The organism is Streptomyces sulphureus DSM 40104 (assembly GCF_000381025.1).
Lineage (GTDB): Bacteria > Actinomycetota > Actinomycetes > Streptomycetales > Streptomycetaceae > Streptomyces > Streptomyces sulphureus.
Genome location: NZ_KB905814.1, coordinates 229,671 through 343,195 on the forward strand (window position 1 = coordinate 229,671; position 113,525 = coordinate 343,195).

Genomic DNA, 113,525 nt, shown 5'->3' on the forward strand with positions numbered 1-113,525 from the left:
AGGCACGTTCAGGCGAGCGCACGCCGCCCACCGCACGCGCACCGAGCGCCGCCCACCACACGCCCGCCTCCTGCCGCTCCCGCCTGCGCGCCACGGCGGCAACGAGGTGAAGGAGAGCGCACGCCGCGGCCCCCGCACCCGCGGCCCACCCGACGAGCGAGCGCGCGGCGCCGAGGAAGAGCAAGGCGGCGAGCACGGCGCCCGTCCCCCAGCCGAGTACGCACCCGCCGGCCGCGAGCCGCGCCGACACGGGGCGGTCGGCGCCCGAGCGGAGGACGCAGAGCGCGGGCAGATACCAGACGGCGCCCGAGGCGGTGACGGCGGCGGCACCGAGCGCAAGCACGTCGCCCACCGTGCTCACCACCCGCCGGGCAGCGCGGAGGCGCCGGCGTGCGCCACGGCGTCCTGCTGCTCGGCTTCCGGGTGATGGAGGTCGAAGGCCGGCGACTCGGAACGTATCCGCGGCAGCGAGCGGAAGTTGTGGCGCGGCGGCGGGCAGGAGGTCGCCCACTCCAGCGAACGCCCATATCCCCAGGGGTCGTCGGCGTCGACCCGCTTCCCGTACTTCGCCGTCCGCCAGACGTTGTAGACGAACGGCAGCAGGGAGAGGCCGAGGAGGAAGGAGCCGATCGTCGAGACGGTGTTGAGCAGGGTGAAGCCGTCCGAGGCGAGGTAGTCCGCGTACCGGCGCGGCATGCCCTCGGCACCGAGCCAGTGCTGGACGAGGAAGGTCGCGTGGAAGCCCACCGTCAGCGTCCAGAAGGTGATCTTGCCGAGGCGCTCGTCGAGCATCTTGCCCGTGAACTTCGGCCACCAGAAGTGGAATCCGGCGAACATCGCGTAGACGACCGTTCCGAAGAGCGTGTAGTGGAAGTGCGCTACGACGAAGTAGGAATCGGAGGTGTGGAAGTCGAGCGGAGGCGAGGCGAGGAGAACACCCGTGAGCCCGCCGAAGAGGAAGGTCACGAGGAAGCCGGTCGCCCAGAGCATCGGCGTCTCGAAACTCAGCGACCCCTTCCACATCGTGCCGATCCAGTTGAAGAACTTCACCCCGGTCGGGACGGCGATGAGGAAGGTCATGAACGAGAAGAAGGGGAGCAGGACCCCGCCCGTCGTGTACATGTGGTGGGCCCAGACCGTCACGGAGAGCCCTGCGATCGCGATCGTCGCCGCGATGAGGCCGACGTAGCCGAACATCGGCTTCCGGCTGAAGACGGGGATCACCTCGCTGACGATCCCGAAGAAGGGCAGCGCCAGGACGTACACCTCGGGGTGGCCGAAGAACCAGAAGAGGTGCTGCCACAGGAGCGCCCCGCCGTTGGCCGGATCGAAGATGTGCGAGCCGAACTGCCTGTCCGTCTCCAGCGCGAGGAGCGCCGCCGCGAGCACCGGGAAGACCATGAGGATGAGCAGGGCGGTGAGCAGCACGTTCCAGGTGAAGATCGGCATCCGGAACATCGTCATCCCGGGTGCGCGCATGCACAGGATCGTGGTGATGAAGTTGACGGCGCCGAGGATGCTCCCGAAGCCGGAGAGCGCGACGCCCATGATCCACAGGTCGGCGCCGAGCCCCGGCGAGTGGACCTCGTCGGAGAGCGGCACGTAGAGGAACCAGCCGAAGTCCGGTGGTCCCGCCGGCGTCAGGAAGCTGCTCGCGGCGATGAGCGAACCGAAGAGGAAGAGCCAGTAGGCGAGCATGTTCAGTCGTGGGAACGCCACGTCCGGAGCGCCGATCTGGAGCGGCATCAGCCAGTTGGCGAACCCGGTGAAGAGGGGCATCGCGAAGAGCAGCAGCATGATCGAGCCGTGCATCGTGAACGCCTGGTTGAACTGCTCGTTCGACATGATCTGCGTGCCCGGCCTGGCGAGTTCGGCGCGCATCACCAGCGCCAGCGCCCCGCCGACGGCGAAGAAGACGAGCGCCGAGACGAGGTAGAGGGTGCCGATCCGCTTGTGGTCGGTGGTCGTCAACCACTCGACGACGGACGCACGCCGCGGCCGCTGCCCCTCGACTTGGCGCGGACACTCCTCCGCGACCCGGGATTCCTCGATGGCGCTCACCGGCCGACTCACCATGCCTCTCGGCGGCCGGACCCGCCGGCCGCCCGTCCACCGCCCGCGGTGGGGCGCACACGTACGGAAGCCGAGGGGGACGGAGTCGGGCGGCGACCCCCGCCCCCTCGGCACCGTCCATGCTCGCTGCGACGCACTCCCCCTCCGTAGGGGCGAAGAACCCCGCGTACAGGGGACGTTGGGCCCCTGGAACGAGGCGGCCGCCGGGCCGAAAGGGGTACCGCACCGGGGGCCGCCGGGGGAAGCCACCTGGGGCGCACCCGAGCAGGGTGGCTACCCTCGTCGCATGGTCAATCTGACGCGCATCTACACCCGGACCGGCGACAAGGGCACGACCGCGCTCGGCGACATGAGCCGTACCCCCAAGACGGACCTGCGGATCACCGCGTACGCCGACGCCAACGAGGCCAACGCGGTCATCGGCACCGCCCTCGCACTCGGCGAACTCGAAGAGGAGGTGCGCAAGGTCCTGGTCCGCGTGCAGAACGACCTCTTCGACGTCGGCGCCGACCTGTCCACGCCCGTGAAGGAGAACCCCGAGTACCCGCCGCTCCGCGTCGAGCAGGAGTACGTCGACAGGCTGGAGGAGGACTGCGACCGCTTCCTCGCCCAACTGGAGAAGCTCCGCAGCTTCATCCTCCCCGGCGGCACCCCGGCAGCAGCCCTCCTCCATCAGGCGACGACAGTCGCACGCCGCGCCGAGCGCTCCACCTGGGCCGCCCTGGAGGTGCACGGCGACACGATGAACGCACTCACGGCCACCTACCTCAACCGCCTCTCCGACCTGCTCTTCATCCTCGCCCGCATCGCCAACAAGGCCACGGGCGACGTGCTCTGGGTCCCCGGCGGAGAGCGCTGAGCCCCTCCGCGCCCGGCCCGCCCCGCGACCGCAGGGAGGCGAAGTGGGCGGTGTGATCTCGGGGTTCGGGGTGATCGCGGCGGTGATCGCCGCCGGCTGGCTCCTCGGCAGGTACGCACTCCTCGGCCCCGGCGGACGCGAGGTGCTCACGCGCCTCGCGTTCCACATCGCCACGCCCGCGCTGCTCTTCGCGATGCTCTCCGAGGCGGACCTCGGCCTCCTCGCCTCGGGGCCGCTCCTGGCGATGGCCCTCTCCACGGCAGCGGTCGCCGCGCTCTACGCGGCCCTCGCCGCCCTGCGCCGCTGGCCGGCGGGCGGCTCGACGATAGGCGCCCTCTCGGCGTGCTACGTCAACGCCGGCAACCTCGGCATCCCCGTCGCCGCCTACGTCCTGGGGGACGCCTCCCTCGCGGCGCCCGTGATGCTCTTCCAGCAACTCGTCGTCGGTCCCCTGGCGTTGACGGTCCTCGACGCCACGGGTGACCCCGAGGGACGCGCCGCGCAGCAACCCCGCCGCGGCCTTGCGCGGCGGCTGAGCGGGCCGCTGCGCAACCCCATGGTGCTCGGCTCGCTCCTCGGCGTCGCCGTCGCCGCCACGGGACTCCGCATCCCCGAACCGGTGCGCGAGCCCTTCGAGCTCGTCGGCGCCATGTCGGTGCCCGCGATGCTGCTCGCCTTCGGCATTTCGCTCCACGGCAGCGCCGCGCCCGCGCGAGGCCCCGAGCGCGGAGCCGTCCTCGTCGCCGTGGGGCTGAAGACGGTGGTGCAGCCCGTACTCGCCTGGGCGGCCGGGGCGTTGGTGCTCGGGCTCGACGGGGCCGAGCTCTTCGCCGCCGTCGTGCTCTGCTCGCTCCCCACCGCGCAGAACATCTTCACCTACGCCTCCCACTACCGCACCGGCGTACGCCTGGCGCGCGAGGCGATACTCCTCTCCACGGCCCTCTCCCCGCTCTGCCTCGTTCCGGTGGCTGCACTGCTCGGCTGAGCCCTCACCTGTCGGCCGGTACGTCCGCGTCTTGCGGCGCCCGCTTCGGCCAGATCGTGTAACTTACCGCGATCAGCGCCGAGATGCCCGCGACGAAGGCCATTTTCGTCTGCCAGTCGCGCAGCGGGGCAGCCTGCGCCGGATCGCCGACGTACCAGATCGCCCCCTGGAGCAGCACGGCGGCGATCGCAGCGCCGCCCATCGCCCGCGCTCCCATCTTCCACTCGTGGACGGCCCGCGCCCTGCCGTACCGAGGCGGCTTCGCGGGGCGCGGCCCGCCCGCGAGCCGGTGCGCCGCGTGCCCGTCGGCCCAGGCGACGACGTAGCGCCCGTGCGTCACGGTGAACCCCAGGTAGACGGCGGCGAGTCCGTGCTTCCAGTCGGGCTCGGCGCCGCGCCCCAGGTCGACGACGCCGGCGACGAGCAGCACCACTTCGAGCACCGGCTCCATCAGCAGCACGACGGCCCCCGCACGGCGCCTGCGCAGCCCGTACCGCAGGCCCAACCCGGCTGCCAGCAGCACCCAGAACCCGACCTCGGAGATGACGACGAGCGTGACGATCAACACTGCCCCTTTCGCAGAACCAAGCCCTACGCACCCAGGCTCCGGCTCCGCGCCCGCCGCGCGCATCGTCTCGCCAGCCGATCCCTGCCGACCCGCACTGCATACTTCGACCTACCCGACCGGCGCCCGGCTGGTCCCGAAAGCCGAGGCGGCGAGGACGCGCGCCTCCTACGCTGGTCCGGCGCCCGCACCTCCCCGCGGAAGGCCCCCATGCACCTCCTCCGACGCCGGCCCGCCCGCGACGACGTCCTCATCGCCGCCGCCGGCCTCGCGTTCGGCCTCGCGCTCTGGGGCCTCGGCGCACTCGGCGACGCGCAGGAGCGGCACGGCGCGCTCGTCCTCCTGCCGCTCGCCGCCATGTGCCTCGCGACGCTCGGCCGCAGGACCGCGCAGCCGTGGGTACTGCTGCTCGCCGTCCTCGCACAGATCGCGGACGCGACGATGGGCACGTTCCTGCCCACGGTGATCCTCTTCACCGACGTCGTCTACGCCTCCGTCCTGTACGGCTCGCCCCGGTCGGGCCGCGTCGTCACCAGGGCGAGCGTGGCGTTCTCCGTCGCCGCCGTCCTGGTCCTCCTCGCGCTCGTCCCGCCCGGGGAGGTGCTGCTGTTCGGGGCGCTCTGCGCCGGCCTCACCGTGGCGCCCGCGTGGACGGGGCTGCTGCTGCGCGACCACAGGGAGGCGGCGGCAGCGGAGCGGTTGCGCGCCGAACAGACCGCGCTGCTCGCGGAGTTCGACCGGAACCAGGCCGTCCAGGAGGAACGGGCGCGGATGGCGAGGGAGCTCCACGACGTCGTCGCCAACCACCTCTCGGCGATCGCCATCCACGCCACGGCGGCGCAGGCGGCGGCCGACGGGCGGGAGGACGCCGAAGGCGACGGCAGGCGGGCCGCAGAGGCGGCACAGCAGGCGCTCGGCGTCATCCGCGAGAACAGCGTCCGCGGGCTCACCGAGATGCGGCGGCTCATCGGCCTCCTCCGCGACGCGGAGGGCACGGACGAGAGCCCCACGGCCTCGCCGAGCCTCGACGCGCTCGACGCGCTCCTCGCCCGCTGCCGCGCGAGCGCCGCCCCGGAGACGGCCGAGTCCTTCACCTTCGTGCTCAAGGACGAGCGCACCTCGGCAGCACCGCTCCCCGCCCCGGTCGAGCTCGCCGCGTACCGCATCGTCCAGGAGGCGGCCACCAACGCGCTGAAGCACGCGGCGCCCGGCGAGGTCACCGTCCGGCTCGTACGGCCGCGTCCGGAGTCGGCGCTCACCGTCCACGTCACCAGCGCGATACAGCGGGACGACGCGCACGCAACTGGACCGCGCGCCCCGGGCGCCGGCGCAGGGCTCGTCGGCATGCGCGAGCGAGCGGCGCTCCTCGGCGGGGAGTTGGAGGTCGGGCCGGACGCGGGGGGAACACGCTGGGAGGTATGGGCACGGCTGCCCGTCGCAGGAGAGGAGCGAAGGTGAACGAGGCCGAAGCGGAGCGCACCGTCCGGGTGCTCGTGGCGGAGGACCAGCAGGCGGTGCGCGCGGGGCTCGTGCTGATCCTCAGGGGAGCGCGGGGGGACCCGCCGATCGAGGTCGTGGCGGAGGCGGGCGACGGGGAGGAGGCCGTGGGCCTCGCCCGCGAACTGCGCCCCGACGTCGTCCTGATGGACGTGCAGATGCCGCGGCTCGACGGGGTGAGCGCCACCCGGCTGATCGCGGCGGAGCACCTCGCGGACGTCCTCGTACTCACCACCTTCGACCTCGACGAGTACGTCTTCGGCGCGCTCCGCGCCGGCGCCTCGGGGTTCCTCCTCAAGGAGAGCGAGGCGTCCACGGTCGTCTCTGCCGTGCGTACGGTCGCCGCGGGCGAAGGCATGATCGCGCCGGCGGTGACCCGGCGTCTGATCGCGGAGTTCGCCCTCACCTCCCCCGAGGGTCCCGCGGGAGAGCCGGAGGGGTTGGCGGAGCTGACCAGGAGGGAGCGCGAGGTGCTCGCCCGGCTCGGCGAGGGTCTCTCCAACTCGGAGGTGTCGCAGGCGCTTTCGATGGCGGAGGCCACGGTGAAGACGCATGTCAGCCGGCTGCTCGCCAAGCTCGACCTGCGGAGCCGCACACAGGCGGCGGTGTTGGCGCAGGAGTGGGGGATCGTGCCGGGCGCCGATGACGACCCGAACGAGCGGCCCCCTAGGCCACGTTGACGCGCTGCCCCGGCGGCGCCGCCTCCAGCCAGGCGAGGAAGCCGGTGAGCGCGTCCTCGCTCATCGCCAGCTCGACCCGCACCCCGTGGAGCGCGCACGCGAGGATCACGGCGTCGGAGAGGAGCGCCAACTCCTCCTCGCCCTGCGGCAGTCGGCGCTCCAGGACCTCGATTCCGCCCCTGACGAGGAACCGCTTCGGACGCGGCGCGTACGAGAAGACCCGGAACCACTCGATCCGGTCACCGTTGTAGCGCGCGACGCCGTACGCCCACCCCGTACCCGTCGGCTCGGCCGCCTCCTGCTCGGAGACCGCCCAGCGCAGGTTGCAGTCGAAGGTGCCGCCGGTGCGCTGGATCAGCCGCCGCCCCACTCCGAAGGCGAACAACCCCCCCCCCCCCCCCACCAGCAGAACGACCGCGCCGCACAGCAGCAGAGCGAGGACCATCTTCACCGACCTCCTCGCCGAGTCTCGAACCGCCGCCCCGCGAGGGACGACGCGGGCGCCGTTCCCCGCGGGCCCGGCAACCCCACCTGTATGGCTACAGCCGCGGACGGCTCCGGCGAACACAGTTCGATTCGCCAGTGCCGTCCGCGGCTGAGTGTCGTACCCGTCGTATCAGCCCCGCCAATACATCAACGCACCGCCGTCACCGAGCGGAGACGGACGTCGGCGCGACGCTCGGCGTGCGCGTCCGCGTCCTCCTTCGCACGCTCCAGGGCGCGCTCGGCACGCTCGACGTCGATCTCGTCGGTGAGCTCCGCGATCTCGGCGAGGATCGAGAGCTCGTTCTCGGAGAAGGAGATGAAGCCGCCGTGCACGGCGGCGACGACGGTGCCGTCGCCGCTCTCCCCCGTCGTACGGATGGTGACCGGGCCGGAGTCCAGCACACCGAGCAGCGGCTGGTGCCCGGGCATGACGCCGATGTCACCCGAAGAGGTGCGCGCGACGACCAGGCTGGCCTGGCCCGACCAGACCTTGCGGTCGGCGGCGACCAACTCGACGTGCAGCTCAGCCACTGTGGCTCCTCAGACTGGGATGGGGATCAGGATAAGGGGTGCGGATACGGGGGCGGGAAGTGCACCCGCCCCCGCGGAGCAACGTCAGCTGACGCCGAGCTCCTTGGCCTTGGCCTTGAGGTCGTCCAGGCCACCGCACATGAAGAACGCCTGCTCGGGGTAGTGGTCGAAGTCGCCGTCCGCGATCGCGTTGAACGCGGCGATCGATTCGTCGAGCGGCACGTCCGAACCGTCGAGACCGGTAAACTGCTTCGCCGCGTGGGTGTTCTGCGACAGGAAGCGCTCGATCCGGCGGGCGCGGCTGACGGTGAGCTTGTCCTCCTCGCTCAGCTCGTCCATACCGAGGATCGAGATGATGTCCTGGAGGTCCTTGTACTTCTGCAGGATGCCCTTGACCCGCTGCGCGGTGTCGTAGTGCTCCTGCGAGATGAAGCGCGGGTCCAGGATGCGCGAGGTGGAGTCGAGCGGGTCCACCGCGGGGTAGATGCCCTTCTCCGAAATCGGGCGCGAGAGGACCGTGGTGGCGTCGAGGTGCGCGAACGTGGTCGCGGGCGCCGGGTCGGTGAGGTCGTCCGCGGGCACGTAGATCGCCTGCATCGAGGTGATCGAGTGGCCGCGGGTCGAGGTGATGCGCTCCTGGAGCACACCCATCTCGTCCGCCAGGTTCGGCTGGTAGCCCACAGCGGAGGGCATCCGGCCGAGCAGGGTGGAGACCTCGGAACCGGCCTGCGTGAAGCGGAAGATGTTGTCGATGAAGAACAGCACGTCCTGCTTCTGCACATCGCGGAAGTACTCCGCCATGGTCAGACCCGCGAGCGCGACGCGGAGACGGGTCCCCGGCGGCTCGTCCATCTGCCCGAAGACGAGCGCGGTCTGCGGTAGCACGCCGGACTCGGCCATCTCCTCGATGAGGTCGTTGCCCTCACGGGTGCGCTCGCCGACGCCGGCGAAGACGGAAACGCCCTCGTGCAGCTTGGCCACACGCATGATCATTTCCTGGATGAGGACGGTCTTGCCGACGCCCGCACCGCCGAAGAGGCCGATCTTGCCGCCCTTGACGTACGGGGTCAGCAGGTCGACGACCTTCAGCCCGGTCTCGAACATCTCGGTCTTCGACTCGAGTTGGTCGAACGCGGGGGCCTTGCGGTGGATCGCCCACCGCTCGGTGACCTCCGACTCGGCCTCGGGCTCGTTGAGGATGCGCCCGAGGGTGTTGAAGACGCGGCCCTTGGTCACGTCGCCCACGGGAACGGTGATGCCCTCGCCGGTGTCGGTGACCGGCGCCTGGCGGACGAGGCCGTCGGTCGGCTCCATGCCGATCGCGCGGACCAGGCCCTCGCCGAGGTGCTGCGCGACCTCCAGCGTCAGGGTCTTCGACTTGCCGTCCTCGGCCGGGTCGGCGATGTCGACGGTGAGGGCGTTGTAGATGTCGGGCATCGCGTCGACGGGGAACTCCACGTCGACGACGGGCCCGATGACGCGGGCGACCCGGCCGGCGGCCGTGCCCGCTTCCGGGGCCGTCTGCTCTACAGCGGTGGTCATGGTTATTCACTCCCCGCGTTCGCGTCAGCGAGCGCGCCCGCGCCACCGACGATCTCGCTGATTTCCTGGGTGATGTCGGCCTGCCGGGCCGCGTTGGCAAGCCGTGTGAGGGACTTGATGAGGTCGTCGGCGTTGTCGGTCGCCGCCTTCATCGCCCGACGGGTCGCCGCGTGCTTCGAGGCGGCCGCCTGGAGCAGCGCGTTGTAGACCCGGCTCTCGACGTACCGCGGGAGCAGCGCGTCGAGCACCTCCTCGGGCGACGGCTCGAAGTCGTAGAGCGGCAGGACCTCGGGGCCGTTCTTGAGGGCCGACTTGAGGACCTCCGCCGACTCCTCCGCGCTCTTCTCGAAGGTGAGCGGCAGCATCCGGCTCTCGATCGCCGTCTGCGTCATCATCGAGACGAACTCGGTGTAGACGATGTGGAGTTCGTCGACCCCGCCCTGCGCGGCGGTCTCCGCCTTGATCGCCTCGATCAGCGGCTCGGCGACCGCCTTGGCGTCGGCGTACGACGGCTCGTCGGTGAAGCCCGTCCAGGACCGCTCCACCGGCCGGTCGCGGAACCCGTAGTAGGCCGCGCCCTTGGAGCCGACGATGTGGTTGACGACCTCCTTGCCCTCACCGATCAGCCGGTTGGTGAGCTGCTCGGCGGCCTTGATGGCGTTGGAGTTGTAGCCGCCCGCGAGCCCGCGGTCGCTGGTGATCAGCAGGACCGCGGCCCGGGTCGGGCGCTCCACCTCGGTCGTCAGCCAGTGCTGGACACCGGAGCCCTGCGCGACGGCGCTCACCGCGCGGGTGAGCTCCTTCGCGTACGGCTCGGAGGCCGCCACCTTGCGCTGCGCCTTGACGATGCGCGAGGCAGCGATCATCTCCATCGCCTTGGTGATCTTCTTGGTCGCAGAGACGGACTTGATCCGGCTCTTGTAGACCTTGAGCTGGGACCCCATGCTCAGTCCTCGCCCAGGAGCTTGCCGTCCGAGGTCTCGAACTGCTTCCTGAACTCGTCGACCGCGTCGCCGAGGGCCGTGAGTGTGTCGTCGGACATCTTGCCGCCCTCGACGATGCTCGTGAGCAGACCCTTCTGCGTGCGGTGCATGTACTCCAGCAGCTCGGTCTCGAAGCGCTTGACGTCCTCGACCGGCACGTCGTCCATCTTGCCCTTGGTGCCGGACCAGACGGAGACGATCTGGTCCTCGGTGGAGAACGGCGCGTACTGCGGCTGCTTGAGCAGCTCGGTCATGCGCTTACCGCGCTCCAGCGCCTGCTTCGACGCGGCGTCGAGGTCGGAGCCGAAGGCCGCGAAGGACTCCAGCTCGCGGTACTGCGCCAGGTCGACGCGGAGCGAACCCGTGATCTGCTTGATCGCCTTGTGCTGGGCCGAACCACCCACACGGGAGACCGAGATGCCGACGTTGAGCGCGGGGCGCTGGCCGGCGTTGAAGAGGTCGGACTCCAGGAAGCACTGGCCGTCGGTGATGGAGATGACGTTGGTCGGAATGAACGCCGAGACGTCGTTCGCCTTCGTCTCGACGATCGGGAGACCCGTCATCGAACCGGCACCCATGTCGTCGGAGAGCTTCGCGCAGCGCTCCAGCAGCCGCGAGTGCAAGTAGAAGACGTCGCCCGGGTAGGCCTCGCGGCCCGGCGGACGGCGGAGCAGCAGCGAGACCGCACGGTAGGCGTCGGCCTGCTTGGTGAGGTCGTCGAAGACGACGAGGACGTGCTTGCCCTGGTACATCCAGTGCTGGCCGATCGCCGAACCGGTGTACGGGGCGATGTACTTGAAGCCGGCCGGGTCGGAGGCGGGAGCGGCCACGATCGTCGTGTACTCCAGCGCACCGGCCTCCTCCAGGGAGCCGCGCACCGAGGCGATCGTGGAGCCCTTCTGGCCGACCGCGACGTAGATGCAGCGCACCTGCTTCTCGGGGTCGCCCGAGCGCCAGTTCTCGCGCTGGTTGATGATCGTGTCGACGCAGAGCGCGGTCTTGCCGGTCTGGCGGTCGCCGATGACGAGCTGGCGCTGGCCGCGGCCGACCGGCGTCATCGTGTCGACCGCCTTGTAGCCGGTCTCCATCGGCTCGTGGACCGACTTGCGCTGCATCACCGTGGGGGCCTGCAGTTCGAGGGCGCGGCGGCCCTCGGTCTCGATCTCGCCGAGGCCGTCGATCGGGGCGCCCAGCGGGTCGACGACGCGGCCGAGGTAGCCGTCGCCGACCGGGACGGAGAGCACCTCGCCGGTGCGGTACACCGACTGGCCCTCCTCGATGCCGCTGAACTCACCCAGCACGACCGTGCCGACCTCGCGCTCGTCGAGGTTGAGGGCGAGGCCGAGGGTGCCGTCCTCGAACTTCAGCAGCTCGTTCGCCATGGCCGAGGGGAGCCCCTCGACCCTTGCAATGCCGTCGCCGGCAACGCTGACCGTACCGACCTCTTCGCGCGAGGCCGCGTCCGGTGTGTACGACTGGACAAAGTTCTCCAGCGCGTCCCGGATCTCATCCGGCCGGATCGTGAGCTCCGCCATCTGGGTTCCCTGCTCTCCTTGTTGGGACCGTAAGTCACTTCGGGCCTGGGGCCGCCGCTTCGGCGACGCTCACCTGAGCTTCCCCAGGAGATCCCCTGTACGGCCCAACTCGGGCCGCTGTCGTGCTTGTTGAGTTGGTGTGGCGCCTGCGGCGCCGAGGTGCTGCCTGCTGCCCTGGGGCGTCGGCAGCGACCCGTGGTGGGCGTCCGAAGCCGCGCGGCCTCCGCCTCCCCGGCGACCGGCCTGCGGCCGATCGCCCCGGGGACGTCAGCCGGCCATCCGCCGTTCCGCCTCCCCGACGCGCTCCGCGAGGGAGCCGTCGATGACCTCGTCCCCGACCCGGACCGAGATCCCGCCGAGGATCGTCGGGTCGACGTCGAGGTTGAGGTGGACCTCGCGTCCGTACAGCTTCGCGAGTGCGGCGCCGAGGCGCTGCTTCTGCTGGTCGCTGAGCGGGACGGCGGAGGTCACCACGGCGACCGACCGGTTGCGCCGCTCGGCCGCCAGCTTGGACAGACCTTCGAGTCCGCCCTCAAGGCTACGTCCTCGCGACTCGGTGACGAGCCTGACGACCAGACGCTCGGTGACGGGCTCGGCCCGGCCCCCGAGCAGCCGGTGCACCAGCTCGGCCTTGGCCTCGCCGCCGGACTCCCGGGAGAGCGCGGCCCGCAGCCGCGGCTCCGCGCTCAGGATGCGGCCGAAGCGGAAGAGCTCGTCCTCGACGCTGTCGAGGGAGCCGTCACGCTCGGCTGCGATGAGGTCGGCGGAGTCGGCGAGTTCCTCGACGGTGTCGACGAAGTCGCGCGAGACCGACCAACGCGACCGCACCATGCCCGCGGCGAGGTCGACGACCTCGCCGCTCACCTTGTCACCGAGGACGCGCCTGACGAGTCCCGCCTTGGCCTCACCGTCCTGCGAGGGGTCGGTGAGGGCTCGCCTGAGCCCGACCTCGCGCTCCAACAGGGCTGTCACGGCGGCGAGCTCGTCGGCGAGAGACCTGGCGTCGGCCGACGTGCCGTCGGTGAGCGCCTGCAGGTTCTCGCGTGCGGCTGCCGCCGCCTCACGGCTCGCTCCGTTCATCGGCCTGCCTCGGCCTTCTCCTCGAGGTCGTCGAGGAACCGGTCGATCGTGCGGCTCTGCCTGGCGTGGTCCTCGAGGGACTCGCCGACCAGCTTGCCGGCGAGCTCGGTCGCGAGCTTGCCGACGTCCTGGCGCAGCGCCTGGGCGGCCTGCTTGCGGTCCGCCTCGATCTGGGTGTGGCCGGCTGCGACGATCTCGTCGCGCTGCCGCTGGCCTTCGGCACGCATCTCGGCGATGAGCGTCGCACCCTGCTCCTGCGCCTCGGAGCGCAGGCGAGCGGCCTCGTGGCGGGCCTCCGCGAGCTGGTCCTTGTACTGCTGGAGGACGTCGTTCGCTTCTTGCTGGGCCGCCTCGGCCTTCTCGATGCCGCCCTCGATGGCCTCACGGCGCTCGTCCAGAACCTTGTTGATGTTCGGGAGGAGCTTCTTCCAGAGGAAGAAGAAGACGATGGCGAAAGCGAGCAGGCCGATGACGAGCTCTGGAATCGGCGGGATGAGGGGGTTCTGCTCCTCCTCGGCCGCCAGCTGAACCAGGGCGTTCACATCAGTGCCTTTCGTCGACAGAGTGGTGCGTAGGGCTCAATCACTGCCCGTACACGAACGGCATGACGATGCCGATGAGGGCGAGCGCCTCACAGAAGGCGAAGCCGAGGATCTGGTTCTGGCGGATGAGGCCGGCCGCCTCGGGCTGACGGGCGAGCGCCTGGGTGCCGTTACCGAAGACGATGCCGACGCCGACGCCCGGACCGATGGCGGCGAGACCGTAGCCGACCGAACCGAGGGAGCCGGAAACACCTTCGGCGAGAAAAGTCTGCGTAGCGGACATGCTGTTTCTTCCTTCTTTTCATGCGGGCCGGTGGGGGTTGGCCACCGGTTGGCCTGAGCCGGGGAACCGGGCGGTGCTCAGTGGTTCTCGGCGAGCGCGCCCTGGATGTAGTTGCAGGTCAGGAGGACGAAGACATACGCCTGGATCGCCTGGATGAAGAGCTCGAAAGCGACCATCGCAATGGTCATCACGAAGGAGACCGCGGCGTACGCGATACCGATGCCGTTCAGCAGGTACCAGCTCGCGATCGTGAACATCACGATCAGCAGGTGTCCCGCGAACATGTTGGCGAAGAGTCGGACGGCGTGGGTGAAAGGCCGCACGAGCAGGTTCGAGAAGAACTCGATGAGCATCGCCAGCGGCAGCACGGGGCCCAGCGACTTGTCGTAGCCGGTGAAGTTCTTGAAGGCGCCGACGAATCCGTGACGCTTGAACGTCAGGCTGACCCAGGTCACGTAGACGATCAGCGCGAGCACCATCGGATAGGCGATGATCGAGGTGACCGGGAACTGGGCGAGCGGGATCACGGACCAGAGGTTCATGACCCAGACGAAGAAGAACAACGCCACCACGAACGGGACGTACTTCTCACCCTCGCGCTTTCCGAGGTTCTCGTAGACCACGCCCCTCCGGACGAAGTCGTAGCCGGCCTCGCCGACCATCTGGAGCTTGCCCGGCACGAGCTGCGGCTTGTTGAAGGCGGCCCAGAAGAACCAGACGATCGCCAGGGTGCCCACGAGGGCGAGCAGCATGGGCTTGTTGAACTCGAAGCCGCCGACCGTGAGGAGCGGCTCGAAGACGAAAGAGTGGAGCCCCGGAGCCGGGAAGCCGCAACCGTCGAAGATGTGGCAATCGGTCTCGAAGGCGAGCATCTGGTCAGCACTCACCGCGAGCTCCTTCTGCATGGCGCATGGATACGGCTACCTCGATGTGTCGGCGCGGCGCGGGGCCGCGGGGCGGCACTGGACTGGTGTTACGGATGTGGGGGCGGCGGACGGTTCGCGAGGGGCGCGGGCCGTTCCGTCGCCGGGAACCTGCCTGCTCGACCACCCGCACCTGCTGCGCCGCAGTTGGCAAAGGACGATAGCAGTTGCTCGAACGAGCGCTTATTCCGCCCCTACGTCTGCCCCGCGTCACGAACTCGCCCCCGAGGCCACCTGCTTGCCGGTCTCGGACGAATCGGGCTCGACATAAAGGATCTTGGCCTTCGAGTGCGAGACGGCCTGGCAGACGACCCAGACCACGGTGGCACCGAGCAGCGTGAAGGCGAACGCCTTGGTGTCGAAGAGCGTGGTGTTCTTGAAGACCGCCAACACGACCGCGAGCAGCAGGATCTGCGTCGTGTACAGCATCAGGCCCATGGCCTGGAAGAGGTGCGGAAAGGACTTGGCGGTCCGCTGGAGAACGATCTGGCCGATCCCCATGAAGAGGATCACCACGAACGCTCCGACGGCCGCACCGATTGCTCCTTTGCCGCCTGCAAGTACACCGCTGACCACCGCACCCGCGGCACCCGCGAGAGCGGTCGGGACGGCGCAGTGCAGCAGCATGCGGGCGTCGGGCGACTGCATGGGGCTTGCTCCGGAGGTCTTGGGGGGTTGTCGTCGTTGACGAGCGGCACCCCGGTCGATGAAGGCCGTTACTGATCAACACCGCGCCGACGGGCCGCCGTTCAGCATTTGCACGAGGACACATCGACCGGTCACCGGGGTTCGTGAACGGTATCACAAACTATTTGATGAGGTCTTTACCCGCCCCCTGTGCTGCCTGTCACATACACAGAGTTCGTTGTGTGCATCCTCCCGCACCCCCGAACTCGCCTCCCACTCACGCAGGGTGGAGCCACAGGCACTCGCCGCGCTACTTCCTGCTTCCTGAAGAGCGGCGCAGGAACGGAGTTCGGCGCTCACCGCTGGCGGTGGCGCCGTGGGGTACGGCGAACGCCGGCTCGCGCTCGGCCTCCTCGCGCCCCTGCCCCGCCTCGGCCTCTCCGTCGTCCGCGCCCTGTGTGCCGTGTGTGCGGCGTGAGGCGCCTGTTGCGAGGCCGTCCGCGGAATCCCCCGCCGCCTCCCCGCCGGGCCGTCCGACCGCCCCCTCCGGGCCGTGCGGGCCCTCAACTCCCGTACCGCGTACGTCGGATGGCCTCCGGTACCGCGGAGGCACGAGCGCGTACGCCCAGTGCGGCACGCTCGGCCGGAACCTCGGGAAGAGCAGCGCACCGAGCCCGAAGGCGCACAGCACCACGACGGCGAGGACGATCGCGAGGCTCGACGAGCGCACCGAGAACGCCACGGTGCCGAAGGCGATCAGCGCCGCCCAGAAGTACATGATGAGGACCGCGCGGCTGTGCGAGTGCCCGATCTCCAGGAGCCGGTGGTGCAGGTGGCCGCGGTCGGCGGCGAACGGCGAACGGCCGCTCCAGGTACGGCGGACGATCGCCAGCACCAGGTCCGCGAAGGGGATGGCGATGATCGTCAGAGGCAGCACCAGCGGGATGTAGAGCGGCACCATCGTGTGGACCGCGTCCTTCATCGAGCCGCCGGACTCCTCCACGAGCAGGTCGGGGTCGACCTGGCCCGTGATGGAGACGGCACCGGCCGCCAACACCAGCCCGATCAGCATCGATCCCGAGTCGCCCATGAAGATCCGCGCCGGGTGCATGTTGTGCGGCAGGAAGCCGAGGCACATGCCCATGAGCACCGCGGCGAAGAGCGTCGCGGGCGCCGCCGCCTCGATGCCGTAGCCGTACCAGATCCGGTAGGCGTACATGAAGAACGCCGCCGCAGCGATGCAGACCATGCCGGCCGCGAGTCCGTCGAGACCGTCGACGAAGTTGACCGCGTTGATCGTCACGACCACCAACGCGACGGTGAGCAGCGTGCCCTGGAGCGGCGTGAGCGCGACGTTGCCGACGCCGGGCACGGGGAGCCACAGGATGGTGAGGCCCTGGAGGACCATGACGCCGGCAGCGATCATCTGGCCGCCGAGCTTCACCAGCGCGTCCACGCCCCACTTGTCGTCGAGCACGCCGATGAGCCAGATGAGCCCGGCGCCCGAGAGGAGCGCACGCGGCTCGTCCGAGAGGTGGAACAGCTCGCCGATATTGGTGAGTTGGGAGGCGACGAGGAGCCCGGCGCAGAGGCCGCCGAACATGGCGATGCCGCCGAGGCGCGGCGTCGGCTCGCGGTGCACGTCGCGCGCCCTGATCTCCGGCATGGCCCGGGCGGCGATGGCGAACTTCCGCACCGGCCCGGTCAGCAGGTAGGTGACCGCGGCCGTGACGCAGAGCGTCAGCAGATATTCACGCACGGGCTCCCCAGAGGTCTCGCTCGAATCCTGGCCCACACCTTAGGACACCGCACCACGTGGCTCGGTTCCCCTCTCCCGCGCCGCCCGCAGGCCGCAGCCCTCCGACGGGCATACCCGGCGCAACGGCGCGCGTCCCGTGCAGCGGCATGCGCGTACGCTCAGCGGCACTCGGTGATCAGCTCGGGCGGGACGCCCGTCAGCGCCGTCAGCACCGGGTCGAGCGCCTCGATGATCTCCTCACCGACGCTCCTGAAGTACGGGATGGGGGCGCCGTACGGGTCGTAGATCTCGTCGGCGTCCGGGCTCGGTGCGAGGAGCCAGCCACGGAGCGCGGCCGCGGCCTGCACCAGCGCCCTGGAGCGCTCGACGACGCCCTCCGCCGTGCCGGCCGGCGGCAGTGTGGCCGCGTCTATCGCCTTCACCAGGCGCGTGAACTCCTTGAGCGTGAAGGTGCGCAGCCCCGCGGAGTGCCCCATGGAGACGACCTGCGCGCGGTGGTCACGCGTCGCCGTGAGAACGAGGTCGGCGCGGATGACGTGCTCGTCGAGGAGCTCGCGGCCGGTGAACCCCTCGGTCTCGGCGCCCTGTTCGTGGAGCACCTGCGCCGCGTGGTCCTCCATCGGCGCCCCCTCGTGCCCCCAGGTGCCCGCCGACTCCACCACGACGCCGCTGCTCAACTCGGCGCCCAGCCGCAGCCGGAGGGCGTGCCTCGTCAGCCGCTCGGTGATCGGCGAGCGGCAGACGTTGCCGGTGGAGACGTGGAGAATGCGGAAGACACCCGAACCCCGGCCGGGCCCCGGTATGCCACGCCCTTCGGGCGGGGTCGTCAATTGCTCACCTCAAGGTCCGGTACGACCTTCCGCAGCTCCTCCTCGCTGAGCGCGCCTGCCCGCAGGAGCTTCGGCACCCTTCGAGTGACGTCCACGATCGAGGACGGCACCGGATCGGGTGTCGGACCGCCGTCAAGGTAGACGGAGACCGAGTCGCCCAGCATGCGCTGCGCTGCCTCGCAGTCCTGCGGAGAGGCGTGTCCGCTGAGGTTCGCCGAGGAGACGGCCATCGGCCCGAACTCGGTGAGGAGTTCGATCGCCACGGGGTGGAGCGGCATCCGGACGGCGACGGTGCCCCTCGTCTCGCCGAGGTCCCAGGTGAGCGACGGCTGGTGGCGCGCGACGAGAGTGAGTGCGCCCGGCCAGAACGCATCCACCAGCTCCCACGCGAGTTCGGAGAAATCGGTCACCAGGCCGTGGAGCGTGTTGGGCGAGCCGACGAGCACGGGCGACGGCATGTTGCGACCGCGCCCCTTCGCCTCCAGCAGGTCGCCGACGGCGTCCGAGCTGAACGCGTCGGCGCCGATGCCGTAGACCGTGTCGGTGGGGAGCACGACGAGTTCGCCGCGGCGGACCGCCGAGGCGGCCTCGCGCAGGCCGGTCTTCCGGTCGGTCGCGTCGGTGCAGTCGTAACGCCGTGCCATCTAGGGCACCTCCCTGCGGGCAGTGGCAAAACGTGGCCGGTTGTTGAGGTCTGGATGGTCGGCGGCGTCGGCCCAACCGCGATCCTCCGTGAAGATCCACGGCACTAGGCCGCCCTGGGTGTCCGCGTGCTCCACCACCACCACCCCTCCGGGACGCAGCAGACGGTGCGCCGCGCGCTCCAGGCCACGGATCGTGTCCAGGCCGTCCTCCCCGGAGAACAACGCGAGCGACGGATCGTGGTCGCGGGCCTCGGGGGCTACATACTCCCACTCGGTGAGGGGGATGTACGGCGGGTTGGAGATCACCAGGTCGACCTGGCCGTCGAGTTCGGGGAGCGCGGTGAACGCGTCTGCGTGGTGCAGCGTGACACGGGTGCCCTCGGTGTTCCGCCGCGCCCAGTCGTACGCGCCGTCGTCGAGCTCGACGGCGTGCACCCTCGAGCGGGGCACCTCCTGCGCGAGGGCGAGGGCGATCGCGCCAGAACCGGTGCAGAGGTCGACGACGAGCGGCTCCGCGACGTCCATCGCGCGGACCGCGTCTATCGCCCACCCCACGACCGACTCCGTCTCCGGTCGCGGTACGAACACCCCTGCGCCCACTTCGAGTTCGAGGTACCGGAAGAACGCGCGGCCCGTGATGTGCTGGAGCGGCTCACGGGCCTCCCGGCGGGCGACGGCCTCCCAGTAGCGGGCGTCGAAGTCGGCGTCGGCGACCCGGTGCAGCTCGCCGCGGCCCACCCCGTGCACCCAGCCGGCGAGCTCCTCCGCGTCGAACCGCGGCGAGGGCACGCCCGCGTCCGCCAACCGCCTCGTCGCCTGGGCGACTTCGGCGAGCAGCACGTTCATCGCGCACTCCCTCCCACTGCGCTCTCCCCCGCCGCGCATCCGGCGGACGCCGGACGCTTCCTCACTGCGCCGCCGCCAGCTTCGCCGCGGAGTCCGCGTCGACGCACGCCTGGATCACCGGATCGAGTTCACCGTCGAGCACCTGGTCGAGGTTGTACGCCTTGAACCCCACGCGGTGATCGGAGATCCGGTTCTCCGGGAAGTTGTACGTGCGCACCCGCTCCGAGCGGTCGACCGTGCGCACCTGGCTGCGCCGCGCGTCGGACGCCTCCTTCTCGGCCTCCTCCTGGGCGGCCGCGAGGAGTCGGGCGCGGAGGATGCGCAGCGCCTGCTCCTTGTTCTGGAGCTGGCTCTTCTCGTTCTGGCAGGAGACGACGATCCCGGTGGGCTCGTGCGTGATCCGCACGGCCGAGTCCGTGGTGTTCACCGACTGACCGCCGGGTCCCGACGAGCGGTAGACGTCGATCCGCAGGTCGTTCTGGTTGATCTCGACGTCCACCTCCTCCGCCTCGGGGAGGACGAGCACACCGGCGGCCGAGGTGTGGATGCGCCCCTGCGACTCCGTCGCAGGCACCCGCTGCACGCGGTGCACCCCGCCCTCGTACTTCAGCCGGGCCCATACGCCCTGCCCCGGCTCGGTGCCGCCCTTGGTCTTCACCGCGACCTGGGCGTCCTTGAACCCGCCGAGGTCCGACTCGGTCGACGCGATGAGCTCGGTCTTCCAACCGCGGCGCTCGGCGTAGCGCAGGTACATCCGGAGCAGGTCGCCGGCGAAGAGCGCCGACTCGTCGCCGCCCTCGCCCGCCTTGATCTCCAGGATGACGTCCTTGTCGTCGCTGGGGTCGCGCGGTACGAGAAGCAGGCGCAGGCGCTCGGTGAGCTCCTCCTCGCGGGCCTGGAGCTCCTTCACCTCGTCGGCGAACTCCGGTTCCTCGGCGGCGAGTTCACGCGCGGTGGCGATGTCCTCGCCGGTCTGCCGCCATGCGCGGTAGGCGCCCACGATCGGGGTGAGCTCCGCGTACCGCTTGTTGAGCCGCCTCGCCCTGGCCTGGTCCGCGTGGATCGCGGGGTCGGCGAGCTGCTTCTCGAGGTCGCTGTGCTCGCCGATCAGCTCCTCGACAGCCTCGAACATCGTGTGGTCCCTCGTCTGGAGAAGAAAGCGGAACGGCCGTGCGGCGGCCGGGGTCGTGAGCGGTCCACCGGACCACCGCAGCAAAAGAGCGCCGGCCGCGCCACCCGTGCGGGGCGGCGGCGGACCGGCGCTGCGGCGTCGCTACTTCTTCCCCGTGCCGGCGTTCTTGCCGAAGCGGGCCTCGAAGCGGGCCACACGGCCACCGGTGTCGAGGATCTTCTGCTTGCCCGTGTAGAACGGGTGGCACGCCGAGCAGATGTCGGCGCGGATCTGGCCGGCGCCGATGGTGCTACGGGTGGTGAAGGAGTTGCCGCAGGTGCAGCTCACCTGGGTCTCCACGTACTCCGGGTGGATGTCGCGCTTCAAGGTTGCTCCTAGTGTCCGGGAGGGCGCCGGGTCGGGAGGCGGGTTGCCGCCCGTGAACCGGGACCGGCGGTCAAGTTTGCCACCTGGTGCCGCGTGCCCCAAAACCGGGTGCTCGCGCCGAGCACAGCCCCCGGGCCCGTGCCGTCAGCGCTCGTCGGCGGCCTGGTCCGCCTGGTTCGACGGCTTCGTGCCGTCCCTTATGACGCCGTCCACATCGGCCGCGTCCCCCGCGGAGTTCTTCGTCGCCGACTTCGGTATCGGACGGTCCTTCTTCAGCGCCTTCCAGACCTGAGCCGTCTTGCCGGAGATCGGGACGACGCGGTTCTCGTCCGTCGGGTCGTACCGCACGGGCAGCGTCGTCATCTGCATGTCGTCCGAGGTGACGCCCTTGAGCGTCTTCGCCAGCCCCGAGAGGTCGTTGACCGAGTCGAGGTCGGAGTCGGTGGTGAGCGCGGAGGTGGCGGTGTCGGCGAGGTCGTAGAGCCGCTTGGGGCTGCTGAACAGGCCGATGGAGTTGACCTGGTCGATGAGCGACTTCACGAACGACTGCTGGAGCTGGATGCGCCCCAGGTCGCTCCCGTCCCCGACGCCGTGCCTGGTGCGCACCAGGCCGAGCGCCTGCTCGCCGTCGAGCCGGTGGGTGCCGGCCGGGAGCGTCAGGTGGCTCTCCTTGTCGTCGATCGACTCGGTCGTCGTCATCTGGACGCCGCCGAGCGTGTCGATCAGCTTTTTGAACCCGTCGAAGTCGACCTCGACGTAGTGGTCCATGCGCACGCCCGACAGCGACTCCACCGTCTTGACCGCGCACGCCGGACCGCCCACCTGATAGGCCGTGTTGAACATCGCGCGCTTGGCGGGCGCCCCCTGGCGCTCGCTCTCGCCGTCGTCGCCCCTCTTGGCGTCCTCGTTCTTCGCGTCGCCTTCGGCCGCGCAGGTCGGCCGGTTGACGACGGTGTCGCGCGGGATCGAGACGACGGACGCACGGTCGTGGTCCTCGTTGATGTGGACGATCATCGCGGTGTCCGAGCGCGAGGAGCCGTCGTCCTGCCCGTACGAGGAGTTGTCCCCGGCCCGGCTGTCCGAGCCGAGGACGAGTATGTCCATCGACCCGCCCGGCGCGTCCTCGGGACGGTCCGTGCCGAGCGCCGCGTTGATGTCGACGCCCGAAATGTTCCCGTTGAACTTGACGTACGCGACCCCGAGCCCCGCACCGCCGAGTGCCACGGCCCCCGCGACCGTGCACGCGCCGATCACCAACGCCTTCCGACGCCGGGTGCGCGGCTTGCGACGACGGCCCGTGGGGCGCACCGCCCACGTGCGGGGCTCCCGCCCTGCCGTCCCCTCGCTGCTGTCGCCCGTCATCTTCACTTCCCTCGGTATGCGGTGTGGCTTCCTTGCTGGACGCCTGTGCCTTCGCGGCAGGGTTGCACAGTGCGCCACCGGGACGGGTAAAGCGCCTGCCAATGGAACGAGGTCGGCAAAGGCCCCCTTCTCCGCCTTTCCCCTCGGTTTTACCTGCGAGAACGCGGACTCGCTCGTCGTGCACGGCGGTCCGCTGTCCCCCGTCGGCCTGTGCGAAAGCTCTCAGGGCGTCGAACGCCGTGGTCACATACGGCGAGGGCCGTCCCACCCGATGTGGTGGGACGGCCCTCGGCCCTGCGCCCGGACGAGTGCGGTGCACTCGTCCGGGGACGGCAGCTCAGTCGCTGCCGTTGCCCGGAGTGGGCGTCGTCTTCTGGATCTGGAGCAGGAACTCCGCGTTGGACTTGGTCTTCTTCATGCGGTCGAGGAGCAGCTCGACCGCCTGCTGCTGGTCGAGCGCGTGGAGCACCCGGCGCAGCTTCCAGACGATCTGGAGCTCGTCGTTCCCCATGAGGATCTCCTCCTTGCGGGTACCGGACGCGTCGACGTCCACCGCGGGGAAGATCCGCTTGTCCGAGAGCTTCCGCTCCAGCTTCAGCTCCATGTTGCCGGTGCCCTTGAACTCCTCGAAGATCACCTCGTCCATGCGGGAGCCGGTCTCGACCATCGCCGTCGCGACGATGGTGAGGGAGCCGCCGTCCTCGATGTTCCGCGCGGCGCCGAAGAACTTCTTCGGCGGGTAGAGCGCGGTGGAGTCCACACCGCCGGAGAGGATGCGACCCGACGCCGGCGCGGCGAGGTTGTAGGCGCGGCCGAGGCGGGTGATCGAGTCGAGGAGCACGACGACGTCGTGCCCGAGCTCGACGAGCCGCTTGGCCCGCTCGATCGCCAACTCCGCGACGGTGGTGTGGTCTTCGGCGGGACGGTCGAAGGTCGAGGAGATGACCTCGCCCTTCACCGACCGCTGCATGTCGGTGACCTCCTCGGGCCGCTCGTCGACGAGGACGACCATGAGGTGGCACTCGGGGTTGTTGGTGGTGATCGCGTTGGCGACCGCCTGCATGATCATGGTCTTACCGGTCTTCGGCGGCGCCACGATCAGGCCGCGCTGCCCCTTGCCGATCGGCGTGACCAGGTCGATGATCCGCGTCGTGAGCTGGTTCGGCTCCGTCTCCAGACGCAGCCGCTCCTGCGGGTAGAGCGGGGTGAGCTTGGTGAACTCCGCGCGGCCCTTGCCGTTCTCGGGCGACATGCCGTTGACGGAGTCGAGGCGCACGAGCGCGTTGAACTTCTCGCGCCGCTCCCCCTCGCGGGGCTGGCGCACGGCACCGGTGACGTGGTCGCCCTTGCGGAGGCCGTTCTTCCGGACCTGCGCGAGCGAGACGTACACGTCGTTCGGGCCCGGCAGGTAGCCGGAGGTGCGCACGAACGCGTAGTTGTCGAGGATGTCGAGGATGCCTGCGACCGGGATCAGGACGTCGTCCTCGGCGATCTGCGGCTCGCTGACGTCGTCGCGGCCGCGGCGTCCCCTGCGGTCGCGGTAGCGGCCGCGGCGGCCGCGCCTGCCGCTGCCGTCGTCGTCGAAGTCGTTGTTGTTGTTGCCGCGGCCGCCGCCCTGGTTGTTCTGGTGCTGGGCGCCGCCGCCACCGCCGTCGTTGTTCTTGTTGCGGTTGCGCTGGCGGTCACGCTTCGACTGGCGGTCCTGCTGCTGCTTGTTGCCGCCGTCGGAACCGCCCTTGCCGTCACCGCTCTTGGAGCCTTCGCCCTTCGGCTCCTGCCTGCGGTCCTGGCCGTCCTTGGGCTGGCTGTCCTTGGGCTGGTTGTCCTTGGCGCCGTCCTGCTTCTGGGCGTCCTTGCCGGACTTGGCCTCGCCGCCCTCGGCGTCGGACTTGGCGCCCTGGCCGCGGCGGTTGCGGCGCTCGGCCTGCTCGTCGCCGTCGGTCTGCACGGGGATGTCGATCTGCTGCTGCCGCTCGTCCTCGTCGCCGGTGCGCGCCTTGGAGGTGGCGCGCCGCTTCGGCTTCTCCGACGCGGCCTCGGCTTCGGACTCGTTCTCCGCGGCCTGCTTCGCAGACCCCTTCGCGCCCTTGGAAGGCGCGGACTTCTGCTCCGACGAAGCAGCCGACGAGCTCCCGGAACTCGACGAACTCCCGCCTGCCTGCCTCTCCTTGATGACCTCGATCAGTTGGCTCTTGCGCATCCGCGCGGTGCCCTTGATTCCGAGTTGGGAGGCGACTTGCTGAAGCTCGGCGAGGACCATGCCCTCAAGGCCGGTGCCGGAGCGCCGGCGCCGGGGTGCGGCACCGGTGGAAGCGTCCGTGGCAGGCCCGGCGGCACTCTCGGCGGAGCTGCCGGCGGCGTTTGCGGCTCCCTGACCCTCAGGCCCGGAAGGAGCGGCGTTGACGCCCATCAGATCGGTGGTGTCGCTCACGAAGGGTCCTTCCCTGGAGCGGACGTCGGCCCTACTGGCTCGGCGACCGGTTGTGCTGTCCGGCTCGAGTCCTTGCACTGCGGACCTGACCGGGACGGTGGCCCCGCCTGGATGTACGGCGGGGAGATCAATTCAGTGGTTGACGCGAAGCTGTGATTCGGGGCTTCGTGCCGACTCCGGAGCGTGCTCGACGCTGCCTGGATGCGATCACGCAGAGTGGGAGACTCCTGGAAGAAGTGGTGGTCCCTGCCGGGCCTGCCAGGTCCGAGATAGTGCCGCACTTTACGTGCCGTCACAGATATCTGCGGGAGACCCACGAGACTGCGTGTGCTGACTTGAGGTTAACACTACCGGGCCCAACAAACATTCCCCCTCTCGCAGACCGGCGATCACCTGTCACCGACCGTCGTCCCCGCCCGCAGCACGGCGGGCACCCCCTGCCGACCCGTCCTCCGGGGCCGGCGACCTGTCCGACGCGTGCAACGGGAGCACGCTCGCGCCCGCGCTGTCGAGGGCGAGCCGGTTCGCCGTCCAGCCCTCTCCCGCGAGTCTCGCGACCTTCTCCGCAGCCCCGTCGTCGCCCGGAAGCGCGAGCACGGTGGGGCCTGCGCCAGAGATGACGGCCGGGACGCCGTCCGCGCGCAGCCGCTGGACGAGCTCCGCGCTCCCGGCCATGGCGGGAGCCCGGTACTCCTGGTGCAGGCGGTCCTCCGTCGCCGCGAGCAGCAGCTCGGGCCGACGCGTCAACGCCTCGACGAGAAGGCCGGCGCGCGCCGCGTTGAAGGCCGCGTCGACGTGCGGCACGGTGCGCGGGAGCAGCCCTCTTGCGGTCTCCGTGAGCAGCGGGTTCGCCGGGACGAAGACCACCGGATCGATGGACTCGGCGGGTTCCATCCGGATCGCGCGGGCGGCCCCGTTCTCCGTCCAGGCGAGGGTGAAGCCGCCGAGGAGGCACGCCGCGACGTTGTCCGGGTGGCCCTCGATCTCGGTGGCGAGCTCGAGGAGCGCGGCGTCGTCGAGGCGGGCCTCACCGCCCGTGGTGACGGCGCGGGCCGCGACGATGCCGGCGCAGATCGCCGCCGAGGAGGAGCCGAGGCCGCGGCCGTGCGGGATGCGGTTGGCGCAGACGATCTCCAGGCCGCGGGGCTGGCCGCCGAGGAGGTCGAAGGCGCTGCGCATCGCGCGCACGAGCAGGTGGTTCTCGTCGCGCGGAAGGGTGTCGGCGCCTTCGCCTGCCAGGTCGACGTGCAGACCGGAGTCGGCCACCCGGACGACCAGGTCGTCGTAGAGGCCGAGGGCGAGGCCCAGGGCGTCGTACCCGGGACCGAGGTTGGCGCTGGTGGCGGGGGTGCGCACCCGGACGGCGGCGGCGCGGAACGCGGGACCGGCCATCTTCCGATGACTCTCCTTGGTTTGGTTTGCGGCGACCCCTGGGGCCGCGGCTGCGAGCCGGACCGGCCTGGACCCGGCGCTTCCGCGGAGGCTCCGGCTGCGGCCTGGCAAACCGAGCAGGAACCCTTCCGAGGGACATCGCGCGGGGCGGGGTGAACGCCAGCCTATCGAAGGAAGGTTCAGTGGCGACATAGGGCGCACGGGAGGCGCACGATGCGTGTCGAAAGCCGCCGTGCGCTCCTGTGCCGCCGGGCGCCCTGCCGCCCAGGCCCACCGGCCACTCACGGCGTCCGGCCCCGCACCGCCGCGAACAGGCCCCGAAACCAGGGTAGTTGGGAACGAGGGCGCGTGGCGGTTCGCCGTGCGCAGGGTGCGCGGACCATACGTCCGTCGGCCGCGTGCGGGCCGGCGGCGCGGCGGTACGCCCGTAGGGAAATCGGCGCGCCCGTGCGGGAGTTCGGCGGTGCGCCGAACTCCCGCAGGGGTCAGGCGAGTCCGAGCCTGTCGGCTGCGGCGTCGGCGTCGACGGGGACGGTGACGGGCTGGGGCGCTCCGGCGACGGCCCAGTCCGGGTCCTTGAGGCCGTTGCCCGTCACCGTGCAGACGACGCGCTGGCCCGGATCGAGCCGGCCCTGCTCGGCGGCCTGGAGGAGACCGGCGACCGACGCGGCGGACGCCGGCTCGACGAAGACACCCTCCTGGGAGGCCAACCTCCGGTAGGCGCGCAGGATCTGACGGTCCGTTACCGAATCGATGAATCCGCCGGAGGCGTCACGCGCCTGCTCGGCGAGGGTCCAGGAGGCCGGGTTGCCGATGCGGATGGCGGTGGCGATCGTCGTCGGCTCCTCGACGGCCTCGCCGCGGACGATCGGGGCGGCCCCCGACGCCTGGAAGCCCCACATGCGCGGGGAGCGGGTGGCCGGGCCCTCCTTGGCGTACTCGCTGTACCCCTTCCAGTACGCCGTGATGTTCCCGGCGTTGCCGACCGGGAGCACGTGGATGTCGGGGGCGTCGCCGAGCATGTCGACGATCTCGAAAGCAGCCGTCTTCTGGCCCTCGATCCGCACCGGGTTGACCGAGTTGACGAGCGCCACCGGGTACTTCTCCGAGAGGCCGCGGGCGAGCGTCAGGCAGTCGTCGAAGTTCCCCTCGACCTGGAGGATCTGCGCGCCGTGCACGAGTGCCTGGCCCATCTTGCCGAGAGCGATCTTGCCCTGGGGCACGAGCACGGCGCAGACCATCCCCGCGCGCACCGCGTATGCGGCGGCCGAGGCCGAGGTGTTGCCGGTGGAGGCACAGATGACCGCCTGCGCGCCCTCGTGCTTCGCCTTGGTGATCGCCATCGTCATCCCGCGGTCCTTGAAGGAACCCGTCGGATTGGCGCCCTCCACTTTCAGGTGGACGTCGCACCCCGTGAGCTCGGAGAGGACGGGGGCGGGGACCAGCGGCGTACCGCCCTCGCGGAGGGTCACCGGGGTGGCCTCGGGGGCGACCGGGAGGCGGTCGCGGTACTCCTCGATGACGCCGCGCCACTGGTGGGTCGCGGCAGCCGGCATGACGGCACTGTCCATGATGGTCACTTGTTCCTTACTCCCCTTCGACCCGCATGATGCTTGCGACGCCGCGCACGGTGTCCAACCGCCGCAGCGCCTCGACGGTGGCGCTGAGCGCCGCGTCCGTCGCCCGGTGGGTGACGACCACCAGCCATGCGTCGTTCTTCGAACCTTCCTTGCCCTGCTGGCGCACAGTGTCGATGGAGACGCCGTGCTCCGCGAAGACGGTGGCCACCTGGGCGAGGACGCCCGACTTGTCCGCCACGTCGAGGCTGATGTGGTAGCGCGTGACCACGTCGCCCATGGGCGAGACGGGCAGCCGCGTGTACGCGGACTCGCCCGCGCCCCGGGCCCCGTTGAGCTTGTTGCGGGCGGCCGAGACGAGGTCGCCGAGGACCGCGGAGGCCGTCGGCGAACCGCCGGCGCCCGGCCCGTAGAACATGAGCTGTCCCGCGGCCTCGGACTCGACGAAGACCGCGTTGTACGCCTCGCGGACGGAGGCGAGCGGGTGGCTGAGCGGGATCATCGCCGGGTGCACACGCGCCGTGACCGAGCGGCCGCCGGGGGTACGCTCGCAGATGGCGAGGAGCTTGACGGTGCAGCCCATGCGTTTCGCCGACGCCATGTCGGCGGCCGTCACGTCGGTGAGGCCCTCGCGGTGCACGTCGTCGAGGCGGACGCGGGTGTGGAAGGCGAGGCCGGCGAGGATCGCGGCCTTCGCCGCCGCGTCGAAGCCCTCGACGTCGGCTGTGGGGTCGGCCTCCGCGTAGCCGAGGGCCGTCGCCTCGTCGAGCGCCTCGCTGTAGCCGGCGCCGGAGGAGTCCATCCGATCGAGGATGAAGTTGGTCGTGCCGTTGACGATGCCGAGGACCCGGTTGACGTTGTCGCCGGCGAGGGACTCGCGCAGCGGACGGACGAGCGGGATCGCGGCGGCGACCGCGGCTTCGTAGAAAAGATCGGCGCCGTGCTTCTCCGCGACCTCGTGGAGGGTGGCACCGTCCTCCGCGAGGAGCGCCTTGTTCGCCGTGACGACGCTGGCGCCGTGCTCGAACGCGGTGGTGATGAGCCTGCGCGCCGGCTCGATTCCGCCGATCACCTCGACGACGAGGTCGACGTCCTCGCGCGCCGCGAGCCCCTCGGCGTCCGTCGTCACGAGCGAGGGATCGATGCCGGCGCGCACACGGTCGGGTCGGCGGACGGCGACGCCGGCGAGCTCGACGGGGGCGCCGATGCGCTGGGCGAGGTCCTCGGCGTGCGTCGTCATGATGCGTGCCACCTCTGAGCCGACGACTCCACAGCCCATCAGCGCCACCTTCAGCGGACGCGTACGCATCATCAGACCTCTTCTTCGACTACTTCGACTCGCCCGCGGCGCCCGGTTCGGGCCGCCGCGGTGTCACCTCGCGTGCCGTGGCTCCGCGGGTGCCCCTGCACTGCATGCTGCACTCTGCCACCTGTCGGTGGCGTCCCGGCCGGTCGGCGGCTTCCTCCCCTTCTGCGCGGCCCCTCCAAGTCTCACGCACCACAGGGGAGATTCCACGCCTGGTCCATTATGTGGGACCTATATCTCGTCACCCGACATCGGGTTCGGCGGCGCTCAGCCGACGTCCAGCCTGAGCAGGTCGTCCTCCGTCTCCCTGCGCACGATCGCCCGCGCCGCGCCGTCCCGGACCGCGACCACGGGGGGCCGCGGCACGTGGTTGTAGTTGCTCGCCATCGAGCGGCAGTACGCGCCCGTCGCGGGGACGGCGAGGAGGTCGCCCGGTGCGACGTCCGAGGGCAGGAACGCGTCGCGGACGACGATGTCCCCGCTCTCGCAGTGCTTGCCGACGACCCGGCAGAGCATCGGCTCCGCCGTCGAGGTGCGGGAGGCGAGCGAGACCGTGTACTCGGCGTCGTAGAGCGCGGTGCGGATGTTGTCCGACATCCCTCCGTCGACGCTGACGTAGGTGCGGAGGCCGTCGAGCTCCTTGACCGTGCCCACCCTGTAGAGCGTGAACGCCGTCGGCCCGACGATCGCGCGCCCGGGCTCCACGGAGATCCGCGGCACAGCGAGCCCCGCGGACTCGCACTCCCGGGTGACGATGGCGCCGAGCGCCTTGGCGATCTCGTGCGGCTCCCTGGGATCGTCCTGCGGTGTGTAGGCGATGCCGAGGCCGCCGCCGAGGTCGATCTCGGGGAGCTCGACGCCGTGCTCGTCGCGCACCTCGCGGAGAAGCCCGACCACGCGGCGGGCCGAGACCTCGAAACCCGCCATGTCGAAGATCTGCGAGCCGATGTGCGAGTGGATGCCGGTGAGTTCCAGCCCGTCGAGCATCAGGACCCTGCGCACCGCCTCGGCCGCCTCCCCCTCGGCGAGCGGGATGCCGAACTTCTGGTCCTCGTGCGCGGTTGCGATGAACTCGTGGGTGTGCGCCTCGACGCCGACCGTCACCCGGATCTGCACCCGCTGGCGCCTGCCGAGCCGCTCGGCCGCGTGCGCGACCCGGGCGATCTCCTGGAAGGAGTCGAGCACGATGCGCCCGACGCCGGCCTCGACCGCGCGCTCGATCTCCGCCTCGGACTTGTTGTTGCCGTGCAGGGCGATCCGCTCGGCAGGCATGCCGCCGGCGAGCGCGGTCGCCAGCTCGCCGCCCGAGCAGACGTCGAGGTGGAGGCCCTCCTCGGTGAGCCAGCGGACGACGGCGCGGGAGAGGAACGCCTTACCGGCGTAGAAGACGTCGGCGTCCGGGCCGAACGCCTCGCGCCACGCGCGGCAGCGGGCGCGGAAGTCCTCCTCGTCGAGGAAGTAGCCGGGGGTGCCGAACTCCTCGGCGAGCGTGGAGACGTCGACGCCGCCGACGCCGACGGTGCCCTCCGCGCCGCGCTCGACCGTGCGCGCCCAGACGCGTGCGTCGAGCCCGTTGAGGTCGGCGGGGGGTGCGGTGAAGTGGCCTTCGGGGAGGACGTCGCCGTGCCGGGGGCCTGCGGGGTGTGCTGACCTGCTCATGGTGTTGCCTCGGTGGTGGTCTCGGGGATGCCCGGCTGCGGGCGCCGGGCGGTGCGGGGTGTGCCTTCGTCCGGGTCCTTCAGGTGCCGGGACCTCTCAGACAAGGACGGGCGCGGTGACGCCGAGCTGGGACAGGCCGCGGACGAGCACCGCTGAGACGGCTTCGGCGAGGGCCAGCCCCGCGCGGTGCGCGGCCCCGGGTTTCTCGTCGCCCAGGGGGAGCGTGGGACACGTCGCCGACCAGCGGTGGAACGCCTCGGCGACGGACTCCAGATGGCGTGCGGCCGAGCGCTCCTGCCCGGACTGCAGGTGCCGGGCGCCGTCGGCGAGGAGGGCGAGCAGAGCGCGTTCCTGCGGGGCCGAGTACGCGTGGCCCCCGGCGCCGGGCTCCGCCTCGACGTCGAGTGCACGTCCGGAGCGCAGCAGCGCGTGGGCGCGTGAGCATGCGTACTGGACGCGGAAGAGCGGGCTGGACGCCTCGGTGCGGACGGCGAGCGCGGCGGTGTCGTCACCGGTGACTGCCGACCAGTTCGCGATGTCGGCTGCCGGTGCCTCGTGGGCGCTCGGCTGCGCCGTGCCGTCCCCGGCGAGCGCGCGCACCAGCTCGGTGCGCCCCTGCGCGTCGAGCGTGACGTTGAGGAACCCGAGACCCGAGATCTCGACGCCGCCCACGCCGGGGGCTCCGGCCAACTCCCCGCGCAACAGCCGCGCCAGGGCGCCGGGGGCGCAATGCAGCGAGGGGGCGAGGCGGAGCGGCGCTGCCGTCGCGTAGTCGCCCTTGCCGCGCGCGGGGGGTGCCTCCACCACGACGCGGTCCGGCAACGCGGCGCCGGGTGCGGGGAGCCGGCCGTCGTCGACGGCACGGTCCACGCTGCGCAGCACGAGAGCGGAGAGCCGGGCGGGGGTCACGGGACCCAGCGTATGGGAGAGGGGGTGGGGGACGGCGACCCGGTTTCGCACCGTGCGCGCAGGGTGTATCCACCGTGCGCGCGCGGTGGCCGAGCGGGCGGCGGGGTCACGCTCCGCCGACCGCGGGAGAGTCGGTGCCGGCGAACGCGCCCTCGCCCGAGGTCGTCGGTGACCGCGGGGGTTCTTCCTCCACGCTGTGGATCAGCTCGTGCACCAGCCGCACCAACTCGGCCGGCTCGAAGGGCTTTTCCAGGAACGCGTCGACCCCCGTCTCGGGCGACACCGCGGCCGCGCGCTGCGCGTCGCCACGGAGCTCGGCGCACCCGCTGATCACCGCGACCGGGAGGTGGCGGGTACGCGGATCGGAGCGCAGGCGCTCGGCCGTGGTCAGCCCGTCGAGCTCCGGCATCACCGCATCGAGGGTGACGACGTCGGGGCGGACGTCGTGCACCACGTCCAGGCACTCGGCACCGTTGGCGGCGGTCACCACCTCGAAGCCCTCCAGCTCAAGGTTGACCCTGATCAACTGCCGGATGACGCTGCTGTCGTCGACGACGAGGACCCGGCCGGACGTACGTGGCACACCGCAAAGACTAGGCCGACGACACCGGCTGCGTCCGGGTTTTCCCCGTTTCCCGCTCCCCACCGCGCCATCGCCCCGCCTCCCCCGCACCGCCTTCACACCGCCCCCGCCCCTCCTCCGGCCACCGGTCCCCGTTCACTCGCACCCCCGGTGTGCTGGTAGTGTTCTTCCCGTCGTCGTCGAGAGCGGCGGCAGCGCCCCCGTAGCTCAGGGGATAGAGCAACGGCCTCCGGAGCCGTGTGCGCAGGTTCGAATCCTGCCGGGGGTACTTTGATTAAAGTACCGAAACGCCTCGTGACCAGCTTGGATGTTGGTGCGGGGCGTTTGTCGTTGTGCAGCCGGATGCGGCTGCGAGCCGCTGTTTGTCGGTGGTCGCGGCGTATCCGTGGGATGGATTCGGCCCCGTTTCCGCAGGTCAGGGCCAACGAATGAGAGGGCCCCCGGGATGACTCCCGAGGGCCTGACTGTAGCCGTTCAGCTCTCAGTCGATTGTCAGTCGGTCTCGCTCGTGTCTTCGGTGCCGGAACCGTCGTCCCAGAGGGCGTCGATCCGTTGGTTGGCTACGTGCTGCCGACCGTCGAGGCACTTCGCGTATCGGGTCAGCAGCACGTCCACGCTGTTGCCCGCGCGCTCCGCGACCTCGGCCGGATCGACTCCGGCGTTCAGCCAGGAGGACAGAGCCGCGTGCCGCAGGTCGTATGGCGTACCGGCGAGCGGTGAGGCAACCTGTTCCGGGGTGAGGGCCAGGGCACGCGCTTCCTCCCAGGTACGGGAGTACGACGACGAGCCGATGACGCCGCCCCGCTCGTTGAAGAACAGCCGGCCGTCTTCGGCCGTACCGAACTCCTCCACGTGCTTGCGGACGGTGCGCACCAGTTGCGGCGGCACCGGAACCGGCCGGACTTCGTCCTCCGAACGGTTCTTGAGCCCACGGTGATCATGGACCTTGCCGGTTTCGGTCCAACGCTTCCCCACCGTGGGACGCGTCTTGTGCAGGATAAAGCGCCCCCATCCCTTCTCCGGCAGTTCGCAGTCCTGAAGGCGAAGCCCAACCGCTTCTGCCGGACGCAGTCCGCCGTAGTACATGCAGGCGAAGAGCGCGACCATCCGACGCCCCCGCGCCCGCTTGTAGAGCCCCACGTACGACAGCGCGGTCAGCAGCTCCCGAGCCTGTACGGGATTGATCACGACCCGGCGGTCCACCTCTTTGGCGAGCTTCGGCGGCTTCCACTGCACCGACGCCACGGGATTCTCGTTCAGCTCTCCGATCTCTACCGCGTACCGGAGAACGTTGGACAGCACCGCACGCTTGCGCCGTACCGTCTCCGGCGCGGCCGGAGTCCCGTCCAGCTTCAGCGTGAGCGCGTTGAGAACGCTGCGCATCACAGCCGGATTCTTCAGATCAGCAAGCGGCAGCGATGCCTTGGCCGCCCAGGCGAGCGCGTTGCTCACCTTGGCCGGTGGTTCTTCCTCGTCCTCGTTCGGCGAGTGCACGAATGCCCAGCCCCGCAGCGCTTTGCGTAGCACCGCATCCGCAGGTCGACCAGGCTTCTTGCTCACGAGGACCGTGCTCACCAGCGTCAGCGTCTCGTTCATGCTGTCGCGCGAGTTGGCGGCCGCGTGCGGCCACTTCATCGCCAGGTACTTCAGTGCGAACTCGTACCAGGTGAGGGAAGGGGCAACTTCGACCAAGGAGTCCGGCAGACCGGTCTCCGTGTCGAACCCTTCCCCTGCCCGAGACGCCTTTACGAGGTTGGACCGGAAGCTGTCGGCCAGAGCTTTGGTGCGGAACGTCTTCGAGAACGGCTTCCCGGCCACCTTCCACCGGACCTCGTAGGAAGGCCGCTTGCTCGACTTGTTCCGCCGGATCTCCCAGACCCTCACGTCTTGCGATTTCATACGACCTCCTCCTCACGCCGCCGGAGCCATGCAGTGAATTCGCTGCGCCAGACGCGGATCTCGCCGTTCGGCAGCTTGAGCGACGCGGGGCCACGCCCCACCTCGCGCCAGCGGTAGAAGGTGCGCCGGGAAACACCGCCCAGTTCGGCCAGAACTTGCGGAACGGTCATCAGCTCATCAGCCGCCATGTCCGTCACCGCCTTCCCGAACCGAGGCCGCGAGCAGGGCCGCCTCCGGGCTGTAGCCGCGCCCGGCGTACCGCCACTGGCCGACAAGGACGGCGTCCCGGTCGTCCAGGCCGAGCGCGGACCGCTGTTCGCGCGCACGGTGCTCCGCGCGGGCCGAGCGCAGCGCGCCGAGGGTGGTGGAGTAATGGCGGGACTTGGTCGAGAAGTGGCCCCGGTAGCCGAGCATGTGGGCCCAGCGCCGCAGCCTCAGCTCTTCGAAGGAGGGCAGCGCGCCGAGCCACCAGCAGGTGCCGATCATGCGGAGCACGTGATCCCGCACGGGCAGTGTGGCCAGGTCCTTGCCATGCCGGATACACCCGTCGACGGCCCCGGCCGACTCGGCTCCCTTGGTGGCGTACTTGGCGATGTAACCCGCCACTGCCGACGAGGACAACCCGTCCGCCGAATCGGCCGCCGGAACGGCACGGATGTCCAACTGCCGACCGAACCGCAGCACGCGCGAGCCGACCACGTCTGCCCCGTACGCGACCACCCGCACCCGGCCGACCGCTTCCCGCACCGCGTCCGCCAAGAGGCCCGACGTTGCCCAGCGAGGAGGCGACTCCCCCGGCCCGTCAGGACCGTCGAGACGGACGACGGCATGGAAGTGCACGAGGCCACGCCGCTGGTACTCCGCCACCTTCGCGTACGAGAGCCGTACCGCGTCCGCCAGCGTCGAACGCGACAACCCGGCACGCCGAGCCAGCACACGCCGAAGCTCCAGCGTGAAGCGGTGCCACAGCTCACCGGATTGCGCCTGCCAGAGCACGGCGCCGGCATAGTCGTAGCAGCGCGGACACAGCGGCTCACCGAGTCGCGGATCGTCCGCCGCATGCCGGGTATGGCACCCGACCGGAGCGCCATGCGGACAGCACTCCCCCACCTTTCGCGGACGGCAGGCCAGCACCCGGCCGCCCCGCTCCCGCCGCGAGTGCACAGGGCCGAAGCCCGGAGCGGTGAGAGTGGCGAACACCCGAGGGTGCCCGCTCACCGTCTCCGCGACCGCCTTACCGCCGACCAGTCCGGCCCGGATGAGCTGATACGTGTCCGCGCGGTAGAGCTGAGCGCACGTCGGACAGACCGTCGCCCGGCGGTTGCCGCACGCGACCAGGAGCCGACCGCCGAGAGCTTCCGAGGTGTACGAGTGAAGCGCCACCCCGGTGGCAGCGTCCACGTATGCGGCGGAGCCGACGAGGTGAACAGGGTTGGTGCAGCCGCCAAGGCGGAGAACGCTCCGCCGCCAGCCGTCGAAGTCCGACCGCCCGGCGCGCTCGACAAGCGCCGCGACTGCCTTGCTGGCCTCCGTCATCGGCCACCCCCGAACGCCTGCCGCATCACTGCGGCGATGGCTTCCGGCGGAGTCTTCGCGGAGAAGCGCAGACTCGGGTCCGTCAACCAGAGCGAGGCAGCGTGCGCCGGACAGACGCGCCGCTCAGCGCCCTCACGATCGGCCAGGACCACCTCTTCGCTCCCCTGGCACGTCCGGTAATCGTCTTCCTTCAGATCGCACCAGGGACGGCGCGACGGTTTGCGCGATCGATGCGCAGTGGACAAAGTGAGACTGCTCCTTTCACTGCTGACGTAGCGGATGGAGTGGGTTCCTGACGGGGTCGGGTTTGGCGACTTCGCACCCCGTCGGGAGCCGTCTTTCATGGAGATCATTTGGGCGACTCCTCCCTTCAACTCAGTTCGCTGAGGAGTCCGCCGATGCCGTCCAGCACCCCCTGAACGACAGGTCCGGCACCGGTCTCGGCCAGGAGAAAGCCGAAGGTCGAACAGATCAGCACCTCGGCCCACCGGAAGTACCGGATGCGCAGCAGAAACCAGGTCAGGAGGCCGAGCAGCACCACGGCGGATACGGAAACGATCACGGGAGTCCACCCCCTCTCTCACTCGTTCTCTTCGCCGTCGAGTCGTTCGAGCCGCACGCGGGGAACGTCGTCCGCCGAGGTTGCGCCGCCCCCGCTGTGACCAGCTCCGGCACGTAGGGCGTGAGGTGCGCGTACTCGGCAGCCACGCGCTCCGCCTCGGCTTCCGAGACCAGGTGGGACCGGGCACGGTCCCAGCCGTCGGCCGAGGCGAGGACCGCCGTACCAGCCTGTTCGGGCGTGATCGATTGCGCCGCGTGCAGCGCATCCGGGTTGAGGTCACCGAGCGCCATTTCCGCCGTACCGGGGTCGGCCACCCGGTGGCAGACGCGGCCGGCGAGCTGGGCACGGAGGGCCGTGACGCCCGGCCCGAGGTCCGAGCCGACCCGCTGCCCCGCGACAACGAGGAACACACCGAGCGCCGCACCGAGTTGCGCCAGCCGGATGAGAGCCGTACTCGCCGCCTGTGCTTCTTCCTTCTCGTTGCGGCTGGCGACCAGGAACAGCTCCGCCAACTCGTCCACGATCACGACGATCGGAACGGGCCGTTCGTCCTCCGGCAGCCCCCAGACGTTCCGGACCCTGGCAGCGCGGCAGACGGTCATTCGGTCCAAGGTCAGGTCGACGAGCGCGCCCAGGAGCTTGACCGCCTGTGCCCGGTTGGTCGCCAGCGCGGACAGCCGCGGGCCGTAGAGCGAGAGTTCCATCCCGCCTTTGCAGTCGATACCGACCAGCGCGACGGGTTGCCGAGCGAGGCCCGCGACGAGGGCATTGATCAGCGTCGACTTGCCGGAACGGGTGGCGCCCACGATGAGCCAGTGCGGTACCTGCCGCAGGTCGATGACCCACTGAGCACCGGTCTCCAGCGCCCCGACAGCAACCCGCAGCAGTCGCCCCGCACCACGCTGCTTCGGTATCTGTGGCGCCTTGAGCGGATCACTGGCCGAGGCCACCACCCGAACGAGACCGGGCTTCCACGTCGTCACGCGGACCGCATGCACTTCCCACTCATGCGCCATGGCAGGAGCCGCCTTGATGAAGTCTTCCGGCACCTGCCCCGGCAGTAGCCGGACGAGGAACCAGAAGCCGCCCCGAATCGGCCGTATGAGTCCACGGTGAGGCACCCGAGGTTGGGGCGGAGGCGAACCGTTGCCGACGAGCCCGGAGACGACCATCAGCGCCGCCTTACGGCTCACGGCCAGCCCACACCCGGCCATCAACGGCCGCCAGGTCCGCATGACCCGCATGCACGCGACCGGAAACCCGAGGCACACCCACCAGGCCACCGGATAGCGCCGGCGCAGGGCCGGGCCTGCCAGAAGCAGACCCGACACCAGCACTGCGGCCACCACGAGCACCCAGCTCGACGAGGCGGACCCCGCCGAATTCGCGGAAGCCAGGGCAATCACTGTCCGGCCCCCTTCCCGGACGCCGTTGCCGACGAGCCGGACGCGGACGAGGCCGCCGGAGCCGTGAGGGGCTTGACCTCGGTCGCCCGGAACGAGACACCGTGCCGCCCCTCGTTCTCCCACGGCGTGGCGACCAGGTCCCGGACCTGAACGGGCACCCCGTTCTGCACGCCCGACGGCTCCCCCGGCACGTTCACCGTGACGACATCGGCCGACCTCCCGGACATGAGGCACAGGCCCACCTGATAGACCGTCTGGCCTGTGTCCCGGTCGACCCGGACCTGTCCGGTCTCCCGGTTGGCGATGCGCGGCGTTGGGGCAACGGCGCAGATGATCCCCGTGAACTTCGCCGTATCAATCGGTAGAGCTACCACTGTCTGAACTCCTTGTCTGTCGCACCCGAAGGCCCTTCCTCCGAGTTGCTTGACAACCCGTACTACGGGTTGCGGAGAGTCCAGAGTGGCCACCCGTAATACGGGTTGTCAACCGTGTTGGAATGAGAGACGCTGTCCTCGTTCGGAGACGATTTGTCTCCGGATCAAGACAGCACAGGCTTGACCAGCGATTCGGGGAGTCAGATGCCATCGCAGAGGGCCAGCGATCAGCAGAAGCAGCCCAAGTACCGGCAGATCGCGGACTACTTGCGTGCCGGCATAATGGACGGCACCTACCCATCGGGCCAGCCGCTGCCCTCAGAGGAAACCCTGGCGAAGCAGTTCAGCGTCACGCGCCCGACCGTGCGTCAGGGCATCGCAGAGCTACGAGCCTCCGGCTTGGTCGAAGTCATGGCCGGCCGAGGCGGCTTCGTCCGCTCCCCCCACAGCCGCCCCAGCCTCACCCGCCCGCGCGGCGTACGCCGCGAGCCAGACGGCCGGTACGTCGAAGCCGACGGCATCCGCTGGACCAACGCCGAGGAACCCACGGCCACACGCACAGACGCCCCGGTCGCTCTGGCGGACCTACTCCGCGTGCCACCGGGCGAGCCACTGTTCACGTACGACGTGCTCCAGACGGCCGAGGGCAGCCCACTCCGCCAGCTCCACCGCACGTACGTGCCCTTCTCCGTACTGGTCGGCACGAAGTTCGAGGAAGAGCCCCCGCCTCCCGCACCGGAACTCTACGAAGCCCTGTCGGCCCTAGGCCACGAACTCCACTTCACCGAGCACGTCCGCACCCGCATGCCACTGCCAGACCAGGCGGAAGCCCTGCGTCTACCGGATGGCGTCCCGCTCCTACAACTCCTCCGCGTCACACGGGACTCCGACGGCCGACCGCTCGCCCTGGAGGAGCTGCACCTGCCAGGCAACGACTTGGAGCTGACGTACCCCCTCTGAGTACGCAGAGGCTCAGACTTTCTCTACGTCTTCAAGGCGGCTCGCTCCGCTCCCCGCGCGCATGCCCGGCCCTCGGCCCGGCCTGTGCTCATGTCTCCGCCCCTCCAGCCCGGCCAGCGCCCGTGCCACTCCATGCATACAGCCACCTGATGCCAGAGAAGGGGGTACGTCGTGGCTGGGGCGGTCGGCTCCACGGCTTTACGGAGCCACTTTGGCGCGAGCCTCGAAGATCATGGCCCCAAAGTCGTGCTTTACCGAGCAGGTCCACTACCTGCCCGACGCGCCGGAAGCTTTCGGAACCATGATCACTCGCGCCAAAGCAGCGCCACCTCAAAGCCGCTCCACCGACCTTGCACCTTCGCCGACGGCCCAGACAGCGGAACGGTGCCACAGTTATGATCCGACGGTGGCCATCTCAGACAAATCCATGAAGATCCTTTGGGCGCTAAGCGGCGGGTGCTGCGCTATCTGCCGGACGGAACTTGTGATTCCGCGAGAAGTTGAGAAGGACGACCATTCCGTCATTGGAGAGATGGCACACATTCACCCGCAGTCACCGGGTGGGCCGAGAGGGAACGCACCTTTCACTGGAAACAGAGACCACCATTCGAACCTGGTCCTACTGTGCGGGAACCACCATAAGGTAGTTGACGATCAGGAAAACGGATGGCCCGTAGAGAGGATGAAGAAGCTCAAGGCAGATCATGAAGCTTGGGTCACAGACACCCTTACGCGTCAGCCGCTAAGCATGAGCGTTGATCCAAGTGGGCCCGACCCTAAGACGATTGAATTTTACTTAGTCCGTTCGGGAACAGAACTATGGGCTCTCATCTCTAGTGCATGTTCATTCCTTCCCAGCTATTCCGAAGAGAATCGAACGGATGAAGAAGTCGAACAACTACTTGTGCTGCTAGATGAACTCAGGGATTGGTTGGAGTTGGGTGACACTCTCGAAACTCTAATAGAGCAGCGAAATGCGAGGAAGCGGATGGATACGATCTTGGAGGAGTGTGCGAATAGCGGCTACTTTCTGTACTCGCGCAAGATTAAGATGCGCGTCGCAGGGGGAACTGATCCTATTCCGATGACTTGGTGGCAGGCTGAGGTCCGTGCCGTCCCCGTAGAACATTTCTTCAAGCTCGTGGAAGAGCGACTGAAGCAGCGAAATGACGAAAGCGGTTGTAGCAGCTAGTGCATGTATTCGAATCCATCAACATTCTGAGGTGTGAGCTTTGACTAGTGAAACCGACGCCGTCGAACACGAGCGAATCGTGGATTTTAATCCTCTGCGGAACGCTGCTGACTACCTGGACAGCGTCTTCGAGCACTTGACGGACAAGCCGTCACAGCCGGGAGCGCGCGCTCTCAAATACGCAATTCTCCATCTACAAGCCGCTACCGAGATCCTTTTGAAGGCACGCCTGATCCATGAACATTGGAGTCTCGTCTACCGTGACCCGAAGAAAGCAAACTTAAGCCAGTTCCGTGCGGGCGCGTTTGACAGTTGTTCCGTTGAGGCAGCGATGGACCGCCTTGCGAAGATCGCAGAGGTTCCTATCGAGCAGAAGGACCGCGAGGCGATCGCTAGCCTGGCGAAAACGCGGAATGCACTGACTCACTACGGACACACGGCATCCGCGTTCGCGTTGGAGTCTCAAGCGGCCAAGGTACTGTCCTTCCTTTTGGCTTTCGTCACTAAGCAGCTCGTGCCGAGGCTTGGCGATGATGACTCTTGGATGGCTCGCAAGGTCGACGATTATTGGCTACAGCTTGCTGACCTTCAGGCTGTCGTTGAGGAACGCATGAAGGGGCTATCCGGCCAACTACAGCAACACGCCGAGTACACGGTTTGGTGTCCCGACTGTCGCCAACCCGCTTTTATTCCCGGCGAAACTCCGACATGCCTCTTCTGCTTGCAAGAGTTTGATGACCCAGAAAACGCCACTCTCGATTGGGGGTACGGAATCCTCGGAGACCCTGACTATGGCCCCGATTGGTTCGTAGATAACTGTCATTGCGGCGTAGAAAACACGCTCGTGTTTCCGGTGACCACTGTCGGAATTGGGCCTGGTGAGGATGTTGCACTTTGTTTCGCTTGTCGTGCTGTCTACCGCGAGGAAAAGAAGCGGTAAGAGGTAAAAGCTCGACGAGCCTCAGAACAGACCTAATCCGGAATAACCGAGAGAGGGCGTCGCTTCATACAGTACTCCTTCGTTGTGTTTCTCAGTATGTCTCATTCCTTATGTCATGCGGCTACTCGCTCCCCGTCTCGCGAAATACCATCCCGTTGGCGTCGACGTTCTTCCGACGCTCGTCTTCCTGCCAGTAGGCCCACCGTTTGGCCAGGTAAGCGCGCCGCTCGTCGGTCATCATGACCGAACGAGAAAGGGCAACTCGCGGATTCCCCAGGAGTAGTGCCCCCTTTCCGATGAAGGTACTCGTCCCGTACACCGGCGAAAAAGCATAAACATTCGGTCCGTATGCCGTCATCGTCAGCGTCATCGAAATGCGGTGATCGTAACGGGGCCGCAGTGCGTCGAACGTCATGAACACCTCGTCCATCCGCCGCTGTTGATCTCGCTTGTATCGAAGCTCGTCGGGTTCGTGTGGCCACCTCCTCGCTTGAATTCCAACTCACGACCATAGATCAACACGTACTGCGGCTCCAGCGGTCGATCATGGTACTTGTCACCAAAGCACAGAAACGTATCTCGAAAGAGAGATTGGTTTCCTCCACGAGCGAACCAAGAACGCCAATCATTCAGCTGATCGCGAGCATCCGTGAAATTGCTAGTGGGACGCTCATCCTTCTTAAACCATCGCTTCGATGGCTTCTCGATCTCAATGAGGATCGGCGTGATAAGACCGGAAGACCTTGTGACCCACATGAAGTCAGGTTCAAATGTACGGCCGCTACCGATTAGCTTGGGCCGCCGGAACACCGCCCCCATATCGGACCCATGATGTCCACCCGGACCAATATCACCGCTACCTCCCGGAACCATTGATGGATGCAGCTCAAGGAAACGTTGAACTTCATCCTCCTCAGGATCCTGGCTAAGGAGCCTGTACCAGTCGGCAAGCACCATGTCTGAGTACGTCTCCCAGGCATGGCTCCTCGGGCGGAGCGGATCGGTATCCGGAACGACCGCACCACGGACAGCTCTGGCGGATGACTGAGAATTCTCCACAGGCTAAGGCTACTCAGTGCCCGCAACCGTCACCCTCACTTCACGGAGAATAGGTGACTGTTGAGACGTCAGCGCTTCCTGCCGAGGCCAGGTAACCCCCCGCTAACTGGACGTACGCTGGTCGACGGCTCGTCGACGGCTCGTCGAAGTTCTTCAGGATATGCTGGCGCTTGGCGAGAGCCTAGCGGCGGTAGGCTCAGCGGTTCGCCGCCTTGAGGGGGCAATACGACGCTCCCGGACGCTGGGCAAGCGAGGACCTTCCCCGGCGGCTGATGCGAGTAGAGGCGTCCAGTCCGGACGTTAACCTTGGTTACCCTTCCACAGCCGTCGCATTCGTATCGAATCGAATCCGGATTGCGCATTCTGCCCCTTCAATTAACTATGCCACGACCCATTCAACCCAATCAGACACTCAGATGCTTCAAGAAGTCGGTCACGAATTTTTCCACTTCCGCTTTCTGGGTCGAATCGGCAACATCGATTCGATCAATATGTCTGATGCCTGCATTTCTCAGCAACCGCTCGCGACCAGCATCGTCGGACCTACGGCCCTTATGGTGCGGTCCGTCGATCTCGATGACTCCGACGCGACCCCGGTAGGTAACCATCAGATCTGGCTCGAATGTGTGCCCCAGAACACGCGTTCCTGCAAGTGGGATGATTCCGATGGTCTCGTTGTCCGGGAGGCTTGACTGGCGCTCTCGAAGTACTTGGTAAACCTTGTGTTCCCACTCATTCGTTAGATGTAAGCCGTCAGCTTGAGGATGTGTCGGCTCGTAGCGAATATTCCGCCCCTGATTACTTACGCTTCCGCCTTTCAGTTCACGAGCAAGCCTGTTCCGCCAATCCGAGCCAACTTCAGGTATGACCTCACGAACCATCACTTCGTCGAAGTACCGCTCCCATTTATTCCCCACGGCATCAAAGGCGGAAGCGATCTGGTGGACTACTGACCGGTCGAAGCCGAGAGTGAGGTGAGGTTCGACCTCCAGGATTACATCCTCGTATTCGAGTGTGGAGGTAAAGTCCATGCTCTCTTCGTAATGCGTACGTCGCTCGAAGATGAAGGCCGTCACGTCGAGCATGAGCGCAGCAGCCGTGGTGTGGCCCCGTTGCGACAACAGGATTGCTGCGGCGCCGATCGCTCCGTCATCCGTGAGTCCCTCCTTGGCAGACTGGGCTCCTGGCTCGTCTGGCGAGCGGTGCGATTCACCCATGTGAGCATGTTGACATCGGTCGCGGGCAATTGCACCTGATGCGAAAGATGTTGGCTGCCCGCAGTGCGTGATAGACGGCGTCGGCAAGCGGGCTTCACGCCGCCGCCCGTCAGCCCATCTCGTTCATCGCCGCAGGTAAGGCAACCACAAGACGGATCGGAGGTTCCCTCACCGTTCTCACACTCCGGGGGCAAGCCAGCAGGGGCCGCTGACAGCGGCCTGGCAGCCGGGAGTTGCGGTACAGCAGCGAGGTACAGCAACCACCACCACTGCACCTGTTGGACTGCAGGCCGAGACTTCGGGCGAAGAGGTCCGTGCCAGGCCCGTGCCAGAACCTGCGGGGAACCACGAGGAACACAGGGGTATCAGCCGACCACCCACCAGGCGCCGGCACCGCTCCGTCGCAGGTCAGCCCCGGAGCGAGCCCCAAATGCCCTTAGCTTCCCAAGCTCACAGCTCAGCCGACACATAGGTGGCTCGTCGTTCGGCTCGGGCTGCGGCGCTGGGGCGCCGGTCCCAGCCGACGACGAGCCACCTGTACTGCTTGGCAAGCTTGTTCGCCGATCCGTTCTATGCCGCTGAACTGTCAGCAGCGCCTCCGAGTCCCGGCCGGCCGTCTTCTTGCCATGCCATCTCTGCCGTCAGCGCAGTCGTCAGCAAGTCGGCCAGGAGCCGCGCAGCGTCCGGACGTACCGTGCCAAGGGTGACGACGCCGTCCCCGAAGACGTTCACGTCCGCCTTGAGCCCCGGCAGGTCCACATCCAGGCCGACCGCGCGTAGCACCTCGGCAAGGCCGTCAGCAGCGCAGTTGCCTTCCGCCCAGCCGCGGACATAGGCCACACCTGGAGTGAGGCAATCCGCAGGTCGCGCGCACACGCCCTTGGGGTCCGTCACGTCGTCCACCTCATCCGCTCTGCTCAGTCGTTCCGCTGCTGGCGGCCGTGCGTTCCTGTGCCCGGCACGTCGTACGTGCTCTCTAGTGCCCGCCGCAGCAGCCCTGTCAGCCGCTCGGCCGTCTCCGGCGAGATGCGGCCGAGTTCGATCAGGCCGTGTCCGAAGGCGTTCAGGTCGGCACGCAGGTACGGGAAGTCGCGTTCCATCCCGGCAGCGATCAATACGTCCCGAAGCCCGGCGACCGCGTCCCGCGCCGCGTACCACTCTTCGCTGTCGAGCGGGGACCAGCTCGCGCTGTCGCTGCTGTGTTCGTGGTCAGCTGGCATGGGTGGCTTCCCCTTCCACGGACGCGGCCGACTGCTCACGGCCGTACCGGTCCGCCCGAGCCACGACAGACGACGCGGCGACGAACATCGCGGCCAGCGCAGCGATGCGCGAAGGGGACGCCTCCGGTCGACGCATCGGAGCCCGGAGCCAGATGTAGCGATCCCCCGTCAGCGGCATCGGCCCGGGTACAACGACCGTGGAACCCTCACCCAGGTAGCGGTACTCAGGCGCTTCGTCTGCCGACTCCTGCCGGACCATGCGGTCGAAGGGATCGCGTGCCCAGGTGGGGACGAAGAAGCCGATCTGTTCGGACGCGCGGTCCGCCATCACAGGTCCCAGCGGCATGCCGTGGCGCTGGAGTTGGTCGAACGTCTACAGCCCGACCCGCTGCCCGACCGCCACGACGTCGAAGAAGCGCCCAGCAGGAAGCGCGTAGGGGCGTCGAGGGTCAACCGCCCAGTACTCCCGGCACTCGTCCGGGTCATCGGATGCGCAGGAGATCCACTGAACTCCCCTTCTTGTCATCATCTGCACGTCGAGTCACCTCAGTTGGTCCAAGCCCCAGCCGTTTGGCCGCGTTGGAACCACCTTCGGCCGCACCGCCCTGAGCTGGGCAGATGACGAGAGGTGACGGGGGTTGACGTGCCCTCCGGCCCCGCGTCACCCCGGATCACCTGCCGATGAACGCACCGACCTCGGAATTACGGGCAGACAGGAGGGCCTTACATTCCGTAAATTCGGAGGGGTCAGCAGGACAGCGCATCTGGCCGGACGCGCGGGGAGGCGATCAGAACGGAAGCGAACCGGTCCTTTGGGGAACTCCTCCGCGCGGCTCGCAAGGCCCGCGGCTGGGGACAGCTCCGGCTCGTCAGCGAGTTACGACGGTGCGCGAAGCGACACGGGAAGGCACTCCCGTCCGATGACAGCGTGAAGCGCCGCATCGCAACCTGGGAGAACGGGCACAGCACGCCCGACGAGTTCTACGGGGCACTCATCTGCGAGGCGTTCGACATCGCTCCGGCCGAGTTGGGGCTGAGTGCCGCCGTTGGCCAGGACTCCCGCTTGCTGGAGACGCGCTACCCGCCGACCCCGGAGGAGGCGTTTCAGACCGTCAGCCAGTTGTGGCGCGCTGACTTGCACGGCTACGAGCCGCTGTTGCTCTCCGAGGCGTCGCAGCATGCGTGGAGCGAAGCGTCTTTGCGATGGCTGGTCGCACCAGATCCCTCGTTCCCATCGAGCGCCCGCACGGATGGTGCACGGGTGGGACTGGCCGACGTAGCGATGATCAAGACGACCAGTGACATGTTCGCCGAGATGGACGACCGGTTCGGCGGCGAGCATGCGCGACAGTCCGTCGTCCAGTACCTCAGCCAGGATGTGGCGCCCCTACTCACGGGCCAGTACACGGAAGCTGTCGGCCGGGCGCTGTTCTCCACAGTCGCGGAGTCCACTCTGCTGGCCGGTTGGATGTCGTACGACGCGTGTCACCACGGCCTTGCTCAGCGGTACTTCCTCCAGGCGCTCCGTCTCGCCCAGGACGGCGACGACCGCCGGCTGGCGGGGAGCATACTGTCCGCGATGAGCCACCAGGCCACGTTCCTGGGCAACTACACCGAGGCCGCGACACTCGCCCGAGCCGCACGCATGGGCATCTCTGGCGTGGCGACGCCGACCCTGATGGCGCAGTTCCACGCGATGGAGGCCCGTGCCCTTGCCCGTACGGGTGACATCCGCGCGTGCGAACAAGCTCTCAGCGAGGCCACCAAGGCGCTGGAGAGCCGCAACAGCAGCGACGAGCCGGAGTGGATCACCTACTTTGACGAGGCCGAGCTGGCAGCCGAGGCCGCCCACTGCTTCCGCGACGTGAACAGCGCCCGCCGAGCCGTGGCCCACGCTGAGAACGCCATGAGCGGCAGCCATGTGAGAAGCGACTTCTTCGCCACCATGGTCCTTGCCGACGCCCACCTTCGGGCCGGAGATCCCGAAGAGGCATGCCGCGTAGCCCTCGACGCTTTTGATCTTGGAGAACAGCTCAAGTCAGCGCGCTGTGTCAGCTACCTCAAGGAGTTCCGGGACGGCCTGTCGGCAGTGGGAGAGACAGCCGCTGTTCGTTCCTTCCGCGAGCAGGCGAATGGGCACCGGCTGTGGACCGCTACGGAGGGACAGCACGACGGAAGCCGCTGATCAGTACGGCTGCCAATCCTTCCGGCTGCCTCCGGTCCGGATGCTGTCGACCCGACGGGGGAACTCTTCCGCGGCCCTGCTGTTCGTCGTCACCTGGTGCCCGAGCCACAACGTCATCATCAGCTCACGCACGTCAGCAAGCACCGGGTAGCCCGGCCAGTTCATGAGGTCGAATCCGTAGTGATGCACGAAGGACTCGTACTCGGTCCGCGTGTGCCAGCCGAAGCGCTCGTAGTAGAGCGAGGTGAGGACCAGATCCCACTCGCGAGGAGCCAGCGCGAAGCCGTCGAGGTCGATGAGGACAGCGCGCCCGGTCCGGTCGCGGAGGCAGTTCCCGACGTTGGCGTCTCCGTGGATCATGCCGAAGGGCAACACGAAGTCCAGACGGTCATACGCCTTGTTCAGCTCTCCCGCCCGCTCCTCCAGGAACGACCGGTCCGCCTCCGAGGCGCCATCCAGTGTGCGCAGCGAGTCCCACACTTTGGCGAACGGATCGAAGTGCGGCAGCCCGAGCGACTTCGGCTCTTCCAGCCAGTGCAGCCGCTTCAGGAGGTCAGCCAGCTCGTCCAGGCGGGCGTACTCGACTTCGTCCTGAAGGTTCACCCAGTACGTGACGACCCGGCCACCGATGACGGCCGGCTGTTCCACGTCGCCAAACACGCGCGTGGCGGGGAAGTCCTCCGTCTCCAGCCAGCGTGCGACCCCGACAGCCCGCTGCATCTCGTCCAGGGCATCGGTGTCCCGTGCGATACGGACGATGACAGGGGCTGTCGACAGCCGGTATACGGCGTTGGAGCCCAGGCGCAGCAGTTCCGCGCCCGCAGGATCGAGCCCCGCCGAGCGGCACGCCTCCCCCAGCACCGCGCCCGCCGACTCAGCAGTGAACTCCGCCGTCATGCTCGCGCCTCCCCGCCGCATAGATCATGTCGACGGTATCGCTTCGCAGCCGCCGCCTACAGAGCGCCCACGGCGTATACGCGGCGTGACGCACCCCCAGTCCAAGTCGATCAGCACGTCGACCTGCACAGACGCACACAAGCACGTCGGCCTCCGGAGCCGTGTGCGCAGGTTCGAATCCTGCCGGGGGTACTTCGAGTTCGGAGTACCGAAACGCCCCGCCAGCAGCCCAGTTGCCGAGTGCGGGGCGTTCGTCGTTGGGTGACCAGATGCGGCGGGGCGCCGCCGGAAGCAGCCCTATGACGGTGGTCACCTGATGACGGCGTAGTGATCTTTGCTGCTTCTTCGCTGGTCAGTTGCCACATGCGACTTACAGATCGGCACCAAGCAGCGCCGGGGGCTGCCTGTCGATCACTGCCACCGGCAATGTCGCGGCGCACGGGACGCGCGACTGACACGAGCCCGGGCACGGCGACACGGCAACGACCAGCGGCGCGCTCCGCCCCGCAGCGGCAGCGCTCTCCTCGACCCGTGCGCCGTCTCATCTCCCGGTGCCGGAGGGCCCGTTGGGCATGGGGCGATGCTCAGCAGAGGGCGGTGCCCGGGCGGGTGGGGCTCGCCGGCGGGGTGGCCCTCCGCCTCGATCCAGGCGTGCGCGGCGAAGGGGTGGGGGCGGACGCGCGTGCACCAGGTGGGCCAGGTTCCGCGGAAGCGGCAGAGCAGGGCGGCGGCGAGGGAGCGCTCCAAGCAGCCCTGTCCCGCGCACCGGAGGCTCACCGAGACGATGTGCTGCCGGGCGGCGGGGGCTTGCCCGGTGGTCGCCGGCGCGGCTCCGCGACGGGCGTGCTCGAGGCACCAGCGGATGACCGATGGACGGACGAAGGCGAGCAACCTGGCAGCGGCCACGGCCGTCAGCGGCAGCACCCGGCGGTGCGGCGGCAGTCGGTCGCGGGGCGCGAGGGCGACCGGTTCGCTCATCGGTCCAGCACCAACAACCGGGCGTCCAGCAGTTCTTCGACCACGGCCGCGACGTCCCGGTCGGCTTGTTCGCGCTCCACCCGGTGGTGGTCCGCGAGTCGGCCCGCGATGTCGGGAGGCTCTTCGCCCTCCAGCAGCAGACGCAGCACGAACGCGCCGGTGGCGTTGAACTGCCAGTAGCCGCCGGTGCGCTCGTTGAGCAGTACGACGCCTTCGTCGGTGCGGGACTCGCCGTCGTCGGCGCCGAGAGCCGTGGTGGAGACGTCAGGGTGAAGTCGCAGCGTCATCGGTCCTCTTCGGGTGAGTGGGTGGGCGGACGGCACGCAGCCACGCCTCGCAACCGACGAGGTTCTCCACGTGCGACTCGGCGCTGATGTCGGCGTGCGGTGCGTGCAGTTGCCGACGGAGTGCGTCGAGATCGAGCAGACCGCGCTCGGCGAGCGCCGAGTCGGTGCACATCGTGAGAATGGCGCCTCGGTGCGTCAGCAGTCCGCTTCGGGCCTCGGCGTTGAACTCTCCCTTGGTCGCGCGGTTGCGCACGGACTCCGGGAGGGTGCCGCGCATCGCCTCGGAGAGCAGCGCCTTGTACCGCCACGGGGTGCCCCGCTCGTGGACGCGGACCGACAGGACGGCCTCGACCACGCGGTCGTCGAGGTAGGGAGAGTCCAGGTGGACGCCCTCCTCGACGAAGGGGGAGGCCAACTGGCGGTGGTCCGACGCCGTCGAGCGCAGAAGGAGGAGGGACTGGTGCTGGCCGGGGTCGTCGGCGAGGGGAAGCGCCTCGTCCGCAGTGCGGAGCAGGGCCGTGCGCGCCGTCTCGACGGCGGCGGCCGAGGCGGACTCGGACGCGCGGACCGTGTCGAGCCCCCACCCAGTACGGGGCGGCGGTCGTCGGTGTCGGGCGGCTCCGTGAGGCGGCGGGCCTGCGACCGCCACCAGCTCCATACGCTGCCGGGACGCATCAGTCCTGCGACGGTGGCGCCCAGCGGCCACCTGGCCAGCGAGCGGAACGCTCGCACGTACCGCAGCGCGAGGACGGGGTGGTGCGACACCAATCGGTGCGGGTAGCCGTGGGAGGGCAGGAAGAGCTCGTCCCCGCCGAATCCCGACAGGTGCCAGTGGCAGCCACGCGCCGCCAGCATCCGGGCGATGTGCCGCCTCCGGGCGTCGGTGCGCGCGAAGACCGCGGGCTGCTCCGTCCCGCAGGCCCGCTCCGGTTCGGCGAACAGCTCGGGCAACTCCTCCTGGGCGACGACGAGATGCTCGGCTCCGGAAAGTCGGCGGGCGGCGCGGGTCGCGAACACCGTGTCTGTCCCGGTCCGGATCGCCCAGGGACGGCCGGAGCGGTACCGCACCACCTGGTCGCCGGCCCGCGGGAGCAACCTCGCCTTCATTTTTCTCCTCTGATTTCTGAGCGCCGCCTGCGGCACTTTGTGAAAACAGCGTGCAGAAGAAATACGAAACCCGGTAGCCCCCGGAACAACCTTCACCCGATGGAATGACACGCGCCACGGAATTTCGTTCAACAATGCATTCTCATATGCCTCTCCGCGCTACTGCCTGCGCACCTTCCCCACCACACCCGGCAACGGGCACCTCCAGCGCAACTGCAGGTAACGGAGCACACACGGGAAGCTACCCGGCTCGCGCAGCGCACGCCCGGCTCCCCATTCCGGCGGCTCACCCTCGGAATGCCGGGCACGGTGGTACGCGCCGACCTCCGGTACCTCTATTGTTTCGTCGCCCCGTGTGCACGGCGAGAGCGGACCCATGGAAATTGACACGAAGTCGGCAGGAAAAAGTTTCCCCGAAAACGCAGAAGAGCACCGGGAAAGGCGCACCGAATCCCGCGCGGAAACCGTCGCCGAGGTCCCCCACACACCCAAGGCAGGCGTCCCGGCCGTGACCACACACCGCACGAACCCCATGCCCGAGGCTTCCGTGGCGGAGCACACGCGGCAGGACCACGGCCCCGCCATCGCGGTACGGGGACTGACCAAGGTCCACGGCGAGCAGCGCGCCGTCGACGGCGTCGACCTGACCGTCGGCTCTGCACATTCGGAGCATCCTCTCGCTGAGCGAGGACCTGCCGGTGGCGATCGTCGTCGTCGACAGCCGCGAGCGGGTCCGCGGATTCCTGCCGCAGCTCGACGAGTTGCTCGGCGAGGGGCTCGTCGTCCTCGACGAGTGCGAGGTCATCCGGTACGCGGCCGGGGAGTGACCGACGGTTCATTCGGGTCCGTACGGGAGGTCGGGGGCCGTGCCGGAGATCTCCAGGAGGCGGTTGTACTTCGCGAGGCGCTCGCCGCGGGCCGGGGCGCCGGACTTGAGTTGGCCGCAACCGGTGCCGACGGCGAGGTCGGCGAGGAAGTCGTCGGTGGTCTCGCCCGAGCGGTGGGAGACCATGCAGCCGTAGCCGGCGTCGCGGCAGAGCCGTACGGCGTCGAGGACCTCGCTCACCGTGCCGATCTGGTTGACCTTGATCAGCGCGGCGTTGGCGACGCCCTGGTCGATCGCCTCCGCGATCAGCGTCGGGCTGGTGACGAAGTTGTCGTCGCCGACGAGCTGAACGGTGCCGCCGAGGCGCTCGGTGAGCCGCTTCCACCCGTCCGTGTCGTCCTCGCCGAGCCCGTCCTCCAGCGACCACACGGGGTATCTGCGGACGAGGTCGACGTACCGTTCGATCAGCGCGTCCGCGTCCAACTGCACGCCGCCGACGCGGTATCCGCCGTCGTGCCGGAGTTCGCTCGCCGCCGGGTCGAGTGCCAGCGCGACCTCCTGCCGGGAGGGGGTGTACCCGGCCGCCGTGATCGCGGCGACGAGCAGGTCCAGCGCGTCCTCCGGCTGTCCCAGGGCCGGTGCGAACCCGCCCTCGTCGCCGAGTCCTGTGGTGTGGCCCTCGAACGAGAGCAGGGACTTGAGGTGGTCGTAGATCTCCGAGCCGGCTCGCACCGCCTCGGGCAGTGAGCCGGCGCCGCGCGGCGCGACCATGAACTCCTGGAAGTCCAGGGCGCCCTGGGCGTGCGCACCGCCGTTGACGACGTTGAAATGCGGTACCGGCATCCGGGGTTCGGCCTCGCCGACCTCGGCGAGACGCTCCCAGAGCGGCATCCCGCGCGACCGTGCGTCAGCCTTCGCCGCCGCGAGCGAGACGCCCACGACCGCGTTGGCGCCGAGCCGGGACTTGTCCGCCGTGCCGTCGAGTTCACGGAGCGCCTGGTCGACCTCGCGGAAGGAGGAGAACATCCGTCCTGCGAGGGCCTCGCTGATCTCCCCCTCGACGTGGCCCGCCGCGATCCGCACGCCCTGCCCGCCGAACCGTTCCGGGTCGCCGTCCCGCACCTCGACGGCCTCGCGGCTGCCCGTCGACGCCCCCGCGGGCACGCCGGCCCGTACCCGGATGCCGTCCGTGGTCGTGAGGCACACCAGCAAGGTCGGTCGTGACCGGGAGTCGAGGATTTCGAGCGCTGTCGTCCGGGCGATACGCAACATGGCGGTGTCCTTCCGTGGAGTCGACCTGTCCGTTCACCGCTGTGTTTCGGCACATCGGGGCACCTACTCGATCCCGGCGGCGGGGTGCGCAGTGTCTGCGGGTCCGTCGGGTCTCGTGCGCGAGCGGAAGGTGGGCGGTGCGGGTGCGGGATCGTGTGCCTCGTCCTTCGGGTGGAGTCGCGCCGGACGGAGACCCGCTGCACCGGCGGCAGTTCGGGGACGGGCCGCCCCGCAGGATTGTGCGCGGAGCCAACCAGTGATCTTCTGAGGCAAGTTGGCGGAAGAGGAGGACGGTGGACGCACACACGGAGTTGGGCCAGGACCGCGCGCACTCGGCGCGGATGTACGACTACTACCTCGGCGGGAAGACGAACTACCGAGCCGACAGGGAGGCCGCAGCCGGGGTACTGCGGGTCTACCCGGGCGCCCTCGTCGCGGCGCGCGAGAACCGCGGGTTCATGCACCGGGCGACGCGGTACGCCGCCGAGGAGCTGGGTATCCGGCAGTTTTTCGACATCGGTACCGGCATCCCCACCGAGCCCAACCTCTACCAGGTCGCCCACCGGTTCCAGCCGGACGCCAGGGTCGTCTACACCGACAACGACCCGATCGTCCTCGCCTACGACCGCGCCCTCCTGACGGCCGGTCCCCCGGCCGCGATCGCCTACATCGACGCCGACGTGCGCGAACCGGAGACGATCCTCGAACGGGCCGCCGAGACCCTCGACTTCGACGAGCCGGTGGCACTCTCCCTCGTCGCGCTGCTGCACTTCATCCCGCGCGGCGACGACCCGCACAGGCTGGTCGCACGCCTCACCGAGCGCCTCGCCACCGGAAGCCTCCTCGTCCTCTCGCACGCCACCACCGACTTCGACCTGCCCGACAGCACGCACACGGTCGCCGCGGCGGCCCGCGCGTACGAGGAGAAGGGGCTGATGCTGGGGAGGGTCACCCGCGAGGAGATGGGCGCCTTCTTCGAGGGGCTGGAGCTCGCCGCTCCGGGGCTCGTGCCGACCTCGGAGTGGCGCCCGGACCTCGACCTCGCCGAGGGGCTGCAACGCCTGCCGGGGATGATCAGCCCGGACGAGGTCGGCGTCTGGGCGGGCGTCGGCCGCAAGCCGTAGAGCCGGACCGCGGTTCACCTGCGCGGAGTTGGCTGCGCGTGCAGGCAGGGCGTGTCAGTGGCGCCGCCGCAGCGGCGCCCGGCCTTACGCTGTCCCGGCCGCCCGGAGCGGCCGGGGGCGCCGGCGTACGACCGGCCGTCCGCGCACGGGTGCCGCCTGCCCGCCCGGGCACCACCGCCCGCCCGGCCAGGGAGGCGCCCCTTGCGGCCCCGTACCCGTCCACGCCCCCGCACTCTCCTCGGCCGCACGCCCCTGGCCGGGCGGTACCCGGCCGCCGTCGCGCTCGCGCTGCTGGCGCTCTGCCCGTACCTCGTGCTCACGACGGCCACCACACTGATGGAGCCGCTGCTCCTCCGCGAGCTGCACGCCACGCGGTTCGGCCTCCAACTGGCCAACGGACTCTCCAACGCCGCCTACGCGTTCGGCGCCGTCGCCGCAGCCGACATCGTCCAGCGGGTGCCGCGTCGGCACGTCTACCTCGTCTGCGAGTGGGGGTTCGTCGCGGGTTGCGTGCTGGTGCTGTGCGCCCAGGGGGCCGCCGTCTTCGTCACCGGCATGGTCCTCCAGGGGCTCGTCACGGGGATGCTGCTGGTCGCCGCGCTGCCGCCGCTGGTCACCGGGCACGGGACGCGGCGGCTGCCGACGACCGCGGCGGTGATCAGCCTCGGACTCTTCGGGATGGCGACGTGCGGTCCCCTCGTCGGGGGGCTCGTGGGCGCCTTCGGCGGGTGGCGTCTCCTCTTCGCCGTGCTCGCCGTGCTCGCCGTCGTCGGTGTCACGATCGGTGTCCTCGCCTTCGAGCCGAACCAACCCCCCGCACAGAGCGCGGCGTTCGACTGGCTCGCCATCCCGCTGGCGCTCGGCGCCACCCTGCTGCCGTTCTTCGGCGTCTCCTGGCTGACGAAGAGCTCGTTCACCGATCCGCTCTTCCTCGTGCCCGTCGCCTTCGGGCTGCTGCTGGGCGTCGGACTCGTGGCGGGGCAGTACCACGCTCCGCGTCCACTGATGCCGGTCCGGCCGATCAGCAACACGCTGCCCGTCGCCGGGATACTCGGGGCCATGACCGTGGGGGCGGTCTTCACGGCGCTCGTCGAGCTCACGGAGGGCTACCTCGTGGACGTCGCAGGCGCCTCGCCTTTGCAGGTGGGGCTGTTGCTGGCGCCGCAGCTTCCGGGGGTGGTCGTCGCCGCCCTGCTCTTCCGACGGGTGCTTCCCACGGCAGGGGTTCCCTTGCTCGCGCTGTCGGGGCTGGCCGGTGTGGCGGCGGCGGGTGCGGTGCTGCTCACCGCCACGCCGTCCGATGCGGCGGTGGTCGTTCCGTTCGCCGCGCTCCTCCTCGGCTACGGGGCGGGTGCCGGGGTGGCGCCCGGGCTGTTCATGGCGGGCCTCTCGGTGCCCTCGACGCAGATCGGCCCGACCTTCGCCCTCGTCGAACTCCTGCGCTCCGAGGCCGCGTTCCTCGTCGGGCCCGTCCTCCTCCGCATCGCCGACGCCGAGGGCCTCGCCAGCGGGTTCCGCCTCGCCGTCGGGGCGTCCCTCGTGCTCACGGTGCTCGGGGGTGCGCTCATCGTCGGCGTCTACCTCCTCGGCGGCGCTCGGCTTCACCGGCCCGACCTGTCGGCCTGGATCGCCGGGGGGTCCACGGCCTATCACTCGCCGCGGCTCGGGGCGAGGCTGCGGAAGGGGTGAGCGCGGAGCCCTCCCGACGCGCCTGCTTGGTGCGCGGGGGCGCGTGCGGGGCTCGTCGCCCGGGTACGTGCTTGCCGTGCGCCCGCTGGTGCGTCAGCGGGGGGCCGTGCCGGAGCTGCCCGCATAGAGGACGGTGGCGAGCTCCTCGTCGAGGGACTGGCGGATCTTGCCGAGGACGTCGCCCGAGGTGGCCTCGTCGACGACCTCGACGACGCAGCGCGCGGCGTGGATCGCCTTGGACGGATCGAGGCCGCTGCGCTGCGCCACGCGGTCGAAGAACTCGCGGCGGTCCATACGCGCGCCGGTGACCGGTTCGTCCTGCGCGTAGGCGACGCGGCGGAGGTGCTCGCCTATCTCGTGCGGGAGTTGGTCGGCGAGGTTCTCCGCCTGCGTGGCCTGGATGCGCTCGGCGAGCGTCTCCAGGGTGGCCCGCGTGACCGCCTCGGCCTCCCCGCGGCTGCTGAGGCCGGCGCGGGCCTGCACCTGGCCGATGAACGCGTCGTGCTGCATGGGTGCCTCCGGTACTTCCGGGGGCCTGCGGCGCTCGGACGGGACGTGCGCCGCAGGCCCGTGTGCGACTTCCGTGGCCTGGTCAGGTGTTGGGCGTGCTGGCGCTGATGTCGCCCAGGGCCGAGTACGGTTCCCGCTCGACGGAGAGGTCGCCCAACGAGACGACGCCGATCACCTGCCCGTCGTCGAGAACCGGCAGCCGACGCAAAGCCTTCCCCCGCATCAGCTCCACCGCTCCGCCGACCGGCTCCTCCGGAGCGACCGAGACGAGCTCGCGGCTGCACGCCTCGCGTACCCGTATGCCCGTGACGTCGCCGCCGCGAGCGAGGATGCGCACGGTCAGGTCGCGGTCGGTCACCAGTCCCCGCGGTTCGCCCGCCTCGGTCACCAGTACCGCACCGATGTCCTCGTCCCGCATCCGTGCGGCGACGTCGCTCACGTACGCGGTGGTGCTGACCTGCACCGGTGCTTCCGTCATGATCTCCCGTACCGTCCGGGGCATCGCATACCTCCGAGGTCTGCTCGCGGGACCGACGCCGCTCGGGCGGCCGCCGACCGGTCGGTGTGCCGGGTCTCCCGTCCGACGCGGACGAAACACGGGCTTCCGGGCGTGAACAGCACCGGGGCTACCGCTCCGGCGCGAAGAGGCCGGGGAAATGTGCGCCGTCGGCGGTGGACGCGAGCAACGCTCATGGTGCGGAAGTCTGAACCAACTGTTCTTTGACGCACGGAAGTTGGGCACGAAACGCCGTCTGCACGGACGGAGCGCCCCGGATGCCCTGGGGCGCGAGGTTGTGGACCACCTCGCACTCTGGACATGTATGCGAATCGCATAGGATTGCCGCATGGAGTCTCCACTGGAAGCAGCCATCGACGAGTGGCACGCGAGCGTGAATGAGGGCGCTCCGGAGCGGTCGGCGAGGGCGGTCGGTCGTCCGCTCGTCGTTCTTGGCCCCAAGGGCGCCGGCCCGATCGACCCCGAGCAGTTCGCAGAGTGGGTGGAACGCTCGGGGATCAAGCTCATCCCGCGGTCCTGGCATCCGGTCAGTGAGCGCCTCATGGTCGTGGAGCAAGACGCCACCTGGCCCGAGAGCGAGGGTCCGGCTCGGGTGGCGACGGTTTTCCGGGTCACCGGAGAGAGAGTGACCGCCGCTCTCCGGCTGCCCGATCTGGAGTCGGCGCTCGAATTGGCCCGTGTCTGCCGCGAGATGGCGGCCACCGAATGACGGCCCCGGGGCCGGGGCAGATCCTGTTCGCCTTTGTCCGGCACTGGTCGCGCAGACCGCCGACGAGTGAGGGCAAGCTCGCCGAGCAAGGCCGACTCGTGCTCGTCACCGAGGCTGCCCACTCCCTGACTCAGCGAGGCATCGCGGCAACGGTCAATGCCCTCGCCCACGAGATCGGCATCGACCAGAGCGGAGCGTCGCGACTGGTCAAGAGCGCTACGGAGGCTGAGTACCTGACCATGCAAGCGTCGGAGACAGACGGCCGCCGACGCCAAGCGTCGGTCACCGCATCCGGCCGCGCCTTGCTGGAGCAGGCTCACCGCTGGCAGGAAGAGGTTTTCGGCCGACTGACAGAAGACTGGAGCGAACAGCAGCGCCGCGATTTCCAGCGAGCGATGACAGACCTGATCGACCGCTCCTACGCGCTGGGCACGTGAATACGGTTCCCCCCGCTCTCCAAGTGCGGCGCGGGCTGCGGGGAGTTCGGATCGCGCCCGGCAGTGTGCGCTGCCTGTCGCAGAGTCCTCTGGTGCGGTCGAAGTGCTGGACGGAGTCGCGGACCCGCAGGTACGCGAGGCCCGGTCCCTCGGGCATGGACCCCCTCGCGAATCTTCCCGGGCATCGGTCCACCTGTGACCTGTCCGCACCGGCAGGGCGTACGGGCAGGTTCCCCAACTTGCATGTGAGCCAGGCGAGTCGACCGGAGGACGACCACTCTCCGAGCGTGCTCCGCGCACAGCATGTGCACACTGCGGGACACGATGCGGGGGCTCGGAACGAGGCGGAGTCGCAGACGGGCAGAGCCTCCGATTCCCCGAGAGGGCCGCCTCTCCTTTCGGACACGACCGCGCGCGGTGCGCAGTGGAGGCCATGGCGACACCCTTCCGCGGCCCGAGGTCGGCAACGCCCGCAGGACGCGCCGCAGCCGCGGCTGTGCCCGACCGTCCCGTCGTGCGGCTAGTTTGGCGCGGCAGGGACCGTCTGCCGTAAGGACTGCCATGAGGGATCTGATCGTCACCGAGAACATCACGCTCGACGGGGTGATCGAAGCGGCAGGCGACTGGTTCGCACCGGCGAACACCGACGGCGACCGCTCGGACATGGCGGCGGCGTTGCAGCGGCAGGCCGAGATGGCCGACGCCTTCCTCACCGGGCGAGTCACCTTTGAGGAGATGCGGAGCTACTGGCCCCACCGGGCCGAGGACGGCTCGTACGTCGCGGAGTACCTCGGCCGGGTGCAGAAGTACGTCTTCTCCGGCACGCTCACCCACCCCGAGTGGGAGCACACCACGGTGCTCAGGGGAACGCTGGAGGCCGAGATCCGCGGACTGAAAGCGGAACCCGGGCGGGACATCGTCGCCACCGGCAGCATCTCCCTCGTCCACGCACTCGCCGCGGCCGGGGTCGTCGACGAGTACCGCCTCTTCGTCCACCCCGTGGTGCTCGGCACGGGGCGGCGGCTCTTCCCCGACGGGGCCGCACCACGCCGGCTGCGCCTCACGGAGACATCGGCCTTCGCGTGCGGGGTCGTGCTGCTCCGGTACCGGGTGGGGTAGCGGGGCAACGGAACGATGTGTGCGGCTTGTTGCTGGGGCGGTGCATCGACGGTGCTCACACGAAGGAGCGGGCGGCGGCGGCAGTAGGTTGACGACTCGGCGGGCAGCACTTGCGGAGCCCTGTCACCGGTCCCGGAGGACACCATGCGTCCGCGCCGCCTCGCCACCGTCGCCGCCCTCGCCGTTGCCGGCGCCCTGCTCCCGCTCCCCGCCTTGGCCGCCGCTACCGCCTTCGGGGGGCCGGCGCCCGTCTGCCAGGAGAACGGCCTCTTCCCCCACGCGGAGGACGCCCGATACTTCCACCACTGCTCCGGGCACAGGCCGCACCTGAAGAAATGCCCGGCCAACCTTCGCTTCGATCCGCAGCTCCGCGTCTGCGCCTACGCGAAGAAGGCCAACACCCCTCGTGTCTGACGGGCGGGACCGTTGCCCGCAGTCAACCGTCGCGAGGCTCCGAACTCCCCTCCACCATTGGTTGTTTGGGCGCGGTGTCCAGGTTGAGCGAGAGGACGTCGGGGCGTGCGTAGTGGCCCGACGCGTCGAAGTCGAGGCTCTGGCGGATGATCTCGTCGGTGTCGACCTCCGCGTAGAGGAGGCACTCCTCGTCGTGAACGGGGCCGGCGAGGAGATCCCCGCGCGGCGAGACGACGGCGCTGCCACCGCGCATCAGCAGGTCGTCGGGGTCCGTGCCGAAGAGCGGTGCGTAGTCGTCCGGATAGTCGCGGCGGCGCATCACCTGGCAGGCGGTGAGGACGAAGCAGCGCCCTTCCAGGGCGATGTGGCGGACGGTGGGCAGCCAGGTCTCCCGGTCGTCGGCCGTGGGCGCGCAGTAGATCTCGACACCCTTCGCGTACATGGCGGCACGCAGCAGCGGCATGTAGTTCTCCCAGCAGATGACGGCACCGAGCGCGCCCGCAGGGGAGTCGACGACGGGGAGCGTCGAGCCGTCGCCGAAGCCCCAGATGAGCCGCTCCGCCCCCGTCGGCATCAACTTGCGGTGATACCCGACGCGCTCCCCGCGCTCGTCGATCATGACGACGGTGCAGTACAACGTCCGCCCCATCCGCTCCACGACACCGATCACGACGAACACCCCGTGCTCCCTCGCGGCAGCAGCCACCACTGCGAGCTCCGGCCCGTCCAACTCCACCGCCGCGCGGTACGACCGCAGGAACTCGTCCCTGCCCTCCTCCGTACGCCTGCCGACCGGGCTGCCGAAGGAGAGGCCCTTCGGGTAGGTGCCGAGGAACGCCTCCGGGAAGACGACGAGCCGCGCACCGGCCGCCGCGGCCTCGGCAAGCGCGGCGGCGGCTTTGCGGGCGGTTGCGTCGGGGGCGAAGGCTATGGAGCCCAGTTGGGCTATGGCGGTTTTTGTCATTCCTGTACTTCCTTGCGTCGGGGGCGGGTTGGCGGTCTTGGGGCCGGGTTGCCACACGGCTCGGGGGCTGACGAGCGGTGGTGTGGGGTGCGCCCCACGGTGGGGGATGTGTGCGGCTGTGTCGATGCGTAAGTGGGCTGGGGCGTTGCCGGCGTGGTGGAGGCTCGGAGGTGGGCCGGCATTGCACGTGCCTGCCGCGGCCTCGGATGGGTGGCGTGGGTTCGTGGCTTCACGGTGCTGGCACTCGTATCGTTTTGGTGAACCATCCTGCACCAGTGGCTACTTGACACCGTGGGAGTGCAATGACTGCTTTGTACCAATGGTTCGATTCCGTAGAAGTGGTCGGAACCAGTCTCTTCGGCTGACAACACCGCAGCTCACGGAGGGTGCTCCCCGCGCGTGCGGGGGTGGTCCCAGCGCTGTGAGCCTGCATTCTCTAAATCGCCTGTGCTCCCCGCGCGTGCGGGGGTGGTCCCGACCGCGATGATGTTGTCGATGCTCGACGCCGGTGCTCCCCGCGCGTGCGGGGGTGGCCCCCGGGACACCACCTCGGTAGCGGGCGGCGCTTGGTGCTCCCCGCGCGTGCGGGGGTGGTCCCGATCGCAGGCCGCGCTTGGCGGGGTCGATGTCGTGCTCCCCGCGCGTGCGGGGGTGGTTTCGATCTCGAAGAAGGAGAACTTGTGACCTCATGCGTGCTCCCCGCGCGTGCGGGGGTGGTCCGATCTTCGAGGAGTACCAGCGCCCCGACCCATAGTGCTCCCCGCGCGTGCGGGGGTGGTCCCACCGTGGCCCCGCCGACATCCGCCGGGACGATGTGCTCCCCGCGCGCGGGGATGGTGCCCCGGCCCGGTTCATCAAGAAAGGCAGGGATGCGTGCTCCCGGCGCTGGGGGATGGCCCCGACGAGCCGACGCTGAAGCTGACGGCGGATGAGTGCTCCCCGCGCGCGGAGGAACGTACAGCGCGCACATGTCGCAGGCGGGAGTGCTGATGCGCGGAAAAGCGGACTTGGCTTTCTCAGCCGAGAGATGGTGCGTCGAACCAGTCCTTGCCACTCAGGCAGTAGTCGTACGTCCGGGCCGGCTGCGGTCTGGTCGTGTCGATCTCCTCCTGCGACTGGCGGCCTCCGGATAGCTGCCCTGCAACGGCCTTGCGTAGGGGACCCGTTGGACGCTCGCGGCGGAACCATCAAGGGCGGATACCGGACGCCGTCGCATGGGTGCCGGTGGTCCGGGTCGTCTGCCCGGCGATGCTGGAAGAGAAAATTCCGCTTCCCGTCGTCAACCCGGCGGCGCGGGAAGTGGAGACTCCGCTTCCGGCGGAATTCGCGGGGCCGAGACGGAGGGTGTATCTCGGCGCCCGGAGGCGGCCCGTTGCAGGCCGCGGAAGCGCAACCGGAAGGCTACTGTGTGGAGTTGGCTCACTCCCCTGGGTTTCCCATGGCTCCGGCCCGGGCGTGGCGTCGGTGGGGCGTCCTAGGGTTGCCTTCATGCGAGCGAGAGTGGACACCGGGGGCGACGGGCTCCTCGGTACGGAAGTTGCCGGTGGGCCGGGCGGCGCCCACAACTGGCAGGAGGAGCCGCCGGAGGACGACTACGGCGATCCCTTCGCCGAGGCGGACCCGTTCGGTGAGGACGATCCTTTCGCCGAGGCCGATCCCTTCGGCCACGGCCAGGGCGCGGGCTCGGTCGCCGGGGTCGAGGGGCCGGACGCGCCGCGCACCGTGCTCCGCAAGGTCTTCGGTTACGAGGAGTTCAGGGGGCACCAGCAAGACGTGGTCGAGCACGTCACCGCCGGCGGGGACGCCGTGGTGCTCATGCCGACCGGCGGCGGCAAGTCGCTCTGCTACCAGATCCCCGCCCTCGTACGGCCCGGCACCGGCGTCGTGGTCTCGCCGCTCATCGCGCTCATGCAGGATCAGGTGGACGCGCTGCGAGCCCTCGGCGTCCGCGCGGGCTTCGTCAACTCGACGCAGGACCTCGACGAGCGCCGCACCACCGAGGCCGCCTTCCGCGCGGGCGAGCTCGACATCCTCTACCTCGCCCCCGAGCGCCTCCGCACCGAGGCGACCCTGGAACTCCTCGACCAGGCCCCCGTCTCGCTCTTCGCGATCGACGAGGCGCACTGCGTCGCGCAGTGGGGCCACGACTTCCGCCCCGACTACCTCGCCCTCTCCCTCCTCGGCGAGCGCTGGCCCGACGTCCCGAGGATCGCGCTCACCGCGACGGCCACGGCCGCCACCCACAGCGAGATCACCGAGCGCCTCGGCATGGAGCGGGCCGAGCACTTCGTCGCCAACTTCGACCGCCCCAACATCCGTTACCGCATCGCGCCGAAGTCGGAGCCGAAGAAGCAGCTACTCCGCCTTGTGAAAGAGGAGCATCCGGGCGAGGCCGGCATCGTCTACTGCCTCTCGCGCAGCTCCGTCGAGAAGATCGCCGAGTTCCTCGACCGCAGCGGCGTCCCCGCGGTTCCGTACCACGCCGGGTTGGACGCCCACGTCCGTGCGGCGCACCAGTCGCGGTTCCTGCGGGAGGACGGCCTCGTCGTCGTCGCCACGATCGCCTTCGGCATGGGGATCGACAAGCCCGACGTCCGCTTCGTCGCGCACCTCGACCTCCCCAAGTCCGTCGAGGGCTACTACCAGGAGACCGGCCGTGCGGGGCGGGACGGCCTTCCCTCCACGGCGTGGATGGCGTACGGCCTCCAGGACGTCGTCCAGCAGCGCAAGCTGATCGAGAGCGGCGAGGGGGACGACGCCTTCCGCCGCCGCGCCGCTGCCCACCTCGATTCCATGCTCGCGCTCTGCGAGACCGTCGAGTGCCGCCGCGGTCAACTCCTCGCGTACTTCGGGCAGCAGCCCGAGTCCTCGTCCTGCGGGAACTGCGACACCTGCCTGGAGCGCCCCGAGACCTGGGACGGCACCGTGGCCGCGCAGAAGGTGCTGTCGACGGTGGTGCGGCTCAAACGGGAGCGCGGGCAGAAGTTCGGCGCCGTGCAGATCGTGGACATCCTCCGGGGGCGCCGCACACCGAAGGTGAGCCAGTTCCGCCACGACGAGCTCTCTGTCTTCGGCGTGGGCGAGGATCTCGCCGAGGCCGAATGGCGCGGCGTCATCAGGCAGTTGCTCGCGCAGGGGATGCTCCAGGTCGAGGGGGCTTACGGCACGCTCGTCCTCGGCGAGGCGAGCGCCCCCGTGCTCCGCGGCGAGCACCGCGTCCATCTGCGCAAGGAGCAGCGACCCGCCGCGGGCGCCGCCTCCCGCAACGAGAAGCGCCCGCGGACGGCCGCGGCAGCCGCCGACCTCCCCGAAGAGGCGATGCCCGTCTTCGAGGCCCTCCGCGCCTGGCGCGCCGAACAGGCGCGGGAGCAGGGCGTCCCTGCATACGTCATCTTCCACGACGCGACCCTCCGCGAGTTCGCCGCCGTACGCCCGGGAACCCTGCGGGAGTTGGGATCGATCACCGGCGTCGGGGAGAAGAAGCTCGCGACGTACGGGGAGGGTGTGCTGGCCGTCCTCTCGGAAGCCGCGTCGGGCGGCCCCACGGAGGAGGTGCCGGTGCCGGCGGCCGGAGAGTAGCCCGCAGGGGCCTGCGCACAGCGGACCACCGTGCTGCGGAGGCGGGGCGGTCCGGAGTCTCGCTGGTCAGGGCGCCGCCGGCCGCCCTCGCAGACACGGCGCCGGGCGGGCCGACGGAGAGGGTGCGATACCGGCGGCCGGGGAGCAGCCCACCCAGCACTACACCGACGGCCCGCGCTGGCCGGTAGGACCGACCTGGTCTCGCCCGCAGGCCGACAGCTCCGCGACATTCGCCCCGCGGGCGGAGCCGTCCCGTACACGTTGCGACCACGGCGGAAGGCAAAGCCTGCCGCGCGGATCACCCCCAGGGCCGTCGGACGAGCCACGCGGCGAGCGGCGCACCGTCGAAGTCGCCTGCGGCGAGGCGGGATCGGACGGTGCGGCGGACGGCCGGTGCCGCGAGAGCGGGGGCGGGAGCGTGGTTGAGCAGAGCCGCTTCCACACGACCGCGCCGCGTAAACGCGAGATCGCGCGGGACACGCTCTCGCCGCGACGACGGCGTCGACGACGCCTCCCACCGGTCCCGTTTCGAGGCGCTCCTGAGGGCGTGTCACCTCCCATGTGCTGTCGTGGATCGGTCTGCGCACCATGCACGAATAGACGGTGGTGACGCCCACGGGCGCACCGCTGCCAGTCGCAGCGCGTCGGCATTCGCGGCGAGCGCGCTTCGAGGTCCCGCACGCGAAGGTGAGCTGCACCGGCATCGCGGACGAGGCGCACTGCCACAGTCGAAGGCCGCCCGGCCCCTTTCCGCAGGGAGGCCGCAGCGTGGATGCGCGAAGGCAGTCTTCGTGTGACGCACGTTGGAGAAGGCCAGTTGGGTTGCGAGCTGCCAGACAGCGCTCTCGGTGCCGCTCGTCGAACTCGCCCTCCAACCCCGAGCGACGAATCAACTACTCGCCAAACGCGCAAAGTTGAACGAAACGGCCTCGGACTCGTTCGGCACCCGTGCCATGCGCCCGGTCGTAGTGGAGTGGCTCGACAAGCCGCCCTCCACGTCCCGCGCTCCGGATGAGGCAGTGGCCCCCGATGCCGTGATACGTGCCGACTCGCCCCGATCCCACAGCCGTTGACCCAGCATGCCGATGTCCACGCCACCGAACACAGGAGGACCCCTGACGCCCCGTCCCCTCCACACGTCACGTCCACCCCATCCGCCCCGATTCACCCACCCGTGGGAAAGCCGAACTGGCGCTCGTGGAAATACAATTGGGGGCTACATGGGAGTGCAGGGCTCTTCCGCAGGGCAAGTGTGCTGCATGTCTGCTCCGAAGGGGGAATCCGTGAGCGGTCTCAACAAGGGGATCGAGAAGGCGCAGGTGACGCTCAGGTGGGACCCGAGCCCACTCGGTGAAACCGGGGTCGACCTCGACATCATCGCCGCCACCTACACCTCGGCCGATCCGTACGGCACCCCGGACTACCTCGTCCACTTCGACAGCCGCGCCCCCGACGGCACCATCGTGCTCAGCCGGGACAGCAAGACGGGCCAGGGGTTCGGCCCCGACGAGTCGATGACGCTCGACCTCTACCGCCTCGCCGAGCGGTACGTGCGCGTCATCGTGGGTGTGGCGATCCAACAGCGTTCCAGCGCCCGGACGTTCGGCGAGGTGGAGAACCCACAGGTGGAGATCCACGAGGGGCCGGAGGAGCTCACCGTCTACGACTTCTCCGCCATCCCCAAGGCCCGCGCGGCGACCGTCGGCGAGTTCTACCGGAACGAGTTCGGCGCCTGGGCGTTCCGAACCAAGCCCCGCGGGTTCGACGCCGATCCCGGCACTTTCACCCGGCAGATGGGTTCGGCGGAGAGCTGACGCTCCGGGGCGGGTGCGGCGCACGCCGGAGGAGCGCGAGGCGAGGACGGCCTGACGGAAGCCCGACTTCGCGCCCTCTCCGGCGCGCGCCGCGCCCAGGCCCTTCGGCGCGTTCCGCATGGCAGGCCCGCACCCAGGCACCTCCCCAGGCCGGCGCCGTACACATGCCCGCACGCGCGCAGGCGTTGACCGAAGGACACCCGCGCACGCATGCCCGGTGACATGGGCGCCCAACGACGATGTCCTGTGCGGCGGCGTCTTACGCCTCACCTCCCTCGGCGCACCCATCCCTTCGCGCGCCCACGCAGCCCCCTGGAAGGGACACCGCCCGACCTCCCCAGCGAACCCCCGTCCTGCCCGAGCCGCACGAGCCCAACCCCGTTTGTCCCGCCACGAGTTCACGCACTCACCGCGCCTCCAGCATCTCCCCCGGCGGCCGAAAACCCGCACGCCGGTAGATCGGCACGCTGCGCTCCGACGGCCACACGAAGAGCACGTCCACGCCGCGCTCCCCCGCATGCTCCCGGACGGCTCGGAGCAGGGCGGTCCCGAAGCCGCGGTTGCGGTACCGGACGTCCACGTAGAAGTTGGTCACGTAGCCGATCGGAGTGTTCTCCTCGTACGGCTCGGGGACCCGCTCCACGAGGTTGAGGAAGACGTGCCCGCGGATACCGGCGTCGCACTCGGCCACCCAGGCGAGCCACCGGCCCGAGCCGAGCCGCTCCGAGATCCATGCTGCGGCCCGCGCCTCGGGCCGAGCCTCCGCGTGTCCGCCTCCGTGCTCCTCCTGCTTGAACTCCCAACGCAGTCGCGCCAGTTGGTGTGCATCGGTGGCCTGTGCGCGCCGCACTCGAAATTCCGTGGTCATGGAAACATTCTCGCGCGCACCGGGCTCGGCGGGCTCCCGGTTTTCGGCGCGGCTACGTGCCCGGAGCCGCCCCCTTGCCCACCGCGAGGCACCGCGCCCACCAGCCGATACCGTTGCCGCACCACTCACCCGGCCACGCGAGCGCGGCCCGTGTTCACGAGAGGACGACGCATGGCCAGCCGGCTCCGAGACGACGAGCCCTTCCTGGAGTTCTGGCGCGAGAGGCGCGTGGGCTTCCTCACGACCCCGCGCCCTGACGGCACCCCGCACCTCGTCCCCGTCGGCATCACCTACGAGCCGCAGACCGGCATCGCGAGGGTGATCAGCAGCAGGGGCAGCAAGAAGGTGCGGAACCTGCTGCACGCCGGGCCCGGGGCACCGGTCGCCGTGAGCCAGGCGGAGGGGCGGCGCTGGGCGACGCTGGAGGGGACGGCCAGGGTGCGCGAGGATGCCGAGTCGGTGGCGTACGCGGAACGCCTGTACGCCGAGCGGTACCGCACACCACGGGTCAACCCCGAGCGCGTCGTCATCGAGATCACCGTCACCAGGACCCTCGGCTGGAAGACGCGCTGAGCCGCCGGTCGGACGCCGCCGCGGACAACGGCGCCGGACTGCGGTGAGCCGCAAGGCGGTTCGGTCCGCCCCGCGAACCGCGCACACGCGGCAGCCGCACAGGCACGCCCCGCCGCGGAGAGCCGGTCAGCGCACCCAGAGCGTGTGCCGCGCCGCCCCCTTCTTCTTCGTGCACTTCCACTGCGTCCACTTGGCGCTCATCCGCACCGCGACCCGCCCGTCGCGGTCGCAGCTCGCCTCGGTTGCCGACTTGCCGCCGTACGTCCACTTCTTCGTCTGCTCGACGAAGAGCCGAACAACCGCGTGCGTGCCGGCGTACGCGGGCGGCGAGCCCGAGCCGGGCTGCGAGCAGGACGGCGGCGCACGCGGTGCGTCCCCTCGAAGCTGACGTCACGCACGTTCCCCCTGCGGAGTCAGTGCGGCTGTCGGCAGCCGTGTAAGCCCTCCCAGGGCGCGAAACAGCCGATAGCAGACAAGAGCACCCGGAAGAGCGCAGAGCGTCCCGCCCGAACAGCAGCGCCAACCTGCCCCCGACCGGACCTCGTTACGGCACTGCGCGGTTCTGTAACCCACCGAAACCGGAGTCGAGGACTCCGCCGGAAAGACGGCGTCCGGCACCGTGGACGCGACGCAGTACACGCACATGAAGACACCCCGTCCGCTCCCGACGCCACCGCACCTGCGCCCTGTTGCCGCGCCGACCGCGCGCACGACCTCGACGCACCGCTCGCCTCACCCGCGGGCAAGGCGAACGGCAGCCCTTTCCCCGCACAGCCTCCGTCACCCATGGCTATGGCCCGCCCTCGCCGACGGCATGACGTCCACGGGCTTCCTTTGGGACCCGGCGTCACCCAAAACGCATGGCACGTCACGGAGTTCGGCGACAAAGGGCCTTCCTCCACCGCACAGGCGCCGGCACCACAAGCGCGAACCCCGCGCAGCCCTGCACGAAGTCCCGTACGCGCCAGGAAGCCCGCCATGCACCGAGCAACCGCACGGCGCGCGAACGAAGGCAACTCGCAGAAGAACTCCCGTGATCGACGACACAGAGAAACCCAAAAAGAAATATACACCCACGAACAGGACAGCAGCTCCCCGCCGGAGCAGCCCCAACGCCAGCCCGTCGCACCGCAGTTGCCCGTCCTGCGGCACCATGGCCCGGCACCCCGGCGCTGGGCGCGCGCAGGGGTTGGCTTACCCTGTGTAGTAAGTTTAGCCTTACCTAAGATCTTGACCTGGGAGTCCACCCTCCTCGCCCGGCCGACCCGTTTCGGCGACCCCCACTCGTCGAGGCGGGCGCGACCGCGCAGTCAACTAGCCCTGAGGAAGCCCATGCCCACCAAGTTCGCGCGCGTGCGCCGCCAGACGCTCGCCGCCTCGGTCACCGCCGCTGTAGCCGCTCTCGCTCTCGCCGGCTGCTCGTCGGAGAGCTCCGACGACTCCTCGTCGTCGAAGGGCGACGGTGCCTTCCCCGTCAAGATCAAGAGCGCCCTCGGCACCGCGGAGATCGAGGACGCCCCGAAGCGGGTCGTCACCCTCGGACAGGGCTCGACGGAGACCTCGATCGCCCTCGGCACCACCCCGGTCGGCGCCGAGAAGTACCCGTGGGGCAGCGACAAGACGGGCTACCTCCCCTGGGTCCACGAGGCCGTGAAGAAGAAGGGCGACAAGCTGCCGAAGCAGTTCACCGGCGGCGAGGAGCTCGACATCGAGGCGATCACCGAGCTGGAGCCCGACGTCATCCTCGCCCCGTGGTCCGGCGTGACGCAGAAGCAGTACGACGTCCTCAAGGACATCGCCCCGACCGTCGCCTACCCCGACAAGGCGTGGTCGACCGACTGGGACGAGCAGATCGACCTCATCGCCAAGGCGCTCGGCAAGCCCGCCGACGGCAAGAAGCTCACCGCGAAGATCGAGAAGCAGCTCGACGACGCGTCGAAGAAGCGCCCCGAGTACAAGAACCACACGTTCTCGTACATCTACAACAACGGCCCCGGCACCCTCGGCGTGTTCAAGCCGAAGGAGCAGCGGGTCGACATGGTCTCCCGGCTCGGCCTCAAGGTGGACCCGGTCGTCAACGGCTTCAAGGAGACCGAGGGCACCGACTCGGCGCTGATCGGCCTCGAGAACGCCAACAAGCTGAAGAAGAGCGACGTGATCTTCACCTTCTACAGCGACGAGAAGAACCGCAAGGAGATCGAGAAGCAGAAGCTCTACGCCTCGATCCCCGCCGTGAAGAAGGACGCGGTCGTCGCCAGCGAGGATCAGCCGTTCGTCACCGCCTCCTCGATGATCAACCCGCTCACCGTCCCCTGGGTCATCGAGCGCTACCTGCCGATGATCGACAAGGCGATCGAGAAGGCCGAGAAGTGACCGAAGCGAGCTGACCTCCGCACCCGATGACCACCACCAGCCGCACCCGGCCGGGCGGTGCCGCCACCCTGCGTGGCGGCACCGCCCGGCGGCTGCTCGTCCTGGCAGCGGGGCTCGCCCTGCTGCTGCTCTCCGTCGTGGCGAGCCTGATGTTCGGCAGCAACAGCACCTCGCTCGGCGACGTCGTCGACGTACTGACGGGCGACGCGGGCACCTACGTGACGACCGTCGTGGAGAGCCGGTACCCGCGCACCGTGCTCGGCGTCCTCGCGGGCGTCTGCCTCGCCGTCGCCGGCACGCTGATGCAGGGCGTCACCCGCAACCCCCTCGCCGATCCCGGCCTGTTGGGGATTAACGCGGGCGCGTCCGCGTCCGTCGTCGCGGCTACCGCCTTCCTCGGCGCCACCGGACGCACCGACACGATGTGGTGGGCGCTGCCGGGCGCGCTCCTCGCCGGGCTGCTCGTCTACGCGCTCGGCTCGGCCGGCGGGAGCACGGGGACCAGCCTGGTGCGGCTGGTACTCGCGGGCGCCGTCCTCACCGCGGTCCTCACCGCCTTCATCCAGGCCGTCACGCTCAGCAAGCCGCAGGTCTTCGACAGCTACCGGTACTGGGTCGTCGGCTCCCTCGCCGGCCGGGGCTTCGACGTCTTCTTCTCCGTGCTGCCCTTCGCCCTCCTCGGCCTCGTCATCGCCGTCCTCCTCGCCCCTGGGCTCAACGCCCTCGCGCTGGGCGACGAGTCGGCGACCTCGCTCGGCAGCAACCCGACCGTCCTGCGAGCCGGCGGGCTCCTCGCGGCGACGCTGCTGAGCGCCGCCGCGACCGCGGCCGTCGGCCCGATCGCCTTCGTCGGGCTCGCCGTTCCGCACATCGTCCGCGCCTGCGTCGGCGTCGACTTCCGGATGCAGGTCGCCTTCTCCGCCGTCGCGGGGCCGGGGCTGCTGCTCCTCGCCGACGTCGTCGGACGTGTCGTACTGCGGCCGCAGGAGTTGATGGTCGGCGTGGTGACCGCGTTCATCGGCGCGCCCGCGCTGCTGTACGCGGTGCGCAGGATGAAGGGGACCGCATGAGCACGACCACCGAAACCCGCCGCGGTGCCGAACAGCCCGCCGGGCACCTGCGGATCGGCACCGCCGTCGCGCTGCCGGTGCGGAGGCGCTCCGTCGTCGTCGGCGTCGTCGCCGTCGTGGTGCTGCTCGCCGCCGCCGTCGCCACGCTCACCCTTGGACGGCTCGGCATCGCACTGCCCGACCTGCCGCGCTCGGTCTTCGGCGGAGCCGAGGGCGCCGACAAATTCGTGCTCAAGCGGCTGCGGGGGCCGCGGCTCGGCGTCGCCGCGGGAGCGGGCGCCGCGTTCGGGCTCTCCGGTGCGCTCTTCCAGTCGGTCACCCGCAACCCCCTCGGCAGCCCCGACGTCATCGGGCTCACCGCGGGCGCGGGCGCCGGCGCCTCGGCCGCCGCACTGCTCCTCCCCGACCTGCTGCCCGTCCCGGTCGGCGCCCTGCTCGGTACAGTGCTGGCGATGGCCCTCGTCTACGTCTCCACGGGCACCGGTTTCCGGAACCCCGGGCGGCTCGTCGTCGCCGGGATCGGGGTGGCGGCGATCGCCACCGCGTTCACGCAGTACGTCGTCTACGCCGTCGAGCGCGACAACGCCACCTCGCTCATGACGTACATCAACGGCAGCCTGGCCACGCGCACTTGGGGCGAGGCGGCGACGATCGCCGCGGTGCTGGTCGTCGTCGGACCGCTCGTCGCGCTCCTCGCCCGGCGGCTGCACCTCTGCGAGATGGGCGACGAACTCGCCGCGGGGCTCGGCGCGGAGCCGCAGCGGACTAAGGGAGCGGCCGTCGCGCTGTCGATGGCGCTCTCCGCCGGTTCCGTCGCCGTGGCGGGGCCGATCGCCTTCATCTCACTCACGGCGCCGCAGATCGCCAAGCGGCTCACGCGCGGCAGCGGCCCCCACCTGACGCTCGCCGCGGTGCTCGGCGCCGTGCTGCTGGTCCTCGCCGACCTCACCGCGCAACAGCTCCCGCTCTTCGACGATCTGCCCGTCGGGATCTACACCATGGCCATCGGAGGCGCGTACCTCGGGTACCTGCTGATCCGCGAGTGGAGGAAGGGAATCCTGTGAGGCCCGACAAGACCCGGCCCCTCGCACCGTCCGAGGCGGCCGAACAGGTCGCCCACGACAAGGGGTTGAGCGCCCGCCGGGTGACGATGTCGTACGGGGGCGCCCCGGTCGTGCGGGACGTCACCCTGCAGATCCCGCACGGCGGTCTCACCGTGATCATCGGCCCCAACGGCTGCGGCAAGTCGACCCTCCTCAAGGGGTTCTCGCGCACGCTGAAGCCGCAGACGGGCGAGTTCCTCCTGCACGGCGCCGACCTCCACTCCTACCGGGGCAAGGAGGCGGCGCGGCACCTCGCGCTGCTGCCGCAGGCGCCCGTCGTCCCCGACGGCATCAGCGTCCGCGAACTCGTCCGCTGCGGCCGCCACCCGCACCACTCGCTCCTGCGCCAGTGGTCGCCCCACGACGACGAGGTGATCGACCTCGCCCTCGCCCGCACAGGACTCACCGGGATCGCCGACGACCGCGCCGCCGAACTCTCCGGCGGCCAGCGCCAGCGCGCCTGGATCGCGATGATCCTCGCGCAGCAGACGGAGCTGCTCCTCCTCGACGAGCCGACGACGTACCTCGACATCGCCCACCAGTACGACCTGTTGGAGCTCTGCGCCGAGCTCAACCGCGAGGGCCGCACGATCGTCGCCGTCCTCCACGACCTCAACCAGGCGGCACGGTTCGCCTCGCACCTCGTCGTCATGAAGGACGGAGAGGTCCACGCGGAGGGCGACCCGAGCGAGGTGATGACGGCCGAGCTCGTCAGCGATGTCTTCGGTCTGCCCTGCGACATCGTCCCCGACCCCCAGACCGGCACTCCGATGATGGTCCCGCACGCGCGGGTGCCGGAGCAGGCGGAGGGTGCCGGGAATTAGGGACGGCGTGCTGCCCAAGCGGATGCGAGCCGTGCACCCCGGGCGCCCCAACTCCCTTACGCCGCTGCGGGCTTGTCCTCCGCCGTCTACCAGGCCCCCGGAATCTTCGCGTCCGGCATCGCCCCCTCGGCGGCGGACCCCCGCCTACGGCTACCCCGCCCTCACCGCAGCCGTGAGCGTGTGGGCGACGCCTACGGCGACTTCCTGGACGAGGACGCGCGGACCGGCGAGTTCCTCCACGTCGTACGCGAACTGTGGCGGGGGCGCACCGTCGGCTGCGAGGGCGCGCACCTGCGCGTCGAGCAGGCGGCGCCCTCCGAGCCGATGCCAGACATCCTCGGCTCGTCCCCCACGGTGCTTGGCGTCGCCGCGCGCCACAGCGACCCCTACCTGGCGTGGGGCGAGCCGCCTGCACAGGTGGCGGAGAAGGTCGCCAGGGTCCGGTCGCGCGCCGCCGGGCACGGGCGCACCGCCGGTTCGGCAGCCGGCTGCACACCATCTCGCGGGGCGCACCCGAGCAGGCGTGAGCCGAGGCCCAACGCCTCCTCGGCGGCTTCGACGCCGGGACGGTCGCGGAGGCCCAACGGGGCCTCGTCCGCGGCGAGTCCGAGTCCGAGTTCGAGTCCGGAAGCGGATGCTCACGCCCCACGGCGGCGGACGCGGCGGGCTGGAGATCCGCCCGGGGCTGTGGGCCGGCAACGGGCTGGTGCGCGGCGGTGCCGGCACGGCGCTCGTCGGCAGCCGTCAGAAGGTCGCCGACCCGATCAAGGAGTACCAGGCGGTCGGGGTCGAGGAGTGCGCCACCTCCTGCTACCCGCACCTGGGGAGGGCGTACCGGTTCGGGGGAGGCGTCCTGCTGATCTGCCGCCAGGAGGTCCTTGGCCGCCGGACCCGCGCTCGCCGCCGAAGTGGCTGCCGTACCGTTGGCCGGGGCACGCCGGCGTGCTGAGCGCCGAACCATGCGTGACAGCACGGCAGTTCGGCGACCCTCACCCATCCTGCACCGGCCACCGGTCGGCCACCGCCGCCACGGCGAGCAGGTCGGCCTCCCGGTTGCGGCGCCCGACGAGCTGGAGCCCGACCGGCTCCCCGACCGCGGTCAGCCCGGCGGGGAGGCTGACGGCCGGGTGCCCGCTGATGTTGAACGCCCAGGTCAGGGCGGTGCTCATCGTCTCCCCCGGACCGCTGTGCGGATGGGGCGGGTTGGGGGTGGTCGGCGTGGCGATGAGGTCGGCCCCTGCGAGCACCCGGTCGACCTGCCGCGTCAGGGCCAGCGCCAGCGACCGCCCGCCGCGGCCGGCTCGTAGCGCCTCCCAGCACGGCTCCGGGTCGTCGAGGACGACGGGGTACTCGCGCACCTCCACGGCACCGGCGGCGGCGAGGGCGTCGAGGCGGCCGTACGCCGTGACGCCGACCCGGTCGAGCACATCGGCGAAGCCGAGGGAGGCCGACCACACGGTGCGCAACGGGCGGGCAGGCAGGGAGAGTTGCGTCGGCGCGGCGCCGGTGAGTGCGTCGAGGTAGGCGGACGCGTCCGCCGCCGTACGCGCGAGCGGTCCGGGGGTGTTCAGTCCGGCCCTGTCGCGCCCCTGGACGCGCCCGCTCGTGGGTTTGAGCCCGACGACGGAGCACCACGCGGCCGGGATGCGCACCGAGCCCGCGCCGTCGCTGCCGGTGGCGAGCGGTACCAGCCCGGCAGCGACCGCGGCGGCCGAGCCGGCCGAGGAACCACCGGGGCTCCACCGGGGATCGTGCGGGTTGAGCGTGGGTCCGCGCTCGGTGTACCCCCAGGTACGCCAGCGGGTCCCCCGCCCCGGTACGGCCGCTGCTCCCACGGCGACGCAGCCGGCGGCGAGCAGTCTGCGGGTCTGGAGCGCGTCCGGCCCTTCGGTCGCTTTGACGGCCAACGGGACGCCGGCGAGCGGGAGTTGCTCACCCGCCCGGACACGGCGGTCGACCTCGGCTGCCTGCTCGGCTGCGCGGCCCGGCCACCGCTGCGTGAACGCGCGCAGCGCGTCGCCGTGCGCGATCCGCTCCAGCGCCGCCGCCGCGACCTCGCGCGCGGACACCTCCCGCCGGCGGACGGCGGCGGCGATGCCGCAGGCCGTCGGCTTCGAGGTGGCGTCGGCTGCGTGGCGCACGTCGATCGCCCCGCCGTCAGCGCCCGGACGTGAGCGATCCAACCGACCGCCAAAAGGGCGCCCTCGCACCGCGGTTCATGCCTTGCTCCCCACCCCGCACCACATCGGCCCGCTTCTCCCGCCGGGTGCCGCCGGGGCCTCGGGCCTCCACTCGGCGAGCGGGACGACCCCCGGCTCCAGCAGCGACGTCCCCTCGAAGAACCGCTCCACCTCGCCCCGCGTACGCGGCGTCGCCGCAGCGTGCTCGGCGGCGCGTTCGTTGTACCGGCGCATCGACTCGGCGACCTGCTCCCGTCCGATGTCGATCGCCGGGTGCGAGACGACGACGCGGCTGCCGGGCGCGAGCGCCTCGACGAGGCGCCGGGTGAGTCCGTGCGGGTCCTCGGCGTCGGGCACGTACTGGAGCACCGCGACGAGCATCAGGGTCACGGGGCGGCCGAAGTCGAGTGTGCCGGCGGCGTGTTGGAGGACGCCGTCGACGTCGCGCAGGTCCGCCTCCAGGTAGTCGGTGCGGCCCTGGGGCGCGGAGCGGAGCAGGGCGCGCGCGTGGGCGAGCACGATCGGGTCGTTGTCGACGTAGACGACGCGGCACTCGGGCGCCGCCCGCTGGGCCACCTCGTGCGTGTTGTCGGCCGCCGGAACGCCCGTGCCGATGTCGAGGAACTGCCGGACGCCCGCGTGCACCGACTCCCGCACGGCACGGCCGAGGAAGGCCCGATTGGCGCGGACGGCATCGATGATCTCGGGGTTCGCGGACGCCGCCTGCTCGGCCGCCTCTTGGTCGGCGGGGTAGTTGTCCTTGCCGCCGAGCCACGCGTCGTAGACGCGCGCCGGGTGGGCTTCCGCCGTGTGGAACGCTGCGGGCGGTCCGCCCGTCGTCTCGTCCTCGCTCATGCTTCCGTCTCGGGCTGGGGCGGCCACGCCGCCGTCCGGAACCGGCGCCGGGCGGCACAGCGCCCGCGGCGCACGCACGGCCAACCCCTGTACGGGAGGCGCTTATTCCGAGTGTGAGCAGTGATTTTTCGGCAAAAAAACAAGCCCCGGAAGAATTGACATCCGTGGCTCGATCCTGCGTATATTTGGTCCTTCGTGCCTTCATGCGAAAGGCGCTTAAGAAGTGGACTGCTGAGAACTTACCGCGTCAGGAGTGGAATTGTCAACCGAGGAAGTGCGGCGGGAACAGCAATTCATCGACGGGCTCTACGCCAGGCTCGACCAACTGGTCGAGCAGGCCGAGGAGACGGTACGCAGCTCGCTCGCGCAGGTGGGCACGGGAAAGCAGGCGAGGCTGGAGCGGGACGTGATGGTGGCGGAGCAGTCGGGGCTGCTCCACGCGATGCGCGCGGAAGAGGACGGGCTCTGCTTCGGGCGCCTCGACTTCCGCGACGGCCGCACCCACCACATCGGGCGCATCGGCGTCCGGCAGGACGACTCCTCCCGGACGCCCTTGGTCATCGACTGGCGCGCCGCCGTGGCGCGTCCCTTCTACCTCGCCACCGGACACTCCCCGATGGGACTGCGACGCAGGCGGCACCTGACCACCGAGGACCGCACCGTCACCGCGCTCCACGACGAGCTGATGGACCTCACGGACCCGACCCGTACGGGACACGAGGGCGAGGACGCCGACGCGGTCCTCCTCGCCGCACTCGACTCGGCGCGCACCGGGCGGATGCACGACATCGTCCGCACCATCCAGGCCGAGCAGGACGCCATCATCCGCGCGCCCCACCAGGGCACCATGGTCGTCGAGGGCGGCCCCGGCACGGGGAAGACCGCCGTCGCGCTCCACCGCGCCGCGTACCTGCTCTACGAGCACCGGGAACTCCTCGCCCGCCGCGCTGTGTTGGTCGTCGGGCCCAACCCCGTGTTCCTCGGCTACATCGGCGACGTGCTGCCGTCGCTCGGCGAGACCGGGGTGCTCTTCGCCACCGTCGGCGAGCTCTTCCCCGGCGTCGAGGCGAGCGGCACCGACAGCCCGGCGGCCGCCGAGGTCAAGGGCCGCGCCACCATGGCCGAGACGCTGGCGAAGGCGCTGCGCGACCGGCAGACCGTGCCCGAGCGGGCGACGGAAATCCCGCACGAGGACTACGAAGCGCTCAGCCTGGACCGCGAGATGGCCGAGGACGCGCGCTGGCGCGCCCGCGAGACCGGCCTGCCCCACAACCTCGCGAGGCCGGTCTTCGCCTTCCACCTCATCGACGCGCTCACCGCGCAGTTGACGGAGCGCATCGGCGAGGACCCTTACGGCGGCCCCAACCTGCTCGGTCCCGACGACATCGCCCAGATGGGCAAGGAAGTCGCGCAGAGCCCGGAGGTCCACGCGGCGATCGACGAGCTGTGGCCGCAGCTCACCCCGCAGGAGTTCGTCGCGGAGTTCCTCGCCGACCCCGTCCACCTCGACGACGCGTCCGCCGAGCTGATCCGGCGGCAGGGCGGCCCGTGGACCGAGGCCGACGTGCCCCTCCTCGACGAGGCCGCCGAGCTGCTCGGCGAGGACGACAGCGCGGCACGCGCCGCGGCCGAGGCGGAGCGCCAGGAGCAGATCGAGTACGCCGAGGGGGTGTTGGAGCTCTCCGTCGGCTCGGAAACGTACGAGTTCGAGGACGAGGAGTCCGAGGTCCTCGCGGCGCACGACGTCATCGACGCCGAGCGGATGGCGGAGCGCCATGAGGAGGCCGACCACCGCACCGCCGCCGAGCGGGCGGCGGCCGACCGGACATGGGCCTTCGGCCACCTCATCGTCGACGAGGCGCAGGAACTCTCGGCGATGGCCTGGCGGCTGCTGATGCGGCGCATTCCGACGCGCTCCATGACGCTCGTCGGCGACCCCGTGCAGGCCGCGGAGACGGCGGCGCTCAAAACCTGGGAGCGCATCCTCGAGCCGTACGTGGGCGACCGCTGGGAGCACAGGCGGCTGGACGTCAACTACCGGACGCCTGCCGAGATCATGGAGGTGGCCGCCGACTTCCAGCGTGCGTACGACCCGTCGTTCGAACCGCCCGGCTCGGTACGGTCGACAGGGACGCGGCCGTGGGCACGGCGCGTCGCGGCGGACGGCCTCGCGGCCGCCACGGCGCACGAGGTCGCGGCCGCGAGGACGGGCGGCCGGATCGCGGTCGTCGCCCCGGCGGAGCTGCACGCCTCCCTCCTCGCCGAACTGCCGGACGCGGCGCACGGGGCAGAGCCCGACCTCACCCGGGAAGTGGTACTGCTCGGGATCCGGCAGGCGAAGGGTCTGGAGTTCGACACGGTCCTCGTCGTCGAGCCGACCGCCTTCGGCGTCAGCGACCTGTACGTCGCGCTCACCCGTGCCACCCAGCACCTCGGTGTCCTCCACACCGGCGAACTCCCCGCAGGGCTCGGGGGACTTGAGGAAGCGGAAGGGCGCTAGGAGGCGTCGGGCTGGGGAAGCGGCGGCGTTGCCGCACGCCCGTCGGGCGGTCATGATCTCCGTCTGGGAGTACGCGTGCCCGCGCGGGCGGTGGGACGTGGACAGGACGCCGGCAACGTCGGCGAGCGCCCGGCCGCCCGCGGCGGAACGGGCTCGACGGGCACGGAGCGGCACCCGCGGCGACGTCGGCGGGCGGACGGTCGCCGGCGTACGTCGACTCCTGCGGGAGCGGGGAAGGATGGCTACGATGCTGCGGTGTCCGCACCGTACCCGCAGCCCGTGCGAGTGCAGGGTGTGCCCGCCCGTTGCACGGAGTCGCCTTGAGCCCCCCGCCGCACCGCCGCCCCGAGGCGGAGGCGTCGCGGGCGGACACCGGGGACCACTGGGCGACGTGGCAGGTGAGGGCGAAGGTGCTCGGCATCGCCCGGACGCTCACTTCGGCGACGCGGCTCCAGGACGTCCTCACCCTGCTGCGGCGCCCCGACGGCATCGAGCTCTACTACACCGTCAACGAGGGCTCCCGGTTCTCCGCCGGCCTCCACGAGTACCTCGCCTCACTCGTCGAACCCGAGCGGGTGCTCCCCTGGGAGACGGCCGTGGCCATGGACCGCGCGGGCGAGTTCCAACTCGCCGTCGCCTGCACCGTCAACTCCTCGATGCACAGCCTCACCTCGCCGCTCGTGGTACTGCCGCACGGGGCCGGGTACAACCGCCTCGTCCCCGAGACGACGGGCGACGCGGAGGCGCCCGCCGGCCTCTCGCGCGGTGAACTCCTCCACGCGGGTCGGCTGGTTCCCCACCGCATCGCGCTCTCGCACGAGGAACAGCTCACGCGGCTGGCGCGCTCCTGCCCTGAAGCGCTGCCCCACGCCGTCGACGTCGGCGACCCCTGCTTCGAGCGGATGCTCCGCAGCCTCGAGCTGCGCGACCGCTACCGGGCGCAGCTCGGCGCCGTCGACGGCCGCAGGCTCGTCGCCGTCAACAGCACCTGGAGCACGCACTCCCTCCTGGGCCGGCGCCCGGACCTCCCGCTGCGTCTGCTCGCCTCGCTGCCCGCCGACGAGTTCCGGGTGGCACTCGTACTGCACCCCAACGTCTGGGCCCACCACGGCAAAGCGGGCGTCCTCGACCAGCTCGCCGAGGCGCTCGACGCCGGCCTCCTCGTCGTGCCACCGCAGGCGGGCTGGCGTGCCGCCCTCGTGGCGGCCGACTGGATCGTCGGAGACCACGGATCGACGAGCTTCTACGGCGCCGCGCTCGGCCGCACCACGCTCCTCGCCGCGGACGGGCTCGCCGAACTCGACCCGGCCTCGCCCACCGCGGAGTTCGCCCGGACGGCACCTCCTCTCGACCCGGACGGCGACCTCCACGCCCAACTCCTCGACGCCGAAGAGCACTTCACGACCGAGGACCTCCGTTCCGTCACGGACCGCTCCCTGTCGCACCGGAACGACGCGGCCCGGCGCGTCCGCGACCTCCTCTACGCGGAGCTCGCCCCGTACGGGGTGCTGCCCTCGGCCGCACCCCGCCTGCCTCCCGTCGAAGAGCCGGAGCCGCGGCGGGGCCTGGACCCGAGTTGTTTCGCCGTGTACGCGCGCACGGAGCCCGGCGGGGCCGTCGCCGTGCGGCGCCATGTGTACGTGCCCCGACAGGGCCTGGAGGAGTGCGACTTCTACGCCGTCACCGCCGAGGAAACGAGCGGGCACCGGGGAACGGCGCCCGTCTGTGCGCGTGCGCACGTCTCGGCCGAACTCCCCGCAGGCGACTGGCTGGAGAAGCAGGCTGCCGCCTATCCGCTTCTTGACGTCGGCGTCGCGGACCTCGGCGAGGGACTGCACCTGGTGCGGCTGCGCGGCGGGGAGCGGCTGGAGGCATGGGTGCCCCGGCAGCCCGGCGAAGCACGCCCCGCGATCGATCCGTTGCTCCTCGGCTCCGCTCTCTACGCGGTCCTCCTCGAAGCAGCCGCCGAGCTGCCGGAGGAGCTGCCGCCAGGGGAGGGCGAAAGGCGCGTCTTCCGTGCGGACACGCTGGGCGAGGAGATCGTGGTGCGCACCGGCCGCCGTCGGGTCGCGGTGCAGTTGGTGCGGGTCTGAACGGTTACGTCCGGGTCATCGTGGGCCGGACCTGGATGCCTGCACCGCGGAGCGCCGCGAGGTAGAGGTTTGCGAGCTTCCCCTTTTCGCGGGCACCGGCAGCACGCCGGTGGACGAGGACGATCGCGGAGTCCGCCGAGACCGCCCGGTCGGTCCTCGTCCGCGTCAGCCCGGGCCTGCAGTGCGGTCGACACGCGCTCCCGCTCCCTGGCGCCGTCCGGGAACCGCAGACACCACGAGTTGTAGCTCCCGCCGGTTGCCGCACCTCTCCGGCAGGCGCAGCCGCGCGGCCCGGTCCGGGACCTCCAGGCGATCGCGTCGATCACCTCGCGGTGACCCTCCACCGGTCGCCCCGCTCGGACGGCCGGTCGAAGGCCCGTGTGGTCACCACGAGTTGTGGTCCGGAGGTGAGCGCCACGTGCGTCGGGAAGCCTTCTCTGGCGTATACACGATGCCGGTCGCGCGGCGTGGGCGGCGGGGAAGGCACGGTACACGGCGGGGTCCGGCGGACGGGTGACCGTACGGTCGCAGCGCGCTGGGACGCGGACGGCGCGCGGGGCGACGCACCCGCGGACGGCGACGGCGGCAGGCGCCGCCTGCCGTGCACACGGACGGGGCTCGCGGAGCTGCGGCGCCTGCCGGGGACGCCGCGAGCGGGGGCGCCCGGAGACCGGCGCGCCGGGCCGTGCGGAGGCCCGACCCCCGGGCGGACTCGGGCCGTCCGGCGACCGCGTGGGGAGCCCGGCCGCGGCGGGCCTAACCGGTCTTCACCCGGTGCTCGCTCTCCGGCTTCGCCTCCGGGTCGTCGGGGCTCACCGAGAAGACCGTGTCACCGGCCGAGACGACAAGGACGTCGGCGGCGAGGGTCACCGAGGACCTCGCGTCCATCTCGCCGGGGTCGGTCCCGCCGTCCCTCGCCGGCGTCCTCGTGGTCTGCCAGCGCTTCGCGCCGCTCTCGCCGTCGAAGGCGACCAGCCGGCCGGCCGGATCGGCGAGGTAGACCTCGTCGCGGTGGGCGGCGACTGCGGGGGCGGAGGCGTACTTCAGCGAGGTGGTGGCCTGCCACCGTTGCTCGCCGTCCTCGGCCCCGACGACCACCAACCGGGTCCGGTGATCGGTCAGTTCGCGCGCGAAGTACAGTTTGCCGCCGACGAGGTACGGGGTGGCGCCGGTGCCGATGGCCTTGCTCGGGAGGTGCTGCCGCGCGCGCTCGCCGCTCTGCGGGTCGACACGGACGAGGTCGCCGAACCGGCGGTCCGGCGGGAACTCGTTGCCCTCGGCCGGGAGGAAAAGCAGGTCGCCGTCGTCGATACCGACGGGCAGAGTGTCGTCCGACTCCGCCTCCTTGTGCCGATAGAACCTCCGCAGCTCGGGGTCGCCCTCGCCCTCCCACCGATACCAGGTGACGCGGCCGCCTTGGAACTCCTCGTCCCGACAGGTGACGAAGGCCCGGTCCGCGACCTTCGTCGGTGCGCACCATTCGTGCTCCGGCGTACTGATCCGCCACCGCTCCTCGCCGGTGCGCGCGTCCCACCCGACGACATCGCCGCCGGGAGCGGAATGCGCGCTCCAGTCCTCGTAGTCGCCGTCTTCGGGACGGTTGGTGACGCGTGTGGCCTCGTCGCCGACGATGGTGTCGCCGTCGCGCACCGCGGTGGAACGGACGTCGTGGGACCAGCGGGTCTCGCGGGTCTCGGCGTCGAGCGCGCGGACGGTGTGCACGCTGTCGAGCGCGCCCCGCTCCACCTCGCTCTCCTTCATCTCGACGGTGAACGCCAGCCCGTCCCTGCGGGCAAAGTCCGAAGCGCGGTCCGGCTTCGCGGACTTGGGCAGGTGCGCTCCGTCCCTCACCCGCAGCGTCTCGTCCCTGAAGCCCGTTCCGTCGCAGTTCAGCCGCGAGGCGGCGGTGCCCCTCGAGGGCTGCGGCGTGGCGTCGTCCTCCCGGCTGGCCGCCGCCGTTCCGGCTACGCAGCGGTTCTCCTCGCCCGCCGGGCCGTCGTCGGCACCGCCGCCGTGGAAGCTCGTCCGCCACGGCTGCCAGCCGGCGGGCTCCTCCGCCTCGGGCGGCTCGGACGGACGCTCCTGGTCCCCGCAGCCGGCGAGGCCGACGACGACCGCCAACAGCAGTGACGCCGCGACGAGTTCTCGGACCCGGTGACCGACCGGACGGGACGGGAGCGTGGTCGTGAGCCCCATGGAACCTCCCCGTTGCTCCCCGCGACCCGCACCGAACCGGCGGCGCACCGCCGGTACCGCGTGCCCCCGGGCGCGCGGGGACGTATCGATCCAGCGCTTCCAGCCGAACAGCCGGCTGCTAAGGGGACGATAAGTCCGGCCGCCCCGGACACGGAACGCCCGCCGCCCCTTCCCTCACGGGGTACGGAAAGGACCCGCCACTCGCGCGGGCGGCTTCGGACAGCGTGGTCGCGCGGGCGAGAGGCAGCGCCGCCCGCTACGAGAAGACCGCAATCCACTACCTCGCCGGGCTCCACGTTGCAGGCGTCTTCCTTCGGCCCACACGGTGCCCCAGACGAGACCGCCCGCAGCCGCCGGCGGTCATGCTCGGCGAGTCGGCGCGAGGCGACTCCGACAACCGCTCGAACGGGTGAGGGAGTTGTCCACAACTCACGGGTTGTCCACAGGAATCGAGCAAGATCCACTTTCTCGCGGTGGCCTCCGTACCGTCCTCGCCATGACCCCTACGACGACAGACCACGCAGTCCACGACCGCGCCCCTCGTGCAACCGCCCGCGCGACCTCCCGCCCGCGTCCCCGGCACATCCTCCGCTCAGCCGTGCAGATGCCGGCGTACCGCTTCGGCTCGCTCGCGGCAGACCTCGGCGAGCTCCTCGTCCTCCAACTCCTCCGCGAGCTCCGAGAGTTGCTGCAGGGCCTGCCTCAACTTGGCGTGCTGTGCGAGCCGGTCGGCCCACTCCGCTGCCTCGACAGCCAGCCGCACGGCCTCGTCCCAGCGCCCCGCCCGTCGTTCGGCCTCGGCCCGTACCAGCCCGATCCGCGCACGCATCGGATCGTCGTGCGTGCGCTCCACGTCCCGCAGAGCCTCCTCGAGGAGCGCGCCGGCCTCCTCCGCACGCCCGTCCCCGAGGAGCGCCTGAGCGAGGTTGTAACGCTGGACGACCGTGCCGTGGACGTCCCCGGCACGTCCGTTCGCCTCGAGTGCCAAGGAGAAGCGGTCGGCAGCCCTCTCGTTGTGCCCTTCCGCGAGGGCGAGCAGCCCCTCCGACTCGTGGATCATCGCCGGCAGCACCGGTTCGGTGACGAGGTCGAAGAGCTCAGCGGCGAGGGAGAGTTGCTCAGCCGCCGCCGGATGGTCGCGCTCGGCGAGGTGCGCGCGCGAAAGCTGGTTGCGGAGCCTCATCTCCGCGTCGGGGCGCCCCTCCCAGCGCGCCGACTCGATGCCGATCCGATGGGACTCCTTCCACTCCCCCAGGAGATGCCTCCGGCTGTCGTAGAGAGCCCAGAGCGATTCGCACAGCCGCCAGACGGCATCGTGGTTCCCGGCCTCGGCGGCCGCGCGCAGCACTGCGAGGAGGTTGGCACGCTCCTCGTCCAGCCAGTCGACTGCGCTCGCGCCGTCCTCGAAGAAGCGCTCCTCGGGCACCGGGCTGAGTCGGAAGCGGTGGCGGAGCGCCGCGAGGTCGGCGGCGGCGGCGCGGGTCCGGTAGAAGTCCGTGAAGCGTTCGAGGAGCTGCTCCTGCTCATGCTGCGGCAGTTCCGCCCTGGCAAGGCCGCGTGCGTGCACCAGGACCAGGTCGTGGAGGCGGTAGCGGGCCCGGTCGGCCGGTCTGTCCGCGTCGAGCCTCGTGGCGAGGTGCGTGCCGGCGAGCGAGTGGAGCGCCTGCTCGGGCCCGTCCATGCCCGTGTGCGCGAGGAGGTCGACGGTGAAGGAGGTGCCGGGGAAAGCGCCGAGCGTCCGCAGTGCCTGGCGGGCCCCGGGCGGCAGTCCGCGGTAGGTGGCGTCGAGCACCCCTGCCAGATCCCCCTCCCCCGCCGCGGCGAAACCGTCCAACCGCCGTCGCTCGTCGGTGAGTTCGTCGAGGAGGAGACGGGCTCCCGCACCATCCCCGGCGTCCAGCAAACGCGCCCCCACCGCCCGCAGCGCGAGCGGCAACCCGGCGCACAGGTCCACGAGCCGACGCCCGGCCCCGCTTCGGATGCCGGTGTCGGCTCCGAGCCAGGTGCTGAGGAGCCGCACCCCGGCTTCTGCCGAGAGCGGGTCGACGGCGAGCTCCCTAGCCCCGTCGATCCGCAGTCTCGGCAGAGCACGCCTGCTGGTGACGAGTACCGTGCCCGCGCTGGGCAGCAGAGCCCGCACATCAGCGGCCTGCTCCGCATTGTCCAGGAGGATCACCGGCTTCTTCCCCGCCGTGTGGGTACGGAAGGCAGCCGCCCTCTGCTGCTCGTCGCCGCCCGCCTCCTCCGGCGTCGCGCCGAGGGCACGAAGCCATCCCCCCAGGACCGCCGACGTGTCGACAACCCCCTTGTTCCGCGCGTTGGTCAAGTCGCAGTAGAGCTGCGGACGCGTTCCGTCCAGCTCCTCCGCCCACCTGACGACGAGCTGCGTCTTCCCCACACCGCCGAGCCCCGTGAGCACGACGATCCTCCGCTGCTGCCCGGTGGCGGAGCCCGCGTCCGCGGAGTCACCGACCAGCCGGTGCAGCAGTTCCAGTTCGCGGGTCCGATTGACGAATCCGTACTCGAGAAGAGGAAGTTGCCGCGCGGCGGGGGGATCGTCGCGGGGTGTGGCGAGGGTTACCTGGCCGATTCTGGCCGCCTGCACCACGTTCCTCGCCTGCCCTCCGGAGACGACGTTGCCGTGCCGGGAGCGCCCTCCTCCAGCGGCCTCGTCCTCGCAGGCTTCCACGTGGCTTCCTCCCGTCCCACCGGCGCCCGGTCGCGCCCCCGCATGATGCCCGACCGCCACGCGGAGTGTGAACACACACTGGTGGCCGCCGCTCTCGGCTTCCTCGCACGCACCGGGTGCGTACCGCCTCAGGCGAGTTCCAAAGGGATGCGGCGATTCCTCGCTCCGAACCAACCCGACAGCCGCTCGGGCCGGCCAAGTCGCCTTCAGCGAGCGGATATCGGCGGATACGCCAGGCAGGGGAGACGACGCCGGAGCGGGCGCCGCCGGGAACAGCCGACGTGCCCTCATCTGCACGCATGCTGGCAGCCGTTGCCTGGACAACTCTGGATTATCCTTCGGCAACGAGGAGTTGGGGACGGCATGCCCGCGCCGTCTCGCAGCCGCATGAGGCAAGGGAGCGCGGGGCCCACCCAAGTCGCCGACGGTAACCACCGTGAAACCCGGACAACGGCGGCCGGGGAACGGCAGACTGTCTCCACCCAGACGGTGGGTTCCGGCGGCCTGGTGGCCGGGCGCCGGAACCCACTCCTTTTCCTGCACGCTTCCAAGAGGCGTGGCAAGCGTTGCGCAGGGCGATCCCCAACCCGCGTATACGAGTTGACGGCCGCCCTCGCCTTGCCCGGCACTCCCCGGCGCGCCTGTGCATCGATCGAGTGAGGACACAGAACCAAACCGCCGCGCGCGAGTTGATCAGGTCGCTCCGAAGGTGAGAGCTCGCTTCCGAGAAGGGTTAACCATGATCAAGAACGTTCTGGCCACCGCCGCTGCCGCCACGGCGCTCGTGGGCGCCGGCGCACCGCAGGCCCTCGCCATCGGCGACGACGAGGGCCCCACCTCGGTCAACGGCAACGGCGCCCAGCAGTCGTACGGCAACCAGGCCACCGAGGGCAACTGGAGCCCGCAGTTCGCGCTCATCCAGGGCTCGCTCAACAAGCCCTGCGTCGGCCTTCCGCTCAAGGGCAACCTCGGCTCCCTCGTCGGCGGTGTCCCGGTCACGGTGCAGGACATCCCGGTCCTCTCCTCGTCGCAGAACCAGCAGTGCACGGAGAACTCCACCCAGAACAAGGGCGACGACGCCCTCTCGCACCTCGTCGACGACCTGCCGATCCTTTCCGGCAACGGCTCGGCCGGCCGCTGAGCACACCGCCTCCAAAGGCCCGCAGGGAGCATCCCTTGCGGGCCTTCGGCATGTTCGCACCAGTCGGTCGAGTGGTGAACTCGACCGTATGTACGGGGCATTCGGCCTCCCGTCCATTTCCTCGCGCCCAGGCAGGCCCCGCGGTTCCGGAAAGTCACCGCGGAGCCGCGGAAATCGCCCAGCCGAGCGAGTTCATAGGGAATTCCGTCTGCATCGTGTCGTGCGGTGGCGGCGATCGTTACGAAGGACGACAGCGGAGTTCGGGTCGCCTCGGCGACCCGCAGGACACGAAATCCGTCGTCGCGCAAGACGCCGCTGCGGAAAGGACTCATCGTGAAGTACACCAAGGTTGCGACCGTCGCCGCCGGGACCCTCATCGCCCTCGGCACCGCGGCCGCCCCGGCCCTCGCCGACTCGGGTGCCAGCGGCGGTGCCGCCAACTCGCCCGGCGTTCTCTCGGGCAACGTCGTGCAGATCCCGGTTCACGTGCCGGTCAACGCCTGCGGCAACACCATCGACGTCGTCGGCGTGCTGAACCCCGCGTTCGGCAACACCTGCGTCAACGCCTGAACCATTCCGCCTCAGCGGAGAGCCTGACCCGAGCCGGCTCCGGAACGCCCCACGCGTTCCGGAGCCGTTCGGTTCCACGCCCCAACCCCCGCTGCGAGGGCAGGCGTTGCACCCCTCGCCCCTCCGCCATCCTTCGCCGAACAGGAGCAGCACATGCGCAAAGTCCTGAGCCGAAGCATCCTCACCGCGGCCGCCACCACAGGCGCAGTGGCGATCGGCGCCGGATGCGCCCAGGCCGACGCGCACGCCGAAGGAGGCGGCAGCGGCTCACCAGGGGTGCTCTCCGGCAACTCGGTCGAGGTACCGGTGGACGTCCCCGTCAACGTGTGCGGCGACACCGCCGACGTCGCCGGCCTCGTCAACCCGGCGTTCGGCAACACCTGCACCAACGGCTCCCACCCGCACCACGCCGCGCCCGACCGCAGCGACTCGCCCGCGCCCGGCGACACTTCGACTTCCGATGAGCCGCCGAGGAGCGAGCCGCCGAAGAGCGACCCGGAACCGCCTTCCGGCGCGCCTGAGCCACCGTCCGGCGGTCCCGCCGAGCCGTCCCTCCCCGAAAGCATCGCGCCGGAGGAGGTCCCGTCGGCCCGGGAGGGCAACGGGGTCTCCGAGACGCACCCGGCACCGCCCCGCACGCCGCAGGACCAGGTCCGAACCAGCAGGGCGGTCCGCGCGGACGTCGAAACGGACGGCTTCCTCTCCGAGTTCGACTACACCCCCCAGCGCGCGGCCACGCCTCCCTACGACGAACGCACGTCCTCCGGCTACTACAGCGGCCGCAGCGAGCTGCCGGCCGATGGAGAGTTCGGGTGGTTCTCCTCCCCCGTCCCGACGAAGCACCCGGCGCAACCCCGCCTCGCACGGACCGGTTCGGACGGTGTCGACGCCACGACCGCGTCCGCCGCCGCCCTCGGGCTCGTCCTCGGCGGTGCCCTCCTCTACCGCCGTCCGCGCGTGCGCCGCTGAGCCGCGCCGCACCGGGCGTCAGCGCATACGCCGTATCACTCCTTTCGGGTGCCGATGAGCGGAAGAGGAATACACGACGTTTCCCGGGCGGCGCAGGCTCGTTGGCCATGAGGACGCCGGACGCGATTGGCAGGCACGGAGCCCGAGCACTCGCACCGTCCGCGGAATTCCCAAGCCGCCGACTCCATTTCGGGAGAAGCATCCTCATGAAGCACAAGAAGACCGCAGCAGCGCTCGCAGGTTCCGTGCTCGCACTCGGTATCGCCGCGCCGGCCGTCGCGGAATCCGCCCCGCAGCCCGAGGCGAACGGCGACGACTCGGTCGCCCGCACCCTCACGGGCCAGCAGGGCGACCTCGGCACCGCGCTCCAGAACACCCTGTCCACCGCAGCCAGCGGCGAGCTCTCCGGTGCCACCCCGCTGGAAGCCCTCACTGGGGACGGCTCGTCCCTCCTCGGCGGCCTGCCCCTCGGTGGCTGACCCGCGGGAGCGTGCGGAGCCCGCGGCTCCGCACCTTCACAGGAATCCGCGGTCCACGGCCCCGGATTCCACACGGGAAAGCGCACGGTATTCACGACGCTTTCCCCTTCCCGAGCCGAAAGGCCGGGCAATTTCAGCGCGGCGCCAGCCGGGCCGCGCGCAATCCGCAGCGACCGCGGACATCAATCAGGTGATGCAGCAGAACCTGTCGCCCCGGGCGCAGTTGTCACCGTGTCACCGCGGTCCTTGTGTTCCTCGAAGAAGGGCAACATCGCAATGATCAAGAAGGTTCTCTCCACCGCCACGGTCGCCGCCTCCGTCATCGGCGCGACCGCCATGGCCGCCTCCCCGGCTCTCGCCATCGGCGACGACCAGGGCCCGCAGTCGGTCAACGGCAACGGGTCGCAGCAGGCCTACGGCAACCAGGAGACCAAGGGCGCCTTCAGCCCGCAGAACTCGCTCGTCCAGGGCTCGCTCAACAAGCCCTGCATCGGCCTGCCCGCGAAGGTCAACGCCGGCTCCCTCGTCGGCCTCGTCCCGGTCACCGTGCAGGACGTCCCGGTTCTCTCCTCGTCGCAGAACCAGCAGTGCGCCGAGAACTCCAGCCAGAACAAGGGTGACGACGCCCTCTCGCACCTCCTCGACGACGTCCCGGTCCTCTCGGGCAACGGCTCCGCCGGCCGCTGACCCCGCCGAGGGCAGAGTAGCCCGGGGCCCCGTCCGCGCGACCGCGGCGGGGCCCCGGGCTTCGTCGTCTGCCGGGAGGCGACCGCCCCGCGGGGCCCGCCACGCGCCAACGGGCGGGTCACGCAGGACGGTTCGGCGTCGTCCTCAGCCCGTGACCGCGTCGGCCACGGCGCCGGTCAGCGGAAGGTCACCGAGCGAGGCACCGTCGGCGAGCGGGCCCGTGAGGTCCTGGGTGCCGACGGCGGGGAAGCCGGTGATCTTCGTGCCGACGCCGTTGTCGAGCGGGTCGCTCCCCGTACGCGCGAGCGGGTCGAGTTGGAGGCCGAAGACGGGGCCGAGGGCGTACGTCGTCGCGTCGTCGAGGGCCCCGAGGGACTGGGTCGCCGCTGCGGTGAGCCCCTCCCCCGTGCCGGCGAGGGACTCGGCGGCGGTCTCGCCCTCGGCGGCCGCGGCCGCCGTGCCGGCGCCGCCGACGGCCGCGCCGGCCGCCGAGACGAGGAGGCCGGCCCGGAGCAGAAGGCGGCCCGCGGCCGAACTGCGTTGCCTGCGGTGTGCGTTCATCGTTTTCTCACCACCGTGGAGTGGGGGTACATGGCGTGCCGCGGCCGCACAGCGGCCGCTTCCTCCTGGTCAACGACGCACCGCCCGCCGCGGAACGCACACGGGGCGGCCCGGACCAGCTCAACTCCCGCGCTCCGGACGGCCGGCACGACACACGGCGGCGCCGGCAGCTTGAGCGGGGAGGCGCACGGCCGGCCCGCGGCGGTCGTCCTTTCGATGGAGTTGCAGCACGGCGGTGCCACGCACGGGTGAAGCCGGCGCCCCGGGCGCGCACCGCGCCGCTAGGGTGCCCGCCATGACCTCGACTCAGGCCGGTATGACCGGATTTCGGCCCTCCCTCTTCGGCACCATGTCCGTCATCGGCTGGACGGGCCCGCACCCGGACGACGGTGAGGACGTCCCCTTCCTCCTCGCCTATTCGCTCGGCGACGGCGAGGAGGGTCCGCAGGGCGGCGCCGAGGCCGCCCGCCAGTTGCTCCGGGAGACGGGGCTGCCGATCGGCGGCGAGGTCCCGGACGCCTCGTACACGCGCAGGCTCCCGATGACGCTGCTGGTGCAGGGCGGTCAGGCGGCCCTCACGATGCCGCACGTGAGCGTCAGGTATCCGGCGCCGATCGAGTGGCTGGCGGCGGCGCAGGACAGGGGCGAGGTCTACTTCATGTTCGCCACTCTCCCCTGGCCGGAGGCCCGCCCGGGAGCGGAGGTCACCGAGGAGCAGCTACGCGGGTTCGTCGACGAGGAGATGATGTCGTCCTCGGCGCACTGCATGCTGCCGGTGAGCGGCCTGCGCAGGTAGCCAACCTCCGCGCCGCGCAGGCGCGTCGAGGGCAGGACGAGCCCCGCGCCCCACTCCGTGCGCGCCCCCTCCTCGACCGCCTCCGCGACCTCCGCCGTCCGTTCCGCCTCCTCGGCGGCGAACCGCTCGGCGTCGAGCTTCTCCGCCATCTCCTGGTCCCGAGCCGTCAAGAGGTCGAGGTTCTGGTCCCCGAGGTCGAAGACGCCGAGGTCGACGTAGGCGCGCTGGAGCCGTTCGTCCCACAGGCCGATGTCGCGTACGCACGGCACGATGCGGCTGAAGAGGAGCTATCGGAAGAGCTGCAGGTACTCGGAGTGCTCGCTCAACTCGTCGGCCTCCGCCTCGGGGACACCGAAGTCGGTGAGGACCTCGGCGCCCTTGAGGCGGTCCCGCACGAGGTAGCAGCCTTCTGTGACGAACTTCCGCGCTCCCGGAGTTCGGCGTCACTGAGCTGCCTGTAGTAGTCGCGGAGCGCCATCCTGCCGAAGGCGACGTAGCGCCTCGTCGGGGATGCCGAGCGGGTCGTACGGGTCGACTTCGAGGTCCCAGTCGATCCGTCTGGCGCCGTCCCACTGCTTCTCCTTGCCCCTCCGGTAGAGCGCGAGGAGCCGGTCGTGGCCGTCGTCGTACTCCCAGTTGAAGCGGGCCGCGCTGCCAGGTGGGCTCGCCGGGGGCATGGACGTAGAGATCTCCGGTGGACACTTCGAACCGCCTCGGTCCGTCAACTCCCGCAACGGAAAAGCGAGTTGGGAGGAACTCCGCAGCCAGTGACCGGCTTCCCGGCAGGCTCACACGCCGGTTACCGCGCGGTCGACAAGCCGTGCGCAAGGGATTGACGGGCTTGCTGACGCGGAGTCTCATAACAGCGAGGCAGTAGGTAACCGACGGTAAGTCGAGTCGAGGGGTGCCGCCATGACCATTGCACCGGAACAGCAGGCCGCCGAACACCGCGCCGTGCGGGACGCGTTGGGACTTCTCAAGGACCGCGAGCAGGTGGCGGAGCGCCTCCTCGCCTCGTCGAGGAAGCACTCCTTCGATCCGGACACCGAACTCGACTGGGACGCCCCCTTCGAGGACGGACTCTGGCACTGGCCGCCGGAGTTGGTCTCGCTCTACGACACCCCGCTGTGGCGCCGCATGTCCGAGGAGCAGCGCATGGAGCTCAGCAGGCACGAAGCGGCCTCGCTCGCCTCGCTCGGCATCTGGTTCGAGGTCATCCTCATGCAGCTCCTCGTCCGGCACATCTACGACAAGAAGCTCACGAGCAGCCACGTCCGCTACGCGCTCACCGAGATCGCCGACGAGTGCCGGCACTCGATGATGTTCGCGCGCCTGATCAACAAGAGCGGCATCGAGCCCTACCCCGTCACCCGGCTCAACCACAACCTGGCCCGCGTCCTCAAGTCCGTCTCGACAACACCGGGTTCGTTCACCGCGACGCTCCTCGGCGAGGAGATACTCGACTGGATGCAGCGGCTCATCTTCCCCGACGAGCGCGTACAGCCGCTCGTCCGCGGCGTCACCCGCATCCACGTCATCGAAGAGGCGCGGCACGTACGGTACGCGCGCGAGGAGCTGCGCCGGCAGATGGTCGACTGCCCCCGCTGGGAGCGCCAACTCACCCGCCTCAGCTCGGGCGAGGCGGCCCGCGTCTTCTCCGTCTCCTTCGTCAACCCGCGCGTCTACAGCGACGTCGGTCTCGACCGGGCGGAGGCCGTCGCGCAGGTCAAGGCGAGCGGACACCGCAGGGAGATCATGCAGCAGGGCGCGAAGCGGCTCACCGACTTCCTCGACGAGATAGGCGTGCTGCGCGGCACCGGCCGCAGGATGTGGGTGAGCTCGGGACTGCTGCCCGCCTGACACCGGGCGAGCGCGGGAGTTGTGGACGTCGCGTGGTTCCGCTGTGCGCGTTACCCGTTGGTGTGCGCACCGTCTGGCACTACGCTGCGGCCATGGGCAGCGACGGCACGTCTCCCGCGTACCGGAGACTCGGCGCGGCGCAGCGCCGTGAGCAGCTCCTGCGCGCGGCGCTCGACCTCTTCGCCGGCCGGCCGCCCGAGGAGGTCTCCGTCGACGGCGTCGCCGAGCACGCCGGGGTCTCCCGGCCGCTCGTCTACCGCTACTTCCCCGGCGGCAAGGAGCAGCTCTACGAGGCGGCACTGCGCAGCGCCGCAGACGAGCTGGAGAAGTGCTTCGACGAACCCCGACAGGGGCCGCTCACCGCGCGGTTGGGACGCAGCCTCCAGCGGTACCTCGGCTTCGTCGAGCGCCACGCCACCGGCTTCGCCGCCCTGCTCCAGGGCGGCAGCGTGGTGGAGACGTCGCGGACCGACGCCATCGTCGACGAGGTGCGCCGCAAGGCGGCCGAGCAGATCCTGCTGCACCTGGAGGTCGACGCACCGGGGACGCGGCTGCGACTGGCGGTGCGCACCTGGATCAGCGCCGTCGAGGCGGCGTCGCTGATCTGGCTCGACGAGCAGAAGCAGCCGCCGCGCGAAGAACTGCGCGACTGGCTCCTCGACCACTTCGTCGCACTGCTCACCGCCACGGCCCTGCGTGACCCGCAGACCGCGGCCGCCGCCGAGCGCGCCCTGGGGCGCGAGGTGACCGAGGGGTCGGCGAGCCGCCTCCTCGACGCGCTGCTCCCGCACGTACCGCAGACGCCGGGCGCGCCCCTGGAGAGCCCGACGGCCGTTACGTGAACCTCGGTTGAGGTACACGGCTACCCTGGCACCATGTCCACTCAACTCTCCTGGCGGGCGAGCGAGGCGACGGTCGGCGAGCTCGCGGCACGCGCCGGGGTCGCCACCTCGGCGCTCCGCTTCTACGAGCGCGAAGGGCTGATCAGCAGCCGACGCACCTCGGGCAACCAGCGCAGATACGGCAGGGAGATGCTGCGCCGCGTCGCCTTCATCCGGGCGGCACAGAGCCTGGGCATCCCGCTCGCCGCGATCCGCGAGGCGCTGGCGCTCCTCCCCGAGGGCCGCACGCCGACGCCCGAGGACTGGGCGCGCGTCTCGGAGTGCTGGCGCGAGGACCTCAACGAGCGCATCCGGCTGCTGGAGCAGCTCCGCGACAACCTCACCGACTGCATCGGCTGCGGCTGCCTCTCGCTCACCAAGTGCGGCCTCGTCAACCGCAACGACCAGCTCGGCTCCGAGGGCCCAGGCGCCCGGCAGCTCGCCCACCCCGGCTGCTTCCAGCCGGAGTGACGCGGATGCGCAGCGAGGAGACGGAGTTCCACGGCGGCCCGCTCGACGGCCGCTCCCTCGACGTCGCCACGGGCCCGACCGGCCGCCCGCCTAAGGCGTACCGGGTCCCCGTGCCCTCGCCCGAGGGCGAGACCGTGCACCGCTACCGGCTGGAGCCCGGCACGGTCAACCGTCTGGGCCTGCCGCGGAGTTGGCGGTACGTCTACGAGGGGTGCCAGGACCGGCGGGAGTCGCCGCTGGACCGGTTGCCGTGGCGGCGCGGTGAGCGACGAGGGCCCAACTCCCCTTCTGGTACGGACCATTGACAGTATTGGTCTAGTCCGGTTTGCTGCACATGCGGGCGGCCCCGGCCGGTACGCCTCCCCGGCGGCACCCAAGACGCCCGGCCGGCGCCGCCCGACTCCAGCAGGCCGGGCCCGTCCGTCGAGCCCGGCGACACCCCCCACCCGGGAGAGACGACGGAGGAGCGACCCATGCGCGTACGCCCCCGAACCACCCGGCACCGCCCCCGCACCGCACTCCTCACCGGACTCGGCGCGGCCCTCGCGCTCGGCGGCCTACTCGCCGGCACCGCGGCCGCGGCACCCGACGGAGACACGGCAGGACAGGCCCGGCCCGCAGCGGCGCGAAGCGCCGAACTCCCCGAGCACGCCCTCGTCGGCTACCTGCACACCAGCTTCGCCAACGGGTCCGGCTACACCCGCCTCGCCGACGTCCCCGACAGCTGGGACGTCATCCAACTCGCCTTCGGCGAGCCCACGTCGACGACCTCGGGCGACATCCGCTTCTCCCTCTGCCCCGAGGAGGAGTGCCCCGAGGTGGAGACGGAGGAGGAGTTCAAGGCCGCGGTCGCCGACAAGCAGGCGGAGGGGAAGAAGGTGCTCCTCTCCATCGGCGGCGAGAAGGGCCAGGTGCAGCTCGCGACCACGGCGGCGCGCGACGCGTTCGTCGAGTCCGTCGGCTCCCTCATCGACGAGTACGGGCTCGACGGCGTGGACATCGACTTCGAGGGCCACTCCCTCGCGCTCGACGACGGCGACACCGACTTCCGCAACCCCACGACCCCCGTGATCGTCAACCTCATCGACGCGCTCAAGGCCCTCAAGGACCGCTACGGCGACGCCTTCACCCTGACGATGGCCCCCGAGACCTTCTTCGTCCAACTCGGCCACGAGTACTACGGTTCCGGTGAGTGGGGCGGCCAGGACGCGCGCGCCGGCGCCTACCTCCCCGTGATCCACGCGCTCCGCGACGACCTGACGCTGCTGCACGTCCAGGACTACAACTCGGGACCGATCCTCGGCCTCGACGGGAACCACCACACCATGGGAAGCGCAGACTTCCACATCGCCATGACCGACATGCTCCTCGCCGGCTTCCCCGTCGCGCAGAACGAGGAGAACGTCTTCCCGCCGCTCGACCCCGAGCAGGTCGCCATCGGCCTGCCCGCCTCCGCCCAGGCAGGCAACGGGCACACACCGCCGGCCCAGGTGAACCAGGCGCTCGACTGCCTCACCTCGGGCAACGACTGCGGCGACTACCAGACGCACGGCGAGTGGCCGAATCTGCGCGGCCTGATGGCCTGGTCGATCAACTGGGACCGGTTCAACGACTGGGAGTTCGCCGAGAACTTCGACGCCTACCGCGGCCGCTGAACCCCGGCACCCCGCCCCACCGAGCCGACCTGCTCCAGCTCGGCGACGACGACCGAGGCGTCGTCGTGGCGCTTGCCCCGACGGTGGCGCACACCGTCGGGGTCGGCGTCCTCGGCCTCGCGCACGCGCGAGATCACGGCACGCGGTCCCTCCTTGCGTGCGAGCTCGAGGAGTTCGGACCAGCCGCCGAGCCGGAAGGTCTCGCTCCAGCGGCTCGCACCGTCGCTGAACGCCGCGAGCGTGCGCACCTGCGGGCGGGGGTGGCCGCCGGTCACGGCGTACGCGGCGACGGACGGGTCGGCGGCCGCCGTGTAGAAACCGGTGCCGTCGGGCGCGTTGCGTAGCTGCTCGACGGCGGCTGCCTGCTCCCGCCGCAGCTCCTCGCGCGCGGGCGAGCCCGGAGGCAGCGCCGTCGTCCGGGCCCGGAGCGAGGGGACCGGCTCGGGGAGGCGGCCCAGCCGGTCGTCGAGGACGGCCTCCACCTCTCCTCCGGCGGTCTCGACGAGGAGGACGGAGTCCGAGAGGACGAGGTGCTCCGTGCGCTCCTCGTCCCACCGCGCGAGGACCACGGTCGCCTGCGGGGTCCGCGGGTGAGAAAGGTCACATGTCCCGCTGTGTCTGGCCGCCGTCCGCTCGATCGCCTCCGCGAGGCAGTCGGCGAGCGTCATGTCCACGCGTGCTCCCGTCAGTTCGGCGAGGGCTCCGCCCAGGTGCGCGGTGAACCAGGGAACGGAGTGGCGGCAGCCGTACTCGCCGCCGGGCGGGGTGACGCCGTCGAGGAGGACGAGTACACCGCCGCTGCCTGCGGCCGGTGCGGTGGCGAAGACGTGGTCCTCGTTGGGGCGTTGGGGAGAGCCGGGTGCCGTGGCCATCTCGATGCGCATGGAGGGAGTCTGCCGGAATGCTGCATCGGGCAGGCGACGTGCCGACAGCGGTCGGCGCGGCGCTCGCAATGACGCACTGAAGTGCAGGAATTCACCGGAACCGGATCGGCACCCTGCGTAAACGGAATAACGCATACCCCTTGGTGGAGCGCCCTTTGACAGGAATTCAGGCGGTAAGCGGAAGCCGGGTGACAGACCGTTGAGGCATATTGCCATCGTCGGCGACGTATTTCCAACCCATGCCGAACGCCCCAGCAGCCGCGCCACACGCGAGAGTTGTTCAGGTGCTGCCTGGTGATGTTCACTCCTTCGGGTGGCCCCGGCGGGGGTTCCGCACCGGTCGCCCCGACGCACTGCGAAGGTCGGGCGTCGGAGACGTCCCCGGTGCTCCCTGCCGCGCAGCTCTGCCGCGCCGACCCACGCGAGGGTCGCACGCAGCACGGCACCCAGCAGGCCACCCGGGACAAGGCTGAACGAGATTGCGAGCACGGGTGCGGAAGAAGCAGCTTCGGAGGCCGGACACTCCACAGGACCCAGCCAGCTCCGCGCCCGAGGGCCCGCGCAAGCCCCCCGCGGCGGCGCCGCGCCCCAAGCGGGTGCGCAACAGGCTGATCGGCTCCGTGGCGCTCTGTGCGCTCGCGGTGCTCGGTGCGGGCGCCCCCGCGGTCTTCTCCGCCTCCCAGGACGCCACGCAGGCACAGGAGTTGGTCGACAGGGCGGAGACCAACCGCAGGGCCGTCGCCCTGGCGCACTCCCTCGCCGACGAGCGCGACAGCATGGTCGAGTACGTCGCCCGCGTCGCCGCGGGCCGAGACAGCAGCGAGAGCACGGGCGTCAGCGAGGCCCAACGCGCCCGCGTCGACCGGCAGGGACGCGACCTGCGTGCCGGCGCCACCCGGGAGGTCCGCCAGGGCATCGACGCGCTCCCCCGCACTCGGCAGCGGGCGCTCACGGGGAAGAGCGGCGTCCTCGGCACGCACCAGGCGTACACCGAGACGATCGACGCGCTGCGCGCCATCTCGCTCCAGATCTCCCGCGACCTCCCGGAACGCGCGAAGGACGCCACCGCAGCGGCCCTTCCCGACCTCGCCGACGCCGCCGAACAGGCGTCGGCAGAGCGGGGGTTGCTCCACGCGGCGCTCGCGGGGCACGGCAGCCAGCCCGCACTCACCTCCCAGGCCCAGCAGGCGCGCGCACGCGAACGTGCGGCCCTCACCGCCTTCGACGAGACGGCGGGGACGACGGCGCAGGAGACGTACAGCACCACGGTCACCGGTACCGATGTCGCCGTCGCCGAGCGCTACCTCGACCGTCTCACCGGCCGGCCCTACCTCACCGAAGACGACCGCTCGATGGACCGGGAGCGCATCGGCTCCACCCTCTCCGCGCGGATCGACCAGATGCGCGGGGTGCAGTCCTCGTTCGCGGCGAAGGAGGTCGAGCGCCTGGAGGCGCTCCGCGACGACGACGTCACCGCGCTCCAGTTGAAGGTCGCGCTCTTCGGCGTCTGCTTCCTCCTCGCCGTCGGCGCCGGTGTCACCACGGCGCGCTCGGTCACCCGCCCGCTCTCCGTGCTCACCAGGGGCTCCAAGCGCCTCGTCGACGACCCGCAGAGCCAGGAGCCGATCTCCTACACCGGGCGGGACGACGAGTTCGCCACCGTCGTCCGCGCGCTCAACTCCCTGCGCTCCACCGCCGAGCAGCTACACAAGCGGGCGAGCGCGGCGGAGACGGAGAGCGAGCCGCTGCGCGGCTCCGTCGAGGAGCTCACCGCGGAACGGGACGCGCTGCGCACCGAGTACGAGGAGGCGAAGGCGCGCCTGCAGGAGCTCTCGGGCGCCACCCACGGGACCTTCGTCAACCTGGGGATGCGGACGCTCGGCCTCGTGGAGCGCCAACTCGCCGTCATCGAGGACCTGGAGTCCTCGGAGGCCGACCCGGACCGACTGCGGCACCTCTTCGCGCTCGACCACCTCGCCACCCGCATGCGCCGGCACAGCGAGAACCTCCTCCTCCTCGCCGGGTCCGAGCACACCGGCGGGCACCACCAGGGCCCCGTGCCGCTCCTCGACGTCCTGCGCGCCGCCGTCAGCGAGATAGAGCGCTACGAGCGCGTCGAGCTGGGCTCGCTGCCGCCGCACATCCAGGTGAGCGGCTTCGCGGCCGACGACATCAGCCACCTCGTCGCCGAACTCCTCGACAACGCCAGCGCGTTCTCGCCCCCCGAGGTCGAAGTCCGCCTCTCCGGCTGGCTGCTGGAGAACGGCGAGGTGATGCTCTCGGTGCAGGACGAGGGGATCGGCGTCGCCGACGACCGGCTCGCCGAGCTCAACGAGCGGCTCGGCGACCCCGAGTCGCAGGAGCCGCCCGAGCCGGGCAACGAGCCCGCCTCTCCCCCCGGCACCGTCGCAGGCGTGCCGTCGGGCGGCGAGAGCGGCCAGCTCGGCATGGGCCTCTACGTGGTGGCGCGGCTCGCCGCCCGGCACAGGCTCCGGGTGGAGCTGCGGAAGCAGCGCAACGGAGGCATGGCCGCCGTCGTCGTCGTGCCGCACCGCCTGCTGCCCGACCGCCCGGCGCCCGGCGTCGCCCAGCCGCGCGAGGAGCAGGACACCGCGCTCCCCGGCTCCGCGGCGGAGGCCAACTCCAATGCGCTGCCCTCCCGTCGGGCCGTCCACACCAGGACGGAACCCGCCGCGGAGGAGGAGCCGGCAGGCGAGGAGACCGCGCCCGCCGCCTCCGACGACGAGCACGAGCGTCCCGACGCCGACACGACGCAGGGGACGGGCGCGGCACCGCTCACCGCACCCGCCCGCACGTCGGACGCGGACGAGGCGACGCACGAGCACGTCGGCGACTCGGCACCCGTGCCGGGCGGTACGCGCGGTGCGGTTGCGGACCCGTCCGCAGCGGACGAGGACCCGCGTCCCGACGCAGACGCTGACGCCGACGCTGACGCCGGCGCCGGCACCGGCGTCGACGAGCCCGCGACGCCCGGCGCCACCGAGCCGAGCACGGCAGAAGAGGGGGAGGACGAGCCGAAGGTGCCGCAACAGCGGCGCACGGCCAAGGGGTTGCCGAAGCGCACCCCGAAGATCAGTGCTCCGGCGCACGCGCCGGAGGACACCACCCGATCGAGCGGCGTCAACGCCGACGAACTCCGGCGGCGGCTCGGCGGGTTCCAGCGCGGGGCGAAAGAGGGGCTGCGGGCTGCCGAGGCCCAGATCGCCGAACAGACCGCGGACCAGGCGGCGGAAGAGGAAGCAGACCGGCCAGCGGGGGCGCAGGGTGACGGTGGTACTGCCGAGGAGGCTCGCAAGTGAACGCGCCCAGCACGCGTACGGACGGCAGCAGGGAGGCGCGCAATCTGCGCTGGCTGCTGGAGAACCTCGTGGAGGAGGTTCCGGGGATCAGGTCCGTGGCGGTCGTCTCCTCGGACGGCCTGCTGCTCCTCTCCTCCGACCCGCACCAGGCGGCCGCGACCCGTGCGGGAAGCGGTAGTTCGGGCCCCAAGGGTTCGAGCGCCGACCTCGCCACGATCGTCTCCGGCGTCGGCTCGCTGACGCTCGGTGCGGCGAAGCTGATGGACGGCGGGAAGATCACCCAGACCATGGTCGCGATGGACCACGGGTCGCTCTTCGTGATGTCCATCGGCGACGGCTCGCTGCTCGGCGTCTACGCGACGCCCGACAGCGACATGAGCGTCGTCGGCTACCACATGGCGCTCTTCGTCGGCCGCGCAGGCCATGTCCTCACCCCCGAACTCCGCACGGAGCTGCGCACTTCACTGGAGCGTGAGCAGTGACCCCCATGTCTTCCATACCGGGGCCCTCCGACGGAGGGCACACCGAACCGGCCACCGGCGGTACCGCCTCGGGCGGTGGCAGCGGCGAGAAACCGGCGAGACTCCCCGTGCGCGGCGCGCGTTCGGGGAAGGCGAAACGCGTCCGGCCGTACGCGCTCACGGGCGGGCGCACCGAGTACGGCCACGTCCTCCTCGTCGAGACCTTCGTCGCCGCGATCGAGGCGCCGGAGTCCTTCCCCGAGCTCACCTCGGGCGGCCTGCACGAGCGGGTGTTGCCCGAGGCACGCGCCATCGTCGAGCTCTGCCGGCGGATGCGCTCCGTCGCCGAGATCTCGGCGCTGCTCCAGATGCCGCTCGGCGTCGTGCGAGTGCTCCTGAGCGACCTCGCAGACCAGGGGAAGGTCCGCGTCTACGGCACGGGGCACGGTACCGACCGACCCAATCGCGCACTGCTGGAAAGGGTGCTCAGTGGACTTCGCAGGCTCTGACCGTCACGAACGCCTCGATGGGCAGGCGGCCTTCAGGGGCGAGAGCCCCGGCGAGGAGACGGCGGACTGGCAGCGCGACCTGAGTCGGGCGCCGATCTCCACCAAGATCGTGGTGGCGGGCGGTTTCGGCGTCGGCAAGACCACCTTCGTCGGCTCCGTCTCCGAGATCGAGCCGCTGACGACCGAAGCCCTGATGACGCAGGCGAGCGAGGGGACCGACGACCTCGGCCCGACGCCGGAGAAGATGACCACCACGGTCGCCATGGACTTCGGCCGCATCACCCTCGCCGACGACCTCGTCCTCTACCTCTTCGGCACGCCGGGCCAGCAACGGTTCTGGTTCATGTGGGACGACCTCGTCAGGGGCGCCATCGGCGCCGTGGTGATGGCGGACACGCGACGGCTGGAGGACTGCTTCCCCGCGCTCGACTACTTCGAGAGCTGCGGGTTCCCGTACGTCGTCGCCGTCAACCACTTCGAGGGCACCGACCGTTACGAGGCGCCCGACGTCCGCGAGGCGCTCTCCGTCCCGCCCGAGGCGCCGATCGTGATCATGGACGCGCGGGAGCGGTCCACGGTCCTCGACTCGCTGCTGGAACTTGTCGGGCACGCGGTGGAGGTCGCTCCCGCGTGACCCCCGGCGGGCGGCGCCGAGGCCCACCGCGGGCCGCACGCCTCTTACCGCTCCTCCCGTACGCCGCGGCCGCGGCCTTACGGTGCCCCGGCCCCGCCTTGTCCGGCGGTCCCCGGCGCACCCGACGGCCGCCCCGCAGCGGCGAGTTGCGGTTGCGCTGAGCACAGCCGGGGCAGTCCGCCGTACCCGTGCGATCACGGTCCCGGGGCGCCGCACCCCGGGGCGCCCCGTCAGCCACCCAGCCACAGCAACCCAGAAAGAGATCCGGCATGCGGAAGATACTCATCGTCGGCGCGGGCCAAGCAGGTCTGCAACTCGCCCTCGGCCTCCAGTCGCACGGCTACGAGGTCACCATCATGACCAACCGCACCGCGGACGAGGTGCGCGGCGGCCGGGTGATGTCCACCCAGTGCATGTTCCACGACGCGCTCCAGCACGAGCGGGACCTCGGCCTCAACTTCTGGGAGGACCAGGCGCCGAAGATCGGCGGCCTCGGGGTCTCCGTCGCGGGACCCGACTCCTCGCGCCCCGTCAACTGGCTGGGCAGGCTGAAGGACGGCTACGCGCAGTCGGTCGACCAGCGCGTCAAGATGGCCGGCTGGATGGAGACGTTCGCGCAGCGCGGCGGCCAACTCGTCATCCACGGCGCCGCCGTCGGCGACCTCGACTACTTCGCGCGCCGCTACGACCTCGTCCTCGTCGCCGCGGGCAAGGGCGAACTCGTCTCGATGTTCGGCCGGGACGCCACACGCTCCCCGTACGACGCCCCCCAGCGTGCGCTCGCCGTCGCGTACGTGCACGGCCTCGGGCCGCGGCCCGAGCACCCGGAGACCGAGGCCGTGCGCTGCAACCTGGTCCCCGGCGTGGGCGAGCTCTTCGTGATGCCGAGCGTCACCAACTCCGGGCGCTGCGACATCCTGTTCTGGGAGGGCATCCCCGGCGGGCCGATCGACGCCTTCCAGGGCATCAAGGACCCGTCGGAGCACCTCGCCAAGACCCTTGAGCTGCTGGAAAGGTTCACACCCTGGGAGTACGCGCGCGCCACGAAGGTGGAGCTCACCGACGCGGGCGGCACCCTCGCGGGACGGTACGCGCCCACCGTGCGGAACCCGGTCGGACGGCTGCCCAGCGGCGGCCTGACGCTCGGCGTCGCCGACGTCGTCGTCGCCAACGATCCGATCACGGGCCAGGGTTCGAACTCCGCCTCCAAGTGTGCCGCGGTCTACCTCCAATCGATCCTCGACAACGGCGACAAGCCGTTCGACGAGGCATGGATGCAGGCGACCTTCGACCGCTACTGGGCGCAGGCCCAGCACGTCACGAAGTGGACCAACGCCATGCTCGCGCCGCCGCCCGAGCACGTCCTCCAGCTCCTCGGCACGGCCAACGAACTCCAGCCGATCGCCGACCGTTTCGCCAACGGATTCAACGACCCCAGCGACTTCGAGGAGTGGTTCTTCGACCCGGAGAAGGCGCAGTCCTACCTCGACGCACTGACGGCCTGAGCCACGTGCGAGGGGCACCCACCGCGGCGGGCGCCCCTCGCACCCGCCGCGACCGAGGCGGGACGACGGGCCGTCCTGGGCGTGCCCGCCGTCCCGCTCGGCGTCCTTGGGCGCCTGCCGGGTGAGCAGCCCGCCGGTGCGTCCAAGGGGTTCGGTGTTCGGGCGCGCCGCGGTCGTTGCGCGGGGCGCCCAGCCGCTGACGGGCTTGCGCGACCGGGAGTTCAGCGTGCGCCGTACGAGGTGCGGCCTCCTTCCGGTTCCCGGCGGCGCTCCCGGACGGGCGGCCGTGCGGGGCTGTGCGCCCGCCGGGGTGCCGGGACGGCCGGTCCCCTGGCTGTCCCGGCATCCGGCGGCGTCGCGGCGCGCGCCGGCACGACGCCTGGCGGTGGTGCGGATGGAGCGCGTGCGGTGGAGCCGAGTCGACACGGTTCTGAGCGCCTCGGTCGTACGGGCGAGAGAGCGCTCTCACAAGAAGTGCACGTTACGAACGTGTTTGAGACGTGTCAATACACCTTGCAGGAAAGCCCAGTTGGGCTCACGAGTTGAACCTTCACCTGTCGAGAAATGCCCCTTTGAAAGGGTTCTGACGGCCCCGCCCCGAACCGCGCTCCTGACTGCTGAACCCACCCGGCCTCCGGAAGCTCCGTCGCCCTCCCTTGACAGCCTCCTCCGGTGCGTCTAGAAGTAACCCCGGCGAGAGAGCACCCTCATGCGTCGACGGATGCGCAGCGAAGGGTGGTCCACAACTCCCGTGCCACCGGGCGCCGATGGCGCGCGCGGGCACGCGGCCGCACCTGCACCGAGTCGACCGCGCGGCGCCGCGGCGCCGCACCAGCAGCGCCGGCCGCGGCACCGCCGCGGCCGTCCGACTCCCCCCACGTGACAGGAGAACTCGCCATGGGTAGCAGCAACCCCGACGGCAGATCCGCACGCGACGGCGCCGGTTGGCGCCCCTCTCGCCGCGCCGCCCTCACGGGTCTCGCCGCCGCGGCGCTCACGCCCGTCGTCGCCGGCAGCGCCCTCGGCGCCGCAGGACGCTCCCCCGCCCCGCGCGCAGCCGACCCCGACCTCGGCCCGCACGTCCACGTCTTCGACCCCGCCACCCCTGCCTCCGAGATCCAGGCGGCGCTCGACTCGGCCTTCGACACCCAGGAGCGCAACCAGTTCGGCACCGAGCGGGTGGCCTTCCTCTTCAAGCCGGGCACCTACACCGGCGTGGACGCCAACGTCGGCTTCTACACGCACGTCGCCGGGCTCGGTCTCAGCCCCGACGACGTGGTGCTCGAGGACAGCCACGTCCGCGTCGAGGCCGACTGGTTCGACGGCAACGCCACGCAGAACTTCTGGCGCGCCGCGGAGAACTTCCACCTGGTGCCCCGCGACGGAACCAACCGCTGGGCCGTCTCCCAGGCGGCACCGCTGCGCCGGGTGCACGTCAGCGGCGACATGACGCTCTGGAACGGTTACGACGGCTGGTCGAGCGGCGGGTTCCTCGCCGACAGCCGGGTCGAAGGCGCGGTGGTCTCCGGCAGCCAGCAGCAGTGGCTCACCCGCAACAGCACGCTCGGCGAGTGGGCGGGCTCGGTGTGGAACATGGTCTTCGTCGGCGTCGAGGGCGCCCCGCCGCACCACTTCCCCGACCCCTCGCACACCGTCGTCGACACCGCGCCCGTCCTCCGCGAGAAGCCGTTCCTCCACGTCGACGGGGCGGGCGCCTGGCAGGTCTTCGTGCCGGCGACGCGGACCGATTCCGCCGGCACGTCCTGGTCGGGCGGCGGCGCCGCGGGCGAGTCCCTACCGCTCGAGGACTTCCACATCGCGCGGGAGGGCGACTCCGCCGCCGACCTCAACGCGGCGCTCGACGCGGGCAAGCACCTGCTCGTCACCCCGGGCGTCTACGAGATCGAGGAGCCGGTGCGCCTCACCCGCGACGGGACCGTCGTACTCGGCATCGGGCTCGCGACCTTCGTGCCGCAGGGCGGGGTCACCGCGCTCACCGTGGGGGACGTCGAGGGCGCCACCGTCGCGGGCATCCTCATCGACGCGGGGACCACCAACTCGGAGACGCTCATGGAGGTCGGCACGGGAAGCGGCGGCGGCAGCGCCTCCCGCCCCACGGCGCTCCACGACGTCTTCTTCCGGATCGGCGGCGCGCACGCGGGCAAGGCCACCACCAGCCTCGTCGTCAACAGCCCCCACACGATCGGCGACAACCTCTGGCTCTGGCGGGGCGACCACGGCTCGGGGATCGGCTGGGAGACCAACACGGCGGAGACCGGGCTCGTCGTGGAGGCCGACGACGTCACGATGTACGGCCTCTTCGTCGAGCACTACCAGAAGACCGAAGTGGAGTGGAACGGCGAGCGCGGCCGCACCTACTTCTTCCAGAACGAGTTCCCCTACGACCCGCCGGACCAGTCCTCGTGGTCGGACGGCGGGACCAACGGCTACCCGGCGTACCGCGTCGCAGACGGCGTCACGACCCACGAGGCATGGGGCCTCGGCAGCTACTGCAACTTCACCGACGACGAGTCCGTCGTCGCCGAGCGGAGCTTCGTGGCGCCGGAAGGGCCCGGCATCGACTTCACCGACATGGTGATCGTCTCGCTCGGCGGCAAGGGCACCATCAACCACGTCATCAACGACCTGGGCGGTCCCGCAGGGCCGACGGAGAACGACGGCATCTTCTACCTGACCAGCAACCACTGAGCGCGTCCGCGGCCGGCGCCCGCAGTGGCCCGGCCGCGGACCGCCCGGCTCAGCCGGCGTCCTCGCCGTCCGCGTTCAACCGGTGGAGCAGGCGCGCCAGTTCGGCGATCTCACCGCGCTCCCAGGAGCCGAGCCTGCGCGCGTACTCGGACCGCCTGAGGCGCCGCACCCGCGCCACGCGCGCGCCGCCCTCCTCCGTCAGCTCCAGCAGCGCCGCCCGGCCGTCGAGCGGGTCGGGGCGCCTGCGGACGAGCCCGAGGCGTTCGAGCGCGGAGAGCTGCCTGCTGATCGTCCCCTTGCCGACGCCGAAGTACCAGGCGAGCGCCGTCGCACGCTGCGGGCCCGAGGCTTCGAGCCGGACGAGCAACCCGTAGGCGGCGGGCTCCAGTTCGGGGTGCACCTCTCTCGCCATCTCGGCCGACTCCGAGCGCGCCCGGCGGAGGAAGAACGTCAACTCCCGCTCCAGCGCGTAGTACTCGGGGGCGAACGGCTCGCCGCCCGCTTCCGGTTGCCCCTCGCCCGCCGCACGGCGGACGTCGTCCTCTGTCACCCGTAACCGCTCCCCTTGCCCGCCGCTCTCCGCCGCCTTCCGCCGGGGTCCTCGCCCGGCAGGGGCGCCTTCACCGGCGAAAGTTTCTGTCGAAACTCGCGATTGTCGCAGCTCTGGCCGGAGTTCCACAGGAATAGACCAACGGCGGGGTTCCTGCTCCTTCCCGCCCGGGGTCTACGCGCGTACTTTGACGAATGACATGCTCGCGCCATTCGCGTGTCGATACATCTGCACCTCCTTGCACAGCCTTACGCTCCACTGACCCCCACATCTTCAGATTTCCCCACCGTCAAGGCATCCCGGAGGCAGACATGTCTGTTCACCGCTTCCTGACGCTCCGTCGCAGACGCGGCGCCGCAGCCGGAGCACTCTTCGCAGCGCTCGCACTCGTCCTCACCCTCCCGGGCTCGGCCGCCGCCGCGTCCCAGAGCAGCGGCTCCGCACCGATCAAGCCGGGCGAGGCGTGGCTCGGCGCCGGCGTCCAGATGCACGAGGGCGGTGACGACACCGACGGGCGCGCACCCAGCGCCAGGGCGGCGACCGTCGAGGGCGTCGACGTCAGCAGTCATCAGGGCAACGTCAACTGGAGCGCTCTCTCCAACAGCGGCGTCCAGTGGGCCTACGTGAAGGCGACGGAGAGCACCAACTACAAGAACCCGTACTTCACGCAGCAGTACAACGGCTCGTACAACACGGGCATGATCAGGGGCGCGTACCACTTCGCCGTCCCCAGCAACTCCAGCGGCGCAGCACAGGCCACCTACTTCGCGAACAACGGCGGCGGGTGGAGCAAGGACGGCAAGACGCTCCCGGGCGTGCTCGACATCGAGTACAACCCGTACGGCGCCACCTGCTACGGGCTGAGCCAGTCCGCGATGGTCAACTGGATCAAGGACTTCAGCAACACGTACAAGTCGAAGACCGGCCGCGACCCGGTGATCTACACGACCACCGACTGGTGGAAGCAGTGCACGGGGAACAACGGCGGCTTCGGCAACATCAACCCGCTGTGGGTCGCGCGGTACGCGAGCTCGCCCGGCGCCCTGCCGAACGGCTGGGGCTTCCACACCTTCTGGCAGTACACCTCCTCGGGCCCGATCGTCGGCGACCACAACCAGTTCAACGGCGCCTACGACAGGCTGAAGGCGCTCGCCAACGGCTGACGCGCCCACTGCACCACGGGGCGCGCACCGGGCGGAGCTTCCCGCCCGGTACGCGCCCGCTGCGGCACGGGCGGCCCGGCAGGCCGCCCGCCGCACCGGCCGCGTCCGTCACGCCGCGACCGGGACCTCGTGCGCCGGCGGGGCCGACGACTCCGCCGGCGTCAGCGCGAGTTCGAGCACCTGCCTGACCTCGGTCACCGGGTGCACGTCGAGTCCTTCGAGGATCTCCTCGGGGACGTCGTCGAGGTCGGGCTCGTTCCGCTGCGGGATGATCACCGTCGTGACCCCGGCGCGGTGTGCGGCGAGCAGCTTCTGCTTGACGCCGCCGATCGGCAGCACCCGCCCCGTGAGGGAGACCTCGCCCGTCATCGCCACGTCGGGGCGCACCTGGCGGCCGCTGAGCAGCGACGCGAGCGCCGTCGTCATCGTGACGCCCGCGCTCGGACCGTCCTTGGGGACGGCGCCTGCGGGGACGTGGAGGTGGATGCCGCGGTCCTTCAGGTCGCCCACGGGCAGCTCGACCTCGACGCCGCGGGAGCGCAGGTAGGAGAGCGCGATGTGCGCCGACTCCTTCATCACGTCCCCGAGTTGGCCGGTGAGGGTGAGGCCCGACGCGCCCGTCTCGGGGTCGGCGAGCGACGCTTCGACGTAGAGGACGTCGCCGCCCGCGCCCGTCACCGCGAGCCCGGTGGCGACACCCGGCACGGCGGTGCGCCGCTCGGCCGGGTCCTGTGCCGACTCGGGGGTGTGGTGCGGCCGTCCGATGAGCTTGCGCAACTCGTCGACGCCGACGCGGTACGGCAGTTCGGCGCGGTCGAGCTCCCGCTCCGCCGCAACCTTGCGGAGCACCCGAGAGACGGCCCGCTCCAGGCTCCGGACGCCGGCCTCCCTCGTGTACTCGGCGGCGAGCTTGCGCAGCGCCGCCTCGTCGAAGCCGACCTCTTCCGCGACGAGTCCGGCCTGCTCCAGTTGGCGGGGAAGCAGGTGGTCACGTGCGATCGTCACCTTCTCGTCCTCCGTGTACCCGTCGAGCTGGACGACCTCCATGCGGTCGAGGAGCGGCTGCGGGATCGCTTCGAGGACGTTCGCCGTCGCGAGGAAGACGACGTCGCTGAGGTCGAGTTCGACCTCCAGGTAGTGGTCGCGGAACGTGTGGTTCTGGGCCGGGTCGAGGACCTCCAGGAGGGCGGAGGAGGGGTCGCCCCGGTAGTCGGCGCCCACCTTGTCGACCTCGTCGAGGAGGACGACGGGGTTCATCGAGCCGGCCTCCTTCACCGCGCGGACGATCCGCCCCGGCAGCGCGCCGACGTAGGTGCGCCGGTGTCCCCTGATCTCGGCCTCGTCCCGCACACCGCCGAGCGCGACCCGTACGAACTCGCGGCCCATCGCCCGCGCGACGCTCTCGCCGAGGCTCGTCTTCCCGACCCCTGGCGGCCCCACGAGCGCCAGCACCGCACCGCCGCGCCGCCCGCCGACCACGCCCAGCCCGCGCTCCGCGCGGCGCTTGCGGACGGCGAGGTACTCGGTGATGCGCTCCTTGACGTCCTGGAGCCCTGCGTGGTCCGCGTCGAGGATCCCGCGGGCGCCGGGGATGTCGTAGGCGTCCTCGGTGCGGACGTTCCACGGGAGTTCGAGGACCGTGTCGAGCCAGGTGCGTATCCAACTGCCCTCGGGGGACTGGTCGCTGGCGCGCTCCAGCTTCTCGACCTCCTTGAGGGCGGCCTTGCGCACCTCCTCGGGGAGGTCGGCCGCCTCCACCCGGGCGCGGTAGTCCTCGCCCTCGTCCTCCGGCTCGCCGTTGAGCTCGGCGAGCTCCTTGCGGACGGCGTCGAGCTGGCGGCGGAGGAGGAACTCGCGCTGCTGGCGGTCGACGCCCTCCTGCACGTCCTTGGCGATCGACTCGGCGACGTCCTGCTCCGCGAGGTGCTCGCGCAGCGCGGCGACGGCCTGGCGCAGCCGCTCCAGCGGGTCGAGCGTCGTCAGGAGCGTGCGCTTCTGCGCGGCGGTGAGAAACGGCAGGTATCCGGCGTTGTCCGCCAACGCGCCGACGTCGTCGATCTGTTGCACACGGTCGACGACCTGCCAGGCGCCGCGCTCCCGCAGCCATTGCGTGGCGAGCGCCTTGTACTCCTTGACGAGCTCCGCCGCCTCCTCCGGAGGGGGCTCGGGGAAGACGGAGTCGAGCTCCCGCACCTCCGCGGTGAGCAGGGACTCGGCGCTCTCGGCCACCGCCGGGACGCGTACGCGGCGCAGCGCGCGGATGAGCGCACCCGGGTCGCCGCCGGCGAGCCGGCCGACCTGCTCGACGCGGCCCACGACGCCGATCTCCCCGTAGGCGACCGCCCCTTGGCCGCCTTCGGCCTCGTGGACCCGCGGCACCAGCACCACCTCGGGCTTCCCGGTTCCTGCGGCCTCCCTCGCCGCCTCGACGGCGGTGCGGACCTCCTCCTGCGACAGGTCCAGCGGGACCACCATCCCCGGCAGCACGACCTCGGTTTCGGGCTGGCCGAGCGGCACCACGGGCAGGGTGAGCGGTGTGGACATCGAAGCCATGATCTCTCCCTAGGCAGGCAAGTTGAGCTATACCCACTCAATGACGAGAGGCCGGGAGATGTTCCCCGGAGCGTGTTCGCCGTGAGCGATCACCGGGTCCGCAGCACCGCGCACCCCCGGAGAACCCCTGCGGACGTCGCGGTGTTCCGCCCGGCGTGCGGCGCCGCTGGACCGTACGCGGCAGTAGTGCCGAGGATGGCGGCCATGGACACCGCGTACCCGCATCCCGCGCCGCCGCTGACCCTCGACCGCAGGGACGGGCCGTACGGCGAGGTGGTGCTGCGCAGGCGCGGCGAGGTGCACGAGATCATCGCCAACGGCTGCTTCCTCATGGACAGTTCGGACGGCCGCTCCGAACGGCTCCTCGTCCGCGCCGCGCTCGCCGAACTCGGTGAGCGTCCGGACCCGACGCTGCTGCTCGGCGGCCTCGGCGTCGGCTTCTCGCTCGCCGAAGCGGCGGCGGAGCCGCGCTGGGCGCGCCTCACGACCGTGGAGCGGGAGCCGGCGATCGTCGAGTGGCACACCGCGGGCGACCGGCCGCTCGCCCCCGTGACGGCGCAGGCGCTCGCGGACCCGCGGACCGAGCTGGTGGTGGGGGACCTCGTTGCGTATCTGCGGGGCGACCGCCTTGCAGGAAGCGGGAGTTGGGGCGAGACTGCCGGCGGCGGTACCGCCTCCCCCGTCTTCGACGTCATGGCGCTCGACATCGACAACGGCCCCGACTGGACCGTCACCGAAGGCAACGCCGACCTCTACACCCCCGAGGGACTGGCGCTCTGCCGGGAGCGGCTCGCACCGGGAGGCGTCCTCGCCGTGTGGTCGGCCCGGCCTTCGGCGGCCTTCGAAACGGCGATGCGGAATGCCGGGTTCGACCGCGTAAGGACGGATGAGGTGCAGGTCGCCCGAGGCGTCCCGGACGCCGTCCACTTCGGGCGCCGAGCGTAGCCCGTTGTCAACCCTGGGGCCTACGCTGCTCCCTGCGAGCAGCTCGGGGTGGCCGTACACCCGGGGACGACGAGGTCGCCGCTGCCCGCAGAAGACGCAGACACAGCAGACACGTTGACGACAGCCGCGGGGCAACGCAGGGGCGGGCAATGGACCACAGGAACACCACACAGACGACCGGCGGACCGGCCTCCGCCAACACACCGGGCGCACAGCGCCGCATACTCGTGGTGGAGGACGACCCCACCATCTCCGACGCCGTGACACGCCGCCTGCGCGCCGAGGGCTTCCAGGTACAGACGGCCGCCGACGGCCCCGCAGCCGTCGAGGCCGCCGAGGCGTTCGAGCCCGACCTCCTCGTTCTCGACGTCATGCTGCCGGGCTTCGACGGGCTGGAGGTCTGCCGCAGGGTGCAGTCCCACCGCCCCGTCCCGGTGCTGATGCTGACGGCGCGCGACGACGAGACGGACATGCTCGTCGGCCTCGGCGTCGGCGCCGACGACTACATGACCAAGCCCTTCTCGATGCGCGAGGTCGCCGCTCGCGTGCACGTGCTGCTGCGCCGGGTGGAGCGCGCCTCGCTCGCCGCGCACACCCCGCGCAGCGGCATCCTCAGGCTCGGCGAGCTGGAGGTCGACCACGCGCAGCGCCGCGTCCGCGTCTCCGGCTCCGACGTACACCTCACGCCGACCGAGTTCGACCTGCTGATCTGCCTCGCCAACTCCCCGCGCGCCGTGCTCTCCAGGGAGCAGCTCCTCGCCGAGGTGTGGGACTGGGCCGACGCCTCGGGGACGCGCACCGTCGACAGCCACATCAAGGCGCTCCGCCGCAAGATCGGCGCCGACCGCATCCGCACCGTCCACGGCGTCGGGTACGCGCTGGAGACACCGACGGCGGCCGCGCAGGCCGACGGCTGAGCACCATGCCCGAGGAGACGACGGCCGAACGCGGCAGCGCACGCCCCCAACACCCGCTCCTCGCCCGCGTCTTGCGGGTGCGCGCCGGCGCGGGCCGCGGGGCGGAGCGGATACGCGGGCGACTGCGCTCCAGACGGCTGCGGCTGCGCAGCCTGCGCCTGCGCAGGCTGCGCGCCCTCCAGCACGGCGATCCCGCGGACTGCACCGCGGCACAGCGCGTGCTGCGCTCGTTGCAGTACCGCTTCGCGTACGCGGGGGACCGCCTGTGGGAGGGGCTCCGCCCGCTCGACCCCTATCGTTCGATCAAGGCCGCGCTGGGTTTCCTCGTGATCGTCTCGGTAGCGATCACGACGCTGCTCGCGCTCTTCGCCGTCCACTCGGCGACCGAGCTGCGCGTGATCACGATCATCTCGATCATTGCCTCGCTCCTGGTGACCCAGTTCGTCGCGCAGTCGCTCACCGCCCCGCTCGACGAGATGAAGGACGCGGCGCGCTCGATGGCGCACGGCGACTACTCGCGCCGCGTCGACGTCACGCGCAGGGACGAGTTCGGGGAGCTCGCCGACACCTTCAACCGCATGGCGGCCGACCTGGAATCGGTCGACCAGCACCGCAAGGAGCTCGTCGCCAACGTCTCGCACGAGCTGCGCACGCCCATCGCCGCGCTGCGGGCCGTGCTGGAGAACGTCGTCGACGGCGTCTCCGACGCGGACCCGGAGACGATGCGGACCGCGCTGGCCCAGACCGATCGGCTCGGCCGCCTCGTCGCGCACCTGCTCGACCTCTCGCGGCTCGACAACGGCGTCGTACCGCTGCACGCGCGCCGGTTCGAGGTGTGGCCGTACCTCGCGGGCGTGCTGAAGGAGTCGAACATGAGCAAGGGGCCCGGGCACTCCCGTACCGACGTCCACCTCCATCTCGACGTCTCGCCACCCGAACTCGTCGCCTATGCGGACGCCGAGCGGCTGCACCAGGTGGCGGCGAACCTGATCGACAACGCCGTGAAGCACAGCCCTCCGCACGGCCGCGTCACGGTGCGCGCCTACCAGGGCGAGACGGACGGCAGCCTGGAGGTCGAAGTCCTGGACGAGGGGCCCGGAATCCCGGAGGAGGAACGGCAGCGCGTCTTCGAACGGTTCAGCCGGGCCAAGGGCGCCCAGGCCGCGGTCCGCGGCAGGAAGAGCGAGGGGCGGACGGAGCAGCGGGGCCAGGGCGCGGGCGACGGCGGGACGGGACTCGGGCTCGCGATCGCGCACTGGGCCGTCGACCTGCACGGCGGCCGGATCAGGGTGGCCGAGTCCGAGATCGGGTGCCGGATACGGGTGAGCCTCCCTGGAGAACCGCAGGCCGCGCGTGTGACGTAACCTCGATCATGGGCACGGCAGTCGGCGGTGACGCAGCGGCGTCGCCGACGGTTCCTGTTCCGAGCGAAACCGTGGGTGATTCCCGTCGTATTCGATGCTGAAACTGAGCGTTGGATGTGACGTGTATGACCAACAGGCAGCCCGGACTGCACCAACCGGCCCGGAAGGCGTAGCCTTTATTCCCGCTGTCCACCACCCGAGGAAGCGGAAGAGGGCGGTTGCCGCCGTGTCGTCTCAGTCCCCTAACAGCTCCAGTCTCTCGGCCGAAAAGGCCGGTCAGGGTCAGGCTCCTGCCGACCCGGCCGCTGCGTTCGGCACCAACGAGTGGCTCGTCGACGAGATCTACCAGCAGTACCTCCAGGACCCGAACTCGGTAGACCGAGCCTGGTGGGACTTCTTCGCCGACTACAAGCCGGGCGCTTCGGACGCCCAGGCCCCGAAGAGCACGGCGGCCCCACAACCAGCGAGCCCACAGCCGGCGCAGGCCGCTGCCCCGGCTCCGGCCCAGCCCGCAGCCCAGCCGGCGGCACAGCCCGCGCCGCAGCAGCAGCCGCAGCAGAGCGCACCGGCGCCCGCGCAGCCGGCGAAGCCCGCGCCGCAGCCGAAGCACGCCAAGCCGGCCGCGGCGCCCGCGGCCCCGCAGCCGAAGCAGGACGAGCAGAAGCAGGACGAGCCGGCGCCCGAGGGCCCCGAGTACGTCCAGCTCCGCGGCCCGTCGGCGGCCGTCGCGAAGAACATGAACGCTTCGCTGGAGCTGCCGACGGCGACCTCCGTCCGCGCGGTCCCCGTGAAGCTGCTCTTCGACAACCGCATCGTCATCAACAACCACCTGAAGCGGGCGAGGGGCGGGAAGGTCTCCTTCACCCACCTCATCGGCTACGCCATGGTGCAGGCGATGAAGGCGATGCCCGCGATGAACCACGCGTACGCCGAGAAGGACGGCAAGCCGACGCTGGTCAAGCCCGACCACGTCAACCTCGGCCTCGCGATCGACCTCGTCAAGCCCAACGGCGACCGCCAGCTCGTCGTCGCGGCGATCAAGAAGGCGGAGACGCTCACCTTCTTCGAGTTCTGGCAGGCGTACGAGGACATCGTCCGCCGGGCCCGGAACAACAAGCTGACGATGGACGACTTCTCCGGCGTCACCTGCTCCCTCACCAACCCCGGCGGTATCGGCACCGTCCACTCGGTGCCGCGGCTGATGCCGGGCCAGAGCGTGATCATGGGCGTCGGCGCCATGGAGTACCCGGCCGAGTTCCAGGGCACCTCGCAGGACACCCTCAACCGCCTCGGCGTCTCCAAGGTGATGACGCTGACGAGCACCTACGACCACCGGGTCATCCAGGGTGCGGCCTCCGGCGAGTTCCTGAAGATCGTCGCCAACCTCCTCCTCGGCGAGGACGGCTTCTACGACGACATCTTCAAGGCTCTGCGCATCCCGTACGAGCCCGTCCGCTGGATGCAGGACATCGACGCCTCGCACGACGACGACGTCACCAAGGCGGCGCGGGTCTTCGACCTGATCCACTCCTACCGGGTCCGCGGCCACATCATGGCCGACACCGACCCGTTGGAGTACCACCAGCGCAAGCACCCCGACCTCGACATCAACGAACACGGGCTCACCCTCTGGGACTTGGAGCGCGAGTTCGCCGTCGGCGGCTTCGCCGGCCAGTCGATGATGAAGCTGCGCGACATCCTCGGCGTCCTCCGCGACTCGTACTGCCGCACCACCGGCATCGAGTACATGCACATCCAGGACCCGAAGCAGCGCAAGTGGATCCAGGACCGGGTCGAGCGCACCAACGCCAAGCCGGAGCGCGAGGAGCAACTCCGC

General features: G+C 70.6%; 102 protein-coding genes, 2 tRNA genes, 5 pseudogenes and 1 CRISPR repeat array (2 of these 110 cut by a window edge). Of the genes and pseudogenes, 50 read left to right on the top strand and 59 right to left on the bottom strand.

Annotation, left to right across the window (positions count from 1 at the left end; translation table 11 throughout):
* Both F603_RS35510 and ctaD read right to left on the bottom strand, forming a co-directional pair.
* Positions 1-352 carry the 5' portion of a hypothetical protein gene (locus F603_RS35510; protein ID WP_019544969.1) on the bottom strand. It extends 176 nt beyond the left edge of the window, so only the first 352 of its 528 coding nucleotides appear in the window; the start codon lies at positions 350-352; the stop codon falls past the left edge of the window.
* Between the two features lie 5 nt (positions 353-357).
* On the bottom strand, positions 358-2,061 hold the full coding sequence (gene ctaD, locus F603_RS0105260) for an aa3-type cytochrome oxidase subunit I (RefSeq protein ID WP_019544970.1): 1,704 nt from the start codon (positions 2,059-2,061) through the stop codon (positions 358-360).
* Positions 2,062-2,359: 298 nt separating this feature from the next.
* Between ctaD and F603_RS0105265 the strand changes: the two genes are divergently transcribed.
* Together F603_RS0105265 and F603_RS0105270 are read left to right on the top strand one after the other, a co-directional pair.
* The gene (locus F603_RS0105265) at positions 2,360-2,932 is read left to right on the top strand and encodes a cob(I)yrinic acid a,c-diamide adenosyltransferase (RefSeq protein ID WP_019544971.1); all 573 of its coding nucleotides are present in this window, start codon (positions 2,360-2,362) and stop codon (positions 2,930-2,932) included.
* 43 nt (positions 2,933-2,975) lie between these two features.
* Entirely contained in the window at positions 2,976-3,917 is a 942-nt protein-coding gene (locus tag F603_RS0105270) for an AEC family transporter (protein ID WP_019544972.1), read from the top strand.
* 4 nt (positions 3,918-3,921) lie between these two features.
* Here the strand turns inward: F603_RS0105270 and F603_RS0105275 are convergent, their stop codons facing one another.
* Positions 3,922-4,482, bottom strand: a complete 561-nt coding sequence (locus tag F603_RS0105275) for a hypothetical protein (RefSeq protein WP_026328164.1) — start codon at positions 4,480-4,482, stop codon at positions 3,922-3,924.
* A 210-nt stretch (positions 4,483-4,692) separates the two neighbouring features.
* Between F603_RS0105275 and F603_RS0105280 the strand changes: the two genes are divergently transcribed.
* Together F603_RS0105280 and F603_RS0105285 are read left to right on the top strand one after the other, a co-directional pair.
* Positions 4,693-5,940: a sensor histidine kinase gene (locus F603_RS0105280; RefSeq protein ID WP_019544974.1), complete on the top strand. Its 1,248-nt coding sequence runs from the start codon at positions 4,693-4,695 to the stop codon at positions 5,938-5,940.
* Complete coding sequence (locus F603_RS0105285) at positions 5,901-6,659, top strand: response regulator (protein WP_245600688.1); 759 nt, start codon at positions 5,901-5,903, stop codon at positions 6,657-6,659. Before F603_RS0105280 ends, F603_RS0105285 begins: the two co-directional genes overlap by 40 nt.
* On the opposite strand, the gene F603_RS0105290 is transcribed toward F603_RS0105285, so the two are convergent.
* The 24 genes from F603_RS0105290 to F603_RS31595 form a co-directional block, all read right to left on the bottom strand.
* Positions 6,646-7,104 (bottom strand): DUF2550 domain-containing protein, encoded by a 459-nt coding sequence (locus F603_RS0105290; protein WP_026328165.1) that lies wholly within the window; start codon positions 7,102-7,104, stop codon positions 6,646-6,648. The two genes, F603_RS0105285 and F603_RS0105290, sit on opposite strands and share 14 nt — an antisense overlap.
* Positions 7,105-7,292: 188 nt before the next feature.
* Entirely contained in the window at positions 7,293-7,676 is a 384-nt protein-coding gene (locus F603_RS0105295) for a F0F1 ATP synthase subunit epsilon (RefSeq protein WP_019544977.1), read from the bottom strand.
* 84 nt (positions 7,677-7,760) lie between these two features.
* Complete coding sequence (gene atpD, locus F603_RS0105300) at positions 7,761-9,218, bottom strand: F0F1 ATP synthase subunit beta (RefSeq protein WP_016907383.1); 1,458 nt, start codon at positions 9,216-9,218, stop codon at positions 7,761-7,763.
* A 2-nt stretch (positions 9,219-9,220) separates the two neighbouring features.
* On the bottom strand, positions 9,221-10,162 hold the full coding sequence (locus tag F603_RS0105305; protein ID WP_019544978.1) for a F0F1 ATP synthase subunit gamma: 942 nt from the start codon (positions 10,160-10,162) through the stop codon (positions 9,221-9,223).
* A gap of 2 nt (positions 10,163-10,164) precedes the next feature.
* Positions 10,165-11,736, bottom strand: a complete 1,572-nt coding sequence (atpA, locus tag F603_RS0105310) for a F0F1 ATP synthase subunit alpha (RefSeq protein ID WP_019544979.1) — start codon at positions 11,734-11,736, stop codon at positions 10,165-10,167.
* A 267-nt stretch (positions 11,737-12,003) separates the two neighbouring features.
* On the bottom strand, positions 12,004-12,816 hold the full coding sequence (locus tag F603_RS0105315) for a F0F1 ATP synthase subunit delta (protein WP_019544980.1): 813 nt from the start codon (positions 12,814-12,816) through the stop codon (positions 12,004-12,006).
* Positions 12,813-13,358 carry a F0F1 ATP synthase subunit B gene (locus F603_RS0105320; RefSeq protein WP_019544981.1) on the bottom strand — a complete coding sequence of 182 codons (546 nt, stop codon included), beginning with the start codon at positions 13,356-13,358 and terminating at the stop codon, positions 12,813-12,815. Before F603_RS0105320 ends, F603_RS0105315 begins: the two co-directional genes overlap by 4 nt.
* A gap of 40 nt (positions 13,359-13,398) precedes the next feature.
* A complete protein-coding gene (gene atpE / locus F603_RS0105325; RefSeq protein ID WP_019544982.1) occupies positions 13,399-13,641 on the bottom strand; it encodes an ATP synthase F0 subunit C in 243 nt (80 codons plus the stop codon).
* 77 nt (positions 13,642-13,718) lie between these two features.
* Positions 13,719-14,546 carry a F0F1 ATP synthase subunit A gene (gene atpB / locus F603_RS0105330; protein WP_019544983.1) on the bottom strand — a complete coding sequence of 276 codons (828 nt, stop codon included), beginning with the start codon at positions 14,544-14,546 and terminating at the stop codon, positions 13,719-13,721.
* 228 nt (positions 14,547-14,774) lie between these two features.
* A complete protein-coding gene (locus F603_RS0105335; protein ID WP_019544984.1) occupies positions 14,775-15,212 on the bottom strand; it encodes a Cg1360 family ATP-synthase-associated protein in 438 nt (145 codons plus the stop codon).
* A 289-nt stretch (positions 15,213-15,501) separates the two neighbouring features.
* Positions 15,502-16,950, bottom strand: coding sequence for an MraY family glycosyltransferase (locus F603_RS0105340; RefSeq protein WP_019544985.1), 1,449 nt, complete (start codon positions 16,948-16,950; stop codon positions 15,502-15,504).
* A 158-nt stretch (positions 16,951-17,108) separates the two neighbouring features.
* Positions 17,109-17,780, bottom strand: a complete 672-nt coding sequence (locus F603_RS0105345) for an arsenate reductase/protein-tyrosine-phosphatase family protein (RefSeq protein WP_019544986.1) — start codon at positions 17,778-17,780, stop codon at positions 17,109-17,111.
* Positions 17,777-18,424: an L-threonylcarbamoyladenylate synthase gene (locus F603_RS0105350; protein WP_016907393.1), complete on the bottom strand. Its 648-nt coding sequence runs from the start codon at positions 18,422-18,424 to the stop codon at positions 17,777-17,779. The genes F603_RS0105345 and F603_RS0105350 overlap by 4 nt, the downstream gene beginning before the upstream one ends.
* Positions 18,425-19,270: a peptide chain release factor N(5)-glutamine methyltransferase gene (prmC, locus tag F603_RS0105355; RefSeq protein WP_019544987.1), complete on the bottom strand. Its 846-nt coding sequence runs from the start codon at positions 19,268-19,270 to the stop codon at positions 18,425-18,427.
* Positions 19,271-19,331: 61 nt separating this feature from the next.
* Positions 19,332-20,402, bottom strand: coding sequence for a peptide chain release factor 1 (prfA, locus tag F603_RS0105360; protein WP_019544988.1), 1,071 nt, complete (start codon positions 20,400-20,402; stop codon positions 19,332-19,334).
* 141 nt (positions 20,403-20,543) lie between these two features.
* Positions 20,544-20,768, bottom strand: a complete 225-nt coding sequence (gene rpmE, locus F603_RS0105365) for a 50S ribosomal protein L31 (RefSeq protein ID WP_016907396.1) — start codon at positions 20,766-20,768, stop codon at positions 20,544-20,546.
* Between the two features lie 144 nt (positions 20,769-20,912).
* A complete protein-coding gene (locus tag F603_RS0105370; protein ID WP_211231019.1) occupies positions 20,913-22,130 on the bottom strand; it encodes an LCP family protein in 1,218 nt (405 codons plus the stop codon).
* 337 nt (positions 22,131-22,467) lie between these two features.
* Positions 22,468-24,561: a transcription termination factor Rho gene (gene rho / locus F603_RS0105375; protein WP_019544990.1), complete on the bottom strand. Its 2,094-nt coding sequence runs from the start codon at positions 24,559-24,561 to the stop codon at positions 22,468-22,470.
* A 396-nt stretch (positions 24,562-24,957) separates the two neighbouring features.
* Positions 24,958-25,953 carry a homoserine kinase gene (gene thrB / locus F603_RS0105380; RefSeq protein WP_019544991.1) on the bottom strand — a complete coding sequence of 332 codons (996 nt, stop codon included), beginning with the start codon at positions 25,951-25,953 and terminating at the stop codon, positions 24,958-24,960.
* Between the two features lie 485 nt (positions 25,954-26,438).
* Positions 26,439-27,524, bottom strand: a complete 1,086-nt coding sequence (gene thrC / locus F603_RS0105385) for a threonine synthase (RefSeq protein ID WP_019544992.1) — start codon at positions 27,522-27,524, stop codon at positions 26,439-26,441.
* Between the two features lie 16 nt (positions 27,525-27,540).
* Positions 27,541-28,842 carry a homoserine dehydrogenase gene (locus F603_RS0105390; protein ID WP_019544993.1) on the bottom strand — a complete coding sequence of 434 codons (1,302 nt, stop codon included), beginning with the start codon at positions 28,840-28,842 and terminating at the stop codon, positions 27,541-27,543.
* A gap of 261 nt (positions 28,843-29,103) precedes the next feature.
* A complete protein-coding gene (gene lysA, locus F603_RS0105395) occupies positions 29,104-30,495 on the bottom strand; it encodes a diaminopimelate decarboxylase (protein WP_019544994.1) in 1,392 nt (463 codons plus the stop codon).
* A gap of 96 nt (positions 30,496-30,591) precedes the next feature.
* Positions 30,592-31,404: a DALR anticodon-binding domain-containing protein gene (locus tag F603_RS0105400; RefSeq protein ID WP_026328166.1), complete on the bottom strand. Its 813-nt coding sequence runs from the start codon at positions 31,402-31,404 to the stop codon at positions 30,592-30,594.
* A 106-nt stretch (positions 31,405-31,510) separates the two neighbouring features.
* Entirely contained in the window at positions 31,511-31,987 is a 477-nt protein-coding gene (locus F603_RS31595) for a response regulator (RefSeq protein ID WP_019544996.1), read from the bottom strand.
* Between the two features lie 196 nt (positions 31,988-32,183).
* Between F603_RS31595 and F603_RS0105410 the strand changes: the two genes are divergently transcribed.
* Positions 32,184-32,255: transfer RNA gene (locus F603_RS0105410), tRNA-Arg, on the top strand.
* A 224-nt stretch (positions 32,256-32,479) separates the two neighbouring features.
* On the opposite strand, the gene F603_RS0105415 is transcribed toward F603_RS0105410, so the two are convergent.
* The 6 genes from F603_RS0105415 to F603_RS0105440 form a co-directional block, all read right to left on the bottom strand.
* Complete coding sequence (locus F603_RS0105415; RefSeq protein WP_019544997.1) at positions 32,480-33,886, bottom strand: tyrosine-type recombinase/integrase; 1,407 nt, start codon at positions 33,884-33,886, stop codon at positions 32,480-32,482.
* Positions 33,883-34,074 carry a helix-turn-helix transcriptional regulator gene (locus F603_RS0105420; RefSeq protein WP_019354601.1) on the bottom strand — a complete coding sequence of 64 codons (192 nt, stop codon included), beginning with the start codon at positions 34,072-34,074 and terminating at the stop codon, positions 33,883-33,885. The genes F603_RS0105415 and F603_RS0105420 overlap by 4 nt, the downstream gene beginning before the upstream one ends.
* Positions 34,064-35,422 carry a replication initiator gene (locus F603_RS0105425; RefSeq protein ID WP_019544998.1) on the bottom strand — a complete coding sequence of 453 codons (1,359 nt, stop codon included), beginning with the start codon at positions 35,420-35,422 and terminating at the stop codon, positions 34,064-34,066. Before F603_RS0105425 ends, F603_RS0105420 begins: the two co-directional genes overlap by 11 nt.
* Positions 35,423-35,792: 370 nt before the next feature.
* Positions 35,793-35,984, bottom strand: a complete 192-nt coding sequence (locus F603_RS0105430; protein ID WP_019544999.1) for a hypothetical protein — start codon at positions 35,982-35,984, stop codon at positions 35,793-35,795.
* Positions 35,981-37,177: an FtsK/SpoIIIE domain-containing protein gene (locus tag F603_RS0105435; RefSeq protein WP_245600689.1), complete on the bottom strand. Its 1,197-nt coding sequence runs from the start codon at positions 37,175-37,177 to the stop codon at positions 35,981-35,983. Before F603_RS0105435 ends, F603_RS0105430 begins: the two co-directional genes overlap by 4 nt.
* Before the next feature lie 209 nt (positions 37,178-37,386).
* Positions 37,387-37,764, bottom strand: a complete 378-nt coding sequence (locus F603_RS0105440) for an SCO3933 family regulatory protein (RefSeq protein WP_019545001.1) — start codon at positions 37,762-37,764, stop codon at positions 37,387-37,389.
* Between the two features lie 204 nt (positions 37,765-37,968).
* Here F603_RS0105440 and F603_RS0105445 point away from each other — a divergent pair, with 204 nt between their 5' ends.
* From F603_RS0105445 to F603_RS34995, 3 genes are all read left to right on the top strand, one after another.
* Positions 37,969-38,724: a GntR family transcriptional regulator gene (locus F603_RS0105445; protein ID WP_019545002.1), complete on the top strand. Its 756-nt coding sequence runs from the start codon at positions 37,969-37,971 to the stop codon at positions 38,722-38,724.
* A gap of 406 nt (positions 38,725-39,130) precedes the next feature.
* Positions 39,131-39,916: an HNH endonuclease gene (locus F603_RS34990; RefSeq protein WP_158678608.1), complete on the top strand. Its 786-nt coding sequence runs from the start codon at positions 39,131-39,133 to the stop codon at positions 39,914-39,916.
* 40 nt (positions 39,917-39,956) lie between these two features.
* Positions 39,957-40,856: a hypothetical protein gene (locus tag F603_RS34995; protein WP_158678609.1), complete on the top strand. Its 900-nt coding sequence runs from the start codon at positions 39,957-39,959 to the stop codon at positions 40,854-40,856.
* A gap of 121 nt (positions 40,857-40,977) precedes the next feature.
* Here the strand turns inward: F603_RS34995 and F603_RS0105450 are convergent, their stop codons facing one another.
* The 6 genes from F603_RS0105450 to F603_RS0105465 form a co-directional block, all read right to left on the bottom strand.
* A complete protein-coding gene (locus tag F603_RS0105450; protein ID WP_019545003.1) occupies positions 40,978-41,286 on the bottom strand; it encodes a hypothetical protein in 309 nt (102 codons plus the stop codon).
* Positions 41,268-41,813, bottom strand: coding sequence for a Shedu anti-phage system protein SduA domain-containing protein (locus F603_RS33850; protein WP_078503558.1), 546 nt, complete (start codon positions 41,811-41,813; stop codon positions 41,268-41,270). The genes F603_RS0105450 and F603_RS33850 overlap by 19 nt, the downstream gene beginning before the upstream one ends.
* A 506-nt stretch (positions 41,814-42,319) precedes the next feature.
* Complete coding sequence (locus F603_RS35000; protein WP_158678610.1) at positions 42,320-43,132, bottom strand: hypothetical protein; 813 nt, start codon at positions 43,130-43,132, stop codon at positions 42,320-42,322.
* A 570-nt stretch (positions 43,133-43,702) separates the two neighbouring features.
* Positions 43,703-44,026 (bottom strand): hypothetical protein, encoded by a 324-nt coding sequence (locus F603_RS0105455; protein WP_245600690.1) that lies wholly within the window; start codon positions 44,024-44,026, stop codon positions 43,703-43,705.
* A 23-nt stretch (positions 44,027-44,049) separates the two neighbouring features.
* Positions 44,050-44,352, bottom strand: a complete 303-nt coding sequence (locus F603_RS0105460; RefSeq protein ID WP_019545005.1) for a hypothetical protein — start codon at positions 44,350-44,352, stop codon at positions 44,050-44,052.
* Entirely contained in the window at positions 44,342-44,698 is a 357-nt protein-coding gene (locus F603_RS0105465) for a hypothetical protein (RefSeq protein WP_026328167.1), read from the bottom strand. Before F603_RS0105465 ends, F603_RS0105460 begins: the two co-directional genes overlap by 11 nt.
* 441 nt (positions 44,699-45,139) lie before the next feature.
* On the opposite strand from F603_RS0105465, the gene F603_RS0105475 reads away from it, so the two are divergent.
* The gene (locus F603_RS0105475) at positions 45,140-46,537 is read left to right on the top strand and encodes a helix-turn-helix domain-containing protein (protein ID WP_026328168.1); all 1,398 of its coding nucleotides are present in this window, start codon (positions 45,140-45,142) and stop codon (positions 46,535-46,537) included.
* Here F603_RS0105475 and F603_RS0105480 read toward each other — a convergent pair whose 3' ends face one another.
* Positions 46,538-47,434, bottom strand: coding sequence for a phosphotransferase family protein (locus F603_RS0105480; protein WP_019545009.1), 897 nt, complete (start codon positions 47,432-47,434; stop codon positions 46,538-46,540). It abuts the gene before it with no gap.
* Positions 47,435-47,526: 92 nt separating this feature from the next.
* Here F603_RS0105480 and F603_RS35005 point away from each other — a divergent pair.
* Positions 47,527-47,626: transfer RNA gene (locus F603_RS35005), tRNA-Arg, on the top strand.
* Between the two features lie 219 nt (positions 47,627-47,845).
* Here F603_RS35005 and F603_RS33855 read toward each other — a convergent pair.
* The 4 genes and pseudogenes from F603_RS33855 to F603_RS36470 all read right to left on the bottom strand — a co-directional run.
* Positions 47,846-48,412 (bottom strand): lasso peptide biosynthesis B2 protein, encoded by a 567-nt coding sequence (locus tag F603_RS33855; RefSeq protein WP_078503559.1) that lies wholly within the window; start codon positions 48,410-48,412, stop codon positions 47,846-47,848.
* Positions 48,409-48,699, bottom strand: coding sequence for a lasso peptide biosynthesis PqqD family chaperone (locus tag F603_RS0105485; RefSeq protein WP_019545010.1), 291 nt, complete (start codon positions 48,697-48,699; stop codon positions 48,409-48,411). Before F603_RS0105485 ends, F603_RS33855 begins: the two co-directional genes overlap by 4 nt.
* A complete protein-coding gene (locus F603_RS35735) occupies positions 48,677-49,348 on the bottom strand; it encodes an asparagine synthase-related protein (protein ID WP_245600691.1) in 672 nt (223 codons plus the stop codon). Before F603_RS35735 ends, F603_RS0105485 begins: the two co-directional genes overlap by 23 nt.
* Before the next feature lie 50 nt (positions 49,349-49,398).
* Positions 49,399-49,806: pseudogene (locus F603_RS36470) on the bottom strand (asparagine synthase-related protein); the annotation flags it as partial.
* Between the two features lie 668 nt (positions 49,807-50,474).
* Here F603_RS36470 and F603_RS34620 point away from each other — a divergent pair.
* Positions 50,475-50,633, top strand: a pseudogene (locus tag F603_RS34620) (DUF190 domain-containing protein); the annotation flags it as partial.
* A gap of 8 nt (positions 50,634-50,641) precedes the next feature.
* On the opposite strand, the gene eno reads toward F603_RS34620, so the two are convergent.
* The gene (eno, locus tag F603_RS0105505; protein ID WP_019545014.1) at positions 50,642-51,904 is read right to left on the bottom strand and encodes a phosphopyruvate hydratase; all 1,263 of its coding nucleotides are present in this window, start codon (positions 51,902-51,904) and stop codon (positions 50,642-50,644) included.
* A 293-nt stretch (positions 51,905-52,197) separates the two neighbouring features.
* On the opposite strand from eno, the gene F603_RS0105510 reads away from it, so the two are divergent.
* Complete coding sequence (locus F603_RS0105510) at positions 52,198-53,028, top strand: SAM-dependent methyltransferase (RefSeq protein ID WP_019545015.1); 831 nt, start codon at positions 52,198-52,200, stop codon at positions 53,026-53,028.
* A gap of 201 nt (positions 53,029-53,229) precedes the next feature.
* On the top strand, positions 53,230-54,717 hold the full coding sequence (locus tag F603_RS0105515) for an MFS transporter (RefSeq protein ID WP_019545016.1): 1,488 nt from the start codon (positions 53,230-53,232) through the stop codon (positions 54,715-54,717).
* 93 nt (positions 54,718-54,810) lie between these two features.
* Here F603_RS0105515 and F603_RS0105520 read toward each other — a convergent pair whose 3' ends face one another.
* The gene (locus F603_RS0105520; protein ID WP_019545017.1) at positions 54,811-55,227 is read right to left on the bottom strand and encodes a DUF2267 domain-containing protein; all 417 of its coding nucleotides are present in this window, start codon (positions 55,225-55,227) and stop codon (positions 54,811-54,813) included.
* A gap of 82 nt (positions 55,228-55,309) precedes the next feature.
* Positions 55,310-55,729, bottom strand: a complete 420-nt coding sequence (locus F603_RS0105525) for a CBS domain-containing protein (protein WP_019545018.1) — start codon at positions 55,727-55,729, stop codon at positions 55,310-55,312.
* A gap of 343 nt (positions 55,730-56,072) precedes the next feature.
* On the opposite strand from F603_RS0105525, the gene F603_RS0105530 reads away from it, so the two are divergent.
* The 4 genes from F603_RS0105530 to F603_RS0105545 all read left to right on the top strand — a co-directional run bounded on the left by F603_RS0105530 (position 56,073) and on the right by F603_RS0105545 (position 58,423).
* A complete protein-coding gene (locus F603_RS0105530; protein ID WP_019545019.1) occupies positions 56,073-56,453 on the top strand; it encodes a hypothetical protein in 381 nt (126 codons plus the stop codon).
* Positions 56,450-56,890, top strand: coding sequence for a MarR family winged helix-turn-helix transcriptional regulator (locus tag F603_RS0105535; protein WP_019545020.1), 441 nt, complete (start codon positions 56,450-56,452; stop codon positions 56,888-56,890). Before F603_RS0105530 ends, F603_RS0105535 begins: the two co-directional genes overlap by 4 nt.
* Before the next feature lie 561 nt (positions 56,891-57,451).
* Positions 57,452-58,009, top strand: coding sequence for a dihydrofolate reductase family protein (locus F603_RS0105540; protein ID WP_019545021.1), 558 nt, complete (start codon positions 57,452-57,454; stop codon positions 58,007-58,009).
* A gap of 144 nt (positions 58,010-58,153) precedes the next feature.
* Positions 58,154-58,423 (top strand): carbohydrate-binding module family 14 protein, encoded by a 270-nt coding sequence (locus tag F603_RS0105545; RefSeq protein WP_019545022.1) that lies wholly within the window; start codon positions 58,154-58,156, stop codon positions 58,421-58,423.
* A gap of 22 nt (positions 58,424-58,445) precedes the next feature.
* Here the strand turns inward: F603_RS0105545 and F603_RS0105550 are convergent, their stop codons facing one another.
* Positions 58,446-59,387: a carbon-nitrogen hydrolase family protein gene (locus F603_RS0105550; protein ID WP_019545023.1), complete on the bottom strand. Its 942-nt coding sequence runs from the start codon at positions 59,385-59,387 to the stop codon at positions 58,446-58,448.
* Between the two features lie 386 nt (positions 59,388-59,773).
* Positions 59,774-60,165: direct repeats of the CRISPR family, unit length 25 nt; unit sequence GTGCTCCCCGCGCGTGCGGGGGTGG.
* Positions 60,166-60,403: 238 nt separating this feature from the next.
* Positions 60,404-60,493: pseudogene (locus F603_RS36475) on the bottom strand (SAM-dependent methyltransferase); the annotation flags it as partial.
* 394 nt (positions 60,494-60,887) lie between these two features.
* Here F603_RS36475 and recQ point away from each other — a divergent pair.
* Both recQ and F603_RS0105560 read left to right on the top strand, forming a co-directional pair.
* The gene (gene recQ / locus F603_RS0105555) at positions 60,888-62,966 is read left to right on the top strand and encodes a DNA helicase RecQ (protein WP_019545024.1); all 2,079 of its coding nucleotides are present in this window, start codon (positions 60,888-60,890) and stop codon (positions 62,964-62,966) included.
* A gap of 1,283 nt (positions 62,967-64,249) precedes the next feature.
* A complete protein-coding gene (locus F603_RS0105560) occupies positions 64,250-64,780 on the top strand; it encodes a TerD family protein (protein ID WP_019545025.1) in 531 nt (176 codons plus the stop codon).
* 406 nt (positions 64,781-65,186) lie between these two features.
* Here the strand turns inward: F603_RS0105560 and F603_RS0105565 are convergent, their stop codons facing one another.
* A complete protein-coding gene (locus F603_RS0105565; protein WP_037955334.1) occupies positions 65,187-65,648 on the bottom strand; it encodes a GNAT family N-acetyltransferase in 462 nt (153 codons plus the stop codon).
* Between the two features lie 171 nt (positions 65,649-65,819).
* Here F603_RS0105565 and F603_RS0105570 point away from each other — a divergent pair, with 171 nt between their 5' ends.
* The 7 genes and pseudogenes from F603_RS0105570 to F603_RS33865 all read left to right on the top strand — a co-directional run.
* Positions 65,820-66,221 (top strand): pyridoxamine 5'-phosphate oxidase family protein, encoded by a 402-nt coding sequence (locus F603_RS0105570; RefSeq protein ID WP_019545027.1) that lies wholly within the window; start codon positions 65,820-65,822, stop codon positions 66,219-66,221.
* Positions 66,222-66,363: 142 nt separating this feature from the next.
* Positions 66,364-66,609 carry a hypothetical protein gene (locus F603_RS0105575; protein ID WP_019545028.1) on the top strand — a complete coding sequence of 82 codons (246 nt, stop codon included), beginning with the start codon at positions 66,364-66,366 and terminating at the stop codon, positions 66,607-66,609.
* Between the two features lie 944 nt (positions 66,610-67,553).
* Entirely contained in the window at positions 67,554-68,594 is a 1,041-nt protein-coding gene (locus F603_RS0105580) for an iron-siderophore ABC transporter substrate-binding protein (RefSeq protein ID WP_019545029.1), read from the top strand.
* A gap of 26 nt (positions 68,595-68,620) precedes the next feature.
* Positions 68,621-69,664, top strand: a complete 1,044-nt coding sequence (locus tag F603_RS0105585; RefSeq protein ID WP_019545030.1) for a FecCD family ABC transporter permease — start codon at positions 68,621-68,623, stop codon at positions 69,662-69,664.
* Positions 69,661-70,728, top strand: a complete 1,068-nt coding sequence (locus F603_RS0105590; RefSeq protein WP_019545031.1) for a FecCD family ABC transporter permease — start codon at positions 69,661-69,663, stop codon at positions 70,726-70,728. Before F603_RS0105585 ends, F603_RS0105590 begins: the two co-directional genes overlap by 4 nt.
* Positions 70,725-71,591, top strand: a complete 867-nt coding sequence (locus F603_RS0105595) for an ABC transporter ATP-binding protein (RefSeq protein WP_019545032.1) — start codon at positions 70,725-70,727, stop codon at positions 71,589-71,591. Before F603_RS0105590 ends, F603_RS0105595 begins: the two co-directional genes overlap by 4 nt.
* A 189-nt stretch (positions 71,592-71,780) precedes the next feature.
* Positions 71,781-72,540 (top strand): annotated as a pseudogene (locus F603_RS33865) (LLM class flavin-dependent oxidoreductase); the annotation flags it as partial.
* A 40-nt stretch (positions 72,541-72,580) separates the two neighbouring features.
* Here F603_RS33865 and F603_RS0105610 read toward each other — a convergent pair.
* Together F603_RS0105610 and F603_RS0105615 are read right to left on the bottom strand one after the other, a co-directional pair.
* Positions 72,581-73,732: an amidase family protein gene (locus F603_RS0105610; RefSeq protein WP_019545035.1), complete on the bottom strand. Its 1,152-nt coding sequence runs from the start codon at positions 73,730-73,732 to the stop codon at positions 72,581-72,583.
* Between the two features lie 75 nt (positions 73,733-73,807).
* Positions 73,808-74,626, bottom strand: a complete 819-nt coding sequence (locus F603_RS0105615) for an SAM-dependent methyltransferase (RefSeq protein ID WP_019545036.1) — start codon at positions 74,624-74,626, stop codon at positions 73,808-73,810.
* A gap of 274 nt (positions 74,627-74,900) precedes the next feature.
* On the opposite strand from F603_RS0105615, the gene F603_RS0105620 reads away from it, so the two are divergent.
* Positions 74,901-77,126, top strand: coding sequence for a HelD family protein (locus F603_RS0105620; protein ID WP_019545037.1), 2,226 nt, complete (start codon positions 74,901-74,903; stop codon positions 77,124-77,126).
* A 320-nt stretch (positions 77,127-77,446) separates the two neighbouring features.
* The gene (locus F603_RS0105625) at positions 77,447-79,219 is read left to right on the top strand and encodes a hypothetical protein (RefSeq protein ID WP_019545038.1); all 1,773 of its coding nucleotides are present in this window, start codon (positions 77,447-77,449) and stop codon (positions 79,217-79,219) included.
* Between the two features lie 756 nt (positions 79,220-79,975).
* On the opposite strand, the gene F603_RS0105630 is transcribed toward F603_RS0105625, so the two are convergent.
* Both F603_RS0105630 and F603_RS0105635 read right to left on the bottom strand, forming a co-directional pair.
* A complete protein-coding gene (locus F603_RS0105630; RefSeq protein WP_019545039.1) occupies positions 79,976-81,415 on the bottom strand; it encodes an outer membrane protein assembly factor BamB family protein in 1,440 nt (479 codons plus the stop codon).
* 592 nt (positions 81,416-82,007) lie between these two features.
* Entirely contained in the window at positions 82,008-84,104 is a 2,097-nt protein-coding gene (locus tag F603_RS0105635; RefSeq protein ID WP_019545040.1) for a tetratricopeptide repeat protein, read from the bottom strand.
* Between the two features lie 739 nt (positions 84,105-84,843).
* Here F603_RS0105635 and F603_RS0105640 point away from each other — a divergent pair.
* The 5 genes from F603_RS0105640 (at position 84,844) to F603_RS0105660 (ending at position 87,950) form a co-directional block, all read left to right on the top strand.
* Positions 84,844-85,245 (top strand): rodlin, encoded by a 402-nt coding sequence (locus F603_RS0105640; RefSeq protein WP_019545041.1) that lies wholly within the window; start codon positions 84,844-84,846, stop codon positions 85,243-85,245.
* A 333-nt stretch (positions 85,246-85,578) separates the two neighbouring features.
* A complete protein-coding gene (locus F603_RS0105645; RefSeq protein WP_019545042.1) occupies positions 85,579-85,815 on the top strand; it encodes a chaplin in 237 nt (78 codons plus the stop codon).
* Positions 85,816-85,968: 153 nt separating this feature from the next.
* Complete coding sequence (locus F603_RS0105650; protein ID WP_019545043.1) at positions 85,969-86,784, top strand: chaplin family protein; 816 nt, start codon at positions 85,969-85,971, stop codon at positions 86,782-86,784.
* Between the two features lie 206 nt (positions 86,785-86,990).
* Positions 86,991-87,263, top strand: coding sequence for a hypothetical protein (locus F603_RS0105655; protein WP_019545044.1), 273 nt, complete (start codon positions 86,991-86,993; stop codon positions 87,261-87,263).
* Positions 87,264-87,539: 276 nt separating this feature from the next.
* Complete coding sequence (locus tag F603_RS0105660; RefSeq protein WP_019545045.1) at positions 87,540-87,950, top strand: rodlin; 411 nt, start codon at positions 87,540-87,542, stop codon at positions 87,948-87,950.
* 144 nt (positions 87,951-88,094) lie between these two features.
* On the opposite strand, the gene F603_RS0105665 is transcribed toward F603_RS0105660, so the two are convergent.
* Positions 88,095-88,511: a hypothetical protein gene (locus F603_RS0105665; RefSeq protein ID WP_019545046.1), complete on the bottom strand. Its 417-nt coding sequence runs from the start codon at positions 88,509-88,511 to the stop codon at positions 88,095-88,097.
* Positions 88,512-88,806: 295 nt separating this feature from the next.
* Here F603_RS0105665 and F603_RS0105670 point away from each other — a divergent pair, with 295 nt between their 5' ends.
* Entirely contained in the window at positions 88,807-89,307 is a 501-nt protein-coding gene (locus F603_RS0105670; protein WP_019545047.1) for a DUF5949 family protein, read from the top strand.
* A 62-nt stretch (positions 89,308-89,369) separates the two neighbouring features.
* Here the strand turns inward: F603_RS0105670 and F603_RS33870 are convergent.
* A pseudogene (locus tag F603_RS33870) lies at positions 89,370-90,009 on the bottom strand (hypothetical protein); the annotation flags it as partial.
* 210 nt (positions 90,010-90,219) lie between these two features.
* On the opposite strand from F603_RS33870, the gene F603_RS0105690 reads away from it, so the two are divergent.
* The 5 genes from F603_RS0105690 (at position 90,220) to F603_RS31625 (ending at position 94,174) form a co-directional block, all read left to right on the top strand.
* Positions 90,220-91,167, top strand: coding sequence for an AurF N-oxygenase family protein (locus F603_RS0105690; RefSeq protein ID WP_019545048.1), 948 nt, complete (start codon positions 90,220-90,222; stop codon positions 91,165-91,167).
* A 92-nt stretch (positions 91,168-91,259) separates the two neighbouring features.
* Positions 91,260-92,009, top strand: coding sequence for a TetR/AcrR family transcriptional regulator (locus F603_RS0105695; protein WP_037955441.1), 750 nt, complete (start codon positions 91,260-91,262; stop codon positions 92,007-92,009).
* Between the two features lie 33 nt (positions 92,010-92,042).
* Positions 92,043-92,519 carry a redox-sensitive transcriptional activator SoxR gene (gene soxR, locus F603_RS0105700; RefSeq protein WP_019545050.1) on the top strand — a complete coding sequence of 159 codons (477 nt, stop codon included), beginning with the start codon at positions 92,043-92,045 and terminating at the stop codon, positions 92,517-92,519.
* A 5-nt stretch (positions 92,520-92,524) separates the two neighbouring features.
* Positions 92,525-92,824 (top strand): hypothetical protein, encoded by a 300-nt coding sequence (locus tag F603_RS0105705; protein ID WP_019545051.1) that lies wholly within the window; start codon positions 92,525-92,527, stop codon positions 92,822-92,824.
* 168 nt (positions 92,825-92,992) lie between these two features.
* Positions 92,993-94,174 carry a chitinase gene (locus F603_RS31625; protein ID WP_019545052.1) on the top strand — a complete coding sequence of 394 codons (1,182 nt, stop codon included), beginning with the start codon at positions 92,993-92,995 and terminating at the stop codon, positions 94,172-94,174.
* On the opposite strand, the gene F603_RS0105715 is transcribed toward F603_RS31625, so the two are convergent.
* Positions 94,159-95,058 carry a protein phosphatase 2C domain-containing protein gene (locus F603_RS0105715; protein ID WP_019545053.1) on the bottom strand — a complete coding sequence of 300 codons (900 nt, stop codon included), beginning with the start codon at positions 95,056-95,058 and terminating at the stop codon, positions 94,159-94,161. The genes F603_RS31625 and F603_RS0105715 overlap by 16 nt on opposite strands.
* A gap of 596 nt (positions 95,059-95,654) precedes the next feature.
* On the opposite strand from F603_RS0105715, the gene F603_RS0105720 reads away from it, so the two are divergent.
* The 6 genes from F603_RS0105720 to F603_RS0105745 all read left to right on the top strand — a co-directional run bounded on the left by F603_RS0105720 (position 95,655) and on the right by F603_RS0105745 (position 104,196).
* Complete coding sequence (locus F603_RS0105720; protein ID WP_245600692.1) at positions 95,655-98,378, top strand: nitrate- and nitrite sensing domain-containing protein; 2,724 nt, start codon at positions 95,655-95,657, stop codon at positions 98,376-98,378.
* Positions 98,375-98,860, top strand: coding sequence for a roadblock/LC7 domain-containing protein (locus F603_RS0105725; RefSeq protein ID WP_019545055.1), 486 nt, complete (start codon positions 98,375-98,377; stop codon positions 98,858-98,860). The genes F603_RS0105720 and F603_RS0105725 overlap by 4 nt, the downstream gene beginning before the upstream one ends.
* Positions 98,861-98,865: 5 nt before the next feature.
* On the top strand, positions 98,866-99,348 hold the full coding sequence (locus tag F603_RS0105730) for a DUF742 domain-containing protein (protein WP_019545056.1): 483 nt from the start codon (positions 98,866-98,868) through the stop codon (positions 99,346-99,348).
* A 79-nt stretch (positions 99,349-99,427) separates the two neighbouring features.
* On the top strand, positions 99,428-99,982 hold the full coding sequence (locus F603_RS0105735) for a GTP-binding protein (protein ID WP_245600720.1): 555 nt from the start codon (positions 99,428-99,430) through the stop codon (positions 99,980-99,982).
* A 269-nt stretch (positions 99,983-100,251) separates the two neighbouring features.
* Positions 100,252-101,487, top strand: a complete 1,236-nt coding sequence (locus tag F603_RS0105740; protein WP_019545058.1) for a styrene monooxygenase/indole monooxygenase family protein — start codon at positions 100,252-100,254, stop codon at positions 101,485-101,487.
* 897 nt (positions 101,488-102,384) lie between these two features.
* A complete protein-coding gene (locus tag F603_RS0105745) occupies positions 102,385-104,196 on the top strand; it encodes a hypothetical protein (RefSeq protein WP_019545059.1) in 1,812 nt (603 codons plus the stop codon).
* Between the two features lie 49 nt (positions 104,197-104,245).
* Here F603_RS0105745 and F603_RS0105750 read toward each other — a convergent pair whose 3' ends face one another.
* Positions 104,246-104,746 carry a MarR family winged helix-turn-helix transcriptional regulator gene (locus tag F603_RS0105750; RefSeq protein WP_019545060.1) on the bottom strand — a complete coding sequence of 167 codons (501 nt, stop codon included), beginning with the start codon at positions 104,744-104,746 and terminating at the stop codon, positions 104,246-104,248.
* 311 nt (positions 104,747-105,057) lie between these two features.
* Between F603_RS0105750 and F603_RS0105755 the strand changes: the two genes are divergently transcribed.
* The gene (locus tag F603_RS0105755; RefSeq protein ID WP_019545061.1) at positions 105,058-105,909 is read left to right on the top strand and encodes a lysozyme; all 852 of its coding nucleotides are present in this window, start codon (positions 105,058-105,060) and stop codon (positions 105,907-105,909) included.
* Between the two features lie 108 nt (positions 105,910-106,017).
* On the opposite strand, the gene lon is transcribed toward F603_RS0105755, so the two are convergent.
* Positions 106,018-108,462, bottom strand: a complete 2,445-nt coding sequence (gene lon / locus F603_RS0105760; protein ID WP_019545062.1) for an endopeptidase La — start codon at positions 108,460-108,462, stop codon at positions 106,018-106,020.
* Between the two features lie 204 nt (positions 108,463-108,666).
* On the opposite strand from lon, the gene F603_RS0105765 reads away from it, so the two are divergent.
* From F603_RS0105765 to F603_RS0105780, 4 genes are all read left to right on the top strand, one after another.
* Positions 108,667-109,407 (top strand): spermidine synthase family protein, encoded by a 741-nt coding sequence (locus tag F603_RS0105765; protein ID WP_019545063.1) that lies wholly within the window; start codon positions 108,667-108,669, stop codon positions 109,405-109,407.
* A gap of 149 nt (positions 109,408-109,556) precedes the next feature.
* The gene (locus F603_RS0105770; protein WP_019545064.1) at positions 109,557-110,324 is read left to right on the top strand and encodes a response regulator transcription factor; all 768 of its coding nucleotides are present in this window, start codon (positions 109,557-109,559) and stop codon (positions 110,322-110,324) included.
* 5 nt (positions 110,325-110,329) lie between these two features.
* Positions 110,330-111,688, top strand: coding sequence for a sensor histidine kinase (locus F603_RS0105775; RefSeq protein WP_019545065.1), 1,359 nt, complete (start codon positions 110,330-110,332; stop codon positions 111,686-111,688).
* Positions 111,689-111,914: 226 nt separating this feature from the next.
* Positions 111,915-113,525: the 5' end (the start) of a multifunctional oxoglutarate decarboxylase/oxoglutarate dehydrogenase thiamine pyrophosphate-binding subunit/dihydrolipoyllysine-residue succinyltransferase subunit gene (locus F603_RS0105780; RefSeq protein WP_019545066.1), read on the top strand. It continues 2,232 nt past the right edge of the window; the window shows 1,611 of its 3,843 coding nt (coding positions 1-1,611); its start codon is at positions 111,915-111,917; its stop codon lies beyond the right edge, outside the window.

What these genes read in the sequence shown, in the direction of transcription:
- F603_RS0105450 (WP_019545003.1), bottom strand. Translation starts at nt 41,286, where the DNA reads ATGGACGAGGTGTTCATGACGTTCGACGCACTGCGGCCCCGTTACGAT.
- F603_RS0105280 (WP_019544974.1), top strand. Translation starts at nt 4,693, where the DNA reads ATGCACCTCCTCCGACGCCGGCCCGCCCGCGACGACGTCCTCATCGCC.
- F603_RS0105745 (WP_019545059.1), top strand. Translation starts at nt 102,385, where the DNA reads ATGGGTAGCAGCAACCCCGACGGCAGATCCGCACGCGACGGCGCCGGT.
- F603_RS0105370 (WP_211231019.1), bottom strand. Translation starts at nt 22,130, where the DNA reads ATGACGGGCGACAGCAGCGAGGGGACGGCAGGGCGGGAGCCCCGCACG.
- F603_RS0105775 (WP_019545065.1), top strand. Translation starts at nt 110,330, where the DNA reads ATGCCCGAGGAGACGACGGCCGAACGCGGCAGCGCACGCCCCCAACAC.
- F603_RS0105740 (WP_019545058.1), top strand. Translation starts at nt 100,252, where the DNA reads ATGCGGAAGATACTCATCGTCGGCGCGGGCCAAGCAGGTCTGCAACTC.
- F603_RS0105630 (WP_019545039.1), bottom strand. Translation starts at nt 81,415, where the DNA reads ATGGGGCTCACGACCACGCTCCCGTCCCGTCCGGTCGGTCACCGGGTC.
- F603_RS0105520 (WP_019545017.1), bottom strand. Translation starts at nt 55,227, where the DNA reads ATGCAGCACGACGCGTTCATCGGCCAGGTGCAGGCCCGCGCCGGCCTC.
- F603_RS0105425 (WP_019544998.1), bottom strand. Translation starts at nt 35,422, where the DNA reads ATGACGGAGGCCAGCAAGGCAGTCGCGGCGCTTGTCGAGCGCGCCGGG.
- F603_RS0105550 (WP_019545023.1), bottom strand. Translation starts at nt 59,387, where the DNA reads ATGACAAAAACCGCCATAGCCCAACTGGGCTCCATAGCCTTCGCCCCC.
- F603_RS0105565 (WP_037955334.1), bottom strand. Translation starts at nt 65,648, where the DNA reads ATGACCACGGAATTTCGAGTGCGGCGCGCACAGGCCACCGATGCACAC.
- F603_RS0105570 (WP_019545027.1), top strand. Translation starts at nt 65,820, where the DNA reads ATGGCCAGCCGGCTCCGAGACGACGAGCCCTTCCTGGAGTTCTGGCGC.
- F603_RS0105390 (WP_019544993.1), bottom strand. Translation starts at nt 28,842, where the DNA reads ATGATGCGTACGCGTCCGCTGAAGGTGGCGCTGATGGGCTGTGGAGTC.
- soxR (WP_019545050.1), top strand. Translation starts at nt 92,043, where the DNA reads ATGTCCACTCAACTCTCCTGGCGGGCGAGCGAGGCGACGGTCGGCGAG.
- F603_RS0105665 (WP_019545046.1), bottom strand. Translation starts at nt 88,511, where the DNA reads ATGAACGCACACCGCAGGCAACGCAGTTCGGCCGCGGGCCGCCTTCTG.
- F603_RS0105465 (WP_026328167.1), bottom strand. Translation starts at nt 44,698, where the DNA reads ATGCCGCTGGGACCTGTGATGGCGGACCGCGCGTCCGAACAGATCGGC.
- F603_RS0105290 (WP_026328165.1), bottom strand. Translation starts at nt 7,104, where the DNA reads ATGGTCCTCGCTCTGCTGCTGTGCGGCGCGGTCGTTCTGCTGGTGGGG.
- F603_RS0105730 (WP_019545056.1), top strand. Translation starts at nt 98,866, where the DNA reads ATGTCTTCCATACCGGGGCCCTCCGACGGAGGGCACACCGAACCGGCC.
- F603_RS31625 (WP_019545052.1), top strand. Translation starts at nt 92,993, where the DNA reads ATGCGCGTACGCCCCCGAACCACCCGGCACCGCCCCCGCACCGCACTC.
- F603_RS0105540 (WP_019545021.1), top strand. Translation starts at nt 57,452, where the DNA reads ATGAGGGATCTGATCGTCACCGAGAACATCACGCTCGACGGGGTGATC.
- F603_RS0105335 (WP_019544984.1), bottom strand. Translation starts at nt 15,212, where the DNA reads ATGCAGTCGCCCGACGCCCGCATGCTGCTGCACTGCGCCGTCCCGACC.
- F603_RS0105530 (WP_019545019.1), top strand. Translation starts at nt 56,073, where the DNA reads ATGGAGTCTCCACTGGAAGCAGCCATCGACGAGTGGCACGCGAGCGTG.
- F603_RS33855 (WP_078503559.1), bottom strand. Translation starts at nt 48,412, where the DNA reads ATGAGCGAACCGGTCGCCCTCGCGCCCCGCGACCGACTGCCGCCGCAC.
- F603_RS0105705 (WP_019545051.1), top strand. Translation starts at nt 92,525, where the DNA reads ATGCGCAGCGAGGAGACGGAGTTCCACGGCGGCCCGCTCGACGGCCGC.
- atpE (WP_019544982.1), bottom strand. Translation starts at nt 13,641, where the DNA reads ATGTCCGCTACGCAGACTTTTCTCGCCGAAGGTGTTTCCGGCTCCCTC.
- F603_RS0105650 (WP_019545043.1), top strand. Translation starts at nt 85,969, where the DNA reads ATGCGCAAAGTCCTGAGCCGAAGCATCCTCACCGCGGCCGCCACCACA.
- F603_RS0105285 (WP_245600688.1), top strand. Translation starts at nt 5,901, where the DNA reads ATGGGCACGGCTGCCCGTCGCAGGAGAGGAGCGAAGGTGAACGAGGCC.
- F603_RS0105580 (WP_019545029.1), top strand. Translation starts at nt 67,554, where the DNA reads ATGCCCACCAAGTTCGCGCGCGTGCGCCGCCAGACGCTCGCCGCCTCG.
- F603_RS0105765 (WP_019545063.1), top strand. Translation starts at nt 108,667, where the DNA reads ATGGACACCGCGTACCCGCATCCCGCGCCGCCGCTGACCCTCGACCGC.
- atpB (WP_019544983.1), bottom strand. Translation starts at nt 14,546, where the DNA reads ATGCAGAAGGAGCTCGCGGTGAGTGCTGACCAGATGCTCGCCTTCGAG.
- prfA (WP_019544988.1), bottom strand. Translation starts at nt 20,402, where the DNA reads ATGTTCGAGGCTGTCGAGGAGCTGATCGGCGAGCACAGCGACCTCGAG.
- atpA (WP_019544979.1), bottom strand. Translation starts at nt 11,736, where the DNA reads ATGGCGGAGCTCACGATCCGGCCGGATGAGATCCGGGACGCGCTGGAG.
- F603_RS0105690 (WP_019545048.1), top strand. Translation starts at nt 90,220, where the DNA reads ATGACCATTGCACCGGAACAGCAGGCCGCCGAACACCGCGCCGTGCGG.
- F603_RS0105640 (WP_019545041.1), top strand. Translation starts at nt 84,844, where the DNA reads ATGATCAAGAACGTTCTGGCCACCGCCGCTGCCGCCACGGCGCTCGTG.
- F603_RS0105535 (WP_019545020.1), top strand. Translation starts at nt 56,450, where the DNA reads ATGACGGCCCCGGGGCCGGGGCAGATCCTGTTCGCCTTTGTCCGGCAC.
- thrC (WP_019544992.1), bottom strand. Translation starts at nt 27,524, where the DNA reads ATGGACAGTGCCGTCATGCCGGCTGCCGCGACCCACCAGTGGCGCGGC.
- F603_RS0105545 (WP_019545022.1), top strand. Translation starts at nt 58,154, where the DNA reads ATGCGTCCGCGCCGCCTCGCCACCGTCGCCGCCCTCGCCGTTGCCGGC.
- F603_RS0105415 (WP_019544997.1), bottom strand. Translation starts at nt 33,886, where the DNA reads ATGAAATCGCAAGACGTGAGGGTCTGGGAGATCCGGCGGAACAAGTCG.
- lysA (WP_019544994.1), bottom strand. Translation starts at nt 30,495, where the DNA reads ATGAGCAGGTCAGCACACCCCGCAGGCCCCCGGCACGGCGACGTCCTC.
- F603_RS0105590 (WP_019545031.1), top strand. Translation starts at nt 69,661, where the DNA reads ATGAGCACGACCACCGAAACCCGCCGCGGTGCCGAACAGCCCGCCGGG.
- F603_RS0105315 (WP_019544980.1), bottom strand. Translation starts at nt 12,816, where the DNA reads ATGAACGGAGCGAGCCGTGAGGCGGCGGCAGCCGCACGCGAGAACCTG.
- F603_RS0105445 (WP_019545002.1), top strand. Translation starts at nt 37,969, where the DNA reads ATGCCATCGCAGAGGGCCAGCGATCAGCAGAAGCAGCCCAAGTACCGG.
- F603_RS0105305 (WP_019544978.1), bottom strand. Translation starts at nt 10,162, where the DNA reads ATGGGGTCCCAGCTCAAGGTCTACAAGAGCCGGATCAAGTCCGTCTCT.
- F603_RS0105695 (WP_037955441.1), top strand. Translation starts at nt 91,260, where the DNA reads ATGGGCAGCGACGGCACGTCTCCCGCGTACCGGAGACTCGGCGCGGCG.
- F603_RS0105350 (WP_016907393.1), bottom strand. Translation starts at nt 18,424, where the DNA reads ATGGCACGGCGTTACGACTGCACCGACGCGACCGACCGGAAGACCGGC.
- F603_RS0105525 (WP_019545018.1), bottom strand. Translation starts at nt 55,729, where the DNA reads ATGCCCCGGACGGTACGGGAGATCATGACGGAAGCACCGGTGCAGGTC.
- F603_RS0105585 (WP_019545030.1), top strand. Translation starts at nt 68,621, where the DNA reads ATGACCACCACCAGCCGCACCCGGCCGGGCGGTGCCGCCACCCTGCGT.
- F603_RS0105660 (WP_019545045.1), top strand. Translation starts at nt 87,540, where the DNA reads ATGATCAAGAAGGTTCTCTCCACCGCCACGGTCGCCGCCTCCGTCATC.
- F603_RS0105770 (WP_019545064.1), top strand. Translation starts at nt 109,557, where the DNA reads ATGGACCACAGGAACACCACACAGACGACCGGCGGACCGGCCTCCGCC.
- prmC (WP_019544987.1), bottom strand. Translation starts at nt 19,270, where the DNA reads ATGAACGTGCTGCTCGCCGAAGTCGCCCAGGCGACGAGGCGGTTGGCG.
- F603_RS0105485 (WP_019545010.1), bottom strand. Translation starts at nt 48,699, where the DNA reads ATGACGCTGCGACTTCACCCTGACGTCTCCACCACGGCTCTCGGCGCC.
- thrB (WP_019544991.1), bottom strand. Translation starts at nt 25,953, where the DNA reads ATGGCCGGTCCCGCGTTCCGCGCCGCCGCCGTCCGGGTGCGCACCCCC.
- atpD (WP_016907383.1), bottom strand. Translation starts at nt 9,218, where the DNA reads ATGACCACCGCTGTAGAGCAGACGGCCCCGGAAGCGGGCACGGCCGCC.
- F603_RS0105480 (WP_019545009.1), bottom strand. Translation starts at nt 47,434, where the DNA reads ATGACGGCGGAGTTCACTGCTGAGTCGGCGGGCGCGGTGCTGGGGGAG.
- lon (WP_019545062.1), bottom strand. Translation starts at nt 108,462, where the DNA reads ATGGCTTCGATGTCCACACCGCTCACCCTGCCCGTGGTGCCGCTCGGC.
- F603_RS0105460 (WP_019545005.1), bottom strand. Translation starts at nt 44,352, where the DNA reads ATGCCAGCTGACCACGAACACAGCAGCGACAGCGCGAGCTGGTCCCCG.
- F603_RS0105615 (WP_019545036.1), bottom strand. Translation starts at nt 74,626, where the DNA reads ATGAGCGAGGACGAGACGACGGGCGGACCGCCCGCAGCGTTCCACACG.
- F603_RS0105265 (WP_019544971.1), top strand. Translation starts at nt 2,360, where the DNA reads ATGGTCAATCTGACGCGCATCTACACCCGGACCGGCGACAAGGGCACG.
- F603_RS0105670 (WP_019545047.1), top strand. Translation starts at nt 88,807, where the DNA reads ATGACCTCGACTCAGGCCGGTATGACCGGATTTCGGCCCTCCCTCTTC.
- F603_RS0105715 (WP_019545053.1), bottom strand. Translation starts at nt 95,058, where the DNA reads ATGCGCATCGAGATGGCCACGGCACCCGGCTCTCCCCAACGCCCCAAC.
- F603_RS35000 (WP_158678610.1), bottom strand. Translation starts at nt 43,132, where the DNA reads ATGGGTGAATCGCACCGCTCGCCAGACGAGCCAGGAGCCCAGTCTGCC.
- F603_RS0105655 (WP_019545044.1), top strand. Translation starts at nt 86,991, where the DNA reads ATGAAGCACAAGAAGACCGCAGCAGCGCTCGCAGGTTCCGTGCTCGCA.
- F603_RS33850 (WP_078503558.1), bottom strand. Translation starts at nt 41,813, where the DNA reads ATGGTGCTTGCCGACTGGTACAGGCTCCTTAGCCAGGATCCTGAGGAG.
- F603_RS0105755 (WP_019545061.1), top strand. Translation starts at nt 105,058, where the DNA reads ATGTCTGTTCACCGCTTCCTGACGCTCCGTCGCAGACGCGGCGCCGCA.
- F603_RS0105420 (WP_019354601.1), bottom strand. Translation starts at nt 34,074, where the DNA reads ATGGCGGCTGATGAGCTGATGACCGTTCCGCAAGTTCTGGCCGAACTG.
- eno (WP_019545014.1), bottom strand. Translation starts at nt 51,904, where the DNA reads ATGTTGCGTATCGCCCGGACGACAGCGCTCGAAATCCTCGACTCCCGG.